The following is a 108,977-nucleotide window of genomic DNA, read 5'->3' on the forward strand; positions in this document are numbered from 1 at the left end:
CCGTTCATGATGGTGAGGGTGTCCGCGGTCAGTGACGCGCCGGTGCCGACATCGAAGATCCGGAAGTCGGACGACGACGTGTCGCGCTTGATGGTCGCGTTGTTGCCCAGGATCACCAACGGCTGACTGAGCTGCGGCAGCGCACCGCCTCCGGCGTCGGTGAGAGTGTAGAGGCAGTACGGGATCAGCGACAGCGTATCGCCGCCGACCACCAAGTTGGAGTTGGCGATCGCCGCGCGCAGCGCCCCCTCGGTGCACGCCACTGGCGTCACCGCGTGCGCCGGAGTGGACATGACCCCGGCAAGCACCAATCCCGCCGCCAGACCCTGACTCACACTTCGCCGGCTCATACGCTGTCCTCCGCTGGCTCGCATCGAAACGCCCGGCCCAGAGGTCTGGACGGCAGCATCAAAGCTAGCCATTACATTTCGCCGTCAAAGCCGACATTCCGCTACGCGTGGCGCTGTCATACGGTCAGCCCTCCAGGCCAAGGTCGCCCGTCCCCCCGACAGTCCGACGGTGACCCAACCGAGCAAGACGGAGAAATCCGGGTCGAGGCTGTACGCCTTGTGGACATTTGTCATGGCGATTCCTCCTTCACCGGTCTGACGGGTTTTTAGACCTGCGGTGGACTCGCCCCAACAGGGCCTCACGAAAAGGTTGGTGTGTCCCGTTGACCCGGATTCAGGAGGACCCTTCCCCGTGCGCAGCAGACGCATTGCCGCTCTCCTCGCGGCCAGTGCCCTTGCCGGACTCGTCCCGGCCCTCACCCCGACCGCGGCCACCGCCGCGGAGAACCCTCTCCAGCAGTACCTCCAGCAGCGTCTGTCCTGGCAGCGCTGCGAGGCCGACAAGCCGGAGACCTTCCAGTGCGCCACGGTCAAGGTGCCGCTGGACTACAGCCGTCCCGACGGCAAGAAGATCGACATCGCGATATCCCGCATAAGGACAAGCAGCAGGAACGAACGCCACGGAGTGCTCCTGGCCAACCCGGGCGGCCCCGGCGCGGAGGGCCTCGGCATGCCGCTGACCCTGACCTCGGCACTGCCCGAGTCGACTGCGAAGAAGTACGACCTGGTCGGCTTCGACCCACGTGGCGTCGGCCGGAGCACCCCGCTGACCTGTGGTCTGACAGAGGAAGAACAGCGCTGGCAGCGGCCTTACAAGGAGGCGACGTTCACCAAGGACGTGAACTGGGCGCGGACTTTCGCCGAGAAGTGCGAGGCGAGGCAAGGGGACACGCTCCGCCACATCACGACCCGCAACACCGCGCGGGACATGGACGTCGTCCGGGCCGTGCTCGGCGAGAAGAAGATCTCCTATCTCGGGTACTCGTACGGCACCTATCTGGGCGCCGTCTACACGCAGATGTTTCCGAAGAACGCCGACCGGTTCGTCCTGGACAGCGCCGTCGACCCGGACCGCGCCTGGCGGGGCATGCTGCAGGTCTGGGCGGAAGGCGTCGAGCCCGCCTTCGTCAACTGGTCCGAGTGGACCGCCCGGCGCAACACCACGTACCAGCTGGGCGAAACCCCGGAAGCGGTCCGCAGGACCTTCTGGGACCTGGTCGCCCGGGCGGACCGCGAACCGATCGACGACGGCGCGCCGATGAACGGCGACGACATACGTCTCCAGATGCGCACGATCTTCTACAACCCGCCGTACGCCGCCGCGACGATCAAGGACCTGAAGATGGCAGCGGACGGTGAGACCTCGGGTGGTGGTCCCGTTGGGCTCAGGAATCCGCAGCGGCCCGCCCCGTCGGTCCTCCGTCGCGCCGCCGCCGTACCGTCGGACAACCACGAGGCGAGCTTCTGGTCCGTCTTCTGCGCCGACAGCCGCTCCTGGCCGCGCGACCCCGAGCAGTACCGTCGGGACGCGATCCGGGACAAGGCGGCCTATCCCCTGTACGGAGACTTCGCGTCGAGCGTCAAACCGTGCGCGTTCTGGAACAAGCAGGGCAGCGAACCCACCACGAAGATAGACAACAAGGTCGGCGTGCTCATCCTGCAGAACGAGTGGGACTCGCAGACCCCGCTGGCGTCCGGACAGGGCCTGCACCGGGCCATGAAGGGCTCGCGGATGGTCAAGGTCGCCGGAGGCATCGGGCACGGCATCTACGGCACCGACTCGTGCGCCAACAGCACGGCGACCGCATACCTGACCAACGGCAAGCTCCCGGCGAAGGACCTCACCTGCCAGGCGCCCCCGCCGCCGGAAGGTGGTTCCGACGACCCGGTGGAGCCGACACCTCAGGCGGTCCCGGGAATTCCGGGCATCACCAGCATGTTCTGAACGGGTCCCGGACGACATGACCGGATGACATGAGATGACACGCGGAGCTTCCGCGGACCGCTGGGGCCTGCCGTCTGCGGCTTGATCCAAACGACAGGCCCTAAGCCGACTTCCGCTTGGGAAACAGGGTGTAGGACGCGGCGATGATCACGTTGATGCCGATCAGCCACACCATCCTCATCTGCCATGCCCGCAGCGAGCCGGTCCCACCGTCGTCCCCCACGTACCAGACCGCGGCCTGGAGCAGGACGATGGCCACCACCGCGGCCAGGGTCCAGCGGCCCGCGACCTTCCATTCATGAACGGACCGAGCCGTACCGTACTTCGGCGGCTTCACCGGCGGTGGCCCACCGGCGAACCGGTGCGCGATCCGGGCGTCGGCCCATTTGATCGTGGAGTGTCCGAGGCCCACCGTGAATCCGATGTAGACGGCCGCGAGGCCGTGCCGCCAGTCGGGCTCGGCTCCGTTCCTCAGGTCGACGGCGGTGACGACGAACAGCACCAGTTCCAGAAGCGGCTCGCACAGCAGCAGGGCCAGCCCGGTGCGCGGCATCTTCAGGAGGTAACGGAAAGCCAGTCCGGCCGCCAACAGCACCCAGAACGCCACCTCGCAGGCAATGATCAATCCGACGATCACGGTTCTCTCCCTTCGCTCTGCCGTCCAGCCTCCCTCGGGCCGGCGCCCGGATCGTCGTCACCGCGGGCGACCTCGCCGTACGCGAAAGTCGCAGTCCAGGACCGTTCCCGGGTAGCAGACACAGCGGCCGCGGGCCGTGTTTGGATTGAGCCATGTCCCACGTCATGTCCCGACCGCACCGCGACGACTGGCGCATGGCCGTGGGCGGACTGGCCGGCGGTGTGCTGCTGTGGGCACTGGGCATCCACCCACGCCTGGCCACGGACAGCCTCGTGCTGTGGCACGCGCCCTGGGCCCCCCTGGTGCCGCTCATGGTGACCGCCGCCTGCGAGCCGCTGCGCCGCGTCCGGCCCCGCCTCGGTCTGCTGATCGGCACCGCCGCGCTGACCCTGGACACGGTGACCCTGGGCAGCCTGGTGACCGTTGTGCTGTACACCGATCTGGTGTACGCGGCCGTGCTGTACGGCAGCCCCGCCGCCGCCCGCCGCATCCCCTGGGTCACCGGCATGCTGACGGTCGTCTGCGGCGTCGTACCCGCCGCCCTCTGGCGCGACCCGCAGGGCCTGCTGATCGGAGTGGGCGTGGGTGTGGTCGCCTACGCACCCGCGTCCACCGGCTGGGTGGTGCGCAACCACCGCGACGCGGCCGAAGCCGCCCGGCTGCGCGCCGAACAGACGGCGCTGCTGGCCGAGATGGACCGCGCTCAGGCGGTCACCACGGAACGAGCCCGGTTCGCCCGTGAGTTGCACGACATGGTCGCCAACCACCTTTCCGCCATCGCCATTCATTCCACCGCCGCGCTCTCCCTGGACGACCCGAAGACCTCACAGAACGCGCTGGTCGTCATCCGGGAGAACAGCGTCGAAGGTCTGGCCGAGATGCGCCGCCTGATCGGGTTCCTGAGGGACAGCTCCGGTGACCACGAGCCCGCCCCCTCCCCCACCCTCGACGGTCTGGGTGCCCTGGTGGACGGCGCCCGCGCCAACGGCCTGGACGTCACTCTCGACTCCGGCCATGACGCCGTTCCCGCGCCGGTCGAACTGGCCGCCTACCGGATCGTGCAGGAGTCGCTGACCAACGCCCTGAAACACGCGGCGCCGGGGCCGGTGCACGTCGGCCTCAGCGAGCGGAGCGGCATCCTGCACGTGCGGGTGAGCAGCCCCTACCGGGCCGGTGACATCCCCCGCGCCCCGGGCTCCGGGTCCGGTCTGCCCGGGATGCGTGAGCGGGCGGCGCTGCTCGGCGGCAGCTTCGAGGCGGGCTCCGCAGACGGGCGCTGGACCGTCCGCGCCGCTCTTCCACTCAGCGAAGGAGACCCCTCATGAACCGCGCGATCCGCGTCCTCGTCGCGGAGGACCAGGCCGCCGTCCGGGCCGGGCTGGTCCTCATCCTGGGCAGCACGTCCGACATCGAGGTGGTCGGGGAGGCCGCGGACGGCCTGACGGCGGTGGAACTGGCCCGCGAGCTACGGCCCGACCTGGTGCTGATGGACGTACAGATGCCGCGGCTGGACGGCGTGTCGGCGACCCGGCAGATCGTCGCCGCGGAGAGCGCGGACGTGCTGGTGCTGACCACCTTCGACCTCGACGAATACGTGTTCGGGGCGCTGCGGGCCGGTGCCGCCGGGTTCCTGCTGAAGAACACCGAGGCGAGGGATCTGCTCCAGGCGGTGCGCACAGTGGCGCGCGGAGAGGGCATCGTCGCTCCGACGGTCACCCGCCGGCTGATCGCCGAGTTCGCCGCGACGCCGGTGCGTGAGCCGACCGCCGGACCCGCCGCGCTGGAGACGTTGACCCCGCGCGAACGCGAGGTGTTGTCGTGCGTAGGCGAGGGGCTGTCGAACGCCGAGATCGCGCGCCGCTTGGAGATGGCGGAGGGCACGGTGAAGACACACGTCAGCCGGCTGCTGGCCAAGCTGGAGCTGCGCAGCCGGGTGCAAGCAGCGGTGCTGGCACAGGAGTTGGGATTCTAGGCCGCGCTTTTTGAAGCTGCCCTGTTCGTTGCCCCGCGCCGTGATGACACCGGGGTGGGACGAGGGGGTCTTCCTGACGAGCAGTGGACGGTGTTCGAGCCGATGCTGTGGCTCCCACCGGGGGTCGCCCTGCCGGGGCTCGACATCGCCTCCGTGGCCGGCGGCTTCGGGTGCCGTGCAGTCACCGGTGGCACCCGCGGGGTTGACAACGGCGCCCCTGCGCGGCGTGGGTCCGGGGGACCGGCCCCGGATCTGCCTTTAATCGCGCCAGAGAACCGACCAGCGAACCGAAACATCAGGCGTGGAGAGCGTGAACGGGCGCGGATCTCCAGGTCATGCCCCACGGCGTTCGAGGGAGACTTCAATGAGCGGCGCAACCACCTCGCCGACACCGTCCGGTCCCTACCTGGGCGAAGGGCTGCTGCCCGCCGACTTCTACACCTTCGAGGAAATGCTGTCGGACAGCGAGCGGGAGAAGTTGGCGGCCGTCCGCGAGTTCCTCCGCACGCAGGCCGCTCCGATCGTCGATGACTACTGGGCCCGTGCCGAATTTCCCTTTCAGCTGGTGGAGGCGTTCGGGAGACTCGGGCTAGCGAACTGGGCGGACCCGGACTCCGCGGAATCCAAGCCGAGCAACCTCTTCTCCGGCTTCCTCGCGTTGGAGTTCGCACACGCGGACGCGTCCTTGGCGACGTTCGCCGGCGTGCACACCGGTCTGGCCATGGGCTCGATCCTCGCCTGTGGCTCCGAGGAGCAGCAGCGGCGATGGCTGCCGGCGATGAGCCGCTACGAGAAGATCGGCGCCTTCGCGCTGACCGAGCCGCACGGTGGCTCCGACGTGGCCGGCGGGCTGCGCACGAGCGCGCGCCGCGACGGCGACGGCTGGGTCCTCGACGGGGCCAAGCGGTGGATCGGCAACGCGACCTTCGCCGACCTGGTCGTCGTCTGGGCGCGTGACGTCGAGACGAACCACGTGCTGGGCTTCGTCGTCGAGAAGGACACCCCCGGGTTCACGGCAACCAAGATCGAGAACAAGATGGCGCTGCGGATCGTGCAGAACGCCGACATCGTGCTCGACGGCTGCCGCGTACCGGAGGCCAACCGGCTGCAGAACGCGAACTCGTTCAAGGACACCGCCAACATCCTGCGCCAGACGCGCAGTGGCGTGGCGTGGCAGGCGGTGGGCGTGATGTTCGGCGCCTACGAGATCGCGTTGCAGTACGCGAAGGAACGCGAGCAGTTCGGGCGCCCGATCGGCGGTTTCCAGCTGGTCCAGGATCTGCTGGTGAAGATGTTGGGCAATGCCACCGCATCGTGCGGGATGGTGACTCGCCAGGCCCAGTTGCAGGACGCCGGGATCTACCGCGACGAGCAGTCCGCCCTGGCGAAGGCCTACTGCACCGTGCGGATGCGCGAGAACGTGGGGTGGGCCCGGGAGTTGTTGGCCGGCAACGGCATCGTCCTCGACTACAAGGTGGGCCGCTTCGTCGCCGACGCCGAGGCCCTCTACTCGTACGAGGGCACACGGGAGATCCAGACCCTGATCGTCGGACGCGCCGTCACCGGCGGCCTGAGCGCTTTCGTGAGGTGAACACGATGACTGTCGAATCCGTCTTCACCGGGCTGAAGGTCCTCGACGCGTCCTCCTCCATCGCGGGACCGGCCGCCGCCACCGTGCTCTCCGACTTCGGAGCGGACGTCATCAAGATCGAGCCGCCAGGGATGGGCGACCCGCAACGACGGTTGAGTTCCGTACCGCGCTCGTGGCCGGTGCGCTCGCCGGCGGCACGCCGTTCGAGCTGCACGACCGGAAGGCGCTGGCGAACCCGCTGATCAACCCCTACCGGGCCGCGGACGACGAGTGGTTCATGCTGGTCGCCTCACCCTCGCACTGAGCGGGGCTGACACAGGCCATCGGGCACCCGGAGCTGCTCGAGGACTCCCGTTTCGCCGACGCCGAGGGCTTTGTGAGGAACGCGCTCGCGGAGCTGCTCGACGCCGAGTTCCGCTCGCGCCCCTTCGCTCACTGGAAGGACGCCCTGGGCCGGGAGCGTGTCACCTACAGCCTCATCCAGACGCCGGAGGAGGCCGCACAGGACCCGCAACTGCGCGCGAACGACATCGTGGTGCCGCTGGAAGGAGTCGGCGGCCTCAAGGAAACGATCAGCAGTCCGGTCAATCTCCGAGGCGTACCGAAGGTCCCGGCCATGCGGGCGCCTGACCTGGGCGAGCACAACGACGAGACCCTCGCCCAGCTGAGATTCGACCCTGCTGAGATCGCAGAGCTGCGCGCCCAGGGAGCGATTCCTGGCCCGACGGGCACGGAGGCGCCGCGATGAGCACCGCGTCCGGGACATCCGGCACTCGGTTGTCTCGAATAGCGGGGCGCCCGCGACGCCCCGCACAGGCCTCAGTCGAGGACCGCGGTGACTTCGACCTCGACCAGGTGCTCGGGTACGTCGAGTGCCGCGACGCCCAGCAGCGAGGCGGGAGGTGACGCGGTGATCCCCAGCTTCGCGGCCGCCCGACCGATCCCCTCCATGAGCAGGGGCATCTTGTCGGGGGTCCAGTCGACGACGTAGACGGTCAGCTTCGCCACGTCGTCGAAGGAGGCACCGACCTCGGCCAGGGCGGTGTCGACGTTGCGGTAGCACTGCTCGACCTGGGTGGCGAGGTCGCCTTCGCCGACCGTGACGCCGTCGGCGCCCCAGGCGACCTGGCCGGCGATGAAGACCTGCTTCGATCCGGTCGCGATCGACACCTGCCGGTAGGCGTCGATCTCCGGCAGTCCGCTGGGGTTCACGAGGGTGATGGCCATGTTTCCCGCCTCCATTGCTGTGAGAGCCCGTGAGCTCGCTTTCCTCGAGCCACGACTCGTTCACACTCTCTTGTGGTTACTCGGGAACCGTAGGAGAGTGGCCGCTGACATGGAAGAACGCACTTTTGAGTAACTGAGGAACCTGATGGTGACCAAGCAGTTCAAGGGTTCGCCCGAGGAAGCAGACCTGCGGCGCGCGGACTCCCTGGCGCGGGAGATCTTCTCGGACGTCGCCAACAAATGGGCGCTCCTCATCATCGAGGCCCTGGGGGAACACACGCTGCGCTTCGGCGAGCTGCGAAACGAGATCGAGGGCATCAGCCACAAGATGCTCACCCAGAACCTGCGCATGCTGGAGCGCAACGGCCTGGTCGAGCGGACGATGCACCCCGTCGTGCCGCCACGCGTCGAGTACACCCTCACCGAGCCGGGCCAGGCCCTGCGGGTGACGATCGACGGACTGTGCGACTGGACCCACAGGTATCTCGGCCACATCGATGCCTCACGCCACCGTTTCGACGCCTGACGGGTGGACCACTCGCATGTGATGCCGTGGGACAAGGACACGCGCAGCGGCCTTGCTGTCGCGCTAGAGGGCGACTGCCCGGCGGGGAGCGTCTCGGGGGCGCGGTAGAAGCGGGGCGGGTCGTGCGAGCCCGGTGAGGATTCCACCCTTGCCCTGTACGGCCGCCTCCGCCGTGGTCCAGTCGCTGGTGCGGGAGGGTCGGGCCTCGCTCGGCCATTACGGCCAAGGGCCGGGTCCGGGGGCGGCCGGGACGACTTCGCCGCTCGGGCCCAAATGATCACCAGCCGGAAATCCTGCCCGGGGGGGCGCCATGCGGTCCTGATCGGCGGCTCCCGATCGCGAGCCCACCCGCGCAGGGACAGCCCGCCGCCCTGCCGGGGCACCGGCGACTGGACGCGGTACCAGCTACCCGGGCTTCGGACTCGCGAAAGCGGACCGGCGGTCCGTATTCTTCGTCCATCCGGACCGTCAGTCCGTTTCCATTCGGGTGCTCCGTCACGAGGAACCGAGTTATCCAGAGTTCGCGCTTCTCGTGACCAGTCGCCGTGCCCGATGGGTCGGGATCCTTTTCGGGAGCTGGGACAGGCCGAACACCAAGGAGGACCTGTGGCCCAGCGCACGGAGCGTGCGGACGCCGTGCGCAACCGAGAAGCCGTCCTGGCTGCCGCAGACGCCCTCTTCGCCGCCAGCAGCAGCCCCCACAGCGTGTCGATGGACAACATCGCCGCGGCCGCGGGCGTGGGCAAGGGCACCCTCTTCCGCCGCTTCGGCGACCGGGCCGGCCTCATCGGCGCCGTGATCACCTCCCGCCTCGAACCCTTGCAGCAAGCCGCGCGGGAGGCACGGGACTCAGCCGGGTCCTCGCCGCGACAGCGGGTGCTGGACCTCCTCGACGCTGCGCTCCGCTTCAAGATGGAGAACCGGAACCTCATGTCGGCCGCGGAGGACGCCGGGCTCAGCAGCCCCTACCAAGCCGAGCACTACGGCTGGTGGCACGAGACCCTCCGTGCCGCACTGGATCAGGCGCCAGAGGTCCGGGCCCCGGACTTCACCGCCCACGCCCTGCTGGCCGCCATCCGCGCCGATCTCGTCGCGCACCTCATCGACGATCAGGAGATGACGCCCGAAGACCTGCGGTCGTCACTCGCAGCCCACGTCGACAACGTCTTCGGCAACAGCTCCGATCCACGCGGCACACCCAAGAAGCCATGAGAAACGCGGGGTCGCCGTCCGATGGTCCGATGCCCTCCGGCCGGTTGCGGACGGAGGGCATCGGAACGGTCGCGCCAGGTGGGCGGTGTGTCAGGTGGTGATGGTGGCGACGGGTTCGAGGCCGTAGGTGCGGGCGTAGCCGTTCTCGGTGCCGACCAGGAGGTCGACGACCTCGAAGTAGCGGTCCCAGAACGGGGTTTCGCGCAGTGCGTCGATGAGGAGCCGGTAGGCCTGGTGGTCCTCCGCCTCCCACATCCAGACGTCGGTGACGCGCGCGGAGTAGAACTCCGTGTCGTAGAAGCGTGACCGCACGCCGCTGGTCCCGGCCTTGATCGCGGGCAGGACATGGGTGGTGAAGGCGTCCACACGTTCCTGGACGGTCAGGGCGAGCCACTCGGGTGTGGTCTTGACGAGCATGAACGCCGTGACCGGCGGTTCGGTTTCCTCAGCGGACATCGGGGCGCCTCCCAAGGCGTAGGTGGTCTCGGTGCGCTGGGCACCATGAGTTCCGGCGACGGGTGGTGGGCGTCAGGAGAGGACGGCGGGCTTCAGGGTCTGGGCGCACCACTGCTCGAACCCGGTGGGTGAGGCGGTGTCCCGGGTGCGGGCGACGTCGGCGTCGAGGCCCTCGTCCTTGGCTCGCTTCATGTCGGCGACGCCCTGGGCGAATGCCTCGTTGAGGCCGTAGCCGAGGAGGGTGGTGTACAGCTCGTCGAGCGGCTGGCGTTCGTAGCGGACGGGGCGGCCGAGCTGTGCGGTCATGATGCGGGCCCGGTCGTTGGGGGACAGGTCCTCCGGCCCGAGGACCGGGACGCTGTCGGTGCCGGTCCAGGAGCGGTCCAGCAGCAGGTCGGCGGCGGCGGCCGCGATGTCGGCGACAGCGACGAGGGGGGCCTTGCGGTCGGCGTCGACGGTGTCGACGAAGACGCCCTTGTCACGGATCGAGTCGGCCTCCTCCAGGAGGTTCTCGAAGAAGGACGGGCAGGCCAGCGCCCGGTAGGCGACACCGGTACCGGCGATGAGGTCGTCCATGGCGAGGGAGGCGGTGACCAGGCCGGCGCGGTCGGCGAGCGGGGTGCCGCGGCCGAGCGCCGAGACCCCGACGACATGGCCGACACCGTGGGCGGCGAGCGCCTTCACGGCGGGGCGGGTGAACCCGCTGTAGGCGTCGTACGGAGTCAGGGAGGCGTCCGGCGGGACGAGCCAGAAGACGGCGTCCGCACCCTCGAAGGCCCTGTCGAGGACCTCGGCGTCCCCATGTGATCCGGTGACCACCTCGACGCGTCCGCGCGCCGTGTCCGGAAGCCGGGCAGGGTCGCGCACGATCACGCGCAGTTCCTCACCCGCGGCGGGGGCGAACTCCAGGAGCCTGGAAAGCAGGTGACGGCCGATGTTCCCGGTGGGAGCAGTAATAACGATCATGAAAACCTCGTAGGTCGTGCCGGTTCGGTACGACCCCCATCCTGCGAAGGACAGCAGTGTTGCCACAATGGGAACTTCAGCACGGAATCATTGACTGAAATGGAATGATGCTGGTGAACAGCCCCGATCCGGTCATCGACGCGAATCTCGCCATCGCGCTGGACGCCCTCCTGGCCGAGAACAGCGTCACCCGGGCCGCCGCCCGCCTGCACACCTCGCCCGCCGCGATGAGCCGCACCCTCGCCCGCCTCCGTCGCATCCTCCAGGACCCTCTGCTGGTCCGGGCCGGACAGGCCATGGTCCCCACCCCGCTCGCCCAGTCCCTGCGCGACGAAGCCGCCGCGGTGGTACGCAGCCTCGGAGCACTGCTCAGCCCGGGTACCGGCGTCGACCCCGCCGGCCTGCGCAGCACCTTCACCCTCCAGACCGCCGACCTGGTCGGCGCGGCACTGGCTCCCGGACTGCTGCAACTCGCTCAGCAGGAAGCACCGGGGGTCTCGTTCCGGATCCGGGCCGAGGAACTGGAGGCCGGATCCGCCCTGCGCGACGGACGGATCGACCTGGAGGTCGGATCCATCGACCACGCGGACCCCGAAACCCACGTCGAAGAACTGGTCAGCCTCCGCATGATGGCGGCGGTGCGGCCCGGACACCCCCTCACCGAAGGACCACTGACCCCGGCCCGGCTCGCCTCGGCCCAGCACGTCGCGGTGAGCCGTCGCGGCCGGTTCAGCGGCCCCCTCGACGCCGCCCTCGCCGAGGAGAACCTCCACCGGCGGGTCAGCGTCGTCGTCCCCGGCCACCTGGCCGCAATGGCCCTCGCCACCCGCAGCGACGTCGTCTGCCTCGTACCCGCCGCGCTCCCCGGCGCCGCCCCCTCACCCCTCACCGACGACGCCGTCGCTCTCGGACTGCGCCTCCTCGACATCCCCCTGGCACTGCCACCACTGACCATCGGCATGGCCTGGCACCCCCGGCACACAGCCGACGGAGCCCACCACTGGCTCCGCAACGCCGTCCGCCGCACCCTCAGCGCACCCGCACGCCCCACCACATGATCCGAGCGAGGCGCTGACGCCGACGGGTTCTGGGCAGCAGCAGACCACCACGCTCAGCCATGGTGCGCCAGGCGAGGCGGACGCCCTGGCCACGGCCCGGCCGCCTGGTCATCCCGGCACCCACGACCTCTGGCCCCACCACTCGCATGGTGAGGCCAGAGTCCGAGGCCTTCGTCTTTCTTCCCAAGCGTGTGGGTCAGCCGCCCTGGCCGGCGCTTCCGATGGGGCCGACCTTCACCGGGGAGCCGGTGCCGTCCGTGGCGGGCAGCGTGCCGGCGCCCGGCCAGTTGAGGGTGACCGTCTTCGTCTCGTTTGGCGGGGTCACCAGCAGACCTGTGACACGGACACCGGAGCCACCCGACTTGTTGATCGGGTAGTTGATGCCGAAGGCCACCGACTTCCCGCTCTTGAGGATCATCGAACCGGCCTTCTCACCGGTGCGCTTCGCGGACAGGGGTCCCGCGTTGGTCTTCAGGTCGACGCCCGCGTATCCGGACATCGCACAGTCCCGGCCGCTGATGTTCTTGAACTCGACGGCGACGGTGCCGTTGGGGTCGCCGGAGATGGTGCTGTCGATCGCCGTGATCTTCAGGTCGTCGGTACGGCACTTGCCGCCCTTGCCGCCCTTGCCGCTCTGGGAGGAGCCGGACCCGGCGGCCGTGCCCTGCCCGCCGGCGCTTTTCCCGCCCGTGCCCTGTCCGCCGGAGTTCCCGCCGGAGGTTCCAACGGAATCCGTCCCGGCGGTGTCCTTCCCGCCGCTCTGACTGCCGCCCGTGGTCGACGAGCCGGAGGAGTCGGCGGCCGTGCCGGCCGAAGGGGCGGACGAAGATCCCTTCGTGGCACCGGAGTCCGAGTCCTGACACGCCGTCATCAGCATGGCGCCGCCGACGAGGGCTGCGGAGACGAGGAATGCCTTGCGACGGTTGCCGGACATGAAAGACCCCTTGGTTTCCGGTGGTTGGAGACGAAGAGATTTCGACTCCTCGGTACTTGCTCGATATCTATGAAGGTGCCGCGGACCAAGGGGTTACCGGCGTCGTCGTTCCACGACACCGCCGTCACAGACCGGTGACATGATCACGACGCCAAGAGAGGCGGCACGGAGGCACCTCGCCTCGCAGTGAACAGTCCCGGACGTCGGCCTACCGCCGGCTCTACCCGCTGCTGTCCCTGCTCCACCCGCTGCTGTGACGCCTCGCACCCCGGTACGTCACGACCACCGAGAACATCGGCCTCGCCATGCTCACTGTCGCCAACCAGGCCGGCGCGGGTCAGCGGATCCTGCACAGCCCCGACCTCAACCAGCTCGCACTGCAGGGCAGTTGACCCCCGGCACGTCCCCGGCACGTCCCCGGCACATCCGCCGTACGGAACCTGGCAGGTCTGCACCGTCGCCTGCGGGGCAGACGGCGTTCGACGGGGAGGAGAACCCCGGTACAACGCCGCCGCGAGGCGCTGACCCTGGGAGTCCCGATGCCGACCGCCGTGCCGGAATCAGTCGCCATACCACGCGGTGAACGCGCCGACGCCCGGCGAGGAGGCGGCTCACTCGCGCGCCCCCGCGGTCTGGGGCGCACCGCCGCCCGGATCGCCTCCCTGACGGTCTGCCAGGCCGCGTTCATGGTGGGCGTCGGACTGCTGATCACCGGTCCCGCCCAGCACGTATGGCCGTTGACGGTGGAGGACAAGGTCAACGAGGGCCTCGAAAGGATCCGCACCGGCCCACTCACCGCCCTGTCCAACGTGGGATCGGAGGCCGGCAACACCCTCACGATCATCGCTCTGACCCTGTTGGTCTGCCTGAGCCTCGTGCTGATCCCCCGGCTGCGGATGTGGCGGCAGGCGGCTTTTCTGGCCCTCGCGGTCTCCCTCCAGGCGCTGGTGTTCCTCGGCATCACCACCGCGGTGGACCGCCATCGACCCGAGGTGCACCGGCTCGACGCCTCGCCGCCCACGTCCAGTTACACCTCGGGCCACACCGGCGCCGCCACCGCGCTCTATGCGGGACTCGCCGTCCTCGTCCTGTCCCGGACGCGCGGTCCCTGGCGCAAGGTCGTCGCGGCGCCGCTGCTGCTGCTCCCCCTCCTGGTGGCGCTCGCCCGCCTGTACCGCGGTATGCATCACCCCACCGACGTCCTCGGCGGACTCGTCAACGGCGGCCTCTCACTGCTGATCGTGGGCCGTGCCCTGCTCACCGAGAAGACCGTGACCGGGTCGCCGGCCGCGGACGGGCCGCCCGAGGGCTCCGCCGCGCGCACACCTCGCGAAGAGCGGGCCACGGACCGCACCGTCGTGATCCTCAATCCCGTGGCCGTCGACGAGGACGAGCGCGAGGCGTTGCGACAGGTACTCGACCGCCACGGCCACCACGCTCCGGAGTTCATCGAGACCACGGCGGACGATCCCGGCGCCGGGCAGACGGCCCGCGCCCTGCGCGACGGCGCGCGACTGGTTGTGATCTGCGGCGGCGACGGCACCGTACGAGCCGCCGCGGACGTGCTGGCGGACACCGGTGTCCCGCTCGCGATCGTGCCCAGCGGGACCGGCAATCTGCTCGCCCGCAACCTCGGGCTGCCGCTGTCGTCCACCGAGGCGCTCGACGCCGCACTGGGCGGCAGCCCTCGCCGTATCGACCTCGGCCGTATCGAAGGCGACGGGCTCGCCCCCACCCACTTCACTGCCATGGCCGGAGCCGGACTCGACGCGGTGATCATGGAGAACACCGGTGAGCGCGCCAAGTCCGCCCTCGGCTGGCCCGCCTATGTGCTCGCCGGACTGCGCACCCTCCGCACTCCCAGAACCCGTGTGACGATTCGCCTCGACGACCGGCCCGCCCTGCGTCGGACGGCGCGCATGGTGCTCATCGGCAACATCGGGACGGTCCAGGGCGGCATGACGCTCCTGCCGGCCGCGCGCCCCGACGACGCCGTCCTCGACCTGATGGTCCTCGACCCGCGCGGCTTCGGCGGTTGGGTCCGCGCCCTCGGTGCCGTACTGCGCGGACGCGGCGGGACACCACGGCCCGCGCGGGTCGGAACGCTCGACTCCGCCCGCGCCGACGAAACCGCGGTGCCGGTGGAGTTCTTCACCTTCCGGCGGGCCGACGTGGTGTTCGCCTCCCCGCAGTCCCGGGAGTTCGACGGGGACGCCGTGGCCCCCGGCCTGCGGATCACCGCCGAAGTCGTGCCCGCCGCACTGACTGTCATGCTGCCCGCCGAGGAGAAGTAGATGGGTACAGCCACGAAGGTTCCCGTCACCCGAGACATGTCGGGCGACGAACTGTCGGCGGACGAGGCCCTGGTCTCCCTGCGCCGCTACGGTCGCTGGCCCCTGCTGCGCGACTCGTTCGTCCGATTCCGCTACGCCGACGGCTTCAGCCACTCCCGCGCTCTCGCCCTGCAGACCGTGCTCGCGGTGATCCCGCTGGCCATCGCGTTCGTCGGCCTGTCCTCATCGCTGCACACCGAGAACATCGGCAGACTCGCCGAGTTGACGATCCACCGCATCTCCGAAGGCCCCAGCGCCGACGTCGTCGACGACGCGCTGGACGGCAGCCGCCGCAAGGCGGGCGACGGCGCGCAGGTGGCCCTCTGGTTGGGCCTCGTCTTCTCCCTGGTGAACGTCACCACCGCGATGTGCCAGATCGAACGCGGGGCCAACCGCATCTATGGCAACGAGCGGGACCGGCCCTTCTACCAGAAGTACTCGCGCGGCCTCGTGATGTCCCTCAGCGCCGGGCTGCCGCTCGGCCTCGGCTTCGTCGTCATGGTCGCCGGCGGAGACCTCGTCGCTGCGGCGGTCGAGGTCTACCACCTCGGCGACGGCGCCCGGACTGCGTGGGACATCCTGCGCTGGCCCTTCGGGATCCTCCTCGCGCTCATCTCGGCGAGCGCCATATTCCGACGCTCGCCGCGCCGCAAGCAGCCCGGGTACACATGGCTCGCCTTCGGGGCCGTCGTCTACCTCGTGCTGTGGACGCTGCTGACCTGGTTGCTGAGCCTCTACCTGGGCATCAGCGGATCGTTCGACACCGTTTACGGCCCGCTCAGCGCCTTCATGTCCCTGCTGCTGTGGGCCTATCTGACCTCCATCGCCCTGTTTCTCGGGCTGTCCTTCGCCGCACAGCTCGAAGCCTCGCGGGCGCTGCGGCCCGGCCCGATCGACAACGACCCGGGAGTGTGAATGCCGGTACGTGCCGCCGCCCGCCGCCTGAGGGAGAGCCGCCGCCGGGCCGCCGACCGCCGGTTCGGCGCGCGCCTGCTCGGCGCGGCCGCGGTGGCGGGGCTCGCCGCCGTGCCTTTCGCGCTGCTCCTCGTCCTCGTCGAGGGCCGGTGGCAGCCGTTGCGCAGCGTGGACTCGGGGGCCGCGCGGAGTTTGCACCAGACGGCCGTGGACCATCCGGGGTGGACCGCGACTCTGCGCTTTCTGTCCGGCTGGGTCTGGGACCCGGTCACGCTGCGGGTGGCCGTCGCGGCGGTCACCCTGTGGCTGCTGTACCGGCGCGCATGGCGGCTGGCCGCCTGGTCGGCGGTGACGGCGGTGGCCGGGGGCCTGATCGGCCTGTTCACCAAGGTGGTGGTCGAACGCGCAAGGCCCTCCCTGGAGGACCCGGTCGCCAGAGCGCCGGGGTTCTCGTTCCCGTCCGGGCACGCGATGACCGCCACGACCTCCTTCGCCATCCTGCTCCTGGTCCTGCTGCCGCTGGTCCCGCGAGGCCGACGGCCGATCTGCTGGTCGGTCGCGGTCGTCTCGGTGCTCGGCGTCGGCTTCACCCGGATCGCCCTCGGCGTGCACTGGTTCAGCGACGTGCTCGGCGGCTGGCTGCTGGGGCTGGCCGTCGTCGCCCTGACCACCTGGGCGTTCGAGGCGTGGCGGGCGGACAGCGGCCGCGGCCGCACCGGAGTGTGGGAAGGGCTGGAACCGGAACTCACCGAACCCCGTCCCGAGCCCCAGTCGCCGGGCACGGCCGAGGCGGCTGACCTCGGTGCCGATGCCGGAGGCGTGCGACATCACCCGACGGCCGGGACAGGAAAGAACAGTGACGGCCGCGTATGAAGGCCGCGCCCGATCCGCCGGGCCGGGTTCGGTCGGGGCTCAACCGCGGGTGACGTTCGCCGTGATCAGGCGGAGCAACCGCTTGGCCGTGGCGTCCTGCTCCGGGGTCAGGTTCAGTGCGTCGCCGATGGCGAGCGGGACGGTGCGGGCCCTGTCCCGGAGCCGAGTGCCCGCCTCGGTGAGGCGGATGGCGACGGAGCGCTCATCGTCCGCGCGGCGCTCGCGCAGGACCAGCCCGCCTGCCTCGAGTCGCTTGAGGAGGGGGGAGAGCGTGCTGGACTCCAACTGGAGGGCGGCCCCGAGCTCACCAACGGAGAGGGAGTCCTCCTCCCAGAGGGCGAGCATCACCAGGTACTGGGGATAGGTGAGTCCCAGCTCGTCCAGCAGGGGGCGATAACGCGCCGTGACCGCACGTGAGGCAGCGTAGAGGACGAAGCAGAGCTGGTCCTCCAGCGACAGGGAACCGTGTTCGGGCCGCTCGACCGCCTTCTCGGCCGCTGGCTTGTCCATGGACCGCACCCCTTGCTTCCTGCTTGCGAGCGTTCCGCCGCTTCGTCCACCTGCCGGATCATCCCTGGATGTCCGATCCTACCGTTCAAGACTTCACGATCAAATCGACGGCGATTAAGTTGTGCACGATTTAATTGGGTGCTACTTTCTGTCCCCAGGAAGAACCACCACACGCACTCCGAGGAACTCGACATGACGCAGAACATCACTCACCCGGTTCTTGAACCGGCCGCCGCCGCGTTCGCCGAGGCCACTGCCGAGCCGCCCTACCTGTTCCAGATCCCGCCGACCGAGGGCCGCGCCGCGGTCGACGAAGTGCAGTCCGGTGAGATCACCAAGCCGGAAGTGGACGAGGAGTGGGTGACCGTCCACGGCGGCCCCACCGGGGAGGTCCGCGCCCGGATCGTCCGCCCGGCCGGCGCCACCGGCACCCTGCCGGTCATCATCTACATCCACGGCGCGGGGTGGGTGTTCGGCAACGCCCACACCCACGACCGCCTGGTCCGCGAGCTTGCCGTCGGTACCCGCGCCGCCGTCGTCTTCCCCGAGTACGACCTCTCCCCGGAGCACCGCTACCCGATCGCCATCGAACAGAACTGGGCCGTCGCCCGATGGATCGTCACCGACGGCACCGCCAAGGGCCTCGACCCCACCCGGATCGCGGTGGCCGGTGACTCCGTCGGCGGCAACATGAGCGCCGCGCTCACTCTGATGGCCAAGGAGCGCGGCGGGCTGGACCTGCGGCAGCAGGTGCTCTTCTACCCGGTGACCGACGCCGCCTTCGACACCCCGTCCTACCACCAGTTCGCGGAGGGCTACTTCCTGCGCCGCGACGCCATGCAGTGGTTCTGGGACCAGTACACCACCGACGAGTCCGAGCGCGCCCTGATCACCGCCTCACCGCTGCGCGCCACCACCGAACAACTCACCGGCCTGCCCCCGGCACTGGTCATCACCGCCGAGGCCGACGTCCTGCGTGACGAGGGCGAGGCATACGCCAACAAACTGCGTTCCGCCGGAGTGCCCGTCACCGCCGTCCGCCACCAGGGCGTCATCCACGACTTCGTGATGCTCAACGCCCTGCGTGACACCCATGCGGCCGAGGCCGCGATCAACCAAGCCGTGGCCACCCTGCGCGCCGCCCTCGGCACCGCCTGACCCACCCCGACACCCCTCGCGTCACCGGCGCGAACGCGTCACGCCGCAGGCCGGCAGCCCGACTGCGCGGCATGGGGAGTCACACCGTTGAGGACCCTTGCTGGACGGCGGCCCGGGTGAGCGTCGTGGCGGTGTGCACCGCGCTGGCGATGGCGTCCTCGGGGTCGAGCCCACAGAGATCGGTCAGCGTGAAGAGCGCTTCCGCACTGATGACGATGGCGAGGTCTTGCTTGAGTTGAGCCAGGACGACCGAGTCGGCACCAAGGGCGTCAGACAGTGGGGCGAGTGCGTGGTCGATGAGGCCGATCCGCAGGGCCGGCCGTGCGGTGGCGGCCTCCGGGCGGGTGATGGTGGCCGCGATCATCGCGCGGGTGGCGCCCTGGTAGGCCAGCACCGTGCGCATCAACTGCTCGGTGGCAGCGGCGATGCGTTCGACGGGGTCACCGGAGCCGCGCACCGACGCGAGGGCCTCGGCCGGGGCGGGCCACTGCCCGGCCATCGCTTCCTGCAGCAGGGTGGCCAGGTCGGGAAAGTAGCGGTAGGCCGTCGCTTCGGACACCAGGGCGGCCTGCGCCACCTCGGGCATGGTGACCTCACGGCCGGTGCGCATCAATTCGGCGGCCGCCCCCAGAATCGCCGTCCGGGTGCGCAGCTTCTGATTCGTGCGACCCGGCGTGACCTGATGCCCCGTCGGCTCGCTCTTCCCCTTGTCCATACGCCAACGATAGCAAGTCCACTCTGGTAATGAGAGAGGACTTGCATGAAGGATGCGAGCCAACTACCTTCATGACAGTTAACTCTCATCAAGGAGTAGGCCATGAGTGATGTCTCCGTCGTCGGGCCCGAGGGCGGCGAGGTGATCGACCTCGGGACGGCCCGGATTCGGATCCTGGAGGACGGCTCCACGACCTCGCACCGCCTGGGAATCGCGGAGATCACCATCCCGCCGCACACCGAAGGCCCGCCCCAGCACCGGCACGCCCAGCACGACGAAGGCTTCCTGGTCGTCTCGGGCACCGCCCGCTTCACGGTCGGCACCACCGTCCACGTCGCGCCCGCCGGAACGCTGGTCATGGTCCCTCCCGGCGCCCCGCACACATTCGCCAACCCGGGCGACGAACCCCTGGTCATGATCAACACATTCACGCCCGACCTGTATGTGCAGTACTTCCGGGACCTGCGCTCCATGATCAGCGAAGGCCGGAGCATGACTCCGGAAGCCGTCGCCGAGGTGATGAGCCGCTACGCCACCACTGCCGACACCGGCATCGACTGAACCGAGAGGCTGCCCGCGGTCGCCCGCTGGGTCGGATCACCGCGGACGACGAACGCGCCGCGGGGACAACTCCCTGCTCCCGCTCCGCACCCGACCCCGAACACGGCGCCCCTCCCCCACCGGACCGGATCAAGAACGAGGATGTCTTCACCATGACTGTCACCCCCCTTGTCAGCCGCACCCGCACGATCGACCTTCCCGGCGGCCTGGCCCTCACAGTCCAGGAATACGGCCATAACACCGACGGCACCGGCGTGCTGATGCTGCACGGCGGCGCGGGCCCGCACTCGATGTCAGGTTTCGCCGCCGCGATGGCGCAGCACGCCTATGTGGTCGTCCCGACCCACCCCGGCTTCGACGGCACACCGCGCCCGCAGTGGGCCGACACCGTCGCCGACCTGTCCGTCGCCTACCTCGACCTGCTCGACGAACTCGACCTGCGCGGCGTGATGGTGGTCGGCAGCTCGGTCGGCGGGTGGATCGCCGCCGAAACGGCGCTGCGCGACAACCGCGGCCGGATCTCCCGCCTGACGCTGCTCGGCTCGACCGGCATCACCCCCGAACCCCCTGCGCAGATCATCAACCCCGCCGAGGTCGGCCCCGTCAAGACCGGTGAACTGGCCTTCCACAACCCGGAACTGCGCCCGAACCCGGCGTCACTGAGCGAGGAGCAGAAGGCCGCGTTCGCCGCCAACCAGCACACCCTCGCCGTCTATGCCGGCGACCCCTTCTGCCACGACCCCAAGCTGCGCGGCCGACTCCACCGCGTCACCGTCCCGGTCCTGGTGCTCGCGGGCGAACAGGACGGCATCGCCCCCCTGGACTACCAGCGCGCACTGGCCGACGCCTTCCCCCACGCCACCTTCCAGGCCATCCCGGAAGCCGGGCACTTCCCGCACATCGAGCAGCCGGAAGCGGTGTTCGCCGCCATCGGCGACTTCGTCGAAAGCGAGGTCAAGCCCGAAGGCAACTGACCCCTTTCACCGTCGCATCAGCTTGAGTTCTGACGTCCGCGCCCGTGCGGAGGAGGTTGTCGTTGCGACTTCACGGCGGTGTGGTGACGCGCGGACACGAGTGGTACGAACGGGGCAGCTGCCTGCCCTGACGCACTCGCCGAGCATCCTGCCGTGCGTATCGCAGCGGCCACCGGGGACCAGGACGTCATCTTCGATGAAGGCTTCAACTTCGTTTCATCCAGGGCGTATGAGCGACTGACCGGTGACTCGGACGCCTTTGGGGAGGACTGGGAGTCGTACACCGACGCTCGCGCCACGACCGAAGAGGAGGACAGCGAGGGCATGGGCGAGTGGTTCGACTTTGGAGATGGCCGGCAGACGCGTCGGCGGCTGCCACGGCTGACCGAGCTCCGTCGCAGGGTGTTCGGCACCCGCCGACCTGCCGCGATGAGCGGGCAGTTGGCCGGCGAGTGCTCTTCGAACGCGGCGCGGCGGGTGGTCAGCCTCGGGCCGCCTGCTTGATCAGGTCGGCGCGGCGGGCTCCGAGACGTACACGGAGTGGCTGCTGCCGACCACTCCGACCGTGTGGGCCCCGATCCGCTCGGCCATCGCACGCTGGGCAGGCGGCGGGATCATACGGTCGTCGCCGGCCCACTCACAGCGTGGCCGCCGGCTGCCCGGACTCCGTCATCTCCGCGGCGGGGCTACTTGGCGTCCACTCGTCCTACCGGGTCGGCACCGGTGGTCAGTGCCTCGCACGTGGTCTGCCACACGGAGGAGCCGGGGTGGAGCTGGCTGTGGAGGAAGGCCGCGGTGAGCCCGGCGAGGGCGGCGACGCGCTCGGGGTTCTCGTCGGTGGTCTCGGCGGCGTCGTATCCGGCGATCCCGCCGAGTCCGTGCTCCGCGCCGAACAGGGTGAGCAGGGTCTTGGGGCCGGGGGCGAGGGTGTAGGGGTCCGCGTGCCAGTCCGGGCCCATGTCCGTGAAGTGTCGAGGGTCGTCCTTGTCGCCCGCTACGACCAGCGTGGGTGCGGTCATGGTGGAGAAGTCGACGGCCCCGATGATCGGCCACTCCTGGCCCATGGGCCCGTTGAGGGCGTCGCCGCCCCTGCCGGGCGCGGCGAGCAGCACGCCCGCCTTGATCCGGGGCTCGACGAGGTGCACCACGTTCCCGGTGTCGGGGTCGGCGAGCCCGGCGCCCAGCAGGAGGGCGGCGGTGAAGCCGCCGAGCGAGTGTCCGGCGAGGGCGATCTTCGCGTGGTCGATCCGTCCGGCGAGTTGCGGCACGGCGTTCTCGATCACGTCGAGCCGGTCGAGGATGTGTGTCATGTCCTCGGCTCGGGAGCGCCAGAAGAAGGGTGCGCCGGGGGCGTCGGCGACCAGGTGGCTCAGCGTCCTGGAGGTGAGGTGGGTGGGCTGGACGACGACAAACCCGTGTGCCGCCCAGAAGTTGGCGAGCGGCGCGTAGCCGTTCAGCGAGGAGAGGTTGTTCGAGGGGCCGTGTCCGTGGGAGAGGAGGATGACGGGGAGGTTGGTTCCAGTGGCAGGGGCGGAAACGCGCACCTGGAGGTCCACGGGACGTCCGGGCACGGAGAGGACCACGGGGCCGAAGGACAGGACCGGGACGGGCGTCTCCGTGGGGTCGGCGCTGGTGGCGGTGGATGTGCTCACGATCTGGGTTCCCTTTCGGTGGCGCCTGCCTGACCACCGGTCTCAAGACCGGTGGGCAGGCAGGACGGTCAGGGGCGTCCCGTTTCGGCTAAGCTGAAACGGAACGTCGCTCCACTTACTATCCGGAGCAACGCTCCGTTTTGTCAAGCGGTGCCGAAGGAGAACGCGATGACCACCGAGAGCCCCGCAGGGGAGCCACCGTCCCGAAGCAAGCGGGCGGACGCCCAGCGCAACCGGCAGACGGTGCTCACCGCCGCCGCCGAGGTCTTCGTCACCTCCGGCGTCGACGCGCCGATCCGCCAGATCGCGGCCCAGGCAGGCGTCGGGATGGCCACGATCTACCGCCACTTCCCGACCCGGGCGGATCTGGTCACCGCCGTCTACCGCCACCAGATCGAGGCGTGCGCCGAGGCAGGCCCCCGCCTGCTGGCCAGTGCCGACTCCGCGCTCGACGCGCTGCGCCAATGGATCGACCTCTTCGTCGACTTCCTGGTCACCAAGCACGGACTCGCCGACGCCCTGCAGTCCGACAGCGACCGCTTCGCCGCGCTGCACGCCTACTTCCTCGACCGCCTGCTGCCCATCTGCACCCAACTGCTCGACGCCGCGGTCGAGGGCGGAGAGATCAGGCCGGGCACGCAGCCCTACGAGCTGATGCGCGGCATCGGCAACCTCTGCGTCGGACGCGACGACGACCCCCGCTACGACCCCCGGCGCCTGATCGCCCTCCTCCTCCAGGGGCTGCAGCGACCTCAGGCGTGCTGATGCAGACGAGCGGCACCGAGACCCGTCACTTCGCGGACGTCCACTGTGGCACCTCATGAGTCATGCCAGCCCTGTGTGTCGCCGTGCAGCCGCCGCAGCGCCCAGACATGGTTGCCGCGAAGCAACGGGCATCGATGGCCGACGCGACGTTCTCGCCGCGGCGACCGCCGGCCACGACGCGCTGCCGCATCCGCCCAGACGGTCCACGTGCGCCGTGGCCAGCCCCACCCGGATGATGCACAGCGGGTCGGGCTCGTGAGCCAGCCCGGCGATGGCCGTGTCCAGCCGGGCCAGATCGGCCGGCCTCGCCCGGGCCAGGTCGGCGAAGGTCCTGCGTGTCGTCGACAACAGACCCGACTCGGCCGGGTACTTGGCCGTGCCGGTGTCGAACCGGGCCCACAAGCCAGGTTCGGCCGCCGAAGAAGCAGACCGTCAGCAGGACGTGCAGCGCCCCGGCCAGGGGGCGTCGTCGGGGGCGTACGGCTGGGTCGCAGCGCTATCGCGCCGGACAGAAGGCCGCGTGCGGTGTCGATGTCGCCGGTCCGCTGAGCAGGTAGGCCGATCCGGCCACCGCCGCGGCCGGTGGTCCGGGGCCGGTGCACTGCGGCGCGCGTCGTCCAGCAGGCACGATACGTCCCGCAGGCCCCCGGTGAGGTGTGCTCCGGTGCAGGCCGCCCGGGCGAGCCTGCATGCCCGTTCGGGTCCCGCCGGGGTCGGATCGGCGGCGCGCAGCAGTGTGCCCACCGCGGCGGACCCGTCGCCCCGCTGGGCCATCACGACTGCCGCGCGCTCCAGCAGCGCGGCGACATGCTCGTCGGGGGCGTCCGCCGCCTGCGCCAGGTGCACATGACGCCCGTCACGCCGCGCGGTTCGGGCCGCAGAGGGCTGATCCGCGGGTCGTCAGCGCAGCAGGGCCTCACCCACGTGAACCGCTCGCATGGCACGCTCGACGGTCTCCTGGTTTTCGCCGACGGGAGCCACGTAGCCGATGACGTCGCGCGCGGCGGCTTCCCCGAGCTTTCGGGTGATCACCCAGGTGGCCAGATACTGAGACGCCAGGCAGCCGCCCGCCGTTGCGATGTTCCCCTCGGCGTGGAACGGGGCGTCCAGCACGGTGACGTCACAGGCTTCGACGAAGGGTCGGCTCTTCATGTCCGTACAGGCGGGCATGCCATCGAGCAGTCCGAGCCGGGCGAGCACCAGCGCGCCGGAGCACTGCGCGCCGATCAGCTGCCGGGAAGGGTCGAGCGGCAGTCGGGAGATCAGCCGGTCGTCGGCGACCACGTCGCGCGTCGTCACTCCGCTGCCGATCAGCACGACGTCGGCCTCGGTCACGAACTCCAGCGGGCGCTGCCCCGTCACCTCAACGCCGTTCATGGACGTGACGACCGGTGTCGGCGTGGTGATGAAGGCCGCCAGGCCGTCCCTGCGGCACCGGTTGATCAGCGCCGAGGCGATGAAGCTGTCGAGCTCGTTGAATCCGTCGAAGGTGACGATGGCTACCTGCATGACGTGTCCTCCCGGTACGGACTCGTGGTGCACTCTCCCAAGCAAGCCCTGCCCAGGTCGCGGGCCAATTGACGATCGGTGGCCCCACCGAGCAGCAGCTGCCGGATCAGGTGCCCGTGGGGGCCGCCCACTCGACGAGCTGGACGACGACGCCGTTGGGATCGGTCACCTGGAAGAGCCGCTCCCCCCACGGCTCTGCACGCAGCGGCATCGTGATGGGCGCCCCGGCCTGCCGCAGACGCTCCTCGTGCTCGGCGACACCGGTCACGGTGAACGCCACGATCAGGCCGGCGGCGCGCTGGTCGCGTTGCTCCGGAGGCAGCACCTCGATGCCGCGCCGCAGCAGCACGAGATCGACGGCGGCGTCCTCGCGGGCGAGGGAGACGAAGCCGTCCGCGGCCATGACCTCGCGGTAGCCGAAGTACGTGGTGAAGAAGTCGCTGGAGGCAGCGACATCGTCGACGGTCAGGGACAGGGTGGACGCAGTGATATCGATGAGAACTCCCTCTGCGGCAAAACTTACAACGGTAGTAAACTTATGACCGGTCCAGCTGGTGCGTCAAGTAGAAATTTGCCTCGGTAGTAATGTTTTCCGCATGAGTGTTGAACCCACGGGCCTGCGCGAGACAAAGAAGCAGGAGACCCGGCAGCTGATCTCCGATCACGCCACGCGCCTGTTCATGCGGCAGGGCTTCGAAGCGACGACCATCGCCGAGATCGCCATTGCCGCTCGCGTCGCCAAGAAGACGGTCACGAACTACTTCGCCCGCAAGGAAGACCTCGCTCTCGACCACCAAGAGGCGTTCACCAACAGTCTCGCCACCGCCGTCAGGGAACGCGGCGACGGTGAATCCGCCCTCACCGCCCTGCGCCGCACCTTCGATGCCTCGCTCGAAGCCCGCGACCCCCTCGCCGGCTTCGCCGGGCCCGCCTTCTCCGGCATGGTCGCCGACAGTCCTACACTCACCGCCCGCCTGCGCGAACTCCACGACCAGCGCGAGCACGCCCTCGCCCAGTCCCTGGCCATCGCCACGGACGCCGCCCCCGACGACATCGCCCCCCGCGCCGCCGCCGCCCAACTCGCCTCCGCGCACCGGCTCCTGTTCACCCGCATCCAGGAACTCACCCTCGCCGGCCACGAAAACGACGCGATCGCCGCCACCCTCACCGCCGAAGCCGCCCACGTCTTCGACCGGCTCGAACCGGGCCTCGCCGGCTATGCCACCCGCTGACCTTCGATGACGGCCCGGACGCGTGCCCCGGCGGGTCACAGAAGCTGCCGCTGGACCCACCAGAAGACCAGGCCGACGATGCCGGTGCCGGTGCCGTAGGCGGCACCACGCAGAGCGCTGGAGAACAGGGCGTGGCGTCGGCGGCGGGTCCATGTGCGTACACGGGTCCAGTGGCTGGGCTCCGGATCGTCGGGGCCGTGACCGTTGGTCTGCTTCACGGTGCTGCTTCCTCGTGTGAGTGGAGATCCTGCGAGTGGAGGCCTGCCGGGCCCGGCGGACCGGTGCGGCGTGACCGCTTCCGGGCTCCGCCGGGCTCGGGTGAGCCGTCAACGCTGTGCGGCGAGCTCCTGGATCTGGTCAGGGAGCTCCCGGTCCGGGCGGCAGACGAGTCCGCCGTCGTCCTGGCGATGAGCGAGGCGTTCGAAACGCTCCTCCAGGCCGTGGGCCGGTGCGGGCCGGGCGGCGCAGTTGCGGACGCGGTAGCAGGCAAACGACTCCAGGCCTCCTATGAGTTCCTCGGTGAACTCCTCGGAAGACCCGTCGAACTCCTCGGGCACGTCACGCAGCGAACTCATCTGGTCCTTCCAGAAGGCCGCCTCGCGCATCTCCCCCATGCTGAGGTGGTGCAGGTGCAGGCAGTAGGCGGCACCCGGATGCGCGGCGCCGGCGGCGAACTGCCACCAGAACAGCGCGCTCTCGGGGTGGTTGGCCAGGAAGAGCATGCAGGCGAAGACATGTACTCCGTGGATGTCGACCGCGTCGGTCCAGCCCTCGAAGTCGGACGGGGCGAACTCGCCGCTGCCGTCGTCGCCGATCAGCGCGGCCAGCTCCTCGACGTGATCGGCTGCGCCAGCCTGGGTGACGACCAAGTGGGCGATGAGGTCGAGTTGGTGGCGGGCGTGCGAGCCACGCGGCTCGGCCGCGGTCGGCGCGAGGTAGCCGGCCTCCTGGGCGAGACGACGCAGGCCGGCGGCGACGTCGAAGGGGCGTCGCGGCTCACGGGCGGAGATGTCGGCTTCGGCCAGCCGCTGGTGCCAGATGCTCACTTGGGGTCCTCCTTCATCCCGTACCGGTTCCGGTAGACGGGGGCGAGCCGCTCGCGTGCCTTGCGGCAGTGGTAGTCGACCGTGCTGGGGGTGACGCCCAGGTACCAACTGATGCGTTCGGTCCGGTAGTCGAAGATGTACCGCAGGACAATCACGTCGAACTGGCGCTGCGGGAGCTTGCCGAGCGCCGGGTAGAGACCGACGCCGCTGTCCATCGCGGCGAGTTCCTCACGGAAGTCCTGAAGCAGCTCGTCGATGACCACGCGACGCAGGATCGCCCAGGTCTGCTGCTGAAGGTCGGCCTCGCCGAGCAGAACAGTGCCGCAGGATTTCGAGGAACACCCGGTGGACCGCTTCCTCCGCGGCGTCATTGGTGCGCAGGAAGTGCAGCGCGTACTCGTGCCAGGCTTCCTGGTTCATGAGGTAGTGCGCCTGGAAGTCCAGCGGAAGCCGGAGCGGGGCGGCCACGGGGCTGCGGCCGTCGTCCTCGCGGACGTCTTCTGACATGAGCCCTCTTCAGTGCGGTGATGAACGGGATCGGCCGACGCGTACGCCGGTGCCGTTCACTCAACCGGCCGACAGGCCCGAACACGCATACCCCACTCGACCAATGTCACGAACGAGAGTTCCCGCATCGCGCATAGTGATCACCGGTTGGATGCCGGACACGTGTGACCTGGGGTGATTGTTGGCTCCCGCAACGCCCCACCCCTTCAGGGGTGATGGACGTCACAGCTTGCGCTAGATGGCCTCAGCCAGCACCAACTACCCTTATCGGCAAAGCGGTTGCTCACTTCTCACTTATGGATCTTGGCGTCAGCGAACGAGAAAACACCACTGCAACGCCTGATGGTCCCGACGAGCACGGTTGCGAGCCCAGCCGGATCAGGGTCTACCCGGTGCTGGTCGACGGTGGCATTCCGTTCTTTCCTCAGCGCGAGCGCCGGGTGGATCTCGAACCCGTAAGGACGGTGGCCGCCCTCCGCGCGACCCCTCGCGCAAGCGAGGGGCCAAGCTGTCCGTCTTCTCCGGGATCGTATGCCGGATGCCGCGCCTGCGCAGGCAGTCGCGGCCCGGCCGTTGCCGTAAGCCCTATGAGCGGCCAGGTGCTGAACCCGCCGCGCGGGCGGCCAAGGTCCTCGCCTCCTTCACCACCGCCACCAGGCGGGCGACCAGGCTCGGCCACAGTCTCTCGTCCTGGTGTTCTCGCGGCCCAGCCCCTTTTGGCGCAAGGGCTGGTGACGGATCGGCACGGACGCCGGCAGACCACAGCCGATCCCGTCGATCACCTGCCGGTGATCCCGCCACCGGCCACAACGCCTGTTACTGACCGGCAGGAATGCATGAACGACCGGACGCCTGCCGCTACGGGACAAGGACGATCTTGCCGAGGTTACGACGCTGCTCGATGAGGGCGTGAGCTCGGGCGGCATCAACGAGGGGGATCTCCTCGTGCACGGTGGTGCGCAGGATGCCCGCGTCGCGCATCTGCCAGAGCTCGCACAGCCAGCGGTTGTAGAGTTCGGGCTTGCCGGCAGCGATGGCGCGCATCTGGAAGCCGATCATCGAGGCGCCGCGGACCAGGAGTTCATACGCCTCAACCGTGCCGCCGCCGGAGCTGAAGGCCACCAGTCGGCCGCCCGTCGCAAGGGCCCGCACAGCGGGGCCGAGAAGGTCGCCGCCGACGCCGTCGAGGATCACGTCGTACGGGGCGCCCCAGTCGGCGTGATCGTACAGGACGACCTCGTCGGCACCCAGCCCTCGGACGAAGTCGGCCTTGTCGGCACCGCTGACGGCGGCGACGACCCGTGCTGCCCCACCGGCCTTGGCGTACTGGAGGGCCAACGTGCCCACGCCGCTGGCCGCCGCCGTGACGAGCACCGACTCACCCGGCCCCGTACGGGCGGCCTCGTAGGCACCGCGCGCCACCAGACCGCTGCGGACCAGGGCTACCGCCTCCACGGCGGTAGCGCCGTCCGGGATCAGGGAAGCCATGGAGGTGTTCAGAACCGCGAACTCGGCGTAGGCGTCGGCGAAGCACAGCCCGGTGACGCGGTCTCCCACCCGGAAGGCGGTGACTCCCGCGCCCAGGGCGACGATCACCCCGGCGACCTCGCCTCCGAACGGGATCGGCTCGCGACCCTCCCGCACCTTGCGCACGGTGGGCAGGGTCACCCCAACCGCCTCGACCCGGATCAGCACCTCCCCGGCGTCCGCCTCGGGTCGGTCGACCTCCTCGGCGAACAGCACTTCGGGCCCACCGTTGACCTCATGGCGAATGCGCAGCACAGGACCTCCCCCGACCGAACTCATTGGATTCCCCAACGATAAGGGGAATGTCATTGGGATGTCCAATGACATTTGGGTAGGCTGAGCTCATGACCTCGGATCTCCAGCGCATCCAGTCCCTGCCGACGTGGCTCGTCGGCCGTGTTGCGGCCCGAGGCCGGGGCATGGTCGCCGACGCGATCGCTGCGGAGGGGCTGAAGCTCATGCACCATGCGGTACTGGCCGCCACGGCCGAGTACGGGCCCGTCGCTCAGGCCGACCTGGGCCGTAGGCTGTCCGTCGACCCCAAGGACATGGTCGGTATCCTCAACCACCTCCAGAACGAGGGCCTCGTCCTGCGCGCCCCCCACCCCTCCGACCGCCGCAAGAACGCCGTCACCGTCACTCCGGAGGGCGCGGCCGTCCTCTCCCGCTGTGGAGCTCTGGCCGAAGCCGCCAATGGCGAACTGCTGGCACCACTCACCCCGGACGAGCAGAAGCAGCTGGTGGCCCTGCTGACCCGGCTCCACGAAGCAGCGGAGAGCCCGGCCTGATCCCACGTGATCGACCGGACGGTTCCTAGTCGGTGCAGCAACAGCAGCAGCAGGTACCCAGGATGGTTCCTTCCAACGCCTGGACCGTCTCGTCGTCCACAGCGGGTACCAACCTGGCCGTCACGATGCTCAGCTTCCCGCCGTCATGCCCGGGGTGCGAGCCACCGTCGGCGTCCCGAGCGGCAGGCACTGAGAAAAGCCCTCCGTCGACAATGCCCCACTCGTAGTTGGGGTCGGTCACCGTGGCCATCTGCAGGAGTCCGTCGGGCGCCAAGTGCAGGGGGCCGATGAATGAGCAGGTGTAGATGGCGTCCATGTCGCCGGTTGCCGTCTGCGTGCAGGCGACTTCCGGTGCCGCCGTCAACGTTGCGGTGGCCGGCACGTACACGGTCTCCTTCAGTGTCACCTGCGACAGGTCGCCGGTCCCCGTGTTCTGCACCCACGCCTCGAACGAATGGGTGTCCGTCAGCCGCTTCACCACGCCGGTCACCTGGCCGGGACCCACTCGAACGGTGGCGGGAGCGGCATTCGCCACCCCGGCCAGGAGTGCCACCGGCAGCGCCGCCCCGGCGAGTACGGCGCTCGCGCCGCGCCAGGGCTTCGGAGAGCGCATGGGCTCCGGAAACTTCGGAAGGGAGCACACCGAGAACGACACGACCGCACCTCGTACGTCAGGCCCGGCGACACCCGAAGCCGCCCGGATACGCCCCAGACAAGCCCCGGCACACGCATCCCGGGCAGGCACCGCGCCGCGTCCGGGCCACAGATCACCCGGGCGGAGCCCGAACGTCCATCCCTCTCACCGGGCTCACGGGCACCCTCGTCCCGTCAGGCGGCCGCTTGCTGAAGGCCGTTCAGGACCAGGTCGAGCCCGAACTCGAACTCGTCGCCGTAGGCGTACCCGGGACGCATGACGTGAGCGGTGGCGATCTCGGTCAGGTACGGGTATTCGCCGTCGCCGAAGCCGCTCATGAGGGACTCCGCCAGTGCGGCGGTCTCGTCCGGGGTGTTGAAGGGGAGGGTCTTCTCCTGGAGGGCGAACCCGTAGATGTAGCTGTCCAGGACGGAGACGGCGTGGGCGGTCAGGGTGAGGGAAAGGCCGCCTTCACGTAGGCAGCCGAGAACGGCGTTGTGGTGACGCAGGGTGGCGGGCTCCGGCTTGGATCGGGACTCCATCAGTCCGATCGCCCATCGGTGGCGGGACAGCACCTGACGCATGGAGATCGCCCGCTGTCGCATCGCCCGGCGCCAGTCGTCGCCCGGCGTGGGCAGTTCGACTTCCCCGAAGACCAGGTCGACCATGCCGTCGAGCAGGTCCTCCTTGTTGGCCACGTGGTTGTACAGGGACATCGCCTCGACTCCGACGACTGGTCGAACGTCCGACGATGTGGTCGAACGTCCGGCGATAGGGTCGCGACATGGATTTGAGCGGCAGGGTCTGGGGTTCCACAAGTACGGAGCAGAGTGCGCCGTATCCGTGCGACCGGCTCGTGAGGACTCCACGCGAGGGTTGGACACGAGCGGTCGGCATCGCGGCCCCACCCGAAGTCGTCTTCCGGTGGATCCGCCAGCTGACCGTCGCTCCGTACAGCTACGACTGGATCGACTTCCGAGGGCGCAGGAGTCCGCGTGTGCTTCTCCACGACCTGCCGGACCTCTCCGTCGGACTCCCGTTCCTCGTCTTCGAGATCACCGGCTTCACGCCCGACGAGCACATCACCGGCGTACTCCCCGAAACCCTCGCCGGACGCCACGGTCGGATGGCCGTGAGCTACACCGTGCGCCCGCACGGCAAGGGGTCCCGCCTGGTCGTAAAGGTGGTCGTCGAGACCGGGGGAAGACCGATCCGGAGGCTGCGCCGCAGGCTGCTCGCCTTGGGCGATCTCGTGATGATGCGCAAGCAGCTTCTGACCCTCAAGGACCTGGCCGAAGGCACCGCCAAGGACCCGGCCGAAGGCACCTCCGGCTCTGAAGCCGATGCCGCCGCCGGGTAGACGGCCCACACGTTGGTGAGCCTGTCAGGAGGCGAGGACAGAGATGCCGTCTCCGAGCAGTTTCAGCCCGAGGACGAAGAACAGGACCGCCATCACGGCCACATTGTGCTGGGCCGCCCAGTTCTTCCAGTTGCCGAGTGTGGTCTTGGCTTTATCCCCTCCCAGCAGGAAGACCGCCAGCGGAGCCAGCAGGCCGAGGGTGGCGATCACCACGAAGACCGCCAGCGATCCGATCTGCTGCCCGACCGGCAGCCCGGCCGAGCCGATCGCGGCGCCCGCGGCGATGGTCAGCGGGGCGTTCTTGGCGTTGAGCGCGGCCAGGGCCAGTCCGAGCGCGAAGACCTTGACCGGCGTGAGGCGGTCGATCGCGCTCATCCACTTCGGCAGCCGCGCCTGCGACGGATCCTTCGGACGCCGGTGCCATTGCCGGACGCCGAAGACGACGAGCAACAGGCCCAGGGCCAGTTTGAGCGCTCCCACCCAGGTGGCCGGGTGGTTGTGCGTGGAGGCACCCGCGGGGGATGCGATCGCCAGCATCACCGCTCCCAGAGCCGAGAGTCCCAGGATCCAGCCGACGGTGAAGAGGACTCCGTTGAGGCGTCCCCGAGGCGTGGCGAGTATCAGGATGATCGCGATGATCGGGAGTGGGCTGACCGCGACACCGGCTGCAAGACCCAGTACGTCACCGAGAACTTTGCCCATGGTTGCCTCCAGGCGGGGCAGGCTGCCCAGGGTCCAATGATCCTGCGCTCCGACGAATCTGTCCTCGTGAACTTCTCGGAGCCCGCGCACCTCGGGTTTCGCATGCACCCCGGGCCGGGGATGCGCGCCGACTCGTAAGTGGTCAGGATGAAGAGGTGAGGGCGGTGGACGCCTCATGTCCGGGTGTTCGACGACCCTCGCACCGACCGTGGCAGGAGGACGTCACGATGACTGCGACGACAGGCGCAACCCAATCGGCTCACCCTGAGCGCCCGGGCAGGTCGGATGGGGTCTGCAGCGAATTCACCGTCTTCACCAAGATCAAGCCGGGCCACGCGGACGAGCTGCGCAGGGATCTCGCCGTGCTCGCCGACGCGGCGGACAACGAGAGGGTCCATGCGGCGGTGCGCCAGATCGGCACCCTGCACGACGCACGGCACGTCATCTTCGACGACGACACCCGGTTCATGTTCGCCAGCGTCTTCGACGGCTCCTGGGACACCTACATCGACGACTTCGCCCAGACGGTGGTCGGATCCCGCTTCGACAAGGTCTTCTCGCACAGCGAAGGTTTCCCCGGCGTCACCGATCCGGGGGTGAAGGACTGGTTCGTCGCCCACCAGGAGCCCGCGGGGGTCTTCGTCAGTGCCTATCCCGACCTGACCGTTCAGCAGATCTACAAGGACCATCGCGTGGACGACGCGTTCCAGGAGGTGCTGGACACCCCCGAGTTCCGGGCGGCGCTGGAGAACCCGGCCAACGCGGAGTTGGTGGCCACGCCGGCCTTCCAGAAGCTGCTGGAGGAGGCGTCGGCGTAGAACCTCGCACACCCACCCCCATCCGTCCTCGCACCCCCAACCCCTCACAGCCGACCCACCCATCGGTGAACCGCGTCGGCGGGCTCGCACCAGCCCCTGCCGGGCTGTCCGGGCAGAGACCGATGTGGAGGCACAAGCGATCATGAACACAGCGGACAGCAGCAGCGCGGCGGGCGTGAGCGTCGATATCGACGACGTTCAGAGCGGGGCCCTGCGTCCACGGCCCGTGCCCTACGAGGGAAAGTTCGTCTTCCTGCGCGTCGACGACCGCCACGCCGGGCGCGCACTGCTGCGGCGGCTGCTTCCGGTGACCTCGGGCGGACTGCCCGGCGAGGACCGGAGCCGGGATGCCTGGGTGGCTGTGGCGTTCACCTTTCAGGGGCTGCGGGCCCTGGGGGTGCCCCAGGAGTCGCTGGACAGCTTTCCGCGCGCGTTTCGTGAGGGCATGGCCGCTCGGGCGGAGCTGATCGGCGACGTGGGCGAGAGCGCGCCGGGCCGCTGGGAGGCACCCTTCGGAACCGGCGACGTCCACATCGCGTTGAGCGCCCTCTCCTCCGACGGCGCGCAGTTGGGCAGGGAGCTGGAGCGGGCCCGTGTCGCCTACGAGGACACACACGGTGTCGAGGTGATCTGGCAGCAGGACGTCCACCAGCTACCGACCGGACGCACCACCTTCGGCTTCCGTGACGGCATCAGCCATCCGAACATCGAGGGCGTCGGACTGCCCGGCTCCAACCCTCAGGAAGCCCCCATCAAGGCCGGAGAGTTCATCCTCGGCTACCCCGACGAAACCGGCAGCCTGCCGCCCATGCCCAGCCCCGATGTGCTGGGGCGCAACGGCACCTACGTGGCCGTTCGCAAGATCCACACCGATGTGGCGGCCTGGCGCAGGTATCTGCGCGCCAACAGCTCGGGCGCCGAGGAGGAGGCGCTGCTGGCGGCGAAGATGGTCGGGCGCTGGCCGAGTGGCGCGCCGCTGACGCTGACGCCGGAGCACGACGATCCGGAGCTGGCGGCCGATCCGCACCGCGTCAACAACTTCCTGTACCGGGAGAACGACGACCGGGGGTACCGGTGTCCCGCGGGTGCGCACATCCGGCGCACCAACCCCCGCGATGCCACCATCATCGGCGACGCGCGGATGCACCGGCTCATCCGTCGCGGCACCACCTACGGCCCGCCACTGCCGGAGGGTGTGCTTGACGACGACGGCGCCGACCGGGGTCTGGTCGGAGTGTTCATCGGGGCCCACCTGGAGCGGCAGTTCGAGTTCATCAAGGCCGAGTGGGTCAACGACGGCAACTTCATCGGCTATCCGGGCGAGAAGGACCCGGTGGCCGGGCATCACGGCGGGACCGGCAGCGTCACCATCCCGGAGAAGCCGGTGCGGCGTCGCCTGCAGAACCTGCCCGGCTTCGTGGTCACCCGTGGCGGTGAGTACTGCTTCCTGCCGGGTCTGCGTGCCCTGCGCTGGCTCGCCGAACTGGAGGACTGACGGCGATTGCCCCCCTGAGGTCCGATCACGCTCTCCGAGGAGAGGTCGAAGTCATGGCAGCACAGTTCGTCCGCTACACGCCTGACGTCGAAGACGACGACCCGGACTTCGACCGCAACGTGCAGACGGTGATCGAGAAGACCGAGAGCTACATCACCGAATCGGTCGAGGCCGGTGGCACCGGACAGGCCCTTCGCGACGCCCACGCCAAGGGATACGGGCTGGTCCGGGGGGAGGTGGAGATCCTTAACGGACTGCCCCCCGAGTACGCCCAGGGCATCTACGCGACTCCGGGAACCCATGACGCGCTCATCCGCTTCTCCAACGGCTCGCCGCACGCCGGAGCCGACGCGCGACTGGGCGCCGCCACCGGACTGGCGCTGAAGATGTTCGACATCCCCGGCCCGACCCTGCTTGAAGACGAACCGGACACGGGCACGTTCGACTACGCCAACATCAACGGACCGATCTTCTTCTGCAACACGGTCGAGCACTACCTGTTCATCCAGGAACTGTTCCTGAACGCCCCGGCCTATTTCTCCCAGGGCCGACCCGGCGCACATCGCTTCTTCACCGATTTCGTGACCGGGAAGGGAACACTGGACCAGGACAACTGGGCGTGGGACGAGTTCCTGGCCTTCCTGCGCCTGGCGAAGACCCCTCCGGCGAACCTGTTGCTGTCGAGCTACTGGACGATGGGCGCGGTCCGGCACGGGGACTACATCGCCAAGGTGCGCATCGCCCCCGACCCGTCCTCCGCCGCCGCGGTGGTCCGGCGCACCATCGACCCGACCTCGGGAGCCGAGGTCTTCCGACCGGCCCTGCAGGCCGAGCTGCAGGAACGGCCCTACGCCTTCGACATCCAGGTCCAGCTCTGCACCGACCTGGAGCGCATGCCGGTGGAGGACACCACCGTGGAGTGGCCCGAGCAGCTCTCGCCGTCCGTCACCGTGGCCAAACTGCGGCTGCCCCAGCAGGACATCTCCGAGCCCGAGAATCTGGAGAAGATGGACGCGCTGTCCTTCACGCCCTGGCGGGTCACCGCCGAGCACGCGCCCCTGGGCAACATCATGCGGGCCCGCAAGGAGGTCTACCGGCGCTCCTCCATCGAGCGCCACAGGCTCAACCAGCAGCGGCGCGCAGAGCCCCGAAGCGCCGACGATGTGCTCGGCCCTTGACCCGGTACGTCACGCGACGGCGAGCGGCGCTCAGATGTCCACTTCCCGGTGATCGGGGTCCGAGTCAACTACGGGGTGTCGGCTCAGCGGGGCGCGGCACCAGGGAAGTCCAGGACACTCGCAGGAACAGCAGGCTCATGGCGAGGGTGAGGCCGTTGATCACCGCTTCCACCGCGCCCCCGGAACCGCTGGTCCAGACGGCGTGCTGGAGGTCGTAGAGGACGTCCATGCCGAACAGGTACAGGCCGCCGGCACCGGCGGCGAGCAGCCAGTACGGTGCCGAGTCGCGTCGACCGAGGAGGGCGGCGGCCGCCAGCAGGAGGCAGAGCGTCAGCCATCCGTCGGCCAGTGGAAAGGCGTCCTCGAACTCGATGTAGGACTGTCGGCTGCTGCTTGCGAGCAGCGAGCGGTCGGTGAACCACAGGGTCCAGTAGACGATCACGATGGCGGCCGCGACCAGACACACGGCCGCCAGGGCCGACCGGTGCCTGTCAACCGGCGGTGGTGCCGGCTGCTCGGCGTGGAGCGGTCCGGTCGGTCCGGTCGTCTGCGAGGACATCCGCCCTTTATGGCGCGCGGACACAACGGCGTCAAGGGTTCGGGCAGTGGATCCCGGGGCGGTTGGTCATTCCGCTCGTTCGTTCCGGTTGTTCCCCGGTAGCCGAGTCGCGTCTGGCACCGCGCCCATTCATTCTCGACGAACGGCCAGCAGGGCCGCGTCGTCCTTCAGGCCGGAGCCGACGTACGCGCGCACGTCCGACAGCAGCTCGTCCAGCATGGCCTCCGGCTCCCGGGTCGGCAAGGCGCTCAGGCGCGGGGCGAGCGGATAGAAACGGTCGACGGTGTCCCGGGCCTCGGCCACCCCGTCGGTGTACAGCAGCAGCAGGTCACCACTGTCGAAGGTGAGGGGGCAGGCGCGATAGTCACCATCGGCCAGCTCTCGCAGGCCCAACGGCGGCGCGGCGACGGGCGGGGTCACCTCGCGGAACCGTCCGGCGTGTGAAATCAGGGGTGGCGGGTGTCCGCAGTTGACCACGTCGGCCGGTCCCGGTGCGTCCGGGACACCGACCAGTACCGCCGTCACGAACTCCTCGCTCGTCGGACAACGGGCGAGCGCCGAGTCCAGTCGCCTGGCGACCTCCGCCAGATCCGACTCGGCCCGCGCGGCCTCGCGGAACACACCCAGCACATCGGCTGCCGTCTCCACGGCGGCCAGGCCCTTGCCGCGTACGTCACCGATGATCAGTCGCACTCCGTAGGGGGTGGATATCACCTCGTACAGATCCCCGCCGATCCGCGCTTCGGCCTCCGCGGCCACATATCGCACTGCCACGACCAACGGCCCGATGCGCCGCGGAACCGGGCGCAGCAGTGCCCGCTGCGCTGCCTCGGCCACTGTGTGAACCCTGACCAGCTCCCTGTCCTGGGCCGCCATCACGATGACTCCGGCACAGCTGAAGAAGGTGATCGCCACGATCGTGCCCCCCGCGGTCGCCATGACGGCGGGGGCCACGTCGACGTCGTAGAACGCCAGAGCGACGAGGACGGCACAGGCGCCCAGCCCCGCGGCCAGTGGGACCGTGGCCCTGCGGGTGCCCGTACTGGCGAGCACGGGAAGGGTTGCCAGAACCGGAGAGTAGGTGACGTGAGTACCCGAGGTGACGTCCGCCGCCACGGCCAGCAGGACCAGCACATACCCGGCGATGGTGAGACGCCGCGCCCATCGTGGCAGCCAGGGCCGGCCACCACGTCTCAAGCCGAAGACATCGGGCAAGGGACCTTCCTCCTGCCGCCGAGCTGTGCGCTGTCTCTTCTACGGTTGCTCGCCTGCCGACTTCCGGCGACAGCAATGACGTGTTCGCGGTCAGCGCTGGGCGTCCCGGAAGGTGCCCGGGGTCCGGCCGGTCGCGCGGATGAAGAACTTGCTGAAGTTGGTGGGTTCGGTGAAGCCGAGGCGGTGGCTGATGGCGGTGACGGGCAGGTCGGTGTGGGCCAGCAGGCGCTTGGCCTCCAGGGCGACGCGAGCGTCGATGAGCTGCTTGGCGGTGTGTCCGGTGGCACTCCGGCAGGCGCGGTTGAGGGTCTTGAGGGAGTAGCCGAGCCGGTCGGCGTAGTCGTGGGCCTGGCGCAGGACGGCGAAGGAGCGTTCCAGTTCGTGCTGGAAGAGGCGGTGCGGCTCGGGCGTGACATGGGCCTGTCCGCTGCCGTCGGACGCCGGGAGACGGGCGATCCGCAGCAGGATTCCGGCCAGCATCTGGCGCAGGAGCTCCCTGGTGATCTCCGGGTCCTGGTCGGAAAGACCGGCGTATTCGGTGGCGAGGTCGGCCAGTGCGCGGCGGAAGCGGTCGCGGTTGCCGGGGTCGAGCTGCCAGAGGGCCGGCCCGTACGGGTCGTCGATCACCCGGGTGCTCGCGGGCAGCCGGGGCGGGAAGTCCGAGGTGAACAGGACGATCGTGGCGTGCAGCTCTGCGGGAGCGCCGCCGGGTGCGGTGGGCAGGCGCTGGACCTGCCCGGGACGGACATGGAGCAGCGTGCCCGGCAGGCAGGGGCGGTCGACGAAGTCGACCATGGCGGTGCCTTCGCCCCGGTGGACCAGGGTGAGGTGGTGGAAGTCCAGCCGATGCACCCGTTTGTACTCTTCGGCAGGCATGCGACGGGTGAGGTCCGCGAGGGCGAGGACCTCCAGGCGCAGACCGGGCCGGGTGGAGTTGCGGTAGCCCCGCTCGATGATCTCAGGCTGTCCCATTTCGACCATAGGCATGCCTGACTCTACCGTGCGTCGGCGCCCGGGTGTCGGGAGAGTGGAGGCCGACCGGTGACCGAGGCGGCACCGGAATACGCAGATCGGAGAGTTGCCATGAGCAGCAAGGAAAACGTGATCGCAGCGGCTGGTGAGCTGTTCGGGGACAGGGACCCGAGCGCGGTGGACCGCTGGGTGTCCGCTGGCTACCGTCAGCACAGCAGCCTGGTCGCAGACGGACCGGAGGCGCTGCGGCAGCTTGTGGCGGGTCTGCCGGACGGCTTTCGCTACGAGGGGGCGAGGGTGATCGCCGACGGGGATCTGGTGGCGCTGCACGGGACGTACCACGGCTTCGGCCCGCAGCCGCTGGTCGCTTTCGATCTTTTCCGGGTGGATGCGGACGGCAAGCTGGCGGAGCACTGGGACGCGCTGACGCCGGTCGTCGCGGACACGGCTTCCGGCCGCTCGCAGACCGACGGGTCGGCCGAGCCGGGCGACCTGGAGAAGACCGAGGCCAACCGCAAGTTGGTGTCCGAGTTCGCCGAGAGGGTCCTGAAGGGCGCCGACTACTCGGTGCTGACCGACTACATATCCACCGAGACCTACCTGCAGCACAACCCGGAGGCCGCCGACGGGCTGGACGGCTTCGGGGCCGCGGCCGCCAAGTGGGCCGAGCAGGGCAAGAACCTGGTCTACCGGACCGTCCACAAGGTCGTCGCCGAGGGCGACTTCGTGCTGCTGCAGTCCGAGGGCGAGTTCGGTGTGCCGGTCGCCTACTGGGACCTGTTCCGCGTGGCCGACGGCAAGATCGTCGAGCACTGGGACATCATCACCCCTGTCCCCGCCGAACTTCCGCACTCCAACGGCCTGTTCTGAGCGACCGGAGGAACAGCGTCGAGCACCGGGTTACGGCGATCCGGGGACCCGGTTGGCCGCAAATTGTCAGTGGTGCTCAGTCGCTCGTGATTTCCTCGCGCGATATGACGTCCTCGTCTCGCACGATGAGCAACTCTCGGTCGTGCTCGGTCAGCAGCTTCAGGAAGCCGGGTTCCGTCGCCATCACGAATCCGGTCAGCTCCTTGCCGTTGCGCAGTTCGACCCGCTCCATCGGAACCCACGGTGTACGCAGGGTCGCCGCTCCGAGCAGGATCGTGAGGACGGCCAGGGCCCACAGGTGACGGCTGATCCAGAGTGTGGTCCGCCGCACCCGTCCGCCCGCCCGTACGCCGTGCCCGATCGCGTAGACCAGTCCGCAGACGACGCCGATCAGCAACAGCAACCACCAGCTGTGGAAGGTCACGAGGTAAGCCACGACGACCACCAGCGCGATCAGCAACAGCAGGGAGCCGATCACGTCCGGGCGCTCAGGGGGCCGCCCCTCCGCCCGCGCGCGGTCGACGGCCTGCCGCGCCTTCTGCCTTTCCAGAGCCATCCGCAACAGCGCGACCGGCACCAGGACCGTGAGGAACAGTACTGAGGCCAGCGAGTCGGCCATGACGGTACCGAGGACGAGGACGACGGTGTCACCCACGTCGAGGGTGTGCAGCACGGCGAACGCCGTGTGCCAGTTGTAGCCGGACACCGCGAACAGCCGCAGGGCGACAAAGGTGAACCCGGCAGCGGTGATGGTGAGCCCAGTGAGCCCGGAACCCCGCCCGCCCGTTTCGGGCTTCTCGACTGACATGGTTCTGTTGGTGCCTTTCGCGCGCGTTGGACGATGCAGTATGACTGATACGTAATAAGTGCCGGGCTGCACACGGAAATCGTCGGGCGGAACACTGGTCAACCGCGACGGTGCCGCGTGCATGCATTGGCCACGTGGTCGTACTGCGTCTGCGCGCTTCGGCGGCATCACTGCCTGCGACAAAGGCGTGCCGGACTCGATGAGCGGCGTCAGGGCGAGCCGGCGATCAGTCGCCGAACTGCTCGTGGAGGGCGGGCAGGAAAGATGCCAGATGAGCCATCTCCTGGGCACAGTGGACCATGAGGTCGACGGCCTGCCGGGCGGTCATGGCCGCTGCTCGGCCGACGAGAGCTGGTACGGGGCGGCTCGTTGTCCGGCCGCGGCCGCGCAGGGCAGCATGGCGGCCCCCCACCCAGAAGCGAGAGCGCATCTCGGCACCGCCGGGGACGCGCCGGACATGGTGCAGCAGGTATCCGGCGTCCAGGGGGCGGTTCGACAGTCCAATCCTGGCGCAGATGGCGGTGGCCTGCTCAGGATCGGCCAAGCTCGCCTCGTCCAGGCCCAGTTCACTGGGCGGGATGAACCGAATGGCGGCCCGGGTGAACCGGGACCCGAGGTACTCGTCGACGAAGGACGTGCGTCCGACGTAGGCGCGCGGGCCCGGGTGGGCCCCGTCGTCGGCCCATTGCGCGAAGGCGTGGGCGCGGGGGTGCCACAGTTTGTACTTGCGGGTGTCGTCGCCGTGCCAGGAGAACCACCAGTCCCACATCGCCGGTGCGACTTGCGGCATGGGGGTCAGTACGGCGACGCGCATGGAGCCGTCGGGCAGCAGCGCATATCCGGTTTCGGTGGCTTCTCCTTCCTTGTCCAGCAGGCTGCCGGCGTCCTCGAGCGCGGTGAGCAGCGGTCCGGCCTGTGGGCCGGCGTTCACGGCGGCGACGACATGCGGAGCAAGTGGGGCCATGTCCGGGTCGAAGTAGGAAGCGAAGGGAGTGCCGGTGTCTTCGGTGCGGTAGCCGAGGTAAGGCGTGCCGTGGCGCTGGGGCTGGTGTCGCTGCCGGGCGTGCTGGGTCATCTGATCTCCTCGGAGGAAACCCCGCCCCGACGGGCGGGACGGCGTCAAATCCGGCCCATCCAGGTGTGAAAGCGGCCCTCGGGGTCGTAGGTGGCGCGGGCGCGGTCGAGTCGCTCCATGGCGGCATCGGTGGCGAAGCGGGCGGGGCGTCGGCCGAGGTTCTCGTCGGCGAGTTGAATACCGGTGGCGTGCGGGGCCATGGCGGTCATGTGCGAGCGTGCCCAGTCCGCGTGACGGCTGTCGTCGGCGGCGTCGTTCCAGACGGTATAGAGGGCGATGTAGGTGTTGTCCTCCATGGAGTAGGCCATGTCCTGGCGGCTGGGCGAGGGGCCCCAGTTGAGCCAGAGGCAGTGCGACGGGGGCGGGGGCAGGGTTTCTGCGATGCGGCGCAGGCCGGGCAGCAAGTCGTCGATGGACGCTGAGGTCCACATGTTGTCAGTGGCGTAGCGGTGGTGGTCCGGGTAGGTGTGGGTGACGGCCTCGTACCAGTCGGAGAGCTGGACGGGAGCGTAGGGGATGGCCATCAGGGCACGGTCGCGGACCGGGCAGGTGTCCAGCAGGCTCAGCGCCCGACGAGCCTCTTCCTCGGTGTCGGCGAAAACCGGCGAGGCGATCAGAATCGACGGCTGGTCGACGCCGAGGTCGGGAAATGCCGCAGACATGAGGATCTGCATTTCCACTCGACGGTCGACCTTCGGACCCACCTCGTGGGCCCACCGGTAGACGTCTTCCAGAAGGTCCATGGGATACAGGTAGAGGCTTGAACCGCAGATCGCGGGTTTGGGGTAAACCTTGACGTGGAAGCGGGTCACCACGCCGAAGAAACCGGGGCCCGCGCCGCGGGCCGCCCAGTACAGTTCACGGTTCTGCTGGTGGTCGGCGTAGAGCAGTTCCCCGTCGGCGGTCACCACGTCGATGCCGATGACGCTCTCACACGCGGGGCCCAGCACCCGGCCGTTCCAGCCGTATCCGCCCTGCAGCAGATATCCGCCCACGGCGACGCCCTTGCAGTGGCCGGCGGGAAAGAACAGACCTTGCTCGTCAAGGATCTCGCACATCTCATGGCCGTACCGGCCGGGGCCGACTGTCGCGGTCATGGTCGGCCGGTCGACTTCTACGGCGTTCAGACGCGACACGTCCAGGAGAAGCCCCCCGTCCCGTACATGATTGGCCGCCCAACTGTGGCCACCGGAACGGACGCCGACCCGCAGATCGTGAGCCTTCGCGTAGTCGACCGCCGAGCGGACGTCATCCTCCGTCGCGGCCTGCACGATCACGTCGGGGAAGCGGTCTGGAATCTTCGCGTTCCACACGGTGGCGCGTCGAGCTTCCTCATAACCGTCTGCCCCTCGCATGTACGTCTTGCCTGTGAGGGTCATCAGCGCCTCCTTCGCGGTCCACAATGCAGATCTCCAGATCTGCATTGTGGACTATAGGGCCGCCTGTGGGCCGGCCGCCACCCATTGAGCGCGTCCTGCGATGCCCGTGCAGTCGTCGGCGCCACCCGCATCCACCATCGGGCAGGAGATCCGCATCCCGGATCATTCGGGCTGCATGTTGGGATACAGTCTGGGCATGCCTCCCACCCCGCGCGACCCGGGCCGTTCCAGCATCCAGGTCCTTGGCCGGGCCGCTCGGATTCTCAAAACCGTCGGGGCTCACAACGGCACCATGCGGCTGGCAAGCCTCGATGACGCCGTCGGTCTGGCCAAGACGACCACACACCGCATCGTGACCGCGCTGGCCGAAGAGCAGTTGCTTCGTGTCGACATGGACGGGCGCATCTGGCTGGGGAGCGCTCTCGGCGCACTGGCGCGTGAGGCGACGGCCGGGTTGGTGGACGACTTGCGCCCGACTCTGGTGAGCCTGCAACAGACGATCGACGAGACCGTGGATCTGTCAGTGCTCGAAGGCGACGCCGTACGTTTCGTCGACCAGGTGCAGAGCAGCCAGGCTCTGAGAGTGGTTTCCGCCGTCGGCGCGGCCTTCCCCCTGCATTGCACGGCGAACGGTAAGGCCTTCCTCGCCACCCTGCCCGACGACCAGGTGGAACACCTGTTGAGCCGCCCGCTTCAGCGCTTCACTCCGGCCACCATCACCTCCAGGGAACAGCTGCTGGAGGAACTCGCGGCGATCCGGGCTACGGGTACGGCAATTGACCGCCAGGAACACAGCCCTGGCATCTCCGCCGTCGCGGCACTCGTGACACGTGACGGCGAACCATACGCTGCGATCTCCGTGCCGGTGCCCGCCGAACGCTTCGCCGCACAGCAGGACGCTCTCCTCCGGCACGTCCAAACCGCCTGTAAGAACGCGTCCACCTGAGCGGCCTGCCCGCGAGGACGCCGGGTCGGCGCCTTTCAGAGGGACTACTTCTTCTCAGCTCAGCTGCTCGGCCAGCGCGAGGATGATTCCGCTCGGCCCGCGGAGATAGCAGAGCAGGTAGCTGTCCTCGTAGCGCGTCAACTCGCCGACGAGTTCGGCGCCGTGCGGCCGGAGGCGGGCGAGGGTGTCCTCGATGTCGTCGACAGCGAACATGACGCGATGCAGGCCCAGCGTGTTCGCCGGGGTGATCTCCGGCCCGGGGGTGATCGCCTTCGGGGTGTGGTACTTCGCCAGTTCGAGCCGGCCCGGGGCGTCCGGGATCCGCATCATCGCGATCTCGCATCGCATGTCGTCGAGCCCTACGACCTTTTCCGCCCAGCTACCTTCGATCGGCATCCTGCCTTCCAGCTCCATGCCGAGCTCGGTGAAGAAGGCGACGGCGGCGTCGAGGTCGTCGACGACGATGCCGACGTTGTCCATGCGCTGAATCGTCATGGCCCCGAGGATAGGGGCCGCGACCGACACCGTCGGCCCAATCGGCCGTCTCGCCGTGCCACCGGCGCCGGTTTCGACCCGTCAGCGACACCGACGGGCGTTGAGCCGGGCGGCCTGGCGCGTCAGGTGGTCGCGCTCGGCGAGGTTGGGTGCCTTGCGGGCCGCCTCGGCATACAGAAGTGCCGCCGTCGCCAGGTCTCCGTCGCGCTCATGGAGGTACGCCGCCACCGCGGCATAACGGGGCAGTGAGTCGTCCAGCGCCGCGAGCGCCGCCAGACCGGCGCGCGGTCCGTCGGCCTCGCCGACGGCCACAGCGCGGTTGAGCCTGACGACCGGGCTGTCGGTCGAGCGTGCGAGTTCGTCGTACCACTCGACGATCTGCACCCAGTCGGTCTCCTCGGCGGTGGGTGCGTCAGCGTGAAGTGCTGCGATGGCGGCCTGGGCCTGGAACTCACCCAGCCGGTCGCGGGCGAGAGCCGCCTGCAGGATCTCGACACCCTCGGCGATCGACTCGGTGTCCCACAGGCCGCGGTCCTGCTCGGCGAGCGGCACCAGACTGCCGTCGAGCGCGGTACGGGCGGCGCGCCGGGCGTGGTGGAGCAGCATGAGGGCCAGCAGCCCCGCCACCTCGGGGTGGTCGATCGCGGCCGCGAGCTGCCGGGTGAGCCGGATGGCCTCGGCGGCGAGGTCGACGTCGCCGGAGTAGCCCTCGTTGAAGACGAGGTAGAGGACGCGCAGCACGGTGGCGACCTCGCCTGGCTGGTCGAAGCGCACGCCGGAGACGGTGCGCTTGGCCCGGCTGATGCGCTGCGCCATGGTCGACTCGGGCACCAAATAGGCCTGCGCGATCTGCCGGGTGGTGAGCCCGCCGACGGCACGCAGCGTGAGTGCGACCGCGGACGACGGCGTCAGCGACGGGTGCGCGCACAGGAAGTAGAGCTGGAGCGTGTCGTCCACCGCGGGCGTCGGCCCGGGCGCCGGCTCCTCCTCGGCGCGGTCCTCACGCCGGCGGCGGGCGGTGTCCGCCCGGGTCGCGTCGAGGAACTTGCGCCAGGCCACGGTGACCAGCCAGCCCTTCGGGTCCCGCGGCTGGTCGGCCGGCCAGACGCGGACCGCCTCGACCAGCGCGTCCTGCACGGCGTCCTCGGCCGCCGCGAAGTCGGCTCCGCGGCGGACGAGGATCCCGAGCACGCTCGGCGTGAGGCTCCTCAGCAGAGCCTCGTTCATCGATGAGGTCATTCCGTGATGGTGGGCGGCGCGGCCAGGAACGGGCGCACCTCCAGCCACTCGTGGATCGGCTTGCCGCCTGCCCCGGGGGCGGCCGACAGTTCCCCGGCCAGCTCGACGGCGCGCCCGTAACCGTCGACGTCGATGATCATCCAGCCGGCGATGAGGTCCTTGGTCTCCGCGAACGGTCCGTCGGTGACCGGCGGGCGCCCCTCACCGTCGTAGCGGATCCACGCTCCCTCCGGGGCCAGCGCCTGACCGTCGACGAACTCGCCCGTCTTCTCCAGCCGGGCCGCGAAGTCATTCATGTACTGCACGTGTGCCGAGATCTCCTCCGGGGTCCACTGGTCCATCGGCACGTCGTTGACCGGAGCCGGGGCGCCGCGGTAGTGCTTCAGCAGCAGGTACTTGGCCATCGTGGTTCTCCTCGGTGCTCGTGCGACCCATTGTGGTCGCGTTCACCCCGGGGACGGAGCCGGACGCGGGTTCTCGACATCGCCGCCGGAATTTTTGCGGACTCCCGTGGAGAGTGCGGCTACTTCCTGCCGACGACGACACCGGCCGCCACTCCCCCGGGCTCGTGAAAGTGACCTCGTTTCACCAGGAGTCGAAGGGACAGAAGGAGGACTATGACTACCGAAGACAAGAACACTCCGGGCAGCAAGGCCACGAAGAACGCGACCACGGCAGCCAAGAAGTCCGCGACTTCTCGTACCTCGGCCGCACGCACGTCGGCTCAGAGCACGAAGGAAGCACAGGCGGCCAAGAAGTCGGCGGTCGCCAGTGCCCAGTCCGCCGGCCAGGCCACGCAGCGCATGAGCCGCGCGGCAGCTGCCGGCCTCCACAACGGTCAGCAGGCGGTGGCCGCCAACACGGCCAAGGCCGTGGCGGTGGCCGGCACGGCGTGGACAGTCATCAAGCACCGCAAGGCCGTTGCGGCTGGTGCCGCGGCGGGTGTGATGGGCGTGGCCGGTGCCGCCTTCGCCATCGGCCGTTCGACGGCCAAGCCGCAGATGGGGCCGCTGACGCGCCTGGGGCGAGGCCGCATCTGACGAGGGTACCGGCGTCGAACAGCCAGGTTCCGCCGCAACCGCCCCCACTGTGCCTGCCGCCCGCCCGCGCCGTCGTCAGGTTCGTCGAGCGGGACGTTGCCCTCCTTGTCCCAACGTCCCAACGTTCCAACCCCGCGACCCCGCGCCGCCCGACGACCCTCCAGGTCGACGGGTCACTGACGGGGCGTCGCCGAAGGCCAGCACCCCCGCTGTGAGGAACGGCCCGGCCGGTGCCTGTACTGGGACCGGCCGGGAACCGTGGCCCTCCCGGGAACCGGGGCCCTCTCGGACAGCGAAGTCTCGACAGAATTTCCGATCCGGATGCAACCCGGCTCCGCACCCGTGCGTATATGAGGCGATAACCACACCTCACCTGGGGGAACCTCATGTACGCGAACCGTTCGGCCGGTCGGACCGCTGGTCGTCTCGGCGCCGCTGTAGCGGTCGGTGTCACTCTGCTGTCGGCCGTCGGCTGCTCGACGGACGCGGGTACCGGCGCCCGGGACGCCACCGCTCCGGACGCCCGGGCCTCCGCCGCGGTGCCCGCCAAGGCCGCGGCCAAGGCATCCACGAGCCCGGCTCCGTCCATGCCGGAGCCCGCCGTGCTCGCCAAGGCGCACGTACACATCACGGAGGGGCAGACGGTCGGGGTGGGCATGCCGATATCCGTCACCTTCGACAAGCCGGTCCCCGAGTCCGAGCGCAAGGCCGTGGAGAGCCGGCTGCGTGTGCGGACCTCGTCCGGCACGACCGGCGCCTGGAGCTGGGTGAAGGACCAGAACCTCTATGACGGGCAGCGAGTCGACTTCCGTCCCGAAAGCACCTACTGGCAGCCCAACACCACGATCACCCTCCACGTCGGCTCGCACCGCGTAAGGCACTTCGACATCGGCCGGTCGCTGGTCGCCACGGTCGACGCGAAGCGGCACCGGATGACCGTCGACACCGGCGGGAGGACACAGACGATCCCGGTCACCACCGGTGGGCCGAAGACACCCACCTGGAACGGGACGATGGTCGTCATGGACAAGGCTCCCGTGGTGCACATGGACTCCCGCACCGTGGGCCTGGGCACGCAGTACGAAGGCGACTACAACTGGGCCGTCCATGTGACGGCGTCGGGAACGTACGTGCACGAGAACAGCCACGCCGACACGGCGGCCGGACACGAGAACGTCACCCACGGCTGCGTCGGCCTCGCCACTGACGGCACCGCGAAGAACTTCTACAAGCAGGTCATCGTCGGCGACGTCATCAAAGTCACCGGGGCGAAGAAGGCCGTCGTCGACCCCGGCAACGGCTTCGGCGACTGGAACCTGACCTGGGCGAAGTGGCTCGAGAACAGCCGCGCCGGAAAGACCACGACCGCCTAGCCTCCACGGCACCGGCACAGCACCACGCGCCCAGCGCTGTGAGAAGAGAGCACAACAAGGTGACCGAAGGCGAATTCGACCTCTTCTACACGGCTGCCTACCCACGTCTGGTCGGCCGGCTGTACACCCTGACGGGCGACCACGCCGAAGCCCAGGACGTCGTCCAGGAGGCGTTCGTTCGCGCCTGGGACCGGCGTTCGTCCGTCCTGACCGGCGAACGCGATCCGGAGGTGTGGATCCGCCTGGTGGCATACCGGCTGGCGATGAGCCGCTGGCGGCGGGCGCGCCACTGGTGGGAACTGCTCCGGGGCGCGCACGCGCCCCGGCCGGTGCCCGAACCGAGCCCGGACCATGTGGCGCTGGTCGCCGCTCTGCGACGTCTGCCCGAAGCCCAGCGGACCGCGATCGTGCTGCATCACCTGTGCGATCTGAGCGTCGAGCAGATAGCCGCCGAGACCGGCGCTGCCGTCGGCACCGTCAAGGCCCGCCTGTCACGCGGCCGCACCGCACTCGCCGCGCACCTGGTGAGCGACAAACCCCACCCGACGGAGAAATCCTGTGTCTGACCGACAGCCGACGCACCCGCTGACCGGAGCGGAGCTGTCCGCCCGGCTCCACGGCCTGGCCGCGCACCACGCGGCCCTCGCCCCGACCACGGGAGCACAGGTGAGGAACCGGGCGGTACGCCGCCGCCGCACCCGACACGCCGCGCTCGCCGTCACCACACTGGCGGCGGCCCTCATCGCCGTCACCACCGGTGCCCTCGACGCTCTCGGCGCTCTCGGCTCCTCGGCCGGTCCCACCGCGCCCCCCGCAGCGTCTGCGTCACACAACCCCACACCCGACCCGTCCTCCATGCCCGTCCAGCAGGTGACGGTCGATCTGAACTCCGAGTCACTGAGCGTCGGAGGCAGGAGATACGCCATCGCGGGGCCGAAGGACACCTGCCCGATCGGCGAGACATCGGTCACGGTCACCGCCAAGTACCCCACCCTGACCATGCCTTCCACGGCAGGCGGCAAGGGCGGGGCTGCGGACGTCAGACGGTGGGCGGTCACCTTCACCGACCGCAGTCACCACGAGCGGCTGCTGCGGTGGGTGACGGACGACGAGTCGTTCGCCCTCGGCTACCACACCAACCCCGGCGCCATCGGCCTCGGACCCGGAAACGGTAAGGAGGCCTACGACGCCATACGGCCCGGCGCACGCGTGAAGATCAAGGGCTGGCAGGCCCCCGACGCCCAACCGGACTCCGCCTGCCCCGACCGCCGACCGATCACCAGCGACCGCTGACGACAGACCGCCGACGGACACACCACGACGGCAGGCATCGCTCAGGTTGTGCCAGAGGTGCCACCGGTCCGCAACCCTGCGGGCGGCCCTCGCCGGGAGGCCGGCGGGCGGCAGTTCGGCGCCTCCGCCGGACGACCTGCGAAGCGCCGGCGTAGGCGCCCGTCGCCCAGCTCCGCCGCTGCCTGCGAACCCTTGTCCCGGCCACCCCGAACCCCGAGCCGATGTTCGCCTTCTGGGTGTTCCTGGGAACGCCGAAGAGGTCGCTGATGACGATCGGCGGTAGTTTCCCGGCCATGCCGAATAGGGCGGTGTTACGGGCCGCGATGGTGGGCAGGCCGTGTCTCATGAGTTGTCCGGACAGCGCCTCTGGGCTGCGTGGACGACTGGCAGGAAGGCCAGGGAACAGGGGTTTGGGATCTTCGCTGGAGGCAAGCGGCCCGAGGGCTGAGCCGTCGAGTGTTCACGAATGCGCGGGACGACGGATGACGGTCCGCCGCGGAGTACTCGACGCGGGGCTGGTCTCACCGCCGGCGGTCTTGCGGGCCCGGACGCTGACCACCTCGGGCTTGAGCAGGTCGTTCGGGGTGCAGTCCTGGATGTCGCAGGGCGCGACGAGAGTGTCCATGCTCATCCGCTGCGGGGCCCGGGTCACCAGCCGGTAGGCATGCTCGCGGGAGAGCTTGATGCCGCGTTCGGCGAGCAGCGGCACCGGATCGGAGGTCTGGAACATCTGACGCTCGGCCATCAGCTGCCGCAGCTGCCACTGGTAGCCCGTCTTCTGGATCACGGTGTCACCTCCCAGTAGTCGCCCAGTCGGTTCTTCAGGGGATCTCCAGCATGGTGTTGCGGTACTCGTTGGGGATCCCCATGTAGATCGCTGTGGTGGATGCATGGGAATGGCCGACATTTTCCTGTACGAACCGGGCCGGATAGCCGAACTCGGTCGCGTGTGTGATCCAGCCGTGTCTCAGGCAGTGCAGGTCGAGGTCCTCGTCGAGACCGGCAACGGCGGGTCGCGACGAATCCTCGCTGATCGACCGCGGGGACAGCCGGCCGACCCGCTCGGCGACCAGCGGCGCCGGGGCCGGCCGCGCTTGCCCCGAACCGGTGGGACGGCCTGGAGCAGTGGGATCAGCTGGGTGACGTCGTTGCGATTGCCGCCGGTCACAGTAGCGGCGAGTGGGATGTCGGTCGCGTCGATGATCAGGTGGTGTTCGCTGCCCGCCCTGCCCCGGTCAACAGGGCTTCGTACCGTCTTGGGGTCCCCTTTAACGCGCGGATGCGGGAGCCGTCGACCGCCGCGCGCGAGAAGGCCAGGGCATTCGCGCCGCGGAGCCAGGCGAGGAGGACCTCGTGCAGCCGGGGCCATACCCCCGCCTCGGCCCATTCGGCCAGGCGACGCCAGCACGTCATGCCGTTCCCAAGGGCCGCAGGGCCGGGGGACGGCCGCGTCAGAGGCCGACCGTGTTGGGAACCGGTAGGAGTTTGATCGGCACTCAATGTGAGATTGCCCATGGGTCGTCACGGTGGGCGGTCTGCGGGCATCGCAGTTAGAGTGGCGCTCTAAATCATGGGAAGGCGGAGGTGTCGGACGTGCGGCTGACTCCCACGGAACGTGACCGGCTACTGCTCTTCGGAGCTGCCGAGCTGGCCCGGGCACGCAGGGCCCGGGGTCTCCGGCTGAACGTGCCGGAGGCGACCGCGCTCATCGCCGACGCCGTGTGTGAGGCCGCCCGTGACGGACGGCGCCTCGCTGAGGCCGTCGAGGCGGCGCGGTCCGTGCTCGGGCCTCACGACGTGCTTCCGGGCGTCGCGGACATCGTGACCGAGGTGCACGTCGAGGCCGTCTTCGACGACGGGTCGCGACTCGCGGTGGTGACCGACCCCATCGGGGGCCATCTGGGGGATCAAGGTCCCGGTGCGCTGCTGCCGGGGCCCGAGCACGCGCAGCTCGAGGCGGCCGTACGCCTCATGGTCACCAACACCGCGACCGTCCCGGTCTCCGTCACCTCCCATTTCCACTTCTTCGAGGCCAACCCGCGGCTCGACTTCGACCGGGCGGGGGCGTACGGGATGCGACTCGCCGTGCCCGCCGGGGCGTCCGTGCGCTTCGGGCCGGGAGAGAGCGTCGAGGTCGGACTGTTGCCGATCGGGGGCGAGCGGATCGCCATCGGGTTCGCCGGGCTGGTGGACGGCCCGCTGGACGCGCCCGGCGCGAGGGAGGAGGCCCTGCGCAGGGCAGCCGCCTGCGGATATCTGGGGGCCGGGACTCGGACCGGAGAAGAGGGCGAACGATGAACCCGTACGAGTACGCCGCCACCCACGGGCCCCGGGCCGGTGACCGCGTCCGCCTCGGCGACTCGGGGCTGACGATCCGTGTCGAGTCGGACGCCCAGCAATACGGGGACGAGTTCCTCGCCGGCTTCGGCAAGACCGCCCGCGACGGGTTGCATCTCAAGGCCGCGGCCGTCCGGGAGACCTGTGACGTCGTCATCAGCAACGTGGTCGTGATCGACGCGGTGCAGGGCATCCGGAAGGTGTCGGTCGGGATCAGGGAGGGGCGGATCGCGGCGATCGGGCGGGCCGGGAACCCGGACACCCTCGACGGTGTCGACGTCGTCGTCGGTACGGGTACGTCCATCGTGTCCGGTGAAGGGCTGATCGCCACCGCCGGTGCCGTCGACACACATGTCCATCTGCTGTCGCCGCGCATCATGGAGGCCTCGCTCGCCTCCGGCGTGACGACCATCATCGGTCAGGAGTTCGGGCCGGTGTGGGGCGTCGGCGTCAACTCGCCCTGGGCGCTGCGGCACGCCTTCAACGCCTTCGACGCCTGGCCGGTCAACATCGGCTTCCTGGCACGGGGTTCGTCGTCCCACGACGCACCCCTGACCGAGGCTCTCGCCGAAGGCGGCGCGTCGGGCTTCAAGGTGCACGAGGACATGGGCGCCCACACCCGCGCCCTTGACACGGCGTTGCGGGTCGCCGAGGAACACGACGTCCAAGTCGCCCTGCACAGTGACGGGTTGAACGAGTGCCTGTCCGTCGAGGACACCCTGCGCGTACTCGAAGGGCGCACCATCCACGCCTTCCACATCGAGGGTTGCGGCGGCGGGCACGTGCCGAACGTGCTGAAGATGGCAGGTGTGGCAAACGTCATCGGCTCCTCCACCAACCCCACCCTGCCGTTCGGGCGGGACGCGGTCGCCGAGCACTACGGGATGATCGTCTCCGTACACGACCTCAAGACCGACCTGCCCGGTGACGCGGCCATGGCCCGCGACCGGATCCGGGCCGGGACGATGGGTGCCGAGGACGTGCTGCACGACCTGGGTGCGATCGGCATCACCTCGTCGGACGCGCAGGGCATGGGGCGCGCGGGCGAGACCGTACGCCGGACCTTCGCGATGGCCGGGAAGATGAAGGCGGAGCTGGGCCCCCTGGTGGGAGCCGAGACCGACGACGACAACGCGCGCGTCCTGCGCTACATGGCCAAGCTGACCATCAACCCCGCCATCGCCCACGGTCTCGCCCACGAGGTGGGTTCCATCGAGGTGGGCAAGCTCGCCGACATCGTGCTGTGGCGGCCCGAGTTCTTCGGCGCGAAGCCGCAGCTCGTACTGAAGTCCGGCTTCCCGGCGTACGGCGTGGTGGGTGACCCGGGTGCCGCCACGGACACCTGTGAACCCCTCGTCCTGGGACCGCAGTTCGGGGCACACGGCGCGACGCCCGCGGACCTATCCGTGGCCTTCGTGGCGCAGGCCGCGCTCGACCAGGGCAGCGATGCCATGCCAACGCGGCGCCGCCGGGTGGCCGTTCGTGGCACGCGTGGCATCGGCCCCGCCGATCTGCGTCTCAACTCCCGCACCGGTGCCGTCGATGTCGATCCGCACACCGGCCTCGTCACCCTCGACGGCGAACCGCTGCGCTCCGAGCCCGCCGAGTCCGTGTCCCTCAACCGTCTGTACTTCCTCTAAGGACTCCCATGGACATGTCCGCTGCCGCCGACGGCTTCCGCATGCCTGCCGAGTGGACCCCGCACGAGCGCACCTGGATGGCGTGGCCGGGCCCGAACCCCACCTTCGACAACCCCGGGGACCTCGCCGACGCCCGCCTGGCGTGGGCGGAGGTCGCCCGGACGATCCGCCGCTTCGAGCCGGTCACCGTCGTGTGCGGACCGGGCCAGGCCGCCCGGGCCCAGGCGCTGCTGGGTCCCGGCATAGACACCGTCGAGCGTGCACTCGACGACGCCTGGATGCGTGACATCGGCCCCACTTTCCTCACTGGCGGCAAGGGCGAACTGGCCGCTGTGGACTGGACGTTCAACGGCTGGGGGGCCCAGGAGTGGGCCCGCTGGGAGCACGACGCCAAGATCGCGGCATTCGTGTCGGACCTGGCAGGGGCCCGGACGTACGCCTCGAAGCTGGTCAACGAGGGCGGCGCGATCCACGTCGACGGCGAGGGCACGGTCCTGCTCACGGAGACCGTGCAGTTGGGACCGGAGCGCAACCCCGGTTGGACCCGCGAGCAGGTCGAGGCCGAGATCCATAGTCTGCTCGGCACCCGCAAGGCGATCTGGCTGCCACGCGGACTGACCGGCGACTACCCCCCGCACGGTTTCGGGACGCTCGGCCATGTCGACATCGTCGCGGCCTTCGCCCGGCCCGGAGTCGTCGTCGCGCACTCCCAGCCGGATCCGGCGCACCCCGACCACGAGGTGTCGAAGGAGATCATCGGGCTGCTGACGGCGGAGACCGACGCGCGGGGCCGCCGCCTGGAGGTCGTCGAGGTTCCCGCCCCGACGGCCCTGGAGGCCGACGGCCACTGGGCCGACTACTCCTACATCAACCACTACCTCTGCAACGGCGGGGTCGTGCTCTGCGGCTTCGACGACCCGCGTGACGAAGTCGCGGCCGGGATCTTCCGCAGGCTGTTCCCCGAGCGCACGGTCACACTCGTCGACGCCCGCGCGATCTTCGCGGGCGGCGGAGGCATCCACTGCATCACGCAGCAGCAGCCGAAGGTCTGAGGGGCGCGCCGCATGACCGCCCAACGGCGCAACACCGCACCGCCCCGTGAGGAGGTCCTCGCCACGGCCATGGAAATGATCGCCGAGCGCGGTCTGGAGAAGCTCACCATGGCCGCACTCGGTCTCGAGGTCGGCATGAGCAGCGGCCACCTCCTCTACTACTTCCGCTCCAAGGACGAGTTGCTGCTGCGCGCCCTGGAGTGGAGCGAGGGGCGGCTCGGTGCCGAGCGTGGGCGGCTGCTCGTGCGGGCGGCCCCGGCACGCGAACGGCTCGACGCGTACGTCGACCTGTACGTCCCCGACGGCCACGGCGACCCGCACTGGACCCTATGGCTGGAGGTCTGGAACCGCTCGAAGAGCGCTGCCGCGGACGCGGACGCCCGCGAGCGCCAGGCCGCCATCGAGGGCGCCTGGCACCGCGACCTCGTCGCGCTGCTCGCCGAGGGCATCTCGTGCGGCGAGTTCCGCCCCGTCGACCCCGACCGCTTCGCGACTCGGCTGCGCGCTCTCCTCGACGGCTTCTCCATCCACGTGGCCATCGGCCTGCGCGGCACGGACCGCGACCAAGTCCTTGAGTACGTAAGAGAGTTTCTGGACGAGTCGCTTCCGGCAGCCGCGGGCTGCTCTGCGCCTTCGGGGTCTCGCCCTGAACCGGTCGACTGATCGGGGCGAGGTCTGTGGCCAGGCCGTGTCCGCTCCGGTCGGCGCGGTCATCGGCGCCCTCGCCCATGACCTGTTCAGCCCCGTCCGCCTCGTCCGGGACGGTCTCCTGCTGCCGTACACCCGTGATCGACTCAACTGTGTCGCCCAGCGACTCCAGGTGCTGGATGTTCACCGTCGAGATCACGTCGATCCCGGCGGCCGGCAGTTCCTCCACGTCCTGCCAGCGCCTGGTGTTGCGGGAGCCGGGGATGTTGGTGTGGGCCAGCTCGTCGACCAGGGCCGCCTGTGGTCGCCGGGCGAGTGCCCGCGTCCACGTCCATCTCGGTGAACGTGGCGCCGCGGTACTCCAGCTCCTTGCGGGGGGTCTGCTCCAGGCCGTGCAGCATCACCTCGGTGCGCGGCCGGTGGTGGTGCTCGACGAAGGCGACCACGCTGTCCGTGCCGCGCTCGACTCGGCGGTGTGCCTCGCAGAGCATGGGGTAGGTCTTGCCGACGCCCGGTGCCGCGCCGAGGTATATCCGGAGCTTGCCGCGTGCCATGTTCACCCTTCGAAGCGGTAGCCCATGCCGGGCTCGGTGATGAGGTAGCGGGGGTGGGCGGGGTCCGCCTCGAGTTTGCGGCGCAGCTGGGCCATGTAGACGCGCAGGTAGTTGGTCTTGCTGCTCTGCGAGACCCCCCAGACCTCTTGGAGCAGCTGCTTCTGCGTGATGAGCCGACCGGGGTTGGTGACCAGGATCTCCAGCAGGTGCCATTCGGTCGGGGTGAGACGGATGTCGCGGCCCGCGCGGGTGGCCTTCTTGGCGCGCAGGTCGACGGTGAAGTGGTCGGTGGTGACAAGCGTCGTCTCGGGGGCGAGCGGCAGGTCCTCGGTACGGCGGACGGCGGCGCGCAGCCGGGCCACGAGCTCGTCCATGCTGAACGGTTTGGTGATGTAGTCGTCGGCGCCGGCGTCGAGCGCGGCGACCTTCTCGTCGGAGGCGCGGCGCGCCGACAGCACCAGGATCGGTACGCGGGTCCAGCCGCGCAGCGCCTTGATGACGTCGGTGCCGTCCATGTCGGGCAGGCCCAGGTCGAGGAGGACCACGTCGGGGTGGCGGGCGGCGGCCAGCCGGAGCGCGGTGGTTCCGTCGGGCGCCGGGTCCACCCCGTACCGGCGTGCCTGGAGGTTGATCACGAGGGCCCGGACGAGCTGGGGATCGTCCTCCACCACCAGTACCCGGGTCATCGGGGTACGCCCTTCCTGATTGTATGGAGGGCCGGACCGTGCGGAACCGGCCTCATGGCGGCGGGAGTCGACGCCTCGGGATGTCCCCCGGTCCGCCGACTCCCGCCTGGTGCGCATAAAGCCATCAGCTCTTCGCCACGAGTTCCTTGAGCGCGATGTTGAGCTCGAGGACGTTCACCCGGGGTTCGCCGATGAAGCCCAGGGTGCGGCCGTCGGTGTGCTCGTCGACCAGCTTCTGCACCTTGGCGACCGGGAGCCCGTTCTTCTCCGCGACCCGGTGGACCTGGATGTCCGCGTAGTCGGGCGAGATGTCCGGGTCCAGGCCCGAGCCGGAGGACGTCACCGCGTCGGCGGGCACGTCGGAGGGTTTGACGGTGTAGCCGCCGACCGAGTTGTCCTTCACGACGGCGGCCTTGGCGGCGGTCACCCAGTCGATCAGGTCCTTGTTGTCACCGGAGCGGTTCGTCGCGCCGGACAGGATCAGCGAGTACTGGGTGTTGACGCTGTTGGTGCCCAGTCCGTTCTGCGGGCGGCCCTGGAACCACTTCAGGTCGGGCTCGGGGGTCTCCTGGCCCTTCTTCAGCGGCAGGTTGTACGACTGCCCGATCAGGGACGAACCGACGACCTTGCCGTCCGCCTTGGTCTCCGAGCCGTTCGCCTTGTCGTTGAAGAGCGCCTGCGCCACGCCGGTGACGGCCAGCGGGTAGATCACCCCCGTCACCACCGTCAGCACGAGGAGCGCGCGCAGACCGGCCCACAGCAACCGGGCGGTGTTCGATACCGAGTTGTTCATGGGATCAGCCGATTCCGGGGATGAGAGAGATGAGGAGGTCGATGAGCTTGATGCCGATGAACGGGGCGATCAGTCCGCCGATGCCGTAGATCCCGAGGTTGCGACGCAGCATCTTGTCCGCGCTCACCGGCCGGTACTGCACGCCCTTGAGCGAGAGCGGCACAAGCGCGATGATGATCAGCGCGTTGAAGATGACCGCCGACAGGATCGCGGAGTCCGGCGAGGACAGGTGCATGATGTTCAGCTTGTCCAGGCCGGGGTAGACCGCCGCGAACAGCGCCGGGATGATCGCGAAGTACTTCGCGACGTCGTTGGCGATGGAGAACGTGGTCAGCGCACCGCGGGTGATCAGCAACTGCTTGCCGATCTCGACGATCTCGATGAGCTTGGTCGGGTTGGAGTCGAGGTCGACCATGTTGCCGGCCTCCTTCGCGGCCGACGTACCCGTGTTCATCGCCACGCCGACGTCCGCCTGGGCGAGAGCCGGGGCGTCGTTCGTACCGTCACCGGTCATCGCGACGAGCTTGCCGCCCGCCTGCTCCCGCTTGATGAGGGCCATCTTGTCCTCGGGAGTGGCCTCCGCGAGGAAGTCGTCGACGCCCGCCTCGTCGGCGATCGCCTTGGCCGTCAGCGGGTTGTCACCCGTGATCATGACGGTCTTGATGCCCATGCGGCGCAGCTCGTCGAACCGCTCCCGCATGCCCTCCTTGACGACGTCCTTGAGGTGGATGACACCCAGCACCCGTGCGCCGTCGGCGTCTTCGACGGCCACGAGCAGCGGTGTGCCGCCCGCCTCGGAGATCCGGTTGGCGAGGGTGTCGGCGTCGTCGGACACCACACCGTCCCGCTCCTTGACCCAGGAGATGACCGAACCGGCCGCGCCCTTGCGGATCTTGCGTCCGTCGACGTCCACACCCGACATCCGGGTCTGGGCGGTGAAGGCGATCCACTCGGCGTGCGCCAGCTGGCCCTGGTGTCGTTCGCGCAGCCCGTACTTCTCCTTCGCCAGGACGACGATGGAGCGGCCTTCGGGGGTCTCGTCGGCCAGCGACGACAGCTGGGCGGCGTCGGCCAGTTCGGGCTCGGTGGTGCCGGTCACCGGCACGAACTCGGACGCCTGACGGTTGCCGAGGGTGATGGTGCCGGTCTTGTCCAGCAGCAGTGTGGAGACGTCACCGGCGGCCTCGACTGCCCGTCCCGACATGGCCAGCACGTTGCGCTGGACCAGCCGGTCCATGCCCGCGATGCCGATCGCGGAGAGGAGGGCCCCGATGGTGGTCGGGATGAGGCAGACCAGCAGGGCCACCAGGACGACCATGGTCAGGTGCGTGCCCGCGTAGTCCGCGAACGGCGGCAGGGTCGCCACCGCGAGCAGGAAGACGATCGTCAGCGACGCCAGCAGGATGTTCAGCGCGATCTCGTTCGGCGTCTTCTGCCGGGCCGCGCCCTCGACCAGGGCGATCATGCGGTCGATGAAGGTCTCGCCGGGCTTCGTCGTGATCTTGGTGACGATGCGGTCGGAGAGGACCTTGGTGCCGCCGGTGACGGCCGAGCGGTCGCCGCCGGACTCGCGGATGACCGGGGCGGACTCGCCGGTGATCGCGGACTCGTCGACGGATGCGACGCCCTCGACGACGTCGCCGTCTCCGGGGATGATGTCGCCGGCCTCGCAGACGACCAGGTCGCCGATGCGCAGCTCGGTGCCGGGCACCTGCTCCTCGCGTCCGCCCACGAGGCGGCGGGCGACGGTGTCGGTCTTGGCCTTGCGCAGCGTGTCCGCCTGCGCCTTGCCGCGGCCCTCGGCCACCGCCTCCGCCAGGTTGGCGAAGACGACGGTCAGCCACAGCCAGGCGCTGATGGTCCAGCCGAACCAGTCGCCCGGGTCCTTGAAGGAGAAGATCGTGGTCAGCAGGGAGCCGATCCACACCACGAACATCACGGGGGACTTGACCATCACCCGCGGGTGGAGTTTGCGGAAGGCGTCCGGCAGCGACTTCAGCAGCTGCTTCGGGTCGAACAGACCCGCGCCGACACGTCCTTCGTCCTTGTGGCCGGTCGGCACATCACTGTGCGGTGCCCGGGCCGGGGTGGCAGTGGACATCGAGTCCTCTTGCTTCTCTGTTCGAGTGGTCATGACGCCAGCCCTTCGGCCAGCGGGCCCAGCGCGAGCGCCGGGAAGTAGGTCAGACCGGTGATGATCAGGATGGCGCCCACCAACAGGCCGGTGAACAGCGGCTTCTCGGTGCGCAGGGTGCCCGCGGTGGCCGGGACCGGCTTCTGCTCGGCGAGCGAGCCGGCCAGTGCCAGCACGAACACCATCGGCAGGAAGCGGCCCAGCAGCATCGCGATGCCGATCGTGCTGTTGAACCACTGCGTGTCCGCGTTCAGACCCGCGAAGGCCGAGCCGTTGTTGTTGGCGCCCGAGGTGTAGGCGTACAGGATCTCGGAGAAGCCGTGCGCGCCCGAGTTCGTCATCGAGTGGCCCGGGGTGGGCAGGGCCATCGCCGCCGCGGTGAAGATCAGGACCAGCGCCGGGGTGATGAGGATGTAGCAGGCCGCGAACTTGATCTCGCGGGTGCCGATCTTCTTGCCCAGATACTCAGGCGTACGGCCGACCATCAGACCGGCGATGAACACCGCGATGACCGCCATGATCAGCATGCCGTACAGGCCGGAACCGGTACCACCCGGCGCGATCTCACCCAGCTGCATGCCCAGCATCGTGATGCCGCCGCCGAGGCCCGTGAACGAGGAGTGGAAGGAGTCCACCGCACCCGTCGAGGTCAGGGTGGTCGACACCGCGAAAATCGACGAGGCGCCGACACCGAAGCGGTTCTCCTTGCCCTCCATCGCACCGCCCGCGATGTCGAACGCCGGACCGTGGTGGGCGAACTCGGTCCACATCATCAGGGCGATGAAGCCGAGCCAGATCGTGGCCATCGTCGCGAGGATCGCGTAGCCCTGCCTGATCGAGCCGACCATGCGACCGAAGGTGCGGGTCAGCGCGAACGGAATGACCAGCAGCAGGAAGATCTCGAACAGGTTCGTAAACGGGGTGGGGTTCTCGAAGGGGTGCGCACTGTTGGCGTTGAAGTAGCCGCCACCGTTGGTACCCACCTCCTTGATGGCCTCCTGCGAGGCGACCGCACCGCCGTTCCACTGCTGCGAGCCGCCCATGAACTGGCCCACCGAGTGAATCCCGGCAAAGTTCTGGATCGCACCACACGCCACCAGCACGATCGCGGCGACGACCGAGAGCGGCAGCAGGATACGCACGACACCGCGCACCAGGTCCGACCAGAAGTTGCCCAGCTCACCGGTGCGGGAGCGCGAGAAGCCCCGTACGAGCGCGACGGCCACCGCGATGCCGACGGCGGCGGAGACGAAGTTCTGCACGGCCAGACCGGCGGTCTGCACGACGTGGCCCATGGCCTGCTCGCCGTAGTACGACTGCCAGTTGGTGTTCGTCACGAACGACGCGGCGGTGTTGAACGCCTGGTCCGGGTCGATCGCGGCAAAGCCGAGCGAGCCGGGCAGATGGCCCTGGAGGCGCTGCAGCAGATAGAGGAAGAGAACGCTGACCGCGGAGAAGGCCAGGACACCGCGCAGGTACGCGGGCCAGCGCATCTCCGTGTTCGGGTTGGCACCGATGCCCTTGTAGATCCACTTCTCGACACGCAGGTGCTTGTCGGAGGAGTAGACCTTGGCCATGTAGTCGCCGAGCGGGATGTAGACAAGCCCCAGGGCCACTATCAGAGCGAGCAGCTGGAGGATGCCGGCGAGGACGGGACTCATGATCTCAGAACCTCTCCGGGAAGATCAGGGCGAGGACGAGATAGCCGAGCAGGGCGACGGCCACGATCAGGCCGACAGTGTTCTCAGCGGTCACAGCTTGGTCACCCCCTTGGCGACGAGAGCCACCAGCGCGAACACCGCGATCGTGGTGACGACGAAGGCCAGGTCGGCCATCGCTAGCTCCTAGAAGAGGTTCGAATCGAACGGACGATTAGAGGAAACCGCCTTCGTGGCCGGATTCGGTCGCCGTTGACACCCCCCTTACGGCCACGGGTCCGGCTTTGACGGAACCCTTACGGCTAGCCCCTCCATCTGCGGGAACGAACTCCCCCGTCCGCCTGAACACGCCGACGGCCCGCCCCGGGAAGGGGCGGGCCGTCGTGCGTCGTCGGGGCCGGAAGAGGCGATGACGCCGGGGTCAGGAGACCCTGAACCTCAGTCGGCAGATCACCGCGTCCGTGTCCCGGCGTACGGCGTGCGCGACCACCGCGCCCCGCTGGTTCTGCAGCAGCCGCTGCCACAGCCGCTCCGGCTCGACCTCGGCGATCAGCACGGTCACCCGGGCATCGGGCTCGGCCGCGGCCGTCTCGCCCACGTACTCGGCCACCGGGCGGCCCAGGGTGCGACGCTCGGAGGTGAGCTGGATCAGCGGCACCCCGGGGTCCCACTCCGCCCAGGCACGCGCCAGCGCTAGGCCGTGGGCGCGGTCCTCGGGGTCGGGGTGGCAGACGGTGACCGCGCGCACCTCGTCGCCGAGAGAGGCGGCGGCGTTCAGCGCCTCACAGGTGAGCCGGGACAGATTGGAGACCGGGACGATCACCACGGAGCGGTCGCGGTGCGGCGGCTCCGGGATACGGCCCAGGCCGAGGCGCTCCCCGATGCGGGTGTAGGCGCGGTGCACGGCCGTGAAGGCGGCGACCAGCAGCGGCAGCGCGATCACGATCAGCCAGGCGCCGTCCTCGAACTTGGACACCGTGACGACGACCGTCGACACACCCGTCAGGACCGCGCCGAAGCCGTTGAGCAGGGCCTTGCCCTGCCTGCCCGGCCCCCTTTCGAGGCACCAGTGCCGGACCATGCCCACCTGGGCGATGGTGAAGCCGACGAAGACACCGATCGCGAAGAGCGGCACGAGCGTGTTCGTGTCACCGCCGGAGAACACCAGGAGCCCCGCCGACACGAAGGCCAGAGCGAGCACGCCGTGCCGGTGCACCTGCCGGTCGGCCTTCAGGGCGAAGACATGCGGCAGGTAGTTGTCCCGGGCCAGCAGCTTCAGCAGCATCGGGAGCCCGCCGAAGGACGTGTTGGCCGACAGCGCCAGCAGGATCATCGTCGCGAACTGGATGACGTAGAAGGCCCAGTTGTGGCCGAGGGAGGCGTCCGCGAGCTGGGCGAGGACCGTGACGCCCTCGACCGGCTCGAGATGGAAACGGGAGATCAGCACCGACAGGCCGATCAGCATCACGCCCAGTACCGCGCCCAGCGCGACCTCCGCGCGCTGGGCGCGCTTCGCACGTGGGACGCGGAAGGAGGGGACGGCGTTCGCGATCGCCTCGACACCGGTCAGCGCGCTGCACCCGGAGGCGAAGGCCTTCAGCAGAAGCAGGGCGCCGACGGTGGTGGCGTTGTCCGCGAGCACGGAGGCATGACCCTCCGCGGCGGCGACGCTCACGGGCGCCGAGCGGAACAGCCCGACCACGATCAGCACGAGGATCGAGCCGACGAAGACGACGGTCGGCACGATGAACGCCCTTGCCGACTCCACGATCCCGCGCAGGTTCACCGCCGTGACAAGCACCAGCACGGCAAGGCACAGCCACAGCCGGTCGCCGTATAGCTCCGGGAAGGCCGAGGTCAGGGCTGCCACACCGGCCGTGACGGCCACCGCCACGTTGAGCACGTAATCCAGGACCAAGGAAGCCGCCGCCACCAGGCTCGTGCGCGCCCCCAGATGCGTCCTCGCCACGGCGTAGGAACCACCGCCGTCCGGGAACGCGGCGATCACCTGCCGGTACGAGGCGACCAGCACCGCCAGCAACCCGGCGATGGCCACGGTCACCGGCAGTGTGAACCCGAGGCCGTGCGCGCCCGCGGCGGCCAGGACGAGGACGATCGCCTCGGGGCCGTACGCCACCGACGCCATGGCGTCCAGTGACAGGGCGGCGAGCCCGGTGACGGCGGTGAGCCGATGACGCTCACCGGTATCCGGCGGCTCCTCATCGGCCGGGGTCGCGCCCGTGGGCTCGACGGTCAGGACAGACATGGAATCCGTGCTCCTTCACGCATGCAAGGGCCCGCGCACATGGGGAGGCGGTGCGCGGGTGCACCCAGGTTGTGCCCCTCCGCCCCTCCGCTTCGACCTCTCCTTGCGCCTTCTTCGCGCGCGGGGCACGGACATTGACGCAGTGTTGACGGCCGTGTGACCCGCACTGCTCAATACGAGTGCCTCTGCCCGGAACCCTGGCGACGACCGGGCGTCAAGATGGGGCTGAGTGACCGTCAGAGTCGCGTAAAGGTGCGGGGTCCCGGCCGCGCGGGCCTCTACCGTCGGCGCCATGGGACACCGCGACGGCACTCGAGACGACGTGCTTCCCCCGCACGGGGCGACCGCTGCGCGAGCGGCGTACGACCGCCGCTGGGCCGGGGATCTGCGCAGCGCGATCCGGTGCTCGGCCGTGTTCCTCTCGCTGCTTGTGCTGATCGACTGCGGGGCCGGCCGTCTCACGTTCGTCCGCGGCGGTCTGTGGGTCGGTCTCGGCGTACTCCTGTTCCTGGTCCTGTTCCCGCAGAGGGTCACCGCCGGCGAGGGCTGGCTGGCCTCGCGCGGGCCCCTGCGGGAGCGGCGGGTCCGGACCGATCTGCTGGTGTCGGTGCGCTGCCTGGACGGCGTCTCCCAGCGTCTCCGCCTGCGGGACATGCTCGGCAACCGGGTGGAGATCGACCCCCAGGTCCTGGTGGACAATCCCGACCTGTGGCGCGGCCTCGAACGGGACGCGTACGAGTCCGCCGCCCGCGGATCGCTGACCTGCGGCGAAACCGCCCTGCGCCGCATCTCGGAGCGGGTCGACCGCGAGACCGCGCTGTCCGTCTTCAGGGCCTCCGGCCTGGAGTGAGCCCACCACGCACATCCGCCGGTACGACGGGCGTCGGCCCGGACCGGACCCCGGGTGTCAGCCGTCCCGCAGCGGCCCCGCCGTGTCCAGAGCCGCGCCCGTCTGGCCGGCGAGGGTCACCGCGACCAGGCGCGCCCGGAGCGGGGCACGGGACCCGGTCCGGGCGTGAGCATGAAGCGGCCGAGGTAGTGGCCATTGCCGTACGTCCGCAGTTCGATCTCGCCCTGCGGCCATCCGCCCGCGTCGACGTCCCAGCGTCTGCGGCCCAGCGCCACACTTCCGTCCTGCTCCAGCCGGGGCGGATGCCCCATCAGGGTGCCGTACGCGAAGCGGCAGGGGCGCAGCCCGAGGAGTTCGGTGAGTTCGCGCCGGCCGTGGTCGACCACCGTGTCACCGGACCTGGCGGACTGGACGAGCTCGGCCGTGTCGTGGACGCGATCATGGCGACCTTTCCCAATGCATCTCGCCGCGCCCGGCGACAGCGGGTGGCTTCTGCGGGGCAGGCCGCGAGCTGGAGTCATCGATGCGGTAGGTCAGCCTGTCGACCACAGCGACCACGCCGTCAACCTCCCGCGCCAGACGGACCGCGACCGGGATGTCGCTGAACCGCTCCAGCCGTCCTACGAGGGTGACCACCCCGTCGATCACATGCACCTGGACCGCCTCAGGGGACAACCACAGCGTCTGGTCCAGGATCTCCTCGACGATGTCCCGCCGGATGTCACGGTCCGGCCGGAGGAAGACCTGCAGCAGGTCGCGGCGGGTCACGATGCCCACAAGACGGCCTTCCCCATCGACCACGGGCAGACGCTCGACGCGATGCTGTGCCATGGTGCGAGCGGCCACGGCGATGCTGTCGCCGACCTTGACGGTGATCGCGGGTTGCGACATCAGCTCCCGGGCGTTCATCGCCTGCGTCCTGGATTCAGCGCCCGCCTGCCGGAGTACGAGGTCGCTCTCGGAGATGACACCGAGCACCCTGTCGTCGGCATCGACCACCGGCAGGCCGCTTAGCCCGTGCACCGCCAGCAGTTTGGCGACCTCCTTGAACGGGGTCTGCGGAGTCACCGAGACGACTTCCTGCACCATCAGGCTGCCAATCTTGCTGTGCTTCATCGCTGGCTCCCTCTCACAGGTGCGGCTCGTGCCACTCGTCCTGCTCTCGGCTTCAGCCTCGGATGAGAAAGCGCCCGGCTCCAGGGCCATCGGGGCACGAAGGTGGGCCGACCGGCCGTGCCTCGTCGATCTCGCCTCGGACAGAGCGCTCGGCAGGGATCGGCTCGGCGGTGGGTCCGAGCAGCCGGTTGTCGGCGCAGGCGCTGCTCCCGCCTGGCCTCGCCTAGGCCTTACGAGGGTCTTTCACGCAGGGAACACGCCCCGTACGTCTCAATCTACGAGCCGTGGCCGGACCTGCGAGGGCCTGGTTGGCTTCAGCGAGAGCCCCGGGCTCCTACTCTGCTCTCCCAATGCCAGGGGCACCCCGAGCGCTGGGGCCTTCGTGCGACGGCACCGGCACAGGCCCAACCCAGGAGGTCGGACCTACCGGAGTACCTCACCGGACAGCCGGTCACCGAGTTCGATGTCGACGGCGCCATCCGCGTCGCGGAGATCACCCGCGCCGGACGCTCACTGTTCCTTGCCCACGGAGTCCTGGCCGAACCCGGTGACCTGGTCACCTCCGGCGTCGCCGCCACGGCTCTGGGCCGACTGAGCGGCTTTCTCGACAAGGAGCTGGGGGACACGGGCCCGCCGTCGAACGCGACGCGATGACGCCCGCAGACGACCGGCGACCCGGCCGGTGCAAAGCACGGGGAGGCCATGGCGCCCACGCCCAGCAGCGTGAACCGAAGCCGATGCCTCATGGCCGTTCACCTCTCGGAGAGGCTGGTCCGGCCATCGTCTCAGCAAGACACGGGCGTGACCGGAGCCGTCCTGCGCCGGACGGGGGCCGTTCGACCCAGTGCGGACGGAACGGACCGGACGGATGATCGAAGAAGGCCCGAAGTGAGGAGGGTCAGCATGCCATGGGAAACCATCCGGAAGGACACCCCTCCGCGCATCGCCGCCAATCTGCGCGACTACGACAAGGAGTGCGCGGACTTCTCGTGGCGCGCGGCGCGGAGCAGGCTGCAGGGGCTGTCCGGCGGGCGGGGACTGAACATCGCGCACGAGGCCGTGGACCGGCACGTGGCATCGGGCCGTGCGACTGCGGTCGCGTTGCGCTGTGTCGGTCGGGACGATTCCGTGACCTCCATGACCTACGGGGATCTGGCCCGCTCGACGGCGCAGTTCGCCAACGTGCTCCACGGCCTCGGGATCGGTCACGGCGACCGGGTCGTGACGCTGCTGGGGCGCTGCCCCGAGCTGTACACCGTGGTCCTCGGCACGCTGAAGAACACCAGCGTCCTGTGCCCGCTGTTCTCCGCCTTCGGGCCGGACCCGGTGTTCCAGCGGTTGACGCTGGGCGACGCGCAGGTGCTGGTCACCACGGCGGACCTGTACCGCAGGAAGGTCGCCGGACGACGCCAGGCCCTGGCCGCCCTTCGCCACGTACTGATCGTCGGCGACGGGGCCGACGACCTGCCTGACACCCTGTCCCTCGCCGCGCTGATGGCCGACGCTGCCGACACCTTCACGATTCCGCCGACCTCGCCGCACGACATGGCCCTGCTGCACTTCACGAGCGGCACGACGGGCGTCCCCAAGGGCGCGGTGCACGTGCACGAGGCGGCCGTCGCCCACTACATGACCGCGCTGTACGCCCTCGACCTGCACCAGGACGACGTGTTCTGGTGCACGGCCGATCCGGGCTGGGTCACCGGAATGTCCTACGGGGTCATCGCACCCCTCATGCACGGCGTGACGGTCGTGGTGGACGAGGGCGAGTACGACGCCCGCCGTTGGTACCGGATCCTCGCAGACCAACGGGTGAGCGTCTGGTACACGGCCCCGACAGCCCTGCGCATGCTCATGCGCACGACGCCGAGGACCGGGCCGTACGACCTGCCCCGCTCCTTCGATCTCAGCGCGCTGCGGTTCATCGCGTCGGTCGGTGAGCCGCTCAACCCGGAGGCGGTGGTGTGGGGGCGGGACGTGCTCGGACTGCCGGTGCACGACAACTGGTGGCAGACCGAGACCGGAGCCATCATGATCGCCAACTTCGCCGCCTGCGACATCCGCCCCGGCTCGATGGGACGTCCGCTGCCCGGTGTGGAGGCGGCGGTACTGCGGCGCGGCGAGGACGGCCGGGCGGAGGTCGCCGACGGGCACGTCACCGTACTGGAAGAGCCCGGAGTGGAGGGTGAGCTGGCGCTCCGGCTCGGCTGGCCGTCCATGTTCCGTGGTTACTTGCACGACGAGCCACGGACCGCGGCGGCCTTCGCCGGCGACTGGTACCTCACCGGCGACCTGGTACGACGCGATGCCGACGGCTGGTACTGGTTCGTCGGGCGAGCCGACGACGTCATCAAATCGGCAGGACATCTCATCGGGCCGTTCGAGGTCGAGAGCGCCCTGATGGAGCACCCCGCCGTCGCCGAGTCCGGCGTCATCGGCCGCCCCGATCCCGTCGCCGGGAACATCGTGAAGGCCTTCGTCACACTGCGGCCGGGCTTCGATGCGACCACCACGATGCGGCAGGAACTGCTGGCCTTCGCCCGTCGCCGGCTGGGCCCGGCCGTGGCGCCCCGCGAGATCGCCTTCGAACAGCACCTGCCGCACACCCGCAGCGGCAAGGTCATGCGCCGCCTGCTACGGGCCCGTGAACTCGGACTGCCCGAGGGCGACATCTCCACCCTGGAGGACTCCACCCTGGAGGCGTCCTGCTCCGCGCAGAGAACGCAAAGGACAGAGCAGCCCGCATGAATGCCACCCACACCCCTCGCGCACCGCGCACCGCCTCCCTTCCGAACCGTCAAGCTGCCGCGCACCGGCTGGCCCTGCTGCAGTCGATGCTGCGTGTCCGCCGGTTCGAGGAGCGCTGCGTGGAGCTGTACAGCGCCGCCCGCATCCGGGGCTTCATGCACCTCTACATCGGCGAGGAAGCCGTGGCCGTCGGCGTCAACGAGGCGCTCACGGAAGACGACGCGGTCGTGTCGACGTACCGCGAACACGGGCACGCGCTCGCCCGCGGGGTTCCGGCCGAGGCGATCATGGCGGAAATGTTCGGCAAGGTGACCGGCTGCAGCCGCGGCCGGCGGATTCGTCCCGGCTTGTGAGATCAACCTTGCCGTCGCGGTGTCGCTCCGGCAGGGCGGACTGCTCGCGCCGGTGATCCACCGCGCCGACACCCTGCCGCCCGACGCCCTCATGGTGCGTCTCAAGGACCTTGTCCAACGAGCCCGCCGCGGACGGCTGCGCGGCAGCGAGACGACGGGCGCCACCCTGACCGTCACCAACCTGGGCGACCAGGGCGTGGAGGCCGTGTTCGGGGTCATACACCCGCCCCAGGTGGCCCTGGTCGGCTTCGGAACGGTCGTCGAGCGGCCCTGGGCCGCGAGCGGCATGATCGGCGTGCGTCCGGTGGTGACCGCGACCTTGGCCGCCGACCACCGGGCCACGGACGGAGCTGTGGGAGCGCGCTACCTCACGGCGGTCGACCGCCTGCTGCAGAAACCCGAGGAGCTGTGAGTCAGATGAGGCCCCTGAACGACGCGGAGGCTCTGTCGGCGATCAAGGAGTCGATCACACAGATCATCCCCGACGCCGACTTCACTCTGGTTCGACCGGACGACAAGTTCCGCGACGTACTCGAACTGGATTCGCTCGATTTCCTCAGCTTGATCGAACTTTTGTCCGAACGCACCGGAGCCCGTATCGACGAGGAGGACTACCCGGAGCTGACCACGCTGTCCGACGCCGCGCGGTTCCTGGTCGGCAGGACTGCCCCCGACCGGTCATGACCGCGCCTCGCGGCGTCACGACGGCGACGTGGCAGTGCGCATGGTGCGGCAAAGCACTCGCCAACCGCGAGGGGCCGATGGGACCTCATCGCATGTCGAGGGTGCTCGGGGCGTGTCGCAGCGGACGACCGCGATAGCGCGAACAGGGCTGGTATGGCCCTGGAGGCAGGGCCACTCGTCCCCTGTCGCGGGGCCGGCGCGCCGGGATGTGATGGACGGGGATCAGGCTTCATGCAGTAATGCCGGACGGACAGAGGTGGCCATGAACCGCTGCGCCTTCATGACACGGCTGCGCTCCCCAACCGTGGCCGTTGCCTCGGAATGGCTGGAGCCCGCCCTTCTGGCCGTCACAGCGGCGGCCTTGACTGCAGGGGGTGCTGCCTGGCTCGCCGGTGACGAGGGCCTCGCCGACCTCATGTGGGGTCTGGGCACCTTGGCCGCGGTCCTACCGGCGCTGTGCTGGGTGCTCGCCGCACTGCGTCACGGCCGTGCCGGCGTCGACCTGATCGCGGTTCTCGCTCTCGGTGGCACCCTCGCCGTCCATGAATACCTGGCCGGTGCGCTGATCGCGCTGATGTTGGCCACCGGTCGCACCCTGGAGGCGGCAGCCCAGCGGCGGGCCTCGCACGATCTCCGTGCGCTGCTGGAGCGTGCGCCCCGCTCGGCGCGCCGCCGTACAGCGGCTGGCGTCGCCACGGTTCCGCTGGCCGAAGTCGCCGTGGGGGACGTGCTCGTCGTAGGCCCTGGCGAGGTCGTCCCGGTCGACGGGCGGGTGGAGGGCGCCGTGGCCAGCCTCGACGAGTCCGTGCTCACCGGCGAGTCCCTGCACGTCGAACGGGTGGTGGGTGACACGGTCCGCAGCGGGGTGGTCAACGCCGGCGGCGCCTTCGAGCTGCGGGCCACGGCAGCCGAGCAGGACAGTACATACGCCGGAATCGTGCGTCTGGCAAGGCAGGCCGGGGCCGAGTCCGCGCCCGTGGTACGGCTGGCCGACAGGTACGCGGCCTGGTTCTTTCCCCTCACCCTCGCGGTGGCGGGAATGGCATGGCTGCTCAGTGGCACGGCGGTCCGAGCGGTCGCGGTGCTGGTGGTCGCCACCCCCTGTCCGCTGCTGCTGGCCGCTCCGGTGGCCATCGTCTCCGGGATCTCCCGCGCCTCACGCCTGGGAGTCGTCATACGCGACGGTGGCTCCCTGGAGAACCTGGGCCGGGCCCGCACCCTGCTGCTCGACAAGACCGGCACCCTCACCCGCGGCCGCCCTCGGGTCCTGGACGTGGTCGCCGCACCGGCGTGGCAGCCTGCGGAGGTGCTGAGGCTGGCCGCGTCGCTGGACCAGTACTCCCCTCATGTTCTGGCCGAGGCGATCGTCGGCGCCGCGCAGGAGCGGAAGCTGGTCCTGTCGGTGCCGTCCGATGTCACGGAGAAGCCCGGCCGGGGTGCTTCAGGCACCGTGGACGGGCACCGGGTGTCCGTTGGCCGCATCGACGCGTCCGGCAGCCGCCCGGCCTGGGCGAGGGCGGTGGACAACCGGGCGCTTCTCGACGGCGCGGCAGTCGCCTGGCTGACCGTCGACGGATGTCCGGTAGGTGCGGTGCTGCTCCGGGATCCCCTCCGCCCCGACGCCCCGCGCACCCTGCGCCACCTGCGGGCCGCGGGCGTCGAGCGACTGCTGATGCTGACGGGCGACCGCGCGGAGCCGGCGACCGAGGTGGGCGCCGTCCTTGGTCTGGACGACGTCCGCGCGGGGCTCGACCCGGCCGGCAAGGTCGCCGTCGTACGGGCCGAACGAGAACACGCGGTCACCGTCATGGTGGGCGACGGCGTGAACGACGCGCCGGCGCTGGCCGCCGCGGACATCGGTGTGGCTATGGGGGCCCGCGGTTCGACCGCCTCCTCGGAGGCCGCCGACATCGTGCTGACCACCGATCGCGTGGAACGGCTCGCCGACGCCGTGTTCATCGCCGTACGGGCCCGGCGGATCGCCGTGCAGAGTGCTCTGGGCGGGATGGCAATGTCCTTGGCCGCGATGGCCGCCGCCGCCTTCGGCCTGCTACCACCCGTCGGCGGCGCCCTCCTCCAGGAGGCCATCGACGTGACGGTCATCCTGAACGCCCTGCGCGCGCTGCGCACGGACCAGGCCACACGAACGGCGCTGGCCCCCGCCGCCGAGGCGCTCATCCGACGGTTCGCCTCGGAACACAACGACCTCCAGGATGTGCTCGAAGCGGTGCACAGCACGGCCGACCGCCTCTCCGACCGCCCCGGCCCACAGGCTCTGGCGGCCGTCGAGGAGACGCACCGGCTGCTCACCGATCGGCTGCTGCCTCACGAGTACGCCGAGGAGCACGAGCTGTACCCCGCCCTCGCCCCCGCTCTGGGCGGCCCGGAGGCCACGGCCACCATGAGCCGGGCCCACACCGAGATCGAACGCCTCTCCCGTCGCATCGCCACCCACCTGCAACTGGCCCGCGCCGAAGGCGGCCTGTCCCCCGGCCAACTCGACGACCTGCGTGCCTGCCTGTACGGGCTGCACACCGTCCTTCGCCTGCACTTCACGCAGGAGGAGGAGAGCTATTTCTCGCTGGCCCAGTGAGAACCGGCAACGGTTTGCGCCGGAGCGCTCCGCACGGGAGGGTCGTTCGGCCCGTGGGGTGCCCGGTCAGACCTGTGCCACCGCCCCCCCCGCCGCCCGACGTTGAAGGCGGGATCCTCCGGAGGAAGAGTTCGTGATGACCGGCATCCAGGAAGCCCCGGTGCATGCACGCGCTCCCTGCGCGCCGACCCGGCCGAGGTGCCGTCGCCCCCTCCGGAACTGGCCGGCCTCTCGCCCCGAGAACGCGACATTCTCGCGCTGATCAGCGACGGTCCGACCAACCGCGAGATCGGCGGGAAGCTGTATCTGTCGGAGAGGACCGTCAAGAACCACATCTCACGAACCACATCTCACGGCTGCTGGCCAAACTGGGCGTGCACCGCCGCGTCCAGGCGGCAGTCCTCGCGTCCCACTTGGACCAGCACGAATCCGGCCCGCACGGCTCCCACGAAGTCGAGGATCGTTCTTCCCGCTGTGGACGGCCGGGGATCAGGGCCGGTAATCAGGCGGCAGTGAGCAGGTTCTTCACCTCGACTACGTCGGAGATCTCCTCGACCTCCGCCACCAGCCGGGCCATCGCCGCCGAGGGCATCCGCCCGGTCAGCTCCACAACGCCGTGGTGCACGGCCACTTCCATGTCTTCCCGGTCCCCCGGTGGGCAGCACCCTGCGATCGTTGCCTCGACCTCCGTCCGGATACCGGCGTCGTCCCTGATGAGCGACTGCAGCAGCGCATCACGGCGCACAACGCCCACCAGGCGGCCGTCGCGGTCGGTGACAGGCATCCGCTTCAGCCGGGACAGCGCGGCGAGCCAGGCCGCCTCGGCAACAGTCGCGCCCGGGAGCACAGTGATCGCGGGACTTGTCATCAGGTCGGCGGCCAGGTCGCCACGAGCCTTGCCGTGGATCCGGCGCTCACGCAACCTGCCGATGGGGCCGGGCCGGTGACCTGATGCCTCGAAGGCGACCTTGGCCAGCAGGTCCGACTCCGAGACGACGCCGACCACATGGTCCTCGGCATCCACGACCGGGAGCGCGCCGGCGTGCACGCGCGCCAGCGAGCGGGCGATGTCGCGGTACGGCAGGTCCTCGCGCAGGGAGGCGGCGGGCACGTCCATCACGTCCCGCACCAGGGGCAGTCCCGGTTCGGGCGCAGATTCGGACTGCGTGAGCGGGGCGGACAGCGGTGCGGGCCGGGCCGTAGCACTCGGTGGAGTCGTCGGAGCCTGCGCTTCTGTACCTGCATGCTTGGCGGCGGCGGTGGCCACGGCACCCAGGTAGCGGAGCAGGGTGTCCTGCCGTGCTGTTTCGCCGGGGCTCCAGGGGCGGGCGGGCACATCCCGCCGTGCTTCGGCCTTCGTGGAGAAGTTCTCGTGCTCGTTCACGGCGGCCTCCTGACTGATGTCGAGTTGCCTACCGTTCCAGTGTTTCGCTCTCGCTGTCCGAGCCAAGAGCCGAACGGCCCTGGTGGAACGGCGTGACGGTCCTATCCGGTGCGAGCCGGAACGGCAGCGGTGAGACTGGAGGAGCAGACGACCCGGAGGAGGCCGCCGATGAGCTTGCGGGACTTCCTGGAGCGGTTCCGTCCGGCGGGCACGCCAGGAGCATCCGCCACCGGCGTGCCCGCCGACCGTACGGCCGAACGCGCCGCGGAACTGAAGCCCGCCCTCGCCCGGCTCGCCGGCGTTCAGCAGGAGGCGGCGCAGATCCGGGCCGCCGCTGAGCAGGAAGCCGAGGCCCTGCGGCAGAACGCCGCGCGGGAGGCGGCACTGATGGTGGATGCGGCGCGGGAGAACGCTCACGAGGTTCGCCGGCGGACCGCAGAACCCCTCCTGCGGGAGGCGCGGCAAGAGGCGGACGCCCTCCGCGCCGCCGGAGACCACACTGCCTCGGCGATCCGCGAGCGGGCCCTGGAGCGTATGCCCCACCTGGTGGATCTCGCCGTGACCGACGCCCTGCGCCTGACAGGCGGAGAGCGAGAAGAGCCATGAGTGCCGGGTGGGTCGCCGGAGCGGTGCGCGCAAAGGCCCTCGTCGGCAGGTATCCGGGCACCGAAGGGGCGCGGGACGTCGCACGTGCTCCGACACTCCACGACGCCCTGCAACGCCTGGCGACCACGCCCTACGCGAGATACGTGCGGATGCCTGCGAACGACGTGCGCCAGGCCCAGCGGGCGGTGTCCGCCACCCTGCTGTGGCATCTGCGGGTGTTGGCCGGATGGCTGCCCCGGGGCGGTGCCCGCCTGCTGGTTCCGCTCGCCGCCGGGTTCGAGATCGCCAACGTGGCCTCGCGGCTGCCGCCACCGGAAGGGCGCCGCGCGGAGGCTCTGGAGCCCTATCGGCTGGGGGCGCTGGAGACCGCCTGGCGAAGTCTGAAACGCGCAGGGACACCCGCTGAGACGCGGGCCGCACTCACCGCCTCGCCCTGGGGCGACCCGGGTGGTGACACGCCGTGGGCCCTGGTCACCGGCATGCGGATGGCCGCGGCACGCCGCACCGCTGTCACCGTACAGCCCGCGCGCCGCTGGGCCCAGGGGCGCGCCGTCCTGCTGGCAGCTCGTGAGCTGTTCGTACACCACCGTTCTCTTCCGGAGCCCGTATTGCGCGATGCGGCGCGGCTGCTCGGGACGCGGGCGACCGCCGCCGCCACGTACCAGGAGTTCCGTGATCGTCTGCCCTCGTCCGCGGGTTGGGCCCTGAAGGACGTCAACGAGCCTGGTGAGCTGTGGCTGGCGGAGGCCCGCTGGTGGCGGACGGTGCAGGCTGACGGCACGGCGCTGCTGTGTGAAGGCCGGTACGGGCCCCGGGTGGTCGTCGGTGCAGTGGCGCTGCTGTCCGTGGACGCATGGCGGGTGCGGGCGGCGCTGGAGTCGGCGGCACGCGGGGGCCGGCCGGGGGAGGTGTTCGATGCCCTGGTCTGAGGCGGTGACGCCGGTCCGGATGCGCCGGGTGGCGGTGGTCGTGCCGCAGGCGGCCCTGAGGGACGCGCTGGTGCGGATCGCCGAGGAGGGCTGCGTGGAGCTGGACCGCGCCGAGGAAACGACTCCGGGGGCGGCGGCCGCGCGACTGCAGCGGGTGCGGGGGCATGGCGCAACAACCGGCCCTGAAAGCGCAGCGACAGCAGTTCTGTCCTCCGCCGCGCCTGACCTCGACCTGCTCGAACGCTGTGAAAACGTCGCACTGCTGGCGGGCGAGGCCCAATTGGAGGAGCGGGCCGAGAGCGCGGTACGGCAGGGAGAGGTGGCCGCGCTCGCCGGGTGGTGCCCGGCCGCCGAGGTATCCCGCGTCGCGGGACGCCTGGCCGCTGAGGGAGGCGCGCTGGTGCCGCTGCCGTCCCCGCACGGTACCGATCCGCCGACCCTGCTGCGGCCGGGCCGGACCGCCTCCTTCACGCCGCTGGTGACGACGTACGGGACACCCGCCTACGCAGACGTCGATCCCTCGTGGCCGGCGGGGCTCGCCTACGTCGCGATGTTCGGGATCATGTTCGGCGACGTGGGGCACGGGGCTCTGCTGGTACTCGGCGCGATCGCGTTGCGCCTCGGAAGGCCCCGCCGGTTGGCCGGGCTGGGCCAGTTGTGGCTGTTCCTCGCGGGTGCGGGCGTCGCCTCCATGGTGGCGGGGGCCGCCTACGGCGAGTTCTTCGGGCCGACGGGCCTGCTGCCGGTGCTGTGGCTGAGCCCGCTGCAGAGTCCTGCCCGCCTTCTGGCCGCCGCCGTGGTGTTCGGCGCTGGTCTGCTGGCCCTCGCACACGCCGCCGGGACGGTGAACCGGGTGCGTGAGGGCGGCTGGGGCTCAGGGCTGTACGCGGCGTCGGGCTGTGCCGGGTTGCTGTTCTACCTGGGCCTCGCCCTGGGTGGGGCGGGCCTGGTCCTGCACCGGCAGGCTCCGGCCGTCGCCGGAGCGGCTCTTGCCGTGACCGGGCTGGCGCTGGTGGCGTTCGGCCTGTTCCGGGCCACGGCGGGCGGTGGCGCGGGGCTCGCCGAGACGGTGGTGCGGCTGTTCGACGTCGTCGTGCGGACCGGCACCAACACGCTGTCGTTCGCCCGACTGGCCGCCTTCGGCCTGACCCATGCTGCACTCGCGGATCTGGTGTGGCGCGGTACGACCGGCCTGGCCGGGCGTGGGACCGCCGGAGTCGCGGGCGCCGCCCTGCTGTTCGTCGTGGGCACGGCCGTCTCCTTCGGTCTGGAAGCCCTGGTGGCCGGCGTGCAGGCGCTGCGGCTGGAGTTCTACGAACTCTTCTCCCGGCTCTTCGAGGCGGAGGGCCGACCGTTCCGTCCCTGGCACGTTCCCCCGGCGGAGCCTGCCGATCCCGCTACGAAGGTGATCCCATGCTCGCCTGGCTGATCGTCCTGCCGGTTCTGGTCGCGGTGCTCGGCGGCGTCCGGCTGCTGCGGCGACGCCGGACCAGGCACGTCTTCCGCTGGCTGCTGGCCACGAACCTCGCCCTGCTGGGCGGCGCCCTCGTCGTTCTCGCCACCGCCCTGGCGGGGCCGGCACAGGCCTCGGCGCAGGCCGCCGCGTCCGGTGGGGTCAACGGGTCCGCCTTGATCGGGGCGGCAATCGCTGTGGCCGGCGCGTCGATAGGAGCCGCGATCGCCGTCGCCTACACGGGTGCCGCGGCGCTGGCCGCGTTGAGCGAGCGACCGGAGATGTTCGGCCGGGCGATGGTGATCGTCGGTCTGGCGGAGGGCATCGCGGTGTACGGGCTGGTGGTCGCGATCCTGCTGATCGGAAAGGCATGACGATGGCTACCGTGGCCGCTATCGGCACATGGACCAGCGTGTCCGGTCTGGCGCTGGCCGGGGTCGACGTCCTCGTCGCGGAGGACCCGGACACCGTTCGCAGTGCCTGGCGGACGCTGCCCGGCACGGTCGGTCTGGTGATCCTCACGGTCGACGCCGCCGAGGCACTGGGCGGCGCGACGACGGCGCCGAACCCGTCCCGGCCACTGACGGTGGTGATGCCCGGATGACCGCGCCTGTCGACGCCCTGAGCCCCGTCCGCGCCGAGTTGCTGCGCGCGGCACGAGCCTCCGCCGACGCCGTGCTGGACCGCGCGCAGGCCGACGCGGAGGAAACCCTGCGCTCAGCCCGCGCCACGGCCGAGGCAGTGCTCGCACGGGCCCGGGACCTCGGCAGAACCGACGGTGCCGCCGAGGCGGCTCGGGAACGGGTGCGGGCGGTCCAGGACGTCTGGGCAACAGAACTGGCCGCCAGGGCCGAGGTCTACGCGGCTCTCAGGGCTGCGGTCCGCACGAATGTGCGAAGGGAGTTCATGGAGGACTCGTCTCTGCGGGCGCGCTGCACGGAGGCGGCACGAAAGCTGTTGGGCCCGCACGCGAGGGTCACGGCAGCCTCGGAGGGCGGAGTGACGGCCGAGGTGCCCGGTCGCCGGGTCGACCTGTCGGCGGAAGCCCTCGCCGATCGTGCCCTGGACCGGCTGGGCGTCCGGGCCGAGACGTTGTGGGAGCCGGCATGACCAGCTCCGGCAACTCTTCATCGGACTCGTCGGACAGGCACCCGCTTCCGCAGATCACGCCCGGCGCTCCGCCGGACGGCGCGGAGCGCCCACGGATCCTTCGGGTCGCCGGCCCCCTGGTGGAGATCACCTGCCCGCCCACGGTGGCCATGCACGACCTGGTCGTGCTGGGTGCCGCCCGGCTGCCGGGCGAGGTGGTCGCCATCCGGGGCGACACGGCCACCATCGAGGCGTACGAGTACACCGGCGGACTTGCGCCCGGGCACCCGGCGGAGCCCCAGGGCCGCCCCCTGTCGGTGGGGCTCGCACCAGATCTGCTCGGCGGCGTGTTCGACGGGCTGCTGCGTCCTCTGGCCGGCATCGGCGACCTTCTCACGGCGAGCGGGCCGACAACAGGTGAACCGGACCTACGCACCTGGTCGTTCACACCGCGAGTGGCTGAGGGAGCGCCGGTCGCGGCCGGTGAGGCCCTCGGGGAGATCGGCGCCGGCGTGCCGCTGCGACTCCTGGTGCCTCCGGACGTGTCGGGTGAGGTGACTTGGATCGCGGCGTCGGGCGATCACCCCTCGAACGGCGTGCTCGCCGTGGTAGGCGGCCAGGAAGTGAGGTTGGCGCAGTCCTGGCCGGTGCGCAGACCGCGACCCGTCGCGCGACGGTTGCCGGCGGACGTGCCCCTGAACACCGGGCAGCGGGCCGTCGACCTGCTCTTCCCGGTGGCACGTGGCAGCACCGTCGCCGTGCCCGGCGGCTTCGGCACCGGCAAGACCATGCTGCTGCAGCAGATCGCCAAGTGGTGCGACGCCGACGTCATCGTCTACGTCGGCTGCGGTGAGCGCGGCAACGAGATGGCGGACGTCATCGAGGAGTTGGCGGAGCTGACCGACCCGCGGACAGGGGGCCGTCTCGCCGAACGGACCGTGACGATCGCGAACACCTCCAACATGCCGATGATGGCCCGCGAGGCCGGCGTACACACCGGTGCGACGGTCGCCGAGTACTTCCGCGACATGGGCCTCGACGTCGTCCTGATCGCCGACTCGACCTCCCGATGGGCGGAGGCGCTGCGCGAGTTCGCCTCCCGTATGGGCGAACTCCCCGCCGAGGAGGGCTATCCGGCGGGGCTCGCCTCGCAACTGGCGGCGTTCTACGAGCGCGCCGCCGCCGTGCGCACCCTCGGCGGCGCGACCGGCTCGGTCACGGTGATCGGCGCGGTGTCTCCACCGGGCGGTGACCGCACCGAGCCCGTCACCGCGCACACCGAGCGTTTCGTGCGCTGTCTGTGGAGCCTGGACCGCGATCTCGCCTACGCACGCCACTATCCCGCGCTGTCCTGGTCTGAGTCCTTCTCCCGGGACGCCGCCACGCTGGCCGCCGCTCATACCCGGGCCGGTGACACCGAGTGGGCCGAGCGGCGTGGTCGTGTGGCGCGGCAGCTGGCGGAGGCGGACCGGCTGGCCGACCTAGTCGAACTGGTCGGTATCACGGCGCTGCCACCCCGGGAACGGATCAGTGTGCTCGCCGGACGACTGCTGAGGGAGGCCGCCATCCAGCAGAACGCGTTGTCCCCGGCGGACGCCTACAGCGCGCCCGAGAAGACGGCAGCCCTGGTGGAGGCAGTGCTGACGGTCATCGAACGCTGCGTGGAACTGGTGGAGTCCGGCATCCCCGCAGATGCCGTCGAGGCGGTCGACTTCACCCCGCTGCTGCGGGCGCGCGAGACGGCAGGTCCCGCCGAGACCGCTCCGGTGGCCACAGCCCGCGACGCCGTGCTGGCCCGGCTCAAGGCGACGGCATGACCGGCGGTGTGCGCATCGAGTACACGGGGGTGCGGGAGTTGCACGGTCCGCTCCTCTTCGTCGAGGGAGTGAGCGGGGTCGGCTGGGACGAGTTCGCCACGATCGTCCTCGACTCAGGTGAGCGACGGCACGGCCTGGTCCTGGAAGTGGACCGCGACATCGCGGTGGTGCAGGTCTTGGAGGACACGGCTGGCATGAACCGCACCGGCACCCGTGTCGCCTTCTCGGGGACGCCGTTGCGGATACCGGTCGGTGCCGGGTGGCTGGGACGGGCGTGCAACGGCCGGGGCGCCCCAACCGATGGCGGGCCACCGGTGCTGGGTGGATCGTACGCGGAGGTCGTCGGCGCGCCGATCAACCCGGTACGCCGGGAACCGCCGAACGAGGCGGTACTCACCGGTGTGGGCGCCGTGGACGTGCTCACCACGCTGGTGCGGGGTCAGAAGCTGCCGGTGTTCTCGGCGGCCGGACTGCCGCACCTGGAACTGGCCGTGCAGATCGCCGCCCAGGCGTCGTGCGGCGATGAGCCGTTCGCCGTCGTATTCGCCGGCATGGGACTCACCCATGCCGACACGGCGTTCGTCCGCGAGGGGCTAGCGGCCCGCTCGGCCGCGAGGGAACTGGTTCTGCTCCTCAACACCGCCGACGACCCGGTGATCGAGCGGCTGCTCACCCCGCGACTCGCCCTGACCGCAGCCGAGCACCTCGCGTTCACCGAGAACCGTCACGTCCTGGTGGTCATGACGGACATGACGGCCTACGCGGAGGCGCTGCGTGAGGTGTCCGCCGCGCGTGGCGAGATTCCGGCCCGCCGGGCGTATCCCGGATACCTCTACAGCGACCTCGCGTCCCTTTACGAGCGCTGTGGCCGCATCAGAGGTCGGCCGGGGTCAGTGACCATCCTTCCCGTTCTCACCATGCCCGCGGGCGACATCACCCACCCCGTCCCGGACCTCACCGGCTACATCACGGAGGGTCAGATCGTGCTGAGTGCCGAGATGCAGGCAGCAGGTACCTACCCGCCCGTAGATCCGCTGGCCTCGCTGTCGCGACTGATGCGCAAGGGAACCGGAGCGGGGCGCACCCGAGCGGACCATCCCGCCGTCGCGGCGCAGTTGATCGCCGCGCTGGCACGGTCCCGGCAGGTGCGAGAGCTCGCCGACCTGATCGGACGCTCGGCGCTCAGCCCGACCGATCTGCACCAACTGGAGCTGGAGGACGCCTTCCGGCACCGGTTCCTGGCGCAAGGTACCGACGAGAACCGGTCGCTGGACGACTCCCTGGACCGGGCCTGGGAGGTGCTGCTGACCCTGCCGCGCAGCCTGCTCGGCATGCTCCCGGCCGACCTGCTCGACGCCCACGCCCCGCCGCGGGACCAGGAGGCACGATGAGTTCGCGGGCGCGCCGGATCCCAGCCGGACGCGCCGGGCGCCTGCGGCTGCGTCGCAGTCTCGCCACGGCGCTTCGCGGAGCAGACCTCCTGGAACGCAAACTCCGGCTCCTGCTGGACCGGGAGCACACGGCACGGCGAGCGGCCGAGGACTCGGACCGGGTGTGGCACCAGAGGCTGGCCGAGGCAGAATCGTGGCTCGTGCGAGGAGTGCTGCTCGGCGGCGAAAGCGCACTGGCCGAGGCGGCACCGGCCGGGCGGGCGCGCGTCGACGTCCGGTGGGGCGTGCTGATGGGCGTGCGCCACCCGGCGGCGGTCACCTGGACGGACCCCGCCCGCTCCCCCGGGGAACAGACACCGTCCAACACCGCCCTCGCCCACGCCGAGACCGCCTACCGTGCGGCCGCCCGTGCCGCGGCGGAACTCGCCGCCCACCAGGCGGCCGCCGAGCTGCTGGCCGCCGAGGCCGCCCGGACTCGGCAGCGGGTCCGCGCCCTGCGTCGGCACTGGATCCCTCGGCTGCACGACGAACTGGCCCTAGCAGAGCTAGCGTTGGAAGAGACGGAGCACGAAGAAGCGGTACGGCGCCGCTGGGCCGCCGGGCACGGCGGCACCTGAGCAATTTCGCGCGACCGCCCGCCGACGGCGGGTCCTGGGCCCGCCATCGACCGCCGGTTCGGCATCAGTTCCCGTGCCGGATCTTCACGTGCTTCGCCTCCGCCTTCTCGGCCCCCAGACCAACGCTGACGGTCAGCATGCCGTCGGTGTAGTCGGCCTTGACGTCGTTCTCGTCGGCGCCCGGCGGCAGCGTGACGCTGCGGCTCATCGCGCCGTACCGGATCTCGCCGTGGTTCTTCGTGACGTCCTTCTCGGTGCGTTCGGCCTGGACGGTGAGGATGCCGTCGCTGAGGAAGACGTCGATGTCCTCGGGTGACAAGCCCGGAACCTCCGCCCGCATCACATAGCGTCCGTCCTCCGTGTAGTCGCCGACAGGGCCGCCCCGGGGACCGACGGCCCCTGGCAGGCCGACAGTGCCGACGACTTCCATGGAATCGGCGGCGGCATTCCCTCCGCGCCACCGCAGGGAGGAGGCGAGGACGACGGCCGCTCCCGCCCCGCTGCTGTCCCCTGGTGGTCATCCCCGAGCCGGAAGACATCACCCAGGCGCCGGCGTGCTTCGTCGTCGACGTCGGCGGCAGCGAACACTCGGCCACCGCGGTCGACTGGGCGTGCTCGAAGGAGACGGCCCTGTGCGGAGCGACATGCATGTGGCGTCGCGCTGTTTCAGTATGGAAGTCGGGTCGGACGTGACGCCGTCCACGGAGGTGAGCGCGATGGCGCTTCCAACGCGGCACCGGAGCGGTGAAGCGGTGGAGCTGGACGAGTTCTCCGGCCACCTGCACCAGTTGGCGGGTGTGCCAAGGGCGCATGAGCAGCACACGTCATTCCGGCACATTCGGGTGGTTGGCGGCCGTGCGCCGCTACGGGGCGAAGACCGAGGACGTCATTGCGGCCCCGGTCGGCGGACCGGCCTCCATCGCCGTTCCCGCAAGCCCACGCAGCCGCATCACGGGGCGGGAACGGCCTCCGTGAGTCTGCACGAGAGGACGGCGAGGCCCCACGCGATCAAAGCCCGGCACGGTGACCAGGAGCCGAAGCCGTCCCTGGCTGTGGCCGGGATCGGGATCGGCCGCAGCGCGTGGGAAGAGGTCCCGGTCTTCCCGGGGTGCCACCGTGGCTCTGCCTGGCAAGCGGTGCGCCGTGCAGGAGACAGCGTGACCACCAAGGCACTGCGATGAGCAGGGCATCGAAACCGGACCCCACGACAACCAGGACGACCGACGGCGCGGGACGGGGAAATGCCGCCGGGCCGTCGGTCCTCACCCTGACGATGAATCCCACGGTCGATCTCTGCTGGGAAGTCGGGCATCTGGAGGACACTGGCAAGAACCGTGCCATGGTCAGGTCGGCAGCCGCCGGGGGCGGAGGGATCAACGTCGCCCGTCATGTCGTTCGGCTCGGAGGGCGGGCCGTCGCCTTCCACACCGCCGGAGGCGAGGTCGGCCTCCGGCTCAACCGGCTGTTGGACGAGGAGGGCATGGACCACGTCGCCGTCGACATCGACGACGACACCCGTGAAGCACTCGTGCTCGTCGAGTCAGAATCCCGCCACAGCTTCCACATCGTGCCACCCGGTCCGTACCTGCGCGACCACGAGGGACGGCGGTGCCTGCATCTGCTGGAGCAGGCCGTTGACGGTTGCCCGTACGTTGTGGCCAGTGGCAGCCTGCCCGGCGGCTTGCCCGACGACTACTACGCGGCCGTCGCCCGCCGGGTCAAGGAAGCAGGATCCCGGCTCATCCTGGACACCTCCGGTCCGGCGCTTCGGGCAGCGCTCGCAGAGGGCGTGTTCATACTCAGGTGCAACCGGACAGAGGCCGAGAGCCTGACGGGTCACCCGATCAGCGACTTCGACGACGCCCGAGCCCTCAACGAGCACCTGCTCGCCACAGAGGCCGCCGAAATCGCCGTCACCACCCTCGGTGCGCTGGGCGCACTGTGCTCGACCCGCCAAGGCCACACCGAGCTCTACGCGCCGCCGCTGCCCGGCGAGCCCCTGAGCGACGCCGGGGCGGGAGACAGCATGGTCGCCGCCCTCACCACCCAACTGATCGCCGGAGCGGATCCCGTCAGCGCCTGCGCCGCGGGGGTGGCCGCAGCCGCCGCGGCGATGCTCACCCCCAGCACCGAATCCTTCGAACCGGACGTGGCACAGTCTCTCCGCTCCCAGGTGAGGAGCAGGCGCCAGACCGATGCACGGCACCGCGGCCATTGACCGCCCGTGACTCCGCCCGCGATACGGCAACGGCGAGTCCGGCAGTTCAGCTCAGGGCTCTGCAGCGCCGGCACCTGCTGCGCTCTTCTTGGAGGGGCGCGGCGAGCGCGGCTTCCCCGGCGCCGGCCGTGATGGGTTCGACCGCGACCGGGTGAACCCACCGGCCCCCGATTCGCTGCGCAACTCAGAATCAACTCGCCGCTCAGACTCCGATGGCACCCGCTCCACCGTCGCTGTCACAGGGCAACGGCTGTGAACTACTGCGGAGGTCGGGGTGGCAGCGCAGCCGTACACCGGATTCGCCGGGTGTTCTGAACGTGCAGTCGGCCGTCGCGGTCGCCCATCGCTCGGCGAGCAGGCGGGTGGCCGTGCCGACGCCGACAGTGCTCCGAGCGGGTCCGCGGCCCGGCTGCCCAGCGCTGCAACGACCACCACGAGGACGAGCGCGGCGTTCGTGCGCGAGAGGTCCCAACGGAACGGCGCGAGAGCGGGCGCCACCGGGAACGGTCCCACGAGACCCGCCAGCAACGAGGGTGCCGTCCATCGCGTCGGCCACGGTCGGCCGGGGAACGGGCGAACGCTCCGGACGACTCACGGAGCGGAACGGCTGTCGCGGACGGGCGGGGCGGGCGGGTGTACTCCCCCGATCCCGGCCCCTGGGCCCGTTCCCGTTACAGGTCGAGCCAGTTGATGATGACGTGGACGAGTACGGCCACCGCCGCCTTGGACACGACCTGGGTGGCTCCGCGCAGAACACGGGACCACCGGTTGTTGCTCCTCTTGGTGTTCAAGAGGGTTTCCCTTCCTCAACGACCCCCGGTCGGCCGGGCCTGCCGGGGATGAAGCTTGGGAAGGGCTTGGCACCGACTCCAGCGGCTGTTCGACCTGGCCCGGGCCCGATCAGGCGAAGTGCCCCGTTGAAAGCGTGGGCAGCCGGATCCGCCGACCGAGGCCGGGGAGCGACGGCTCGGCCGGTTCACGCCTGGAACTCGGTGAGATCGATGGCGTGCACGCGCAGCGGATGGCCGTACACGGGATGTACCGTCTCCCGCTCCGGCACCATGCCGAGCTTGCGGATGACGTTCTCGGAGGCTTCGTCACCCACCCGGCTGATGCTGATGACACGGTCGAGGCCGCGGTCCTGGAGCGCGAACTCCAGCGTGGCATGGGCAGCCTCGGATGCGTATCCCTGACCCCAGAACTGGGAGCCGAGCTGCCAGCTGATCGCCACGGCGGGCAGTACCTCCGGCAGGAACTCGGGCACGGACAGACCCGTGAAGCCGGCCAGCTCACCGGAGGCCAGCAGCTCGACGGCGAAGAGTCCGAAGCCCTCCTCGTCCCACTCCTCCTCCCACCGCTCGATGGCCTCTGCCGTGTGGTCCAGGTCGCGTACCGAGCCGTCGTCGATCCAGCGCATGACCCGCGGGTCCGCGTTGATGTCCGCCATCGGCGCAAGGTCGTCGTCACGCCAGCCACGGAGGAGGAGGCGGGGGGTATGAATCTCGGTCATGGCGCCCATCCTGCCGAAGGCGATGGGCGGACCGGTAATCGAGACTCGCCCGTACTGTCGCCGTTACTTGGCGGACCGGTGAAGCCAGGGAGAGCTCGTGGCCCAGAACATGTAGTTCGTTCCGAGGTATCCCGCGCCGAAGTCGGTGAACTCCTGACGGGTGTAGGGCTTGCCGGTTTCGGGGTTGGTGTACTCGAAGTCCGGCTCCTGCACAGCCATCGCCACGAGCGGGAGCTGTCCTCGGTACTTGTGGAAGAAGGGGTAGGAGTTCTGCATCTGTGCCGGGCGGTTGGGCAGGATGTCGGGACCGCCCAGTCCGATTCCGTGCTTCTTCGCGAACCTGAAGGTGCGGCCCATGTAGTCGTGGTCGTTGTTCCACTCACCGGGCCAGAAGTTCACGTACTGGACGAACGGGGTCTTCTTGAAGACTGCTGCTCCGTAGGCCATGTTGTCGAGCTCGGCCGAGAAGTAGGCGTCGTCGCTGTAGCCGGTGTGGTCCTTGCTCACGTCGACGGCGGTTGCCGTCTCCGGGAGGTTCACTCCGGCGAGGCGACCGTCGAACCTCTGGGCCAGCGCCTTGAGCAGGTGCTGGAAGCGGTTCCTCACCTCGGGGTTCCACTGGGCCGCGACGGCACCGGGTTCTCCGGGCCCGAGCCCGCTCTCGTTCGTGGTCGGAGCCGCCCCACCGCTGTACCGCGGGTCCTTGAGGAGGTAGTCCGGGAGCCGGGCAGGCAGGGTGAAGAACCGGTCCTGTACCTGCACGAAGAGCTTCTTGCCGCGCGCTCGGACGTGGTTCAGGGCATCGTCGATCAAGGAGAAGTCGTACTGCCCCCTCGACGGTTCGAGAGCCTTCCACGGCACCACCACCTGCACCCCGGAGATGTCCGGACGGTCGAGGAGAGGCTTGACGTCGCTGTCGAAGTCTCCGATGGAGGCGTAGAGGTAGTGGACCGGAGCTGCGGAGGAAGGTGTTGCAGCGTCCGTGAGTGCGCGGGCTGCGGTGGCTCCGGCGGCCTCGACGAAGGTCGTGGCGAGGATCAAGCCGATCACAGCGGGAACTCGTTTGATCATCATGGAGGGCGACCCTGCAGAGCAGTCCTAAGAAGAAACTAAGAACCGGAACCAGCTGGACATGTCCTCCGAGGTTCCGGAGGTGGCAGGACCGTAATATCCGCCGGAACCGCCCGCATGCCCGAGGTCGTCTTGTGCGCTGACGGTGCACGGAGCGGGGATACGGGGGGCGTTGTGAAGCGGTACATGGCGAAGGGCGGGCTCGCGGCGGTGGCCATGGCGGTGGTGGTCGGGGCCTCGGCGTGCGGCGGGGAAGCGGGCGCGGCGGGCGGGGGAAGCAGTGGGACCCTCCCCGCGCATGCGCGGGGGCAGTCCGTGGCGCCCTCCGGGGACGGAACGTCGTCCGGATCGGCGGCGGCGTCTTCCGGCGGTGTGCAGGGGTTGTCCGGAGTCGCGCAGACCCCGGCGTCGCCCATAAGCCGGCACGCGCCATGGAACCTGGACATCCTGGACCAGCGGTCGCGGCCGCTGAACGGGAAGTTCACCACCACCGCCACGGGCAAGGGCGTGCACGTCTATGTGATCGACACCGGGATGGACGTGGGCCACAAGGAGTTCGGCGGACGTGCCCGCCTCGGCGCCGACTTCGTGGGCCCGAAGGACTCCGGTGACTGCTTCAGCGAGGACGGGATGGGTCACGGAACGTTCGTCGCGGGCATTATCGGCGGGGCGAAGTACGGAGTGGCACCCAAGGCTGAACTCGTACGGGTCCAGGGCATCCTGTGCGAGAGCGGGGGCGGCGGCTCACCGGCGGCGGCCGAGGCGGCCTTGGTCAAGTCGGTCAAGTGGGTCACCACGCACGCGCAGAAGCCTGCGGTCGTGAACATGTCGCTCAACCTCGACCACCGGTCGGCGGCGCTGGAGTCCGCCGTGAAGAAGATGGTCGACGCAGGGATCCCGACAGTGGTGTCGGCCGGCAACTTCCATGACGACGCCTGCAAGCACTCCCCTGCCGGCGTCCCCGGGACGATCGTGGTGGCGGCATCCACATCGAACGACCGGGCGTGGAGCGAGGGGGGCTCCTACGGATCGGGGTACGGGCGGTGCGTGGACCTGTACGCTCCCGGCCAGAAGGTGACCGCGGCCCTCGCCGGCGGCGGCACGACCACCGAGGACTACGGCGCGACGTCCTGGGCCGCGCCGCACGCGACCGGCGTGATCGCCCTGTACCTGTCGGCACACCCCCACGCCACGGCCAACGAGGTCCATGTCTGGCTCGACCGCACGGCCACCCGTGGTGTCGTGCGCGGTGTCCGCTCCGACACCCCCAACCGGCTGCTCAATACCGGCGGCCTCTGACCTGTTGTCCCGGCCGCCCCGGCCGCGCGGGCGCCCCGAGCGCCGCACCCGGCCAGGGCGGCGGGAACGAGTCGCACGGCCACCGCGCCGTCGATCCGCCCCGGCGCCGGACGGCCGGACCGGGGCGGGGCGCTGTGGACCGCAGGGCTCAGGCTTGCGCCTGTGCGGTCTTCAGGCGCCTGGTGGGGGCGTCAGGTTGAGGCGCAGATGGCGTAGACGCTGATGCCGACGGTGCTGTAACCGTCCTGTCGGCCCAGCGCGATCCAGCCGGTGCCGTTGGGGGCGGGGAAGCTGCCCACCAGTACCGCGCCGTTGCCCTGGGCTTCGGCGCCGCCCCCGATGACCCGCTTGCCGGCCGGGCAGCTGAGGTTTCGCCGCTGGAAGTTCGGGACGTTCGCATTGGGAAGAGTGACGATCTGATAGCCGTCGACGACGGCGTGTGCGGGCTTGTGGGCGGGGGCGTGCCCGGGCGATGCCTGAGCGGCCCAGCTCGCTCCGGCGGCGAGGGTGAGGGCGACTGCTCCGGCGGTCAGGGCACTTGTTGCTCGCATGTGCTTCCTCCTGCTGATGCGGGACCACCTGGCAGCCCCGTCACTGGACACAACGGTGCCGGAGCGGAGGTGTGCGGAACGAGCCGAAAGTGATCAAACTCCCCGATCGTAGGAGACGGGTGCACACGGCTCATGAGGGCATGAACCCGGCGCAGGACCGATCATGAGCCGGGGTGTGCGCCGACGCCGGGCCGGGTGACGGTTCGTCGGCATGCCGCCGGGACGCCGTGCCGCGGTGGGACGCGCCGGCCGCCCCCGTCACGGGTCGAGCGGCACGGACGCGGCTCGTATCCGAATCGTGACGATCGACCTTCGCACCTCCCTCACCTGCACGGTCGCCCAGTCCTCAGGGCTGTACACGCGGCGTATACACGGCACGTATACATGGTGCGTATACATGGTGTGTAGAGTTCAGGCATGTCCATCGGTCACACCCTTTTGGGCCTCCTGGAGGCCGGGCCGCGCCACGGCTACGACCTCAAGCGGGCCTTCGACGAGAAGTTCGGTCACGACCGGCCCCTGCACTACGGCCAGGTCTACTCGACGATGTCCCGGCTGCTGAAGAACGGCCTCGTCGAGGTCGACGGGGTCGAGACGGGCGGCGGTCCCGAGCGCAAGCGCTACGCGATCACCGACGCCGGCGTCACCGACGTCGAGCAATGGCTCGCCACCCCGGAGAAGCCGGCCGAGTACCTCCAGTCGACCCTCTACACCAAAGTCGCCCTCGCCCTGCTCACCCGGCGCGACGCCGCCGAGGTCCTGGACACCCAACGCTCCGAGCACCTGCGCACCATGCGGATCCTGACCGACCGCAAGCGCAAGGGCGATCTGGCGGACCAGCTGATCTGCGACCACGCCCTGTTCCACCTCGAAGCCGACCTGCGCTGGCTGGAAATGACCGCCATGCGTCTCGACAAACTCCGTGAGGCTGTAGCCCGATGACAACTCCTCCCCCTGGTGCCCTGCTCGCCGCGCACGACCTGCGCAAGGCCTACGGCCCGACCCACGCGCTCGACGGCGCCGAGTTCTCCATCCACCCCGGCGAGGTCGTCGCGATCATGGGCCCCTCCGGGTCCGGCAAGTCCACGCTGCTGCACTGCCTCGCCGGGATCGTGCCGCCCGACTCCGGGTCGATCACCTACAACGGGCGTGAGCTGTCGAAGATGAGCGACACCGAGCGCAGCGCCCTGCGCCGCTCCGAGTTCGGGTTCGTTTTCCAGTTCGGCCAGCTCGTGCCCGAGCTGACGTGTGTGGAGAACGTAGCCCTGCCGCTGCGGCTGAACGGCACCTCCCGCAAGCAGGCCGAACGTGCCGCGCTCAGCTGGATGGAACGCCTCGAGGTCGACGGTCTCAAGGCCAAGCGACCCGGCGAGGTCTCCGGCGGCCAGGGCCAGCGCGTCGCCGTGGCCCGCGCCCTGGTCACCGGGCCACGGGTCCTGTTCGCCGACGAACCCACCGGCGCCCTCGACTCCTACAACGGCAAGCGTGTCATGGAACTGCTGACCGACGCCGCCCGCTCCACCAACGCCGCCGTCGTCCTGGTCACCCACGAAGCCCGGGTGGCCACCTACGCCGACCGCGAAATCGTCGTACGCGACGGCAAGTCCCAGGATCTGGAGCGAGCCATATGAGTCCTCGCCAGTGGACCAGAGACCTGGTCATGGGGGCCCGGTTCGCCGTCACCGGCGGCCGCGAGGGCTGGGTCCGCATGACGCTGACCGCGGTCGGCGTCGGCCTCGGCGTCGCGCTGCTCCTGCTGTGCACCGCCCTGCCCAATGTGTTCGCCGCCCGCAGCAAGGTGGAGGACGCCCGCTACGCCAACGTGTATGCCCAGACGGTCCCGCCGAAGGCCGACAACACTCTCCTGTACGCCGACGCCTACAGCACCTGGCACGACGACGACGTCCGCGGCCGGCTCCTCGAACCAGAGGGCAGCAAGGCGCCGCTTCCGCCCGGGGTCGACCGCTTCCCGGCCAAGGGCGAGATGGTCGTCTCCCCCGCTCTCAAGGACCTGCTGGCCTCGGACGACGCCAAGCTGCTCCGCGAGCGACTGCCGTACAAGATCACCGGCACGATCGGCGAGAGCGGACTCATCGGCTCCCACGAACTCGCCTACTATGCCGGTGCCTCGGGGCTGAAGTCCAAACTCACGGGCTCCTCCCTGGTGACGCGGCTCACCAAGTTCGGCGACCCGGAAGCGAAGCCCGAGAAGAAGACCGACCCGGTGCTGCTGCTCATGGTCCTGGTCGTGTTCGTGGTGCTGCTGACGCCCGTCGCCGTGTTCATCGCCGCGTCCGTGCGCTTCGGCGGCGAACGCCGCGACCGCCGTCTCGCCGCACTGCGCCTGGTCGGGTCGGACAGCCACATGACCCGGCGGATCGCTGCGGGCGAGGCACTCGCCGGAGCCGTGCTCGGCCTGGTCGTGGGCACCGGCTTCTTCCTCCTCGGCCGCCATACACTGGGCACCACCGAGCTGCTGGGCGTCAGCGTCTGGCCCAGCTACCTCGACCCCTCCCCCGCGCTCGCCCTGCTGGTCGCGGTGGCGGTCCCGGTCGCCGCCGTACTCGTCACCCTGCTCGCCATGCGCGGCGTGGTCGTCGAACCCCTCGGCGTCGTACGCGCGGCCAAACAGCGCCGCCGCCGACTGTGGTGGCGACTGCTGCCGCCCCTCGCCGGCCTCGCGATGCTCTACCCGATGATCGGCCAGGGCCACAAGAACGGGAACTTCAACCAGTACCTCGTCATCGGCGGCGTCCTCCTGCTGTTGATCGGCATCACCGCCCTGCTGCCCTGGGTCGTTGAGACCGTCGTCGTCCGGCTCGGCAAGGGCGCACTGTCCTGGCAACTGGCCGTCCGCCGGCTCCAGCTGAGCAGCGGCACCGCCGCCCGCATGGTCAACGGCATCGCCGTCGCCGTCGCCGGAGCCATCGCACTGCAGATGCTGTTCACGGGAACGCAGAGCCAGTACACCAAGGCCACCGGCAAGGACCCCAGCCGGGTCCAGATGCAGGTCGACTTCAGCGACCGCAAGCCGCTGTCCGGCGTCGAACGCGAATTCACCGGCACCAAGGGGGTGGCGGCTGCGGTGGCCCTGGCCCGCACGGAGTACGGAGACTCACGTCGCGACCCGAAGAACCCCGGCAGCCTGACCGTGGGCAACTGCGCTGCCCTGCGTGAGCTCGCGAAGCTGCCCTCCTGCAAGGACGGCGACGTGTTCATCACGCGGACGCGGAGCAACTATTCCGACCCCAGCAACGCCACCGAAATCGCCCTGGCGAAGCCCGGCCGGAAGCTCTACATCTCTCCGACGTACACCGACGCCACCGAACCCGGCCTCGAGGTGCCCTGGACCGTTCCGGCGAACCTTCGGGTGGTGGACGCGCGCAAGGACGCGATTCAGGACGACACCGGTGTGCTGGTCACCCCTGGCGCCCTGCCCGCCAAGGCCGCGCCCTCGGTGTTCTCGGACGGCATCTACCTTCGTCTGGACCCGTCGGTGCCGGACTCACGGGAGTACATACGTAACGTCGCCGCCCGGATCGACCCCCTGGCGAGGGCCTACGGCTGGTCGTCCACCGAGCAGGACGCCAAGTACACCTCGATCCGCACCGGTCTGTTCGTCGGCTCCGCCTTCGTGCTGGCGCTGATCGGCGCGAGCCTGCTGGTCTCCCAGCTGGAGCAGCTGCGCGAGCGCAAGAAACTGCTCTCCGCACTGGTCGCCTTCGGCACCCGGCGCCGCACACTCAGCCTGTCGGTGCTCTGGCAGACGGCCCTCCCCGTCGGCCTCGGCCTGGTGCTGGCCACGACGGTGGGCATCACCCTCGGCACGGTGCTGCTGAAGATGACGAAGACGCCGGTGACCATGGACTGGGCGAGCGTCCTGACGATGACCGGCGTGGGCGCTGCAGTGGTCTGTGTGGTCACGCTGCTCAGCCTGCCGCCGCTGCTGCGCATGATGCGCCCGGAGGGCCTGCGCACGGAATAGTCCCTCTCCCGTCCCCCGAAGTGGGCTCCTCCTGCCGGGAGGGGCCCACTTCTGTACGCAGGAAGGTCCGGTCGACGTCAGCACGGTCGCCGGCAAGGTGTTGTCACGCGCCGAGTATCTGGTCGAAGTAGCCTGGTCCGGTGTGCGGGAGCACGTGGAGTGCGCTGGTGTAGCGGTGGGTCCGCGTCTGCCAGGCGTGGTAGCCGCTCATCCACGCGTCCATCATCTCGACGTACGTGTCCACATCGGCCGCCTCCCCGCCGGTCAGCCCCAGTTGTGCGCACAAGCCGGGTACCTGGAGGGCGAGTTCCTGAAACCGTTCGACGCGCAGGCGGACTTCGCGGCGGGCGCCGGTGATGGCTTCGTCGCGGGTGCAGCGGTGGCTGTGTTCGATGACCAGGACGAGATTGTCCATGTCACCGCGCGCTTCTTCCTTCTCCAACGAGTAGACGTCGTTGCACATGAAGGTGACGTCGATGGCCGCCTGGCGCATGATCCGCAGCTGGGGGCTGTGGAAGGCCGCCGCGGGGACGGTGATGCCGGCGGCCCTCTCGCCGAGGGAGAGCGGCAGGTCGGTGGCGGCGATGCCGCGCCGGACCTGGAGGTAGGTCTCCATGTCCGCCGGAGTCCCGCGGAGCCGGCCTATCGCCTCGTGGGCCTGGGTCGCGAAGTAGTACTCCCACTCGTGTGCGGTGCGCATGACCCAGCCGGGGTGTGCTCCGTCGGTGCTGCGCGCCCAGATGTCGGCGAACGCCAGCGAGCACGGGTTCGCGCCGGGGCCGGGCAGGGCGCCGTGGACGATGTCGATCATCTTCTGGCACACGGCCGCGGCCCGGGCGGGGTCCCGGCCCAGAAAGCCGTCGAACTGGTCGTCGAAGACGAAGAACAACGCCATCGCGTCCGCGCACAGGTCCAGGGCCGGCCCTCGGGCACAAGGGAATCCCAGGGCGGCCAGCCGCGGCATGTCCCAGGAGGTGTACCAGTTGAGGGACCGCCCTTCGTCGACCAGGCCCAGGCGGTTCACCCAGTCCAGGTTGCGCCGGCGTGCGGCGTCGAGGTCGGGGCTGATCCCCGCGGGGGCGGGGAGGTCGAAGTCGATGTCCTGTGGCACGGGTTCTCCCGGCGTCGTAGAGGGGGCCCTTGGGTGATACCTGTGTCCCGGCGGGAGTTGGAGGGCGGCGGCTGACCGTGTCAGTGCGGCGGCCGCCGCACGAGACGCCGGGCCGCGGCGTACTCCTCGCGGTACGCCTGCTCGGCGGCGTCCAGATGGCCGTAGGCGTCGTCACCGACAGGAATCCGCAAGGGGGTGGGTCCCTCTGCGGCGGCGATGGCGAGAACCGTCGCGGCATAGTCGTCGGGGTGGCCGGTCTCGGGGTTCTCGGCCAGGCCGCGCATCCCGTCGAGCATCTCCCTGTTGGTCACGTCGTACTCGGCGACCCGGTGGCGTGCTTGGACCAGTGACGTGCCGTAGCGCGTGGCGAACATGCCGGGTTCGAGGACGGTGACGCGGATGTTGTGCGGGGCGGCCTCGATGGCCAGGGCCTGACTCATGCCCTCGAGTGCGTGTTTCGCCGCGACGTAGGCACCCAGTCCGGGGTAGGCCATCCGTCCGACCACGGAGGAGACGTTGATGATGTGCCCGTGGCCCTGGGCCCGCATCAGCGGCAGGACGAGGCGGGTGAGCCGCCAGGGACCGACGAGGAAGGTCTCCAGTTGGTCGCGCAGTTCGTGGTCGGAGACCTCCTCGACCGCGCCGAACAGTCCGACACCTGCGTTGTTGACGAGGACGTCGATGCCGCCGAGTCGGTCTGCCGCGATGCGTACGGCTTCCTCGCAGGACGCGGTGTCGCGAAGTTCGAGCGGGACGGGGATGACGCGATCGGGCCACGCGGCGGACAGCTCAGCCAGGTCGGCGGTCTTGCGGGCGGTGACCGCGAGTTGGTCTCCGGCGCGTGCCGCGGCGGTGGCCAGAGCGCGTCCGAGGCCCGACGAGCATCCTGTGATCAGCCAGCGTCGTCCCATTTCGTTCCTCCGAAGGCCGAGTTGTTCCGCCCGGTGGCGGCAGTACATGGTCGTGGCCTTCTGGACCCGCGGTCACCGTCCCCGCAGGGGCATGAGGAGGCGCGTGGGCGCGTGTTCGGGCGCACGCGTCCCTTCAGCCGTGTCGACGGCGCCCGGCTCAGCCGTGTCGACGGCGCCCGACCGCAGTGCCGTCCTCGCCCGCGCCACAACTGTGGTCCGCGCGAATCCCGTTCGCATGCGGCTCGGCAGGAGCACCGGTGACCACTCGCGCGGGGAAAAGCCTGACGCGTACCTGCCGAATTGCGCCCTGTCGTGGGATTCTGCCTCCCGCACGCCGATCCGCACCGTTCTCATCCCCCACCTGCCCCGGCAGAAGGAGACATGCGTGAGACGCCATCGCACAGCCGCAGGCATTCTGTTGGCCGTCGGAGCCCTGTTCACGGGTGGTCTGACGTCAACCGCCGCCGCTGCCTCGTCGCCCGCCCCGGTCGCCGCCCATACAGCTCCGGCCGCCGAGCAGCAGCGGGCCACCGCCTTCTGGACCGCCGACCGGATGCGGGGCGCGACCCCGCTCGACGTGTTGCTCACCCCCGGCGCCACGAAGGCTCTGAGGGCTCCGCGCCCTGAGGCAGCGACGACGACGGTGGCGCCGGCCGCGCCGACTGCCTTCCCTCAGCCGGGCGGCCCCTGGACGGCCGGCGGCGCGGTCGTGAAGACCTCGGGCCGGGTGTTCTTCACTTTCCAGGGCCGCACGGCCTCCTGCACGGGCAACTCGGTGAACAGCCAGAACGGCAGCACCGTTCTCACGGCCGGCCACTGCGTCAAGTACCAGGGCAGCTGGCACACCAACTGGATCTTCGTGCCCGGCTATGACAACGGCCAGGCCCCCTATGGGCAGTGGGCCGCCTCCAAGACGCTGACGACCCCGCAGTGGGACGCCACTCAGGCCATGAACTACGACATCGGTGCCGCGGTCGTCGCCCCGCTGAACGGCCAGAAGCTCACCTCGGTCATCGGCGGCCAGGGCATCCAGTTCAACGGCGCCTACGGCCAGAAGATGTACGCCTTCGGTTTCCCGGCCGCGGCCCCGTACGACGGCACGAAGCTGATCTACTGCAGCGGCAACAGCTCCAAGGACTGGCTGCTGACCCAGGACCACGGCGTCGCCTGCAACATGACGGGCGGCTCCAGCGGCGGCCCCTGGTTCGCCAACTTCGACGAGGCGACCGGGACCGGCCTCCAGGCCTCGGTGAACAGCTTCGGCTACGTCTTCATCCCGAACCGGATGTTCGGACCGTACTTCGGCAATGACGCCAAGACTCTGTACGACAAGGCCCAGACGACCTGACGCCCGCACCGAGGACCGGCGGGGGGTCAAATCCCCCGCCGGTCTTCGGCGTTCAGCCGGTCCGACGGCCCGGCCTCACTTCAGGTGCCGGGCGAAGAACCGGTTCCCGTCGTCCAGTTCGAACCACGGGGTGCCGGTGTGGCCGCCCATGTTGGCGTGCAGTGTCTTCTCCTCGGTGCCGAAGGCGTCGAACAGGTCCAGGGCGCGCTGTCGGGGGTTCCCTTCGTCGTCCCACTGCAGCAGGAGCAGCAGCGGAACAGTGACCTGCCGGGCCTCCTCGCGCTGGGCGCGGGGAACATGGCCCCCGGCGAAGAAACCGGCGGCCGCGATGCGCGGTTCGGCCACCGCCAGCCGAATGCCGACGGCGGTCCACCCCGAGTACCCGACCGGGCCGCCGATCTCGGGCAGCGCGAGGAGGGCGTCCAGGGTGGTCTGCCATTCCGGGACCGCCTTTTCGACCAGCGGCCCGACGAAGGACTCGAAGATCTCGTCAACCGGCTCGCCGGCCCGCATCGCCCGGCGGAGGTCGGCGCGGGCCTGCTCGTCGGCGGCGGAGCGGGGCCGGTCGCCGCACCCGGGTGCGTCGATGGTGGCCACCGCGTAGCCGTACGCCGCGGATTGCCGGGCCCGGGCCACCAGGCGGGCCTCCCGCCTGGGCAGGCCGTTGTTGTGGGCCATGAGGATCAGCGGGACCGGTGCGGCGGATTCAGGCGTCCACAGGGTGCCGGGAATCTCGCCGAGGGTGAATGCGCGTTCGAGGACGCCGTCGTCGAGGCGCTGCTCGGAAGTGAAGTGCACGGTCGTGCCTTTCGGGAGTGCCGGTGCGGCGCTCCCGGACGACCTGTCGTCCGACCGTGACCCCGGAGGGGAGCACCCATGTCGATACTGCGTTCACGGGTACCACCTCCTCGTTCTCTCGCACGGCCTCCGGGAACGTAGCAGTGGTGGCCGTGGTCCGCCAACGGGTTTCACCGGGGCTCCGTGGCCGGATGCCGGGGAGCCACTCACCCCATGAATGGCCGAGGCCGTGTGGTCGGAGTCAAACCGTGTGCTGGTAGGCCGCGTAGGTCAAGTAACCCACGTCTCCGCCCTGGTAGTACGTGGCCTCGTCGGCGGGGGCGACTGGAGCGCGGGCACACCGTAAGCAGCCGGTGACGCCAGAACGACACCAATCATCGCATTAGGCAATGAATCGTTACTGCATGTGACGCATCCGATAGATCTGCGGTGCCCTGGCCTGTCCACCGGCCCAGGGTCGCCGCACGAGGTGGCCGGCCCTCCTCGGCGCTCCGCAAGCCGGCCCGAGGAGTCAAGTGTCCGAGCAGAATACGGTCGAGGCCGAGACCGCCTACGGCAGGGTTTCCGGACTGGCCGGAGACGACTGTGTCCGCTTCCTGGGCATCCCCTACGCTGCCGCGCCCGCGGGTGACCTCCTGTTCGCCGCTCCCGTGCCGCCGCAGCCGTGGCCGGGTGTACGCGCCGCCCACAGCCTGGGCCCGACTGCGCCCAAGCCGCCGTTGGGCGGCCGGCTGGGTGAGATCACCTCCGACCCGGACATCGAGGGCGAGGAGTGGCTGAACCTGAACGTCTGGACGCCCGACCCCGCCGGGTCCGGGCTGCCGGTCCTGGTGTGGATCCACGGCGGCGGATTCACCACCGGTTCCTCGGCCGTGCCCAGCTACGACGGCACCACCTTCGCCCGCGACGGTCTCGTGTGCGTGAGCTTCAACTACCGCCTCGGCGTGTACGGCTTCGGCTACCTGCCCGACGCACCCGCACCCGCCAACCGCGGCCTTCTCGACCAGATCGCCGCACTGACCTGGGTACGCGAGAACATCGCCAACTTCGGCGGCGACCCGGACAACATCACCGTCGCCGGGGAGTCCGCCGGCGCGATGAGCGTCCTCGCGCTGCTCTCCCGCGAGGACGGCCTGTTCCACAGGGCGATCGTCCAGAGCGGCACCGCCCATCTCGGCCAGACGCCCGCCGACGCGGCCAAGGTCCTCGCGGCCGTCGCCGACGAACTCGGCGTCGAGCCCACGGTCGAAGCCCTGGCCGGCGTCGACACCGAGGAACTGCTCAAGGCGCAGAACGACATCAGCGCCGAGGTCAGCCAGAGCCCGGACACCGCCAAGTACGGCGCGAGCACCATGGCTTCCTGCGGCATGTCGTTCATGCCCGTCGTCGACGGCGACGTGCTGCCCCGGCGCCCCATCGACGCCATCGCCGACGGAGCGGGCAGCGACGTCCCTCTGCTGATGGGCACCACCACCGAGGAGTTCCGCCTCTTCGTGGTCACCACCATCCTGGTCGGCTGGAACCTTCCCATCCTGTACGACAAGCACCTGAAGGCCTACAGCGTCCCTGACGGCTCGTGGGACGAGTACAAGAAGGGCGACTCCAGCACCTATCCCCGCAACGCCGCCACCGGCGTGGCATGCGCGCTGCTGAGCGACCGCATGTTCCGCATCCCCACCTACCGCGTCGCCGAGGCCCGCATCGCCAACAGCGCCGCCCCCACCCACCTGTACGAATTCGGCTGGCGCTCCCCCGTCACCCCCAACAACGTGCAGGTCAAGATCGGCGCCTGCCACAGCGTCGACCTGCCCTTCGCCTGGGACACCCTCACCCTGCCCGACAGCCTGAAGCTCACCGGCCCCAACCCGCCCCAGGCCCTGGCGACCGCCCTCCACCGGGCCTGGGCCGACTTCGCCAGGACCGGAGAGGTTTCCTGGGCCGCCTACGACACCGTCAAGCGCCCCGTCATGACCTACGCCCGTGACAACACCGCCACCAACGCGGTCGTCGAAGACCCCCGCGAGACCGAACGCGAATGGTGGGACGGCCACCCCGCCACCAACTGACCCGGAACACACCACAGCAGACCGGTGGCCCCGGCCGGCCCGAGGGCCTGCCGGGGCCGGCAGAGGGTGCGCCCCATCAGAGGGGCACCGCACGTGGGGTCAGTCGTAATAGTGGACCCGAATCATTTCAGGATCGTCCTCGGTCCCGATGTAGAGCTCCGCGCGGTCGTTGTCCCCGTCGACATAGTCGTCGAGGTTGTGGAACACCCAGCAGCCGGGGCCCTCGACCGATGTGACCAGCTTCGGGTCGTGGACCTCCTTGTCTTCCTCGTACAGGTTGTAGAAGTCGTGCTTTGCATTACTGGAAGTGGTGGTGATGCATGCCTTGAAGTCACCGCCGCCGGAGTTCACCGTTTTGGTCCGGTACTGACTCTGGTAATAGACGCCGTGGGAGCCCAGGTCGTCCCATCCACTGCTGGCCTGAGCTGCCTGTGTGAACGACGCCGAGAACAACGCGACCGCTGCCACCGCGATGGCCGGTGCCTTACGTCGATTGAGCAACTTCAATTTTCCGTCTCCCCGTCAATGTACGTTGCGCGCCTTGCAGTTGCACACACCTCCACCCTCTCAAAGGGGCCGGACGTTTGTCCAACGCGGAGAGCGGCCACCCCTGTTCGCCCTTTCTGACCTGCGACAAGTGAATTCTTTTCACTTGTAGAGTTACTTTCATGCAACTGGATCTGAATCTGCTCACGGCCCTGGACGCGCTGCTGGAAGAGGGCAGCGTCGCCGGTGCCGCGGCCCGCCTTCACGTCACCGCACCGGCGATGAGCCGCTCCCTGGGGCGTATCCGCAAGGCCACCGGCGACCAGATCCTGGTCCGCACCGGCCGCAGCATGGTTCCCACCACCCGCGCGCTGGCCATGCACGCCCCGGTCCACGCCCTCGTGCAGCAGGCCCACCGCCTTCTGTCCGCGCAGCAGGAACTCGATCTGGCAGCTCTGGACCGGGTGTTCACCGTGCGCTGGCACGACGCCCTGACCACTGCCTGCGGCACCGCCCTGACCACGGCAGTCCACCGTCAGGCCCCCGGCGTCCGGCTGCGCCTGTCCGCCGAACCCGGGTCGGACGACGCCGAGTTGCGCCGGGGTGAGGTCGATCTCGCATCCGGCTCCAGTGAGCCGGCACTCCCCGACATCCGCCGCCGCCTCCTCGGCAGGGACCGGCTGGTCGTCGCCGTCCGGCCGGGCCACCCGCTGGCCGAGGGCCCGCTGAGCCCTGAGCGTTACGCGGCCGCCCAACACCTCACCGTTTCGCGGCGCGGAAGCTTGCGCGACCCGATCGACGACGCCCTGACCACGCGCGGCCTCGAACGACGCGTCGTCGCCGCCGGGCCCACCGCCGCCTTCGCGCTACAACTCGCGCTCGGCAGCGACCTGGTGGTCACCCTTCCCGATGCGGTCACCCGCGCGGCCCGGGACCAACTCGGCCTGCTCACACTGCCGCTGCCGCTCCCGTTGCCCGACGTCCCCTTGTACCTGCTGTGGCACCAGCGCTACGACGACGACCGCGCCCACACGTGGCTGCGCGACCTGGCCACCGAGACCGTCCAGGCGCTCTTCGCACCACCCAACGCCTGATCATGGCAGGTGGGACCGCACGTCCCCCGGGGGGTCACTTCGGGCTGATGGTGACCGTGTAGGTGGCTCCGGCCCTGCCGTGGGTGCTCACGGTCACGGACTGGCCGTGGTCGTTCCAACGAGCCTTGTGGCCTTGGACATCGACGCGGTAGCCGTCCGGGTAGGCGTCCTTGGGCACCGTGATCCTGGTGGGCCCCTCTGCGTTGTCGCGGGTGCGGAAGGTGAGCGTGTAGGTGCGCGCAGCCGGGTCGTACGCGAACCTGAGCGGGTCGCCCGCGACGGCCCGCGCGTAGGGCTGGACGAGCAGTTGGGCATTGGGTTTCGGGGCGCCCGTCTCGTCGAGGAAGCAGTAGCCGCCGCCCCGGCACCACTGCCACCACGTCCAGCCGCTGGAGAACCGGTCCATGGAGGCTGTCATGTCGGTGACGAACTGACCCGCGTGCGGAACGTAGGGGTTGCCGCCCCACTCCCCCACGATCACCGGCATGTGGTTGCGGGTCGGGTAGTCGCTGATCGCGGCCTCGTAGGCGGGGATGAAGGTGCCGTCGGGGTCGTAGTCGGCGCCGGTTTCCATCGCGGTCTCGTAGAAGTGCGGCGCGTAGCCGGCGTGCGGGTCGTCGATGTGGCCCATCCGGGTGGGGACGCCGACGCCGACGATGACGGTGGGTTCGACGAAGACCCACGACCTGCGGTCGACCAGGCGGATCGCCCGGGCAAGGCGGTTCCACAGCTCGGTGAGTTCGGTGGCCTCGAAGCGGGCCGCGGCGGCGGGGAGGTCTTCACCTTCGAGGAACTTCGCGAAGGGCTCGTTCATCAGGTCGTAGCCGAGCAGCGCCGGGTGCCTGCCCAGAGCCGCGGCGACCGTCATCCACATGCGAGCGTGCGCGGCGCGGAGGTCGGCGTCCTTGTACAGGTGGTCGAAGGCGGTCTGTACGGACGGCTCGAAGTACTCGGAGAACCAGTCCTCGGGTATCGGCGTGAACGGCAACCCCTCGTCGCGGGTGGCCCAGTCGGGGGCACCGCGGGAGCCGAAGTGGGGTCCGTACACGTCCTGGTGGGCGTCGAGGACGACCTTGACGTGGTAGCGGTCGGCCCAGTCGAGGATGCGGCGCATCTTGGTGAGGTAGCCGCGGTCGTAGTGACCGGGGACGGGTTCGAGGTCGTCCCAGAAGAACGCGAGGCGCGCGAGGTTGAAGCCCCGCGCGGCCATGTCCTTGAGGTCGCTCTCGTGGATGTCGGCGAACGCGTTGGCGCCTCGGCTGCTCTTGTCGGCGAGGTTGAAGCCGCGCCACTGGAGCGCTCGGCCCTGGCCGTCGGCGATAAAGGTGCGGTCGCCGACCGTGATCCGGTCGGGGGCACGGTCGGGGTGGGCCTGGGCCTGAGCGGGGAGGACGCCGAACAGGACAGCGGCGACGGCGAGAACGGCGGGGGCGACGCGGGAGGTCGAACGCATCCAGGAGACCCCTTCGAGGGCGGCTGCTCGGGCAGCAGGTGTCTGGCCGGTCGGATGCTACTGGCGGACGGGTCAAGTTCACAGAAGCGCGCGGGAGTTGCCCGGGATTCCGGCGAGCGGGCACGGACTCGGGTCAGCCGCCCTTCCCTCACCCGCCACCAGCGCCCGCGTTGTCCGGTGCCGGGGAGGACGCACGGTGGCACGCCGTCCCCGGCTCGTTTCAGGCGTGTCGGCGCCGCTGTACGACCCCGGTCAGCACGTCCATGACCAGGAAGCCGAGCAGGGTGACTCCCAGCACCGGAAGGGCCCAGCCCAGGGCGATGGTGGCCGGGATCCCCAGGAGGAGAACGGGCAGCGGGAGCTGACGCCACACACCGCGCGCCGGAGCCCTGCCGAACGCGGCGCGGCGGTCGCCGCGGGTCGGACGGCGCAGCCACCACATGCGGTAGCCCCACGTCAGGCCGAGGATGAGGCCGATGGCGACGAGGGCCAGCGCGATCTGGTTGGCGATGCCGAACAGGACCCCCATGTGTGCCGCGACACCGAGCTTGGAGAGCTTGGCCAGCAGCGGGTAGTCCGACCACTTGTTGTGCGCGGTGACGTCGCCGGTGCGCGTGTCCACGGCCATCTGGTCGAGGTGGACCGGCCACACCCGGTCGTCCTGGGCCACCGACCACGCGTTGCCCGGCTCGGCGGGCGGCGTGAGGGTCAGCGAGCCGCCGAGACCGGCGTCCCTGGCCGCGGCCAGGGAGACGTCGAAGCCGGACGCCTCGCCGTGACCGGCTTCATGCGCCGTGCCGTGCCCCGTGTGCTCTCCACCGGCTTTCGCGGAGCCACCGTTCGGCTCCTTCGAATCCAGTGAGGTGTCCAGCGCGGGAGCGTGCGCGTGGACGGCGTCGAGGAGTGAGCCGAAGCGCTCTCCGGCGTAGTGGGACCAGGTCAGCCCGGTCGCGCTCAGTCCGAGCAGGCCGACGGACAGCCACACGCCGGTGACGGCGTGCCAGCTGCGGGTGCGTCGGACGCCGCGTGCGGAACGATCCGGGACGAGCACCCCGCGCATGGTCCTGGCGCGCTGCCCGCGGGCACGGCCCAGCCACAGTGCCAGGCCGCCGAGGACGAGAACCCACAGCCAGCTGGCCGCCACTTCCGAGTACAGGCGGCCGGTCTCGCCCAGGTGCAGGTTGCGGTGCAGGTCATCGAACCAGGTCGTCAGCGGGGTCTCGTCGAACCAGGTGGTCAGGTCGCCCTTGACCTCGTTCGTGTAGGGGTCGACGAAGACCGTGCGCTGCCTGTCGTTCTCCAGCCCCGGGACGTTCAGCACCACCCGGGTGGTGTCCTCGGCCGTGGGCGGGGTGACGACGTAGGCGAGCGAGCCTTCGGAGTAGGCGGCGCGGGCGGCCGCGACCTGGTCCGCCAGTGGGTGCGGCTGCCCGACCACTCTCGCCACGTGCAGCTTGTCGCCGTAGACGAGTTGGTCGAGTTGCGGGGTGAGCGTGTAGGCGAGTCCGGTCAGGGCAGCGAGGAAGAGGAACGGGGCGACGAATACGCCCGCGTAGAAGTGCAGTCGCCGAAGCAGCGCCCACACACCCTGACGGGACCGGGACGAGCCGCTGTCCTCGGCGGGTGTCGGCGTGGGGGCTTCTTCGGTCGAAGTCGAAGCCGATGTCGAGGCCGAGGTCGATGTCGCGGTCGCCGTGGGCGGGAGCGAATCGTCGGGTGTGGACTGGTGCGGTTCTTCAGGTATCGCGGACATGCGAGAACTCCCGGGGTGCGCCAGTCAGCACAGGCTGGGTTCAGCACAGGCTGGGTGTGGCGCGTGGGCGAGGTCTGGTGAACACCGCCGGACGGCGGAGTGGCGCGAACACCGGCCCGAGCCCGCCCCCGTAGGAGCGCACACACGTCATCGCCGCACGGCGCGTTCCGCTGCCGTGCACGAGCGATGCGAGAGATCAGGTCAGGCCGGAGCCGGCCCGGGAGGACCGCGCCGCGGTCGGCAGCGCGCGAGCACGACGCCATGCGGAATCGGCACGACCAGCGCGCCGCGCGGGCGCAGGCGCGGCCGCGACACCGGCACCAGGACCGGAGCGACCCAGAACAACAAGGTCGGGACGACGAGGGCAGCAAGCCGCCTGAGCACTCGTTCCCCGTGGACGAGGCAGACGGAGACTCCCAGAGCGGCCAGCCCGTGCGCCACGGTCATACCCGCGGGCATCGACTGGCCTCCGTCGTGGCCGCCCATGTCCATGTGCGGGTCCATGCCGCTCATGTCCATGTGCACGCCCATCGAGCCCGGCGCCGCGGAAGGTGCCATCACGGGCATCGAGGCATAGTGAAGGACGATGTGCAGGACGAACTGGGCGGCGCCCATCGTGAGCACGGTGACATCGAAGCGGCGCCGCGGACCGGACAGTCCCGCCCCGATCGCCGCCAGCACCGCGAACGCCGCCGCGAGCCAGCCGATCCCCGGAAGCCGGGCACCTGCCAGGACATGGCTGGTGCCACCGAGCATCAGGGAGGACATGGCGCACAGCAGGCCGCCGTACGCCCGCCTCACGGCCCTCCCTGTTTCGTGCACCCCGACAACCTACCCGTGCGGCGTGCGCCCCCAACCGAGGGCCCTCAGATCTCCTCTTCCATCCGGATGGCGGCCCTGAGGTCCTCGTGCGCCTTGCCCGGTTCGCCCTCCTGCGCCTCGAGCAGCGCGGCGGCGATGGCGTCCAGCTTGCGCTGGACGGCGCGCTCGGCGCGGAGTTCCGAGTTCTTCAGCAGCGCGAGCAGGAGAAGTGTCACGGCCGTCATGCAGTCCCCGACGAACACCTGCCACTCCGTGCCCAGATGGAGGAAATGGACAATCACCATGCATCCGACCAGTGCCAGGCAGAACGCGAAGAACAGGGGGGAGCTGGTGAACCTCGACGCACTCCCCGCCAGACGTTCGAACCTCTGGCGCTGGTCGCCGCCCCGGTCTGCGGGGTGCTGAAAGGTCATCGGGCACCACTCTTCCACCTTGCTGTCTGTGTCACTGTCTGTATCGGGTCCCCGCTTGGGTTTCGGACGAAACGAGCCGGAAGATGACGCAGGCCGGCCCGAGTGGCTCGGGCCGGCCCCATGTCGCCATTCGCGTCCCGTCAGAGCGGCGAGCCGGCGTCTCCGGGCCGGATGCGGCCGCGCCAGCCCGTGCTGCCGCCGTTGGTCTCGACGTAGTCCTTGAATCGGCGCAGGTCGCCCTTGACCCGCCGGTCGATCACGCCCAGCGCGTCCGCGCCCTTCTCGACGACGCCGGTGGGCTCGATCTCCATCGTGAGTTCCACGCGTGTGTGCGTGTCGTCGATCTGCTCGAACCGTACGGAACCGCGCTGCTGGGTGTCGCCTGCCACGGACCGCCAGGTGATCCTGTCGTCGGGCAGTTGGTCGACGATCTCCGTGTCGAACTCGCGTCGCACCCCGCCGATGCTGGTGGTCCAGTGATTGTGCCGGTCGTCCAGCTGCCTGACCTCCTCGACGCCTTCCATGAAGGCGGGAAACTCCGCGAACTGCGTCCACTGGCCGTACGCCACGCGGATCGGTACCTCGACATCGACGGCTTCCTTGACCGTGCTCATGCATTCCTCCTCGTCAGCTCGACGCCGGGACCAGCCGCCCGGCGCGTGTGTGACGGACCGAGTACCCCACAGCGCGATGGGAACGCATGGCTGTGCGGTGACTGTGCGGTGCGGTGGTGGCGGCATACGGCAGTGGCCGTTGTTATGTGCGCTGCCCGGGGGTACTCGTGGGACGTCGCCGGTTCATCTCCGGCGTGGCATCACCAGGAACAGCACGTCCGGACAGCATGTCCGGAGACGAGGACAGCGCGATGACGATTGATTCTCTCGCCGGTCCGCCCCGGTTCCGCTGCTGGATTCCCCGAGGCGTGTACCCGCCGCAGACGGACTCACATCTTCTGCGGCGGGCGATGCGCCGTGAGGGCCTCGCGAGCGGATCCGACGTCCTGGACCTGTGCACCGGCAGCGGAGTGCTCGCGGTGGAGGCGGCCCGGCTGGGCGGCCGGGTCACCGCAGTGGACATCTCCTGGCGGGCGCTGGCCGCCGCCTGGTGCAACGCCCTGCTCAACGGCCAGACCGTGCGCATACGCCACGGTGACCTGACGTCCGCCGTGCCCGGCCGCCGCTTCGACCTCGTGGTCGCCAACCCGCCCTACGTACCCGCCCCGAGCCCGCCCCCGCCGCGGGGCCGGGCTCTGGCCTGGGATGCCGGATCGGACGGCCGACTGCTGCTCGACCGCATCTGCGACGCCGCACCACGGCTCCTGCGGACGGCGGGAACTCTCCTCCTCGTCCACTCGCACCTGTGCGGTGTCGACATCACCCTGGACCGCCTCGCCCGGGCGGGCCTGCGCGCGGAGATCGTCGACCGGGCCCACCTGCCCTTCGGCCATGTACTGCGCTCGCGGCTCACCTGGCTGCGCGAGTGCGGACTGGTGACCGAGAGCACGACAGAGGAACTGGTGGTGATCCGTGCCGAACACACCTGAGCGGCCTCGCCGCATCCGTGTCCAGCGAGACGGTCCCCTGCTCGTGGAAGGTCCGGTGGAAGTGGTGGGAGAGCACGGTGAGGTGACGGTCTCCGATCGCTTCACCGTCGCCATCTGTACCTGCCGTCGCAGCCGGATCTTCCCGTGGTGCGACACCAGCCACCGCCGGCGCGTGAAGCGGCCCGGCCACGACGGAACGGCAGTGGCAAAGTGCGGGAAAGAGGAAGAGGAAGAGCAGGAGGAGACATGACGGCCGGCCGTCACCGTGGCAGGACCCCATGGCTTCCTTCGACACTGCCCGAGCCACGCGGCCCGTTGTCGTCCGCCGTCCTTGCCGCGCTGAGAGGGGAGGTACTGAAGGTCCCGCCACTGCCCACAGCGTCCTCCGCATACGACGAGGACCTGCAACTGGCTCTCTACATGCTCTACGAACTCCACTACCAGGGCTACGCCGAGGTGCCCGACGAAATGGAGTGGGACACCCAACTCCTCGCCCTCCGCAACGCACTGGAGGACCGCTTCCTCGCTGTCCTGCGCACGGACATGCCGACCGACGAGGGAGAGACGGCCGAGCAGGCTCTGAACGAACTGCAGCTCGAACCGGTCGACGGCGACGAGTGCGGCGTCTCGCACTTCCTCCGCGACACCGGCACCATCGAACAGTTCCGCGAGTACGCGGCGATGCGTTCGCTCTATCACCTCAAGGAGGCGGACCCGCACGCCTGGGTCATCCCGCGGCTGCACGGGCGGGCCAAGGCCGGCATGGTCGCCGTGGAGTTCGACGAGTTCGGGGCCGGCCGGGCGGAGGACATCCACGCCCAGTTGTTCGCCGACCTCATGACCGACCTGGACCTGGACACGGCGTACGGGCACTATGTCGACGCAACACCGACCGAGGCGGTGGCCACGGTCAATCTGATGTCCCTCCTCGGTCTCCACCGCGCACTGCGAGGAGCACTGGTCGGTCACTTCGCCTCCGTCGAGGTGGCCTCGTCCCCCGCCTCGCGCCGACTCGCCGAGGCGCTGCGCCGCGTCGGTGCCGGCCCGGCCGCCGTGCGGTTCTACGCGGAACACGTCGAGGCGGATGCCGTACACGAACAGGTGGTACGCCATGAGGTCGTCGCGGGCCTACTGGAGAGCGAACCGCAGTTGGAGGCCGACGTCGTGTTCGGCATCCACGCGACCGCCCACCTCGAAAGCCGCCTGGCGGCGCGACTGCTGGGAGCGTGGCGGTCCGGGGCCACAGCACTCCGTACACGAACGCATTGAAACAAGGCGGGTCTCCGGGGCCGGCAGCCCCTGTCGGCAGCGTCACCGCCGGTCCGACCCTCGGCGGGGTCAGGTCTGGGCGGTGGGCCGGACGACGATCTCGTTCACGTCGACGGTCGCGGGCTGCTCGATCGCGAACGCGATGGCCTGGGCGATCGCGTCCGGCGGGATCGCTATCCGGTCCCGCATCTCCGTGATCTGTGCGCGGACCTGCGGATTCGTTGATGCCTCGGCGAAGTCGGTGCCTACCGCGCCGGGCGAGACGGTGGTCACCCGCAGGGAATCGCCGGCCTCCTGTCGCAAGCCTTCGCAGATGGCGCGGACCGCGAACTTCGTACCGGCGTAGACCGCCATGGTCGGCACGATGCGAAACGCGGCAGTGGAGGCGACGGTGACGAAGTGGCCCGCGCCCTGGGCCCGGAAGACGGGCAGCGCGGCGCCGATTCCGTGCAGCACACCCTTTACGTTGACGTCGACCATGTGGTCCCACTCGTCGACCCGAAGGTCGTCCAGAGGCGAGATGGTGCCGACCCCCGCGTTGCTGACCAGCACGTCGAGCCGGCCGAATCGCTCTGCGGCCAGCGCGACGAGGGCGTGCAGGTCCTCCCGTCGCGTCACGTCCGTGCGGATCTGCACGGCCGCGCCACCCGACTTCTCGATCCGCGCCACCAGCTCCGCGAGGCGCTCGGACCGGCGCGCCCCCAGGACGAGCCGCGCGCCTCGCTCGGCCAGCAGCAGCGCGGTCGCCTCGCCGATGCCGCTGCTGGCTCCTGTGATCGCCACGACCTTGCCGTCGATTCCCGACACCATGTCTTCCTCTTCCTTCCGCATTACCGTCGGGATCCAGTCTGTGGGGTCTTTAGCCTGGTATCCAGAATGCGTTTATTCTGGAACCAGAGGTACCATCCACCATGCAGACGCAGCCGAACCAGCCCCGTGAGCTGGGCGCCTTCCTTCGCAGCCGCAGAGAGCGGATCACCCCTGACCAGGTCGGGCTGCCCCGCACCGGCCGACGGCGGACCCCGGGCCTGCGCCGGGAGGAACTCGCGCTGCTCGCCGGAATCAGCGCCACCTGGTACACGTACCTTGAGCAGGGCCGGAACATCCGCACCTCGGACCAGGTGCTCGATGCCCTGGCCTCGGCGCTGCAACTCGATCGGTACGAGCGCGGTCACCTTTTTCATCTCGCCGGTCATGCGGCCGCGGCCGAAACCGAGGAACTCGAGCCGCTCGCCGCCGAGGTGGCAGCCGTCCCGCTCCTGCTCCAGCCGAATCCGGCGTACATCATCGGCGGCAACTACGACGTGCTCAGCCACAACCAGGCGGCCGACGAGCTGTTCCCGCGCCTCACCGCGGCTGCGGACCGGCCGCCGAACTTCGCCCGCTGGGTGTTCCTCGATCTTGTGGCCCGAGACGTTCTGGTCGACTGGGAGCCCGAGGCACGCGGCCTGCTGGGCCGGCTGAGGACGCTGTCCGGGCGCCACCTCGGCGACCCGCGATACGCCCGGCTGGTCGACGAGTTGCACGAGGGCAGCCCCGAAGTGCGTGCCTGGTGGCCGCAGTACGACGTGCAGCCTCGGCACGGCGGACGGAAACGGCTGCGGCGACCGGGACACGGAGTGATCGACTTCAACTACACCGCCTTCCACCTGGCCGAACAGCCGGAACAGACACTGGTGATCTACTCCGACGACCGGGAGTCGGCCGCATGACTCCCGACGGGTCTCGCGGGTGTTCCCGACGCGCTGGGGTGCCTCATGCGTCGCCGGCGGGAGCGTGCCGGTATTCTGGAGACGACGGCGGCCCGCACACGGTCGCCGCACGGCGGTGGGGCTCGCCGTACCCGAACCGCGGCATCGGTGCCGCCAACAGTCCCTACTTGCGATGGTGCGCACCCGTGTGTGCGGGTGCCCGGCGAGTAGGAGATGTGTGTGACAACCCCTCGTGACCAGGCCACCGAGCCGATCGACCCGGATGTGGACCTGTCGGTGCCCGCCCGGCGTCGCGAGCTCGGGCGCGGCCAGGCATCGGTCCTGACGGTCGTCGCGCTCGGCGGCGCGATCGGCGCGGCCGCCCGTTACGGGGCCTCCCTGCTGTGGCCCACCGCTCCCGGTGCTTTCCCGTGGACCACCTTGCTGGTCAACACGGTCGGATGTGCGGTGATCGGCGTCTTCATGGTCATCATCACCGAGGTGTGGGCCGCGCACAGGCTGGTGCGCCCGTTCTTCGGCACCGGTGTGCTGGGGGGCTTCACCACGTTTTCCACGTATGCCGTCGACATTCAGACCCTGGTGCAGAGCGGCCATGCGCGCACCGGTCTGGCCTACCTCGCCGCGACGCTGCTTGCCGCACTCACGGCAGTCTGGCTGGCGGCCACGGCGACCCGCCGTCTGATCTCCTGGAGGACGACATGACGCAGCTGCACGGCTCCGCACTCCGCGTGACGATCCTCGTCGGCGACTGCGACACCTTCCACCACAAGCCGCTC

115 protein-coding genes and 4 pseudogenes (2 of these 119 cut by a window edge) are annotated in these 108,977 nt (G+C 69.8%); 64 read left to right on the forward strand and 55 right to left on the reverse strand.

Translation table 11 applies throughout. The annotated features are described in order from the left end of the window. Positions 1 to 293, reverse strand: partial view of a right-handed parallel beta-helix repeat-containing protein gene (locus tag ACIPK3_RS22225; protein WP_402572097.1) — the 5' end (the start) only. It extends 976 nt beyond the left edge of the window; 293 of the gene's 1,269 nt are visible here — the first part of the coding sequence; the start codon lies at positions 291 to 293; its stop codon lies beyond the left edge, outside the window. Between the two features lie 409 nt (positions 294 to 702). Between ACIPK3_RS22225 and ACIPK3_RS22230 the strand changes: the two genes are divergently transcribed. Beyond that, the gene (locus ACIPK3_RS22230; protein WP_402572099.1) at positions 703 to 2,295 is read left to right on the forward strand and encodes an alpha/beta hydrolase; all 1,593 of its coding nucleotides are present in this window, start codon (positions 703 to 705) and stop codon (positions 2,293 to 2,295) included. Between the two features lie 100 nt (positions 2,296 to 2,395). Here the strand turns inward: ACIPK3_RS22230 and ACIPK3_RS22235 are convergent, their stop codons facing one another. Further along, entirely contained in the window at positions 2,396 to 2,932 is a 537-nt protein-coding gene (locus ACIPK3_RS22235; RefSeq protein ID WP_402572100.1) for a hypothetical protein, read from the reverse strand. 152 nt (positions 2,933 to 3,084) lie between these two features. Between ACIPK3_RS22235 and ACIPK3_RS22240 the strand changes: the two genes are divergently transcribed. From ACIPK3_RS22240 to ACIPK3_RS22260, 5 genes are all read left to right on the forward strand, one after another. After that, complete coding sequence (locus tag ACIPK3_RS22240; RefSeq protein WP_402572102.1) at positions 3,085 to 4,257, forward strand: sensor histidine kinase; 1,173 nt, start codon at positions 3,085 to 3,087, stop codon at positions 4,255 to 4,257. After that, on the forward strand, positions 4,254 to 4,904 hold the full coding sequence (locus ACIPK3_RS22245) for a response regulator (protein ID WP_402572104.1): 651 nt from the start codon (positions 4,254 to 4,256) through the stop codon (positions 4,902 to 4,904). Before ACIPK3_RS22240 ends, ACIPK3_RS22245 begins: the two co-directional genes overlap by 4 nt. A 364-nt stretch (positions 4,905 to 5,268) precedes the next feature. Continuing rightward, entirely contained in the window at positions 5,269 to 6,495 is a 1,227-nt protein-coding gene (locus ACIPK3_RS22250; RefSeq protein ID WP_402572106.1) for an acyl-CoA dehydrogenase family protein, read from the forward strand. Positions 6,496 to 6,500: 5 nt separating this feature from the next. Further along, entirely contained in the window at positions 6,501 to 6,737 is a 237-nt protein-coding gene (locus ACIPK3_RS22255) for a CoA transferase (RefSeq protein ID WP_402572108.1), read from the forward strand. A gap of 95 nt (positions 6,738 to 6,832) precedes the next feature. Then, complete coding sequence (locus ACIPK3_RS22260) at positions 6,833 to 7,243, forward strand: CoA transferase (RefSeq protein WP_402572319.1); 411 nt, start codon at positions 6,833 to 6,835, stop codon at positions 7,241 to 7,243. A gap of 71 nt (positions 7,244 to 7,314) precedes the next feature. Here ACIPK3_RS22260 and ACIPK3_RS22265 read toward each other — a convergent pair whose 3' ends face one another. Further along, positions 7,315 to 7,722, reverse strand: a complete 408-nt coding sequence (locus ACIPK3_RS22265; RefSeq protein ID WP_402572110.1) for a RidA family protein — start codon at positions 7,720 to 7,722, stop codon at positions 7,315 to 7,317. Positions 7,723 to 7,867: 145 nt separating this feature from the next. On the opposite strand from ACIPK3_RS22265, the gene ACIPK3_RS22270 reads away from it, so the two are divergent. Continuing rightward, on the forward strand, positions 7,868 to 8,248 hold the full coding sequence (locus tag ACIPK3_RS22270; protein ID WP_402572111.1) for a winged helix-turn-helix transcriptional regulator: 381 nt from the start codon (positions 7,868 to 7,870) through the stop codon (positions 8,246 to 8,248). 606 nt (positions 8,249 to 8,854) lie between these two features. Further along, positions 8,855 to 9,460: a TetR/AcrR family transcriptional regulator gene (locus ACIPK3_RS22275; protein WP_402572113.1), complete on the forward strand. Its 606-nt coding sequence runs from the start codon at positions 8,855 to 8,857 to the stop codon at positions 9,458 to 9,460. Between the two features lie 90 nt (positions 9,461 to 9,550). On the opposite strand, the gene ACIPK3_RS22280 is transcribed toward ACIPK3_RS22275, so the two are convergent. Together ACIPK3_RS22280 and ACIPK3_RS22285 are read right to left on the reverse strand one after the other, a co-directional pair. Continuing rightward, entirely contained in the window at positions 9,551 to 9,916 is a 366-nt protein-coding gene (locus ACIPK3_RS22280) for a darcynin family protein (protein ID WP_402572115.1), read from the reverse strand. 72 nt (positions 9,917 to 9,988) lie between these two features. Continuing rightward, positions 9,989 to 10,882 (reverse strand): NAD(P)H-binding protein, encoded by an 894-nt coding sequence (locus tag ACIPK3_RS22285; protein WP_402572117.1) that lies wholly within the window; start codon positions 10,880 to 10,882, stop codon positions 9,989 to 9,991. Positions 10,883 to 10,986: 104 nt separating this feature from the next. Here ACIPK3_RS22285 and ACIPK3_RS22290 point away from each other — a divergent pair, with 104 nt between their 5' ends. Beyond that, a complete protein-coding gene (locus tag ACIPK3_RS22290; protein WP_402572119.1) occupies positions 10,987 to 11,940 on the forward strand; it encodes a LysR family transcriptional regulator in 954 nt (317 codons plus the stop codon). A gap of 196 nt (positions 11,941 to 12,136) precedes the next feature. On the opposite strand, the gene ACIPK3_RS22295 is transcribed toward ACIPK3_RS22290, so the two are convergent. Then, the gene (locus ACIPK3_RS22295; RefSeq protein ID WP_402572121.1) at positions 12,137 to 12,874 is read right to left on the reverse strand and encodes a DUF4232 domain-containing protein; all 738 of its coding nucleotides are present in this window, start codon (positions 12,872 to 12,874) and stop codon (positions 12,137 to 12,139) included. A gap of 539 nt (positions 12,875 to 13,413) precedes the next feature. Here ACIPK3_RS22295 and ACIPK3_RS22300 point away from each other — a divergent pair. Genes ACIPK3_RS22300 through ACIPK3_RS22310 form a run of 3 tightly spaced genes read left to right on the forward strand, consistent with a single transcriptional unit; the run spans position 13,414 to position 16,995 of the window. Then, positions 13,414 to 15,168 carry a diacylglycerol kinase family protein gene (locus ACIPK3_RS22300; protein WP_402572123.1) on the forward strand — a complete coding sequence of 585 codons (1,755 nt, stop codon included), beginning with the start codon at positions 13,414 to 13,416 and terminating at the stop codon, positions 15,166 to 15,168. Further along, positions 15,169 to 16,122 (forward strand): YihY/virulence factor BrkB family protein, encoded by a 954-nt coding sequence (locus ACIPK3_RS22305; protein WP_402572125.1) that lies wholly within the window; start codon positions 15,169 to 15,171, stop codon positions 16,120 to 16,122. Then, positions 16,123 to 16,995, forward strand: a complete 873-nt coding sequence (locus ACIPK3_RS22310) for a phosphatase PAP2 family protein (RefSeq protein WP_402572126.1) — start codon at positions 16,123 to 16,125, stop codon at positions 16,993 to 16,995. It begins immediately after the preceding gene. Positions 16,996 to 17,034: 39 nt separating this feature from the next. Here the strand turns inward: ACIPK3_RS22310 and ACIPK3_RS22315 are convergent, their stop codons facing one another. Beyond that, a complete protein-coding gene (locus tag ACIPK3_RS22315) occupies positions 17,035 to 17,505 on the reverse strand; it encodes a MarR family winged helix-turn-helix transcriptional regulator (RefSeq protein ID WP_402572128.1) in 471 nt (156 codons plus the stop codon). A 192-nt stretch (positions 17,506 to 17,697) separates the two neighbouring features. On the opposite strand from ACIPK3_RS22315, the gene ACIPK3_RS22320 reads away from it, so the two are divergent. After that, positions 17,698 to 18,663 carry an alpha/beta hydrolase gene (locus ACIPK3_RS22320; RefSeq protein WP_402572130.1) on the forward strand — a complete coding sequence of 322 codons (966 nt, stop codon included), beginning with the start codon at positions 17,698 to 17,700 and terminating at the stop codon, positions 18,661 to 18,663. Positions 18,664 to 18,742: 79 nt separating this feature from the next. Here ACIPK3_RS22320 and ACIPK3_RS22325 read toward each other — a convergent pair whose 3' ends face one another. Continuing rightward, entirely contained in the window at positions 18,743 to 19,378 is a 636-nt protein-coding gene (locus tag ACIPK3_RS22325; protein ID WP_402572132.1) for a TetR/AcrR family transcriptional regulator, read from the reverse strand. A 102-nt stretch (positions 19,379 to 19,480) separates the two neighbouring features. On the opposite strand from ACIPK3_RS22325, the gene ACIPK3_RS22330 reads away from it, so the two are divergent. The 3 genes from ACIPK3_RS22330 to ACIPK3_RS22340 all read left to right on the forward strand — a co-directional run bounded on the left by ACIPK3_RS22330 (position 19,481) and on the right by ACIPK3_RS22340 (position 21,417). Continuing rightward, entirely contained in the window at positions 19,481 to 19,939 is a 459-nt protein-coding gene (locus ACIPK3_RS22330) for a cupin domain-containing protein (RefSeq protein WP_402572134.1), read from the forward strand. Between the two features lie 152 nt (positions 19,940 to 20,091). Further along, entirely contained in the window at positions 20,092 to 20,913 is an 822-nt protein-coding gene (locus ACIPK3_RS22335) for an alpha/beta fold hydrolase (protein ID WP_402572136.1), read from the forward strand. 153 nt (positions 20,914 to 21,066) lie between these two features. Beyond that, positions 21,067 to 21,417, forward strand: a complete 351-nt coding sequence (locus ACIPK3_RS22340; protein ID WP_402572137.1) for a hypothetical protein — start codon at positions 21,067 to 21,069, stop codon at positions 21,415 to 21,417. Between the two features lie 182 nt (positions 21,418 to 21,599). On the opposite strand, the gene ACIPK3_RS22345 is transcribed toward ACIPK3_RS22340, so the two are convergent. Beyond that, the gene (locus ACIPK3_RS22345) at positions 21,600 to 22,565 is read right to left on the reverse strand and encodes an alpha/beta hydrolase family protein (protein WP_402572139.1); all 966 of its coding nucleotides are present in this window, start codon (positions 22,563 to 22,565) and stop codon (positions 21,600 to 21,602) included. Between the two features lie 168 nt (positions 22,566 to 22,733). On the opposite strand from ACIPK3_RS22345, the gene ACIPK3_RS22350 reads away from it, so the two are divergent. Continuing rightward, the gene (locus ACIPK3_RS22350; RefSeq protein WP_402572141.1) at positions 22,734 to 23,330 is read left to right on the forward strand and encodes a TetR/AcrR family transcriptional regulator; all 597 of its coding nucleotides are present in this window, start codon (positions 22,734 to 22,736) and stop codon (positions 23,328 to 23,330) included. A 900-nt stretch (positions 23,331 to 24,230) separates the two neighbouring features. Here the strand turns inward: ACIPK3_RS22350 and ACIPK3_RS22355 are convergent. Together ACIPK3_RS22355 and ACIPK3_RS22360 are read right to left on the reverse strand one after the other, a co-directional pair. Then, on the reverse strand, positions 24,231 to 24,839 hold the full coding sequence (locus tag ACIPK3_RS22355; protein WP_402572143.1) for a DJ-1/PfpI family protein: 609 nt from the start codon (positions 24,837 to 24,839) through the stop codon (positions 24,231 to 24,233). Positions 24,840 to 24,945: 106 nt separating this feature from the next. Next, a complete protein-coding gene (locus ACIPK3_RS22360) occupies positions 24,946 to 25,335 on the reverse strand; it encodes a VOC family protein (protein ID WP_402572320.1) in 390 nt (129 codons plus the stop codon). Positions 25,336 to 25,435: 100 nt separating this feature from the next. On the opposite strand from ACIPK3_RS22360, the gene ACIPK3_RS22365 reads away from it, so the two are divergent. After that, a complete protein-coding gene (locus ACIPK3_RS22365; protein ID WP_402572144.1) occupies positions 25,436 to 26,071 on the forward strand; it encodes a TetR/AcrR family transcriptional regulator in 636 nt (211 codons plus the stop codon). A 35-nt stretch (positions 26,072 to 26,106) separates the two neighbouring features. Here ACIPK3_RS22365 and ACIPK3_RS22370 read toward each other — a convergent pair whose 3' ends face one another. From ACIPK3_RS22370 to ACIPK3_RS22380, 3 genes are all read right to left on the reverse strand, one after another. Continuing rightward, the gene (locus tag ACIPK3_RS22370) at positions 26,107 to 26,289 is read right to left on the reverse strand and encodes a hypothetical protein (RefSeq protein ID WP_402572146.1); all 183 of its coding nucleotides are present in this window, start codon (positions 26,287 to 26,289) and stop codon (positions 26,107 to 26,109) included. Between the two features lie 108 nt (positions 26,290 to 26,397). Then, entirely contained in the window at positions 26,398 to 27,117 is a 720-nt protein-coding gene (locus tag ACIPK3_RS22375) for a hypothetical protein (RefSeq protein WP_402572147.1), read from the reverse strand. Beyond that, positions 27,114 to 27,488 (reverse strand): RNA polymerase sigma factor, encoded by a 375-nt coding sequence (locus ACIPK3_RS22380; protein ID WP_402572149.1) that lies wholly within the window; start codon positions 27,486 to 27,488, stop codon positions 27,114 to 27,116. The genes ACIPK3_RS22375 and ACIPK3_RS22380 overlap by 4 nt, the downstream gene beginning before the upstream one ends. Positions 27,489 to 27,998: 510 nt before the next feature. On the opposite strand from ACIPK3_RS22380, the pseudogene ACIPK3_RS22385 reads away from it, so the two are divergent. Further along, positions 27,999 to 28,088: pseudogene (locus ACIPK3_RS22385) on the forward strand (dihydrofolate reductase); the annotation flags it as partial. A 394-nt stretch (positions 28,089 to 28,482) separates the two neighbouring features. On the opposite strand, the gene ACIPK3_RS22390 reads toward ACIPK3_RS22385, so the two are convergent. After that, a complete protein-coding gene (locus ACIPK3_RS22390; RefSeq protein ID WP_402572151.1) occupies positions 28,483 to 29,406 on the reverse strand; it encodes a zinc-binding alcohol dehydrogenase family protein in 924 nt (307 codons plus the stop codon). 89 nt (positions 29,407 to 29,495) lie between these two features. Here ACIPK3_RS22390 and ACIPK3_RS22395 point away from each other — a divergent pair, with 89 nt between their 5' ends. Beyond that, positions 29,496 to 29,939, forward strand: a complete 444-nt coding sequence (locus ACIPK3_RS22395; protein ID WP_402572152.1) for a MarR family winged helix-turn-helix transcriptional regulator — start codon at positions 29,496 to 29,498, stop codon at positions 29,937 to 29,939. Positions 29,940 to 29,964: 25 nt separating this feature from the next. Here the strand turns inward: ACIPK3_RS22395 and ACIPK3_RS22400 are convergent, their stop codons facing one another. Next, the gene (locus tag ACIPK3_RS22400; protein ID WP_402572154.1) at positions 29,965 to 30,552 is read right to left on the reverse strand and encodes a hypothetical protein; all 588 of its coding nucleotides are present in this window, start codon (positions 30,550 to 30,552) and stop codon (positions 29,965 to 29,967) included. 215 nt (positions 30,553 to 30,767) lie between these two features. Then, positions 30,768 to 31,289 carry a TetR/AcrR family transcriptional regulator C-terminal domain-containing protein gene (locus ACIPK3_RS22405; protein WP_402572155.1) on the reverse strand — a complete coding sequence of 174 codons (522 nt, stop codon included), beginning with the start codon at positions 31,287 to 31,289 and terminating at the stop codon, positions 30,768 to 30,770. A 281-nt stretch (positions 31,290 to 31,570) separates the two neighbouring features. On the opposite strand from ACIPK3_RS22405, the gene ACIPK3_RS22410 reads away from it, so the two are divergent. Then, positions 31,571 to 31,933, forward strand: a complete 363-nt coding sequence (locus tag ACIPK3_RS22410) for a hypothetical protein (protein WP_402572157.1) — start codon at positions 31,571 to 31,573, stop codon at positions 31,931 to 31,933. 24 nt (positions 31,934 to 31,957) lie between these two features. Here ACIPK3_RS22410 and ACIPK3_RS22415 read toward each other — a convergent pair whose 3' ends face one another. Next, positions 31,958 to 32,635: a GAP family protein gene (locus ACIPK3_RS22415; protein ID WP_402572159.1), complete on the reverse strand. Its 678-nt coding sequence runs from the start codon at positions 32,633 to 32,635 to the stop codon at positions 31,958 to 31,960. 227 nt (positions 32,636 to 32,862) lie between these two features. On the opposite strand from ACIPK3_RS22415, the gene ACIPK3_RS22420 reads away from it, so the two are divergent. From ACIPK3_RS22420 to ACIPK3_RS22430, 3 genes are all read left to right on the forward strand, one after another. After that, a complete protein-coding gene (locus tag ACIPK3_RS22420) occupies positions 32,863 to 33,453 on the forward strand; it encodes a hypothetical protein (RefSeq protein WP_402572161.1) in 591 nt (196 codons plus the stop codon). Positions 33,454 to 33,595: 142 nt separating this feature from the next. Further along, positions 33,596 to 34,948: a Dyp-type peroxidase gene (locus ACIPK3_RS22425; protein ID WP_402572163.1), complete on the forward strand. Its 1,353-nt coding sequence runs from the start codon at positions 33,596 to 33,598 to the stop codon at positions 34,946 to 34,948. Positions 34,949 to 35,001: 53 nt separating this feature from the next. After that, complete coding sequence (locus tag ACIPK3_RS22430; RefSeq protein WP_402572165.1) at positions 35,002 to 36,126, forward strand: catalase family protein; 1,125 nt, start codon at positions 35,002 to 35,004, stop codon at positions 36,124 to 36,126. A gap of 64 nt (positions 36,127 to 36,190) precedes the next feature. On the opposite strand, the gene ACIPK3_RS22435 is transcribed toward ACIPK3_RS22430, so the two are convergent. The 3 genes from ACIPK3_RS22435 to ACIPK3_RS22445 form a co-directional block, all read right to left on the reverse strand. Continuing rightward, positions 36,191 to 36,685: a hypothetical protein gene (locus tag ACIPK3_RS22435; protein WP_402572167.1), complete on the reverse strand. Its 495-nt coding sequence runs from the start codon at positions 36,683 to 36,685 to the stop codon at positions 36,191 to 36,193. A gap of 129 nt (positions 36,686 to 36,814) precedes the next feature. Further along, complete coding sequence (locus ACIPK3_RS22440) at positions 36,815 to 37,900, reverse strand: PP2C family protein-serine/threonine phosphatase (protein WP_402572169.1); 1,086 nt, start codon at positions 37,898 to 37,900, stop codon at positions 36,815 to 36,817. 90 nt (positions 37,901 to 37,990) lie between these two features. Beyond that, positions 37,991 to 38,872, reverse strand: a complete 882-nt coding sequence (locus ACIPK3_RS22445; RefSeq protein WP_402572171.1) for an AraC family transcriptional regulator — start codon at positions 38,870 to 38,872, stop codon at positions 37,991 to 37,993. A gap of 111 nt (positions 38,873 to 38,983) precedes the next feature. Here ACIPK3_RS22445 and ACIPK3_RS22450 point away from each other — a divergent pair, with 111 nt between their 5' ends. Then, on the forward strand, positions 38,984 to 39,742 hold the full coding sequence (locus ACIPK3_RS22450; RefSeq protein WP_402572173.1) for a nuclear transport factor 2 family protein: 759 nt from the start codon (positions 38,984 to 38,986) through the stop codon (positions 39,740 to 39,742). Positions 39,743 to 39,818: 76 nt separating this feature from the next. Here the strand turns inward: ACIPK3_RS22450 and ACIPK3_RS22455 are convergent, their stop codons facing one another. The 3 genes from ACIPK3_RS22455 to ACIPK3_RS22465 all read right to left on the reverse strand — a co-directional run bounded on the left by ACIPK3_RS22455 (position 39,819) and on the right by ACIPK3_RS22465 (position 43,004). Continuing rightward, a complete protein-coding gene (locus ACIPK3_RS22455) occupies positions 39,819 to 40,550 on the reverse strand; it encodes a hypothetical protein (RefSeq protein WP_402572175.1) in 732 nt (243 codons plus the stop codon). A gap of 226 nt (positions 40,551 to 40,776) precedes the next feature. Then, positions 40,777 to 41,625: a DAPG hydrolase family protein gene (locus ACIPK3_RS22460; protein ID WP_402572176.1), complete on the reverse strand. Its 849-nt coding sequence runs from the start codon at positions 41,623 to 41,625 to the stop codon at positions 40,777 to 40,779. A gap of 44 nt (positions 41,626 to 41,669) precedes the next feature. Then, a complete protein-coding gene (locus ACIPK3_RS22465; protein ID WP_402572178.1) occupies positions 41,670 to 43,004 on the reverse strand; it encodes an FAD-binding oxidoreductase in 1,335 nt (444 codons plus the stop codon). Positions 43,005 to 43,104: 100 nt separating this feature from the next. Between ACIPK3_RS22465 and ACIPK3_RS22470 the strand changes: the two genes are divergently transcribed. Beyond that, a complete protein-coding gene (locus ACIPK3_RS22470) occupies positions 43,105 to 43,950 on the forward strand; it encodes an IclR family transcriptional regulator (protein ID WP_402572180.1) in 846 nt (281 codons plus the stop codon). A 54-nt stretch (positions 43,951 to 44,004) separates the two neighbouring features. Here the strand turns inward: ACIPK3_RS22470 and ACIPK3_RS22475 are convergent, their stop codons facing one another. The 3 genes from ACIPK3_RS22475 to ACIPK3_RS22485 all read right to left on the reverse strand — a co-directional run bounded on the left by ACIPK3_RS22475 (position 44,005) and on the right by ACIPK3_RS22485 (position 46,088). Further along, entirely contained in the window at positions 44,005 to 44,445 is a 441-nt protein-coding gene (locus ACIPK3_RS22475) for a VOC family protein (RefSeq protein WP_402572181.1), read from the reverse strand. Between the two features lie 81 nt (positions 44,446 to 44,526). Beyond that, positions 44,527 to 45,672 (reverse strand): RNA polymerase sigma factor, encoded by a 1,146-nt coding sequence (locus ACIPK3_RS22480; RefSeq protein WP_402572322.1) that lies wholly within the window; start codon positions 45,670 to 45,672, stop codon positions 44,527 to 44,529. A gap of 8 nt (positions 45,673 to 45,680) precedes the next feature. Continuing rightward, entirely contained in the window at positions 45,681 to 46,088 is a 408-nt protein-coding gene (locus ACIPK3_RS22485) for a YciI family protein (RefSeq protein WP_402572183.1), read from the reverse strand. A gap of 213 nt (positions 46,089 to 46,301) precedes the next feature. On the opposite strand from ACIPK3_RS22485, the gene ACIPK3_RS22490 reads away from it, so the two are divergent. The 4 genes from ACIPK3_RS22490 to ACIPK3_RS22505 all read left to right on the forward strand — a co-directional run bounded on the left by ACIPK3_RS22490 (position 46,302) and on the right by ACIPK3_RS22505 (position 49,390). Beyond that, positions 46,302 to 46,724, forward strand: coding sequence for a hypothetical protein (locus ACIPK3_RS22490; protein WP_402572185.1), 423 nt, complete (start codon positions 46,302 to 46,304; stop codon positions 46,722 to 46,724). 386 nt (positions 46,725 to 47,110) lie between these two features. Next, a complete protein-coding gene (locus ACIPK3_RS22495; protein ID WP_402572186.1) occupies positions 47,111 to 48,097 on the forward strand; it encodes a L,D-transpeptidase in 987 nt (328 codons plus the stop codon). Between the two features lie 59 nt (positions 48,098 to 48,156). Beyond that, positions 48,157 to 48,663 (forward strand): SigE family RNA polymerase sigma factor, encoded by a 507-nt coding sequence (locus ACIPK3_RS22500; RefSeq protein ID WP_402572188.1) that lies wholly within the window; start codon positions 48,157 to 48,159, stop codon positions 48,661 to 48,663. After that, positions 48,656 to 49,390: a hypothetical protein gene (locus ACIPK3_RS22505; protein ID WP_402572190.1), complete on the forward strand. Its 735-nt coding sequence runs from the start codon at positions 48,656 to 48,658 to the stop codon at positions 49,388 to 49,390. The genes ACIPK3_RS22500 and ACIPK3_RS22505 overlap by 8 nt, the downstream gene beginning before the upstream one ends. Positions 49,391 to 49,850: 460 nt before the next feature. On the opposite strand, the gene ACIPK3_RS22510 is transcribed toward ACIPK3_RS22505, so the two are convergent. From ACIPK3_RS22510 to ACIPK3_RS22520, 3 genes and pseudogenes are all read right to left on the reverse strand, one after another. Further along, positions 49,851 to 50,177, reverse strand: a complete 327-nt coding sequence (locus tag ACIPK3_RS22510; protein ID WP_402572191.1) for a helix-turn-helix domain-containing protein — start codon at positions 50,175 to 50,177, stop codon at positions 49,851 to 49,853. Between the two features lie 34 nt (positions 50,178 to 50,211). Beyond that, a complete protein-coding gene (locus tag ACIPK3_RS22515) occupies positions 50,212 to 50,463 on the reverse strand; it encodes a tyrosine-type recombinase/integrase (protein ID WP_402572324.1) in 252 nt (83 codons plus the stop codon). Continuing rightward, positions 50,463 to 50,809: pseudogene (locus ACIPK3_RS22520) on the reverse strand (transposase); the annotation flags it as partial. The pseudogene ACIPK3_RS22520 and the gene ACIPK3_RS22515, both read right to left, overlap by 1 nt. A gap of 174 nt (positions 50,810 to 50,983) precedes the next feature. Between ACIPK3_RS22520 and ureA the strand changes: the two are divergent. The 4 genes from ureA to ACIPK3_RS22540 are packed head-to-tail and all read left to right on the forward strand — an operon-like array spanning position 50,984 to position 55,082. Continuing rightward, positions 50,984 to 51,688 (forward strand): urease subunit gamma, encoded by a 705-nt coding sequence (ureA, locus tag ACIPK3_RS22525; RefSeq protein ID WP_402572193.1) that lies wholly within the window; start codon positions 50,984 to 50,986, stop codon positions 51,686 to 51,688. Next, positions 51,685 to 53,367 carry an urease subunit alpha gene (locus ACIPK3_RS22530; protein WP_402572195.1) on the forward strand — a complete coding sequence of 561 codons (1,683 nt, stop codon included), beginning with the start codon at positions 51,685 to 51,687 and terminating at the stop codon, positions 53,365 to 53,367. The genes ureA and ACIPK3_RS22530 overlap by 4 nt, the downstream gene beginning before the upstream one ends. A 14-nt stretch (positions 53,368 to 53,381) precedes the next feature. After that, positions 53,382 to 54,419, forward strand: a complete 1,038-nt coding sequence (locus tag ACIPK3_RS22535) for an agmatine/peptidylarginine deiminase (RefSeq protein WP_402572325.1) — start codon at positions 53,382 to 53,384, stop codon at positions 54,417 to 54,419. A 12-nt stretch (positions 54,420 to 54,431) separates the two neighbouring features. Further along, positions 54,432 to 55,082 (forward strand): TetR/AcrR family transcriptional regulator, encoded by a 651-nt coding sequence (locus tag ACIPK3_RS22540; RefSeq protein WP_402572197.1) that lies wholly within the window; start codon positions 54,432 to 54,434, stop codon positions 55,080 to 55,082. Positions 55,083 to 55,170: 88 nt separating this feature from the next. Here ACIPK3_RS22540 and ACIPK3_RS22545 read toward each other — a convergent pair. The 7 genes and pseudogenes from ACIPK3_RS22545 to ACIPK3_RS22575 all read right to left on the reverse strand — a co-directional run. After that, positions 55,171 to 55,621 (reverse strand): annotated as a pseudogene (locus tag ACIPK3_RS22545) (histidine kinase); the annotation flags it as partial. Positions 55,622 to 55,623: 2 nt separating this feature from the next. Next, the gene (locus ACIPK3_RS22550) at positions 55,624 to 56,307 is read right to left on the reverse strand and encodes a response regulator (RefSeq protein ID WP_402572198.1); all 684 of its coding nucleotides are present in this window, start codon (positions 56,305 to 56,307) and stop codon (positions 55,624 to 55,626) included. Between the two features lie 124 nt (positions 56,308 to 56,431). After that, a complete protein-coding gene (locus ACIPK3_RS22555) occupies positions 56,432 to 57,100 on the reverse strand; it encodes a potassium-transporting ATPase subunit C (protein ID WP_402572200.1) in 669 nt (222 codons plus the stop codon). Positions 57,101 to 57,104: 4 nt separating this feature from the next. Further along, entirely contained in the window at positions 57,105 to 59,234 is a 2,130-nt protein-coding gene (gene kdpB / locus ACIPK3_RS22560) for a potassium-transporting ATPase subunit KdpB (RefSeq protein ID WP_402572202.1), read from the reverse strand. Beyond that, positions 59,231 to 60,895: a potassium-transporting ATPase subunit KdpA gene (gene kdpA, locus ACIPK3_RS22565; RefSeq protein ID WP_402572204.1), complete on the reverse strand. Its 1,665-nt coding sequence runs from the start codon at positions 60,893 to 60,895 to the stop codon at positions 59,231 to 59,233. Before kdpA ends, kdpB begins: the two co-directional genes overlap by 4 nt. A 4-nt stretch (positions 60,896 to 60,899) precedes the next feature. Further along, positions 60,900 to 60,989 (reverse strand): K(+)-transporting ATPase subunit F, encoded by a 90-nt coding sequence (gene kdpF / locus ACIPK3_RS22570; RefSeq protein WP_037761677.1) that lies wholly within the window; start codon positions 60,987 to 60,989, stop codon positions 60,900 to 60,902. 324 nt (positions 60,990 to 61,313) lie between these two features. Further along, positions 61,314 to 63,158 (reverse strand): APC family permease, encoded by a 1,845-nt coding sequence (locus ACIPK3_RS22575; RefSeq protein WP_402572207.1) that lies wholly within the window; start codon positions 63,156 to 63,158, stop codon positions 61,314 to 61,316. A gap of 292 nt (positions 63,159 to 63,450) precedes the next feature. On the opposite strand from ACIPK3_RS22575, the gene ACIPK3_RS22580 reads away from it, so the two are divergent. Further along, entirely contained in the window at positions 63,451 to 64,008 is a 558-nt protein-coding gene (locus ACIPK3_RS22580) for a hypothetical protein (protein WP_402572209.1), read from the forward strand. 116 nt (positions 64,009 to 64,124) lie between these two features. Here ACIPK3_RS22580 and ACIPK3_RS22585 read toward each other — a convergent pair whose 3' ends face one another. Both ACIPK3_RS22585 and ACIPK3_RS22590 read right to left on the reverse strand, forming a co-directional pair. After that, positions 64,125 to 64,394: a hypothetical protein gene (locus tag ACIPK3_RS22585; protein ID WP_402572211.1), complete on the reverse strand. Its 270-nt coding sequence runs from the start codon at positions 64,392 to 64,394 to the stop codon at positions 64,125 to 64,127. 52 nt (positions 64,395 to 64,446) lie between these two features. Continuing rightward, positions 64,447 to 65,124 carry a CBS domain-containing protein gene (locus tag ACIPK3_RS22590; protein ID WP_402572212.1) on the reverse strand — a complete coding sequence of 226 codons (678 nt, stop codon included), beginning with the start codon at positions 65,122 to 65,124 and terminating at the stop codon, positions 64,447 to 64,449. 903 nt (positions 65,125 to 66,027) lie between these two features. Here ACIPK3_RS22590 and acsA point away from each other — a divergent pair. The 6 genes and pseudogenes from acsA to ACIPK3_RS22620 all read left to right on the forward strand — a co-directional run. Then, positions 66,028 to 67,872, forward strand: coding sequence for an acetate--CoA ligase (gene acsA / locus ACIPK3_RS22595; RefSeq protein WP_402572214.1), 1,845 nt, complete (start codon positions 66,028 to 66,030; stop codon positions 67,870 to 67,872). Next, positions 67,869 to 68,225, forward strand: a complete 357-nt coding sequence (locus ACIPK3_RS22600; protein ID WP_402572216.1) for a thiamine pyrophosphate-dependent enzyme — start codon at positions 67,869 to 67,871, stop codon at positions 68,223 to 68,225. The genes acsA and ACIPK3_RS22600 overlap by 4 nt, the downstream gene beginning before the upstream one ends. A 1-nt stretch (position 68,226) precedes the next feature. Then, complete coding sequence (locus tag ACIPK3_RS22605) at positions 68,227 to 68,637, forward strand: 2-oxo acid dehydrogenase subunit E2 (protein ID WP_402572326.1); 411 nt, start codon at positions 68,227 to 68,229, stop codon at positions 68,635 to 68,637. Between the two features lie 5 nt (positions 68,638 to 68,642). Continuing rightward, a complete protein-coding gene (locus ACIPK3_RS22610; protein WP_402572218.1) occupies positions 68,643 to 68,909 on the forward strand; it encodes an acyl carrier protein in 267 nt (88 codons plus the stop codon). A gap of 280 nt (positions 68,910 to 69,189) precedes the next feature. Next, a complete protein-coding gene (locus ACIPK3_RS22615; RefSeq protein ID WP_402572328.1) occupies positions 69,190 to 71,502 on the forward strand; it encodes a heavy metal translocating P-type ATPase in 2,313 nt (770 codons plus the stop codon). Positions 71,503 to 71,670: 168 nt separating this feature from the next. Then, positions 71,671 to 71,936: pseudogene (locus ACIPK3_RS22620) on the forward strand (LuxR C-terminal-related transcriptional regulator); the annotation flags it as partial. Positions 71,937 to 72,004: 68 nt separating this feature from the next. On the opposite strand, the gene ACIPK3_RS22625 reads toward ACIPK3_RS22620, so the two are convergent. Then, complete coding sequence (locus tag ACIPK3_RS22625) at positions 72,005 to 72,886, reverse strand: CBS domain-containing protein (protein WP_402572219.1); 882 nt, start codon at positions 72,884 to 72,886, stop codon at positions 72,005 to 72,007. 168 nt (positions 72,887 to 73,054) lie between these two features. Between ACIPK3_RS22625 and ACIPK3_RS22630 the strand changes: the two genes are divergently transcribed. The 9 genes from ACIPK3_RS22630 to ACIPK3_RS22670 are packed head-to-tail and all read left to right on the forward strand — an operon-like array spanning position 73,055 to position 80,788. Continuing rightward, positions 73,055 to 73,492, forward strand: coding sequence for a hypothetical protein (locus ACIPK3_RS22630; RefSeq protein WP_402572221.1), 438 nt, complete (start codon positions 73,055 to 73,057; stop codon positions 73,490 to 73,492). After that, entirely contained in the window at positions 73,489 to 74,421 is a 933-nt protein-coding gene (locus ACIPK3_RS22635) for a hypothetical protein (RefSeq protein WP_402572223.1), read from the forward strand. Before ACIPK3_RS22630 ends, ACIPK3_RS22635 begins: the two co-directional genes overlap by 4 nt. Then, on the forward strand, positions 74,408 to 75,850 hold the full coding sequence (locus ACIPK3_RS22640; protein WP_402572225.1) for a V-type ATPase 116kDa subunit family protein: 1,443 nt from the start codon (positions 74,408 to 74,410) through the stop codon (positions 75,848 to 75,850). Before ACIPK3_RS22635 ends, ACIPK3_RS22640 begins: the two co-directional genes overlap by 14 nt. Next, positions 75,835 to 76,248 carry an ATP synthase subunit C gene (locus ACIPK3_RS22645; RefSeq protein ID WP_402572227.1) on the forward strand — a complete coding sequence of 138 codons (414 nt, stop codon included), beginning with the start codon at positions 75,835 to 75,837 and terminating at the stop codon, positions 76,246 to 76,248. Before ACIPK3_RS22640 ends, ACIPK3_RS22645 begins: the two co-directional genes overlap by 16 nt. Before the next feature lie 2 nt (positions 76,249 to 76,250). After that, positions 76,251 to 76,478, forward strand: a complete 228-nt coding sequence (locus ACIPK3_RS22650) for a V-type ATP synthase subunit F (RefSeq protein WP_402572229.1) — start codon at positions 76,251 to 76,253, stop codon at positions 76,476 to 76,478. Continuing rightward, the gene (locus ACIPK3_RS22655; RefSeq protein WP_402572231.1) at positions 76,475 to 76,984 is read left to right on the forward strand and encodes a hypothetical protein; all 510 of its coding nucleotides are present in this window, start codon (positions 76,475 to 76,477) and stop codon (positions 76,982 to 76,984) included. Before ACIPK3_RS22650 ends, ACIPK3_RS22655 begins: the two co-directional genes overlap by 4 nt. Continuing rightward, positions 76,981 to 78,780: a V-type ATP synthase subunit A gene (locus ACIPK3_RS22660; protein WP_402572233.1), complete on the forward strand. Its 1,800-nt coding sequence runs from the start codon at positions 76,981 to 76,983 to the stop codon at positions 78,778 to 78,780. The genes ACIPK3_RS22655 and ACIPK3_RS22660 overlap by 4 nt, the downstream gene beginning before the upstream one ends. Next, positions 78,777 to 80,171: a V-type ATP synthase subunit B gene (locus ACIPK3_RS22665; RefSeq protein WP_402572235.1), complete on the forward strand. Its 1,395-nt coding sequence runs from the start codon at positions 78,777 to 78,779 to the stop codon at positions 80,169 to 80,171. The genes ACIPK3_RS22660 and ACIPK3_RS22665 overlap by 4 nt, the downstream gene beginning before the upstream one ends. Next, positions 80,168 to 80,788 carry a V-type ATP synthase subunit D gene (locus ACIPK3_RS22670; protein ID WP_402572236.1) on the forward strand — a complete coding sequence of 207 codons (621 nt, stop codon included), beginning with the start codon at positions 80,168 to 80,170 and terminating at the stop codon, positions 80,786 to 80,788. Before ACIPK3_RS22665 ends, ACIPK3_RS22670 begins: the two co-directional genes overlap by 4 nt. Before the next feature lie 64 nt (positions 80,789 to 80,852). Here ACIPK3_RS22670 and ACIPK3_RS22675 read toward each other — a convergent pair whose 3' ends face one another. Beyond that, positions 80,853 to 81,218 carry an Hsp20/alpha crystallin family protein gene (locus ACIPK3_RS22675; protein ID WP_402572237.1) on the reverse strand — a complete coding sequence of 122 codons (366 nt, stop codon included), beginning with the start codon at positions 81,216 to 81,218 and terminating at the stop codon, positions 80,853 to 80,855. 747 nt (positions 81,219 to 81,965) lie between these two features. Here ACIPK3_RS22675 and ACIPK3_RS22680 point away from each other — a divergent pair. Beyond that, positions 81,966 to 83,006 (forward strand): 1-phosphofructokinase family hexose kinase, encoded by a 1,041-nt coding sequence (locus ACIPK3_RS22680; protein ID WP_402572239.1) that lies wholly within the window; start codon positions 81,966 to 81,968, stop codon positions 83,004 to 83,006. A 202-nt stretch (positions 83,007 to 83,208) separates the two neighbouring features. Here ACIPK3_RS22680 and ACIPK3_RS22685 read toward each other — a convergent pair whose 3' ends face one another. The 3 genes from ACIPK3_RS22685 to ACIPK3_RS22695 all read right to left on the reverse strand — a co-directional run bounded on the left by ACIPK3_RS22685 (position 83,209) and on the right by ACIPK3_RS22695 (position 85,590). Then, on the reverse strand, positions 83,209 to 83,550 hold the full coding sequence (locus ACIPK3_RS22685; protein ID WP_402572330.1) for a DUF6207 family protein: 342 nt from the start codon (positions 83,548 to 83,550) through the stop codon (positions 83,209 to 83,211). A 432-nt stretch (positions 83,551 to 83,982) separates the two neighbouring features. Next, complete coding sequence (locus ACIPK3_RS22690) at positions 83,983 to 84,516, reverse strand: GNAT family N-acetyltransferase (protein ID WP_402572241.1); 534 nt, start codon at positions 84,514 to 84,516, stop codon at positions 83,983 to 83,985. A 63-nt stretch (positions 84,517 to 84,579) separates the two neighbouring features. After that, complete coding sequence (locus tag ACIPK3_RS22695) at positions 84,580 to 85,590, reverse strand: hypothetical protein (RefSeq protein ID WP_402572242.1); 1,011 nt, start codon at positions 85,588 to 85,590, stop codon at positions 84,580 to 84,582. Between the two features lie 183 nt (positions 85,591 to 85,773). On the opposite strand from ACIPK3_RS22695, the gene ACIPK3_RS22700 reads away from it, so the two are divergent. Further along, entirely contained in the window at positions 85,774 to 86,886 is a 1,113-nt protein-coding gene (locus ACIPK3_RS22700; RefSeq protein ID WP_402572243.1) for a S8 family peptidase, read from the forward strand. Between the two features lie 191 nt (positions 86,887 to 87,077). Here the strand turns inward: ACIPK3_RS22700 and ACIPK3_RS22705 are convergent, their stop codons facing one another. Continuing rightward, a complete protein-coding gene (locus ACIPK3_RS22705; RefSeq protein WP_402572245.1) occupies positions 87,078 to 87,437 on the reverse strand; it encodes a hypothetical protein in 360 nt (119 codons plus the stop codon). Between the two features lie 417 nt (positions 87,438 to 87,854). Here ACIPK3_RS22705 and ACIPK3_RS22710 point away from each other — a divergent pair, with 417 nt between their 5' ends. From ACIPK3_RS22710 to ACIPK3_RS22720, 3 genes are read left to right on the forward strand one after another with little or no spacing between them, the layout of a single operon-like run. After that, complete coding sequence (locus ACIPK3_RS22710; RefSeq protein WP_402572247.1) at positions 87,855 to 88,379, forward strand: PadR family transcriptional regulator; 525 nt, start codon at positions 87,855 to 87,857, stop codon at positions 88,377 to 88,379. Further along, entirely contained in the window at positions 88,376 to 89,068 is a 693-nt protein-coding gene (locus ACIPK3_RS22715) for an ABC transporter ATP-binding protein (RefSeq protein WP_402572248.1), read from the forward strand. The genes ACIPK3_RS22710 and ACIPK3_RS22715 overlap by 4 nt, the downstream gene beginning before the upstream one ends. After that, positions 89,065 to 91,422 carry an ABC transporter permease gene (locus ACIPK3_RS22720; protein ID WP_402572250.1) on the forward strand — a complete coding sequence of 786 codons (2,358 nt, stop codon included), beginning with the start codon at positions 89,065 to 89,067 and terminating at the stop codon, positions 91,420 to 91,422. Before ACIPK3_RS22715 ends, ACIPK3_RS22720 begins: the two co-directional genes overlap by 4 nt. Before the next feature lie 103 nt (positions 91,423 to 91,525). Here the strand turns inward: ACIPK3_RS22720 and ACIPK3_RS22725 are convergent, their stop codons facing one another. Together ACIPK3_RS22725 and ACIPK3_RS22730 are read right to left on the reverse strand one after the other, a co-directional pair. Then, positions 91,526 to 92,533 carry a terpene cyclase gene (locus ACIPK3_RS22725; protein WP_402572252.1) on the reverse strand — a complete coding sequence of 336 codons (1,008 nt, stop codon included), beginning with the start codon at positions 92,531 to 92,533 and terminating at the stop codon, positions 91,526 to 91,528. Between the two features lie 80 nt (positions 92,534 to 92,613). Then, on the reverse strand, positions 92,614 to 93,444 hold the full coding sequence (locus ACIPK3_RS22730) for an SDR family oxidoreductase (protein ID WP_402572254.1): 831 nt from the start codon (positions 93,442 to 93,444) through the stop codon (positions 92,614 to 92,616). Between the two features lie 385 nt (positions 93,445 to 93,829). On the opposite strand from ACIPK3_RS22730, the gene ACIPK3_RS22735 reads away from it, so the two are divergent. Next, positions 93,830 to 94,792, forward strand: a complete 963-nt coding sequence (locus ACIPK3_RS22735) for a trypsin-like serine peptidase (RefSeq protein ID WP_402572255.1) — start codon at positions 93,830 to 93,832, stop codon at positions 94,790 to 94,792. 75 nt (positions 94,793 to 94,867) lie between these two features. On the opposite strand, the gene ACIPK3_RS22740 is transcribed toward ACIPK3_RS22735, so the two are convergent. Beyond that, a complete protein-coding gene (locus ACIPK3_RS22740; RefSeq protein ID WP_402572257.1) occupies positions 94,868 to 95,590 on the reverse strand; it encodes a dienelactone hydrolase family protein in 723 nt (240 codons plus the stop codon). Positions 95,591 to 96,105: 515 nt separating this feature from the next. Between ACIPK3_RS22740 and ACIPK3_RS22745 the strand changes: the two genes are divergently transcribed. Next, on the forward strand, positions 96,106 to 97,656 hold the full coding sequence (locus tag ACIPK3_RS22745; protein WP_402572259.1) for a carboxylesterase/lipase family protein: 1,551 nt from the start codon (positions 96,106 to 96,108) through the stop codon (positions 97,654 to 97,656). Between the two features lie 99 nt (positions 97,657 to 97,755). Here ACIPK3_RS22745 and ACIPK3_RS22750 read toward each other — a convergent pair whose 3' ends face one another. Next, a complete protein-coding gene (locus ACIPK3_RS22750) occupies positions 97,756 to 98,157 on the reverse strand; it encodes a hypothetical protein (protein WP_402572260.1) in 402 nt (133 codons plus the stop codon). Between the two features lie 167 nt (positions 98,158 to 98,324). Here ACIPK3_RS22750 and ACIPK3_RS22755 point away from each other — a divergent pair, with 167 nt between their 5' ends. Further along, positions 98,325 to 99,236: a LysR family transcriptional regulator gene (locus ACIPK3_RS22755; RefSeq protein WP_402572261.1), complete on the forward strand. Its 912-nt coding sequence runs from the start codon at positions 98,325 to 98,327 to the stop codon at positions 99,234 to 99,236. A gap of 34 nt (positions 99,237 to 99,270) precedes the next feature. Here ACIPK3_RS22755 and ACIPK3_RS22760 read toward each other — a convergent pair whose 3' ends face one another. From ACIPK3_RS22760 to ACIPK3_RS22780, 5 genes are all read right to left on the reverse strand, one after another. Then, positions 99,271 to 100,689, reverse strand: a complete 1,419-nt coding sequence (locus tag ACIPK3_RS22760) for a cellulase family glycosylhydrolase (protein WP_402572263.1) — start codon at positions 100,687 to 100,689, stop codon at positions 99,271 to 99,273. Between the two features lie 220 nt (positions 100,690 to 100,909). After that, positions 100,910 to 102,442 carry a PepSY-associated TM helix domain-containing protein gene (locus ACIPK3_RS22765; RefSeq protein ID WP_402572264.1) on the reverse strand — a complete coding sequence of 511 codons (1,533 nt, stop codon included), beginning with the start codon at positions 102,440 to 102,442 and terminating at the stop codon, positions 100,910 to 100,912. Between the two features lie 201 nt (positions 102,443 to 102,643). Then, the gene (locus ACIPK3_RS22770) at positions 102,644 to 103,243 is read right to left on the reverse strand and encodes a hypothetical protein (protein ID WP_402572266.1); all 600 of its coding nucleotides are present in this window, start codon (positions 103,241 to 103,243) and stop codon (positions 102,644 to 102,646) included. 65 nt (positions 103,244 to 103,308) lie between these two features. After that, the gene (locus tag ACIPK3_RS22775; protein ID WP_402572268.1) at positions 103,309 to 103,677 is read right to left on the reverse strand and encodes a low affinity iron permease family protein; all 369 of its coding nucleotides are present in this window, start codon (positions 103,675 to 103,677) and stop codon (positions 103,309 to 103,311) included. Between the two features lie 140 nt (positions 103,678 to 103,817). Next, entirely contained in the window at positions 103,818 to 104,291 is a 474-nt protein-coding gene (locus tag ACIPK3_RS22780; protein ID WP_402572270.1) for an SRPBCC family protein, read from the reverse strand. A 251-nt stretch (positions 104,292 to 104,542) separates the two neighbouring features. Between ACIPK3_RS22780 and ACIPK3_RS22785 the strand changes: the two genes are divergently transcribed. The 3 genes from ACIPK3_RS22785 to ACIPK3_RS22795 are packed head-to-tail and all read left to right on the forward strand — an operon-like array spanning position 104,543 to position 106,489. Beyond that, positions 104,543 to 105,220, forward strand: a complete 678-nt coding sequence (locus tag ACIPK3_RS22785; RefSeq protein WP_402572272.1) for a HemK2/MTQ2 family protein methyltransferase — start codon at positions 104,543 to 104,545, stop codon at positions 105,218 to 105,220. Continuing rightward, positions 105,204 to 105,470: a CDGSH iron-sulfur domain-containing protein gene (locus ACIPK3_RS22790; protein WP_402572274.1), complete on the forward strand. Its 267-nt coding sequence runs from the start codon at positions 105,204 to 105,206 to the stop codon at positions 105,468 to 105,470. The genes ACIPK3_RS22785 and ACIPK3_RS22790 overlap by 17 nt, the downstream gene beginning before the upstream one ends. Next, positions 105,467 to 106,489: an iron-containing redox enzyme family protein gene (locus ACIPK3_RS22795; RefSeq protein WP_402572276.1), complete on the forward strand. Its 1,023-nt coding sequence runs from the start codon at positions 105,467 to 105,469 to the stop codon at positions 106,487 to 106,489. Before ACIPK3_RS22790 ends, ACIPK3_RS22795 begins: the two co-directional genes overlap by 4 nt. A gap of 69 nt (positions 106,490 to 106,558) precedes the next feature. Here the strand turns inward: ACIPK3_RS22795 and ACIPK3_RS22800 are convergent, their stop codons facing one another. Next, complete coding sequence (locus ACIPK3_RS22800; RefSeq protein ID WP_402572332.1) at positions 106,559 to 107,296, reverse strand: SDR family oxidoreductase; 738 nt, start codon at positions 107,294 to 107,296, stop codon at positions 106,559 to 106,561. Between the two features lie 104 nt (positions 107,297 to 107,400). On the opposite strand from ACIPK3_RS22800, the gene ACIPK3_RS22805 reads away from it, so the two are divergent. The 3 genes from ACIPK3_RS22805 to ACIPK3_RS22815 all read left to right on the forward strand — a co-directional run. Continuing rightward, a complete protein-coding gene (locus ACIPK3_RS22805) occupies positions 107,401 to 108,201 on the forward strand; it encodes a helix-turn-helix transcriptional regulator (RefSeq protein ID WP_402572278.1) in 801 nt (266 codons plus the stop codon). A gap of 219 nt (positions 108,202 to 108,420) precedes the next feature. Next, on the forward strand, positions 108,421 to 108,903 hold the full coding sequence (crcB, locus tag ACIPK3_RS22810) for a fluoride efflux transporter CrcB (protein ID WP_402572279.1): 483 nt from the start codon (positions 108,421 to 108,423) through the stop codon (positions 108,901 to 108,903). Beyond that, positions 108,900 to 108,977: the start of a DUF190 domain-containing protein gene (locus tag ACIPK3_RS22815; RefSeq protein ID WP_402572280.1), read on the forward strand. The gene runs 282 nt beyond the window's last position; only the first 78 of its 360 coding nucleotides appear in the window; it begins with the start codon at positions 108,900 to 108,902; its stop codon lies beyond the right edge, outside the window. The genes crcB and ACIPK3_RS22815 overlap by 4 nt, the downstream gene beginning before the upstream one ends.

Origin of the sequence: Streptomyces sp. NPDC086787 (assembly GCF_044745865.1) — a bacterium.
Taxonomy (GTDB): Bacteria; Actinomycetota; Actinomycetes; order Streptomycetales; family Streptomycetaceae; genus Streptomyces.

Coding starts and splice junctions, on each gene's coding strand:
- ACIPK3_RS22710 (WP_402572247.1), top strand. CDS start 87,855: ATGTCCATCGGTCACACCCTTTTGGGCCTCCTGGAGGCCGGGCCGCGC.
- ACIPK3_RS22765 (WP_402572264.1), bottom strand. CDS start 102,442: ATGTCCGCGATACCTGAAGAACCGCACCAGTCCACACCCGACGATTCG.
- ACIPK3_RS22295 (WP_402572121.1), bottom strand. CDS start 12,874: ATGTCCGGCAACCGTCGCAAGGCATTCCTCGTCTCCGCAGCCCTCGTC.
- ACIPK3_RS22550 (WP_402572198.1), bottom strand. CDS start 56,307: ATGACCCGGGTACTGGTGGTGGAGGACGATCCCCAGCTCGTCCGGGCC.
- ACIPK3_RS22665 (WP_402572235.1), top strand. CDS start 78,777: ATGACCGGCGGTGTGCGCATCGAGTACACGGGGGTGCGGGAGTTGCAC.
- ACIPK3_RS22755 (WP_402572261.1), top strand. CDS start 98,325: ATGCAACTGGATCTGAATCTGCTCACGGCCCTGGACGCGCTGCTGGAA.
- ACIPK3_RS22255 (WP_402572108.1), top strand. CDS start 6,501: ATGACTGTCGAATCCGTCTTCACCGGGCTGAAGGTCCTCGACGCGTCC.
- ACIPK3_RS22575 (WP_402572207.1), bottom strand. CDS start 63,158: ATGTCTGTCCTGACCGTCGAGCCCACGGGCGCGACCCCGGCCGATGAG.
- ACIPK3_RS22290 (WP_402572119.1), top strand. CDS start 10,987: ATGATGCTGGTGAACAGCCCCGATCCGGTCATCGACGCGAATCTCGCC.
- ACIPK3_RS22320 (WP_402572130.1), top strand. CDS start 17,698: ATGACGCAGAACATCACTCACCCGGTTCTTGAACCGGCCGCCGCCGCG.
- ACIPK3_RS22310 (WP_402572126.1), top strand. CDS start 16,123: ATGCCGGTACGTGCCGCCGCCCGCCGCCTGAGGGAGAGCCGCCGCCGG.
- acsA (WP_402572214.1), top strand. CDS start 66,028: ATGCCATGGGAAACCATCCGGAAGGACACCCCTCCGCGCATCGCCGCC.
- ACIPK3_RS22645 (WP_402572227.1), top strand. CDS start 75,835: ATGCTCGCCTGGCTGATCGTCCTGCCGGTTCTGGTCGCGGTGCTCGGC.
- ACIPK3_RS22630 (WP_402572221.1), top strand. CDS start 73,055: ATGAGCTTGCGGGACTTCCTGGAGCGGTTCCGTCCGGCGGGCACGCCA.
- ACIPK3_RS22335 (WP_402572136.1), top strand. CDS start 20,092: ATGACTGTCACCCCCCTTGTCAGCCGCACCCGCACGATCGACCTTCCC.
- ACIPK3_RS22465 (WP_402572178.1), bottom strand. CDS start 43,004: ATGACCCTCACAGGCAAGACGTACATGCGAGGGGCAGACGGTTATGAG.
- ACIPK3_RS22480 (WP_402572322.1), bottom strand. CDS start 45,672: ATGAACGAGGCTCTGCTGAGGAGCCTCACGCCGAGCGTGCTCGGGATC.
- ACIPK3_RS22470 (WP_402572180.1), top strand. CDS start 43,105: ATGCCCGTGCAGTCGTCGGCGCCACCCGCATCCACCATCGGGCAGGAG.
- ACIPK3_RS22245 (WP_402572104.1), top strand. CDS start 4,254: ATGAACCGCGCGATCCGCGTCCTCGTCGCGGAGGACCAGGCCGCCGTC.
- ACIPK3_RS22715 (WP_402572248.1), top strand. CDS start 88,376: ATGACAACTCCTCCCCCTGGTGCCCTGCTCGCCGCGCACGACCTGCGC.
- ACIPK3_RS22615 (WP_402572328.1), top strand. CDS start 69,190: ATGACACGGCTGCGCTCCCCAACCGTGGCCGTTGCCTCGGAATGGCTG.
- ACIPK3_RS22805 (WP_402572278.1), top strand. CDS start 107,401: ATGCAGACGCAGCCGAACCAGCCCCGTGAGCTGGGCGCCTTCCTTCGC.
- ACIPK3_RS22460 (WP_402572176.1), bottom strand. CDS start 41,625: ATGACCCAGCACGCCCGGCAGCGACACCAGCCCCAGCGCCACGGCACG.
- ACIPK3_RS22670 (WP_402572236.1), top strand. CDS start 80,168: ATGAGTTCGCGGGCGCGCCGGATCCCAGCCGGACGCGCCGGGCGCCTG.
- ACIPK3_RS22305 (WP_402572125.1), top strand. CDS start 15,169: ATGGGTACAGCCACGAAGGTTCCCGTCACCCGAGACATGTCGGGCGAC.
- ACIPK3_RS22330 (WP_402572134.1), top strand. CDS start 19,481: ATGAGTGATGTCTCCGTCGTCGGGCCCGAGGGCGGCGAGGTGATCGAC.
- ACIPK3_RS22700 (WP_402572243.1), top strand. CDS start 85,774: ATGGCGAAGGGCGGGCTCGCGGCGGTGGCCATGGCGGTGGTGGTCGGG.
- ACIPK3_RS22650 (WP_402572229.1), top strand. CDS start 76,251: ATGGCTACCGTGGCCGCTATCGGCACATGGACCAGCGTGTCCGGTCTG.
- ACIPK3_RS22240 (WP_402572102.1), top strand. CDS start 3,085: ATGTCCCACGTCATGTCCCGACCGCACCGCGACGACTGGCGCATGGCC.
- ACIPK3_RS22365 (WP_402572144.1), top strand. CDS start 25,436: ATGAGTGTTGAACCCACGGGCCTGCGCGAGACAAAGAAGCAGGAGACC.
- ACIPK3_RS22695 (WP_402572242.1), bottom strand. CDS start 85,590: ATGATGATCAAACGAGTTCCCGCTGTGATCGGCTTGATCCTCGCCACG.
- ACIPK3_RS22780 (WP_402572270.1), bottom strand. CDS start 104,291: ATGAGCACGGTCAAGGAAGCCGTCGATGTCGAGGTACCGATCCGCGTG.
- ACIPK3_RS22555 (WP_402572200.1), bottom strand. CDS start 57,100: ATGAACAACTCGGTATCGAACACCGCCCGGTTGCTGTGGGCCGGTCTG.
- kdpA (WP_402572204.1), bottom strand. CDS start 60,895: ATGAGTCCCGTCCTCGCCGGCATCCTCCAGCTGCTCGCTCTGATAGTG.
- ACIPK3_RS22490 (WP_402572185.1), top strand. CDS start 46,302: ATGACTACCGAAGACAAGAACACTCCGGGCAGCAAGGCCACGAAGAAC.
- ACIPK3_RS22485 (WP_402572183.1), bottom strand. CDS start 46,088: ATGGCCAAGTACCTGCTGCTGAAGCACTACCGCGGCGCCCCGGCTCCG.
- ACIPK3_RS22435 (WP_402572167.1), bottom strand. CDS start 36,685: ATGTCCTCGCAGACGACCGGACCGACCGGACCGCTCCACGCCGAGCAG.
- ACIPK3_RS22355 (WP_402572143.1), bottom strand. CDS start 24,839: ATGCAGGTAGCCATCGTCACCTTCGACGGATTCAACGAGCTCGACAGC.
- ACIPK3_RS22795 (WP_402572276.1), top strand. CDS start 105,467: ATGACGGCCGGCCGTCACCGTGGCAGGACCCCATGGCTTCCTTCGACA.
- ACIPK3_RS22325 (WP_402572132.1), bottom strand. CDS start 19,378: ATGGACAAGGGGAAGAGCGAGCCGACGGGGCATCAGGTCACGCCGGGT.
- ACIPK3_RS22640 (WP_402572225.1), top strand. CDS start 74,408: ATGCCCTGGTCTGAGGCGGTGACGCCGGTCCGGATGCGCCGGGTGGCG.
- ACIPK3_RS22530 (WP_402572195.1), top strand. CDS start 51,685: ATGAACCCGTACGAGTACGCCGCCACCCACGGGCCCCGGGCCGGTGAC.
- ACIPK3_RS22730 (WP_402572254.1), bottom strand. CDS start 93,444: ATGGGACGACGCTGGCTGATCACAGGATGCTCGTCGGGCCTCGGACGC.
- ACIPK3_RS22720 (WP_402572250.1), top strand. CDS start 89,065: ATGAGTCCTCGCCAGTGGACCAGAGACCTGGTCATGGGGGCCCGGTTC.
- ACIPK3_RS22540 (WP_402572197.1), top strand. CDS start 54,432: ATGACCGCCCAACGGCGCAACACCGCACCGCCCCGTGAGGAGGTCCTC.
- ACIPK3_RS22535 (WP_402572325.1), top strand. CDS start 53,382: ATGTCCGCTGCCGCCGACGGCTTCCGCATGCCTGCCGAGTGGACCCCG.
- ACIPK3_RS22590 (WP_402572212.1), bottom strand. CDS start 65,124: ATGAAGCACAGCAAGATTGGCAGCCTGATGGTGCAGGAAGTCGTCTCG.
- ACIPK3_RS22660 (WP_402572233.1), top strand. CDS start 76,981: ATGACCAGCTCCGGCAACTCTTCATCGGACTCGTCGGACAGGCACCCG.
- ACIPK3_RS22450 (WP_402572173.1), top strand. CDS start 38,984: ATGAGCAGCAAGGAAAACGTGATCGCAGCGGCTGGTGAGCTGTTCGGG.
- ACIPK3_RS22425 (WP_402572163.1), top strand. CDS start 33,596: ATGAACACAGCGGACAGCAGCAGCGCGGCGGGCGTGAGCGTCGATATC.
- ACIPK3_RS22495 (WP_402572186.1), top strand. CDS start 47,111: ATGTACGCGAACCGTTCGGCCGGTCGGACCGCTGGTCGTCTCGGCGCC.
- ACIPK3_RS22445 (WP_402572171.1), bottom strand. CDS start 38,872: ATGGGACAGCCTGAGATCATCGAGCGGGGCTACCGCAACTCCACCCGG.
- ACIPK3_RS22265 (WP_402572110.1), bottom strand. CDS start 7,722: ATGGCCATCACCCTCGTGAACCCCAGCGGACTGCCGGAGATCGACGCC.
- ACIPK3_RS22690 (WP_402572241.1), bottom strand. CDS start 84,516: ATGACCGAGATTCATACCCCCCGCCTCCTCCTCCGTGGCTGGCGTGAC.
- ACIPK3_RS22250 (WP_402572106.1), top strand. CDS start 5,269: ATGAGCGGCGCAACCACCTCGCCGACACCGTCCGGTCCCTACCTGGGC.
- ACIPK3_RS22270 (WP_402572111.1), top strand. CDS start 7,868: ATGGTGACCAAGCAGTTCAAGGGTTCGCCCGAGGAAGCAGACCTGCGG.
- ACIPK3_RS22610 (WP_402572218.1), top strand. CDS start 68,643: ATGAGGCCCCTGAACGACGCGGAGGCTCTGTCGGCGATCAAGGAGTCG.
- ACIPK3_RS22675 (WP_402572237.1), bottom strand. CDS start 81,218: ATGGAAGTCGTCGGCACTGTCGGCCTGCCAGGGGCCGTCGGTCCCCGG.
- ACIPK3_RS22655 (WP_402572231.1), top strand. CDS start 76,475: ATGACCGCGCCTGTCGACGCCCTGAGCCCCGTCCGCGCCGAGTTGCTG.
- ACIPK3_RS22415 (WP_402572159.1), bottom strand. CDS start 32,635: ATGGGCAAAGTTCTCGGTGACGTACTGGGTCTTGCAGCCGGTGTCGCG.
- ACIPK3_RS22315 (WP_402572128.1), bottom strand. CDS start 17,505: ATGGACAAGCCAGCGGCCGAGAAGGCGGTCGAGCGGCCCGAACACGGT.
- ACIPK3_RS22455 (WP_402572175.1), bottom strand. CDS start 40,550: ATGTCAGTCGAGAAGCCCGAAACGGGCGGGCGGGGTTCCGGGCTCACT.
- ACIPK3_RS22680 (WP_402572239.1), top strand. CDS start 81,966: ATGAGCAGGGCATCGAAACCGGACCCCACGACAACCAGGACGACCGAC.
- ACIPK3_RS22430 (WP_402572165.1), top strand. CDS start 35,002: ATGGCAGCACAGTTCGTCCGCTACACGCCTGACGTCGAAGACGACGAC.
- ACIPK3_RS22395 (WP_402572152.1), top strand. CDS start 29,496: ATGACCTCGGATCTCCAGCGCATCCAGTCCCTGCCGACGTGGCTCGTC.
- ACIPK3_RS22350 (WP_402572141.1), top strand. CDS start 22,734: ATGACCACCGAGAGCCCCGCAGGGGAGCCACCGTCCCGAAGCAAGCGG.
- ACIPK3_RS22285 (WP_402572117.1), bottom strand. CDS start 10,882: ATGATCGTTATTACTGCTCCCACCGGGAACATCGGCCGTCACCTGCTT.
- ACIPK3_RS22580 (WP_402572209.1), top strand. CDS start 63,451: ATGGGACACCGCGACGGCACTCGAGACGACGTGCTTCCCCCGCACGGG.
- ACIPK3_RS22405 (WP_402572155.1), bottom strand. CDS start 31,289: ATGTCCCTGTACAACCACGTGGCCAACAAGGAGGACCTGCTCGACGGC.
- ACIPK3_RS22380 (WP_402572149.1), bottom strand. CDS start 27,488: ATGACGCCGCGGAGGAAGCGGTCCACCGGGTGTTCCTCGAAATCCTGC.
- kdpB (WP_402572202.1), bottom strand. CDS start 59,234: ATGACCACTCGAACAGAGAAGCAAGAGGACTCGATGTCCACTGCCACC.
- ACIPK3_RS22600 (WP_402572216.1), top strand. CDS start 67,869: ATGAATGCCACCCACACCCCTCGCGCACCGCGCACCGCCTCCCTTCCG.
- ACIPK3_RS22475 (WP_402572181.1), bottom strand. CDS start 44,445: ATGACGATTCAGCGCATGGACAACGTCGGCATCGTCGTCGACGACCTC.
- ACIPK3_RS22400 (WP_402572154.1), bottom strand. CDS start 30,552: ATGCGCTCTCCGAAGCCCTGGCGCGGCGCGAGCGCCGTACTCGCCGGG.
- ACIPK3_RS22785 (WP_402572272.1), top strand. CDS start 104,543: ATGACGATTGATTCTCTCGCCGGTCCGCCCCGGTTCCGCTGCTGGATT.
- ACIPK3_RS22760 (WP_402572263.1), bottom strand. CDS start 100,689: ATGCGTTCGACCTCCCGCGTCGCCCCCGCCGTTCTCGCCGTCGCCGCT.
- ACIPK3_RS22685 (WP_402572330.1), bottom strand. CDS start 83,550: ATGGACGGCACCCTCGTTGCTGGCGGGTCTCGTGGGACCGTTCCCGGT.
- ACIPK3_RS22300 (WP_402572123.1), top strand. CDS start 13,414: ATGCCGACCGCCGTGCCGGAATCAGTCGCCATACCACGCGGTGAACGC.
- ACIPK3_RS22705 (WP_402572245.1), bottom strand. CDS start 87,437: ATGCGAGCAACAAGTGCCCTGACCGCCGGAGCAGTCGCCCTCACCCTC.
- ACIPK3_RS22280 (WP_402572115.1), bottom strand. CDS start 9,916: ATGTCCGCTGAGGAAACCGAACCGCCGGTCACGGCGTTCATGCTCGTC.
- ACIPK3_RS22635 (WP_402572223.1), top strand. CDS start 73,489: ATGAGTGCCGGGTGGGTCGCCGGAGCGGTGCGCGCAAAGGCCCTCGTC.
- ACIPK3_RS22775 (WP_402572268.1), bottom strand. CDS start 103,677: ATGACCTTTCAGCACCCCGCAGACCGGGGCGGCGACCAGCGCCAGAGG.
- ACIPK3_RS22420 (WP_402572161.1), top strand. CDS start 32,863: ATGACTGCGACGACAGGCGCAACCCAATCGGCTCACCCTGAGCGCCCG.